79 protein-coding genes, 2 tRNA genes and 1 riboswitch are annotated in these 90,449 nt (G+C 30.5%); of the genes, 70 read left to right on the top strand and 11 right to left on the bottom strand.

What is annotated here, in order from left to right:
* The first annotated feature begins 571 nt into the window (after nucleotides 1-571).
* The 6 genes from recD2 to prfB all read left to right on the top strand — a co-directional run bounded on the left by recD2 (nucleotide 572) and on the right by prfB (nucleotide 9,754).
* Entirely contained in the window at nucleotides 572-2,806 is a 2,235-nt protein-coding gene (recD2, locus tag CPJCM30710_RS09105) for an SF1B family DNA helicase RecD2 (protein ID WP_212903865.1), read from the top strand.
* A 12-nt stretch (nucleotides 2,807-2,818) separates the two neighbouring features.
* Nucleotides 2,819-3,844, top strand: a complete 1,026-nt coding sequence (locus tag CPJCM30710_RS09110) for a hypothetical protein (RefSeq protein ID WP_212903866.1) — start codon at nucleotides 2,819-2,821, stop codon at nucleotides 3,842-3,844.
* 8 nt (nucleotides 3,845-3,852) lie between these two features.
* The gene (locus tag CPJCM30710_RS09115; protein ID WP_212903867.1) at nucleotides 3,853-4,494 is read left to right on the top strand and encodes a ComF family protein; all 642 of its coding nucleotides are present in this window, start codon (nucleotides 3,853-3,855) and stop codon (nucleotides 4,492-4,494) included.
* A 566-nt stretch (nucleotides 4,495-5,060) separates the two neighbouring features.
* Nucleotides 5,061-5,597 carry a ribosome hibernation-promoting factor, HPF/YfiA family gene (gene hpf / locus CPJCM30710_RS09120; RefSeq protein ID WP_212903868.1) on the top strand — a complete coding sequence of 179 codons (537 nt, stop codon included), beginning with the start codon at nucleotides 5,061-5,063 and terminating at the stop codon, nucleotides 5,595-5,597.
* A gap of 253 nt (nucleotides 5,598-5,850) precedes the next feature.
* Nucleotides 5,851-8,364 (top strand): preprotein translocase subunit SecA, encoded by a 2,514-nt coding sequence (gene secA, locus CPJCM30710_RS09125; RefSeq protein ID WP_212903869.1) that lies wholly within the window; start codon nucleotides 5,851-5,853, stop codon nucleotides 8,362-8,364.
* Between the two features lie 285 nt (nucleotides 8,365-8,649).
* Nucleotides 8,650-9,754, top strand: a protein-coding gene (prfB, locus tag CPJCM30710_RS09130; protein ID WP_212903870.1) for a peptide chain release factor 2 whose coding sequence is annotated in 2 segments (ribosomal slippage) — nucleotides 8,650-8,727 and nucleotides 8,729-9,754 — 1,104 coding nt in all. Because the reading frame shifts where the segments join, the coding sequence is not laid out codon by codon here.
* A 125-nt stretch (nucleotides 9,755-9,879) separates the two neighbouring features.
* On the opposite strand, the gene CPJCM30710_RS09135 is transcribed toward prfB, so the two are convergent.
* A complete protein-coding gene (locus CPJCM30710_RS09135) occupies nucleotides 9,880-11,223 on the bottom strand; it encodes a M28 family metallopeptidase (protein ID WP_212903871.1) in 1,344 nt (447 codons plus the stop codon).
* A 153-nt stretch (nucleotides 11,224-11,376) separates the two neighbouring features.
* Here CPJCM30710_RS09135 and CPJCM30710_RS09140 point away from each other — a divergent pair, with 153 nt between their 5' ends.
* The 4 genes from CPJCM30710_RS09140 (at nucleotide 11,377) to CPJCM30710_RS09155 (ending at nucleotide 17,335) form a co-directional block, all read left to right on the top strand.
* A complete protein-coding gene (locus CPJCM30710_RS09140) occupies nucleotides 11,377-13,542 on the top strand; it encodes a Tex family protein (protein ID WP_212903872.1) in 2,166 nt (721 codons plus the stop codon).
* 59 nt (nucleotides 13,543-13,601) lie between these two features.
* A riboswitch (FMN riboswitch) is annotated at nucleotides 13,602-13,717 on the top strand.
* A gap of 119 nt (nucleotides 13,718-13,836) precedes the next feature.
* Nucleotides 13,837-14,436 carry an ECF transporter S component gene (locus CPJCM30710_RS09145; protein ID WP_246503506.1) on the top strand — a complete coding sequence of 200 codons (600 nt, stop codon included), beginning with the start codon at nucleotides 13,837-13,839 and terminating at the stop codon, nucleotides 14,434-14,436.
* A gap of 359 nt (nucleotides 14,437-14,795) precedes the next feature.
* Nucleotides 14,796-16,472 (top strand): 2-oxoacid:acceptor oxidoreductase subunit alpha, encoded by a 1,677-nt coding sequence (locus tag CPJCM30710_RS09150; protein WP_212903873.1) that lies wholly within the window; start codon nucleotides 14,796-14,798, stop codon nucleotides 16,470-16,472.
* Nucleotides 16,472-17,335, top strand: a complete 864-nt coding sequence (locus CPJCM30710_RS09155) for a 2-oxoacid:ferredoxin oxidoreductase subunit beta (RefSeq protein ID WP_212903874.1) — start codon at nucleotides 16,472-16,474, stop codon at nucleotides 17,333-17,335. The genes CPJCM30710_RS09150 and CPJCM30710_RS09155 overlap by 1 nt, the downstream gene beginning before the upstream one ends.
* 101 nt (nucleotides 17,336-17,436) lie before the next feature.
* Here CPJCM30710_RS09155 and rimI read toward each other — a convergent pair whose 3' ends face one another.
* Genes rimI through tsaE form a run of 3 tightly spaced genes read right to left on the bottom strand, consistent with a single transcriptional unit; the run spans nucleotide 17,437 to nucleotide 19,042 of the window.
* Nucleotides 17,437-17,880 carry a ribosomal protein S18-alanine N-acetyltransferase gene (rimI, locus tag CPJCM30710_RS09160; protein ID WP_212903875.1) on the bottom strand — a complete coding sequence of 148 codons (444 nt, stop codon included), beginning with the start codon at nucleotides 17,878-17,880 and terminating at the stop codon, nucleotides 17,437-17,439.
* Nucleotides 17,880-18,584 (bottom strand): tRNA (adenosine(37)-N6)-threonylcarbamoyltransferase complex dimerization subunit type 1 TsaB, encoded by a 705-nt coding sequence (gene tsaB, locus CPJCM30710_RS09165; RefSeq protein WP_212903876.1) that lies wholly within the window; start codon nucleotides 18,582-18,584, stop codon nucleotides 17,880-17,882. Before tsaB ends, rimI begins: the two co-directional genes overlap by 1 nt.
* A complete protein-coding gene (gene tsaE, locus CPJCM30710_RS09170) occupies nucleotides 18,581-19,042 on the bottom strand; it encodes a tRNA (adenosine(37)-N6)-threonylcarbamoyltransferase complex ATPase subunit type 1 TsaE (RefSeq protein WP_212903877.1) in 462 nt (153 codons plus the stop codon). The genes tsaB and tsaE overlap by 4 nt, the downstream gene beginning before the upstream one ends.
* A 383-nt stretch (nucleotides 19,043-19,425) precedes the next feature.
* On the opposite strand from tsaE, the gene CPJCM30710_RS09175 reads away from it, so the two are divergent.
* From CPJCM30710_RS09175 to CPJCM30710_RS09185, 3 genes are all read left to right on the top strand, one after another.
* On the top strand, nucleotides 19,426-20,352 hold the full coding sequence (locus CPJCM30710_RS09175) for a metal ABC transporter substrate-binding protein (protein ID WP_212903878.1): 927 nt from the start codon (nucleotides 19,426-19,428) through the stop codon (nucleotides 20,350-20,352).
* Nucleotides 20,353-20,672: 320 nt separating this feature from the next.
* Nucleotides 20,673-20,748: transfer RNA gene (locus CPJCM30710_RS09180), tRNA-Trp, on the top strand.
* A gap of 113 nt (nucleotides 20,749-20,861) precedes the next feature.
* Nucleotides 20,862-21,302, top strand: a complete 441-nt coding sequence (locus tag CPJCM30710_RS09185; protein WP_212903879.1) for a hypothetical protein — start codon at nucleotides 20,862-20,864, stop codon at nucleotides 21,300-21,302.
* 97 nt (nucleotides 21,303-21,399) lie between these two features.
* Here CPJCM30710_RS09185 and CPJCM30710_RS09190 read toward each other — a convergent pair whose 3' ends face one another.
* A complete protein-coding gene (locus CPJCM30710_RS09190) occupies nucleotides 21,400-22,467 on the bottom strand; it encodes an NAD(P)H-dependent flavin oxidoreductase (protein ID WP_212903880.1) in 1,068 nt (355 codons plus the stop codon).
* Nucleotides 22,468-22,730: 263 nt separating this feature from the next.
* Between CPJCM30710_RS09190 and CPJCM30710_RS09195 the strand changes: the two genes are divergently transcribed.
* From CPJCM30710_RS09195 to CPJCM30710_RS09260, 14 genes are all read left to right on the top strand, one after another.
* Nucleotides 22,731-22,806 (top strand) — tRNA-Trp (locus tag CPJCM30710_RS09195).
* Nucleotides 22,807-23,395: 589 nt separating this feature from the next.
* The gene (gene cooS / locus CPJCM30710_RS09200; RefSeq protein ID WP_212903881.1) at nucleotides 23,396-25,285 is read left to right on the top strand and encodes an anaerobic carbon-monoxide dehydrogenase catalytic subunit; all 1,890 of its coding nucleotides are present in this window, start codon (nucleotides 23,396-23,398) and stop codon (nucleotides 25,283-25,285) included.
* Between the two features lie 17 nt (nucleotides 25,286-25,302).
* Nucleotides 25,303-25,752 carry a 4Fe-4S dicluster domain-containing protein gene (locus CPJCM30710_RS09205; protein ID WP_212903882.1) on the top strand — a complete coding sequence of 150 codons (450 nt, stop codon included), beginning with the start codon at nucleotides 25,303-25,305 and terminating at the stop codon, nucleotides 25,750-25,752.
* Entirely contained in the window at nucleotides 25,752-26,981 is a 1,230-nt protein-coding gene (locus CPJCM30710_RS09210) for an NAD(P)/FAD-dependent oxidoreductase (RefSeq protein WP_212903883.1), read from the top strand. The genes CPJCM30710_RS09205 and CPJCM30710_RS09210 overlap by 1 nt, the downstream gene beginning before the upstream one ends.
* Before the next feature lie 309 nt (nucleotides 26,982-27,290).
* Nucleotides 27,291-27,479, top strand: a complete 189-nt coding sequence (locus tag CPJCM30710_RS09215) for an alpha/beta-type small acid-soluble spore protein (RefSeq protein WP_212903884.1) — start codon at nucleotides 27,291-27,293, stop codon at nucleotides 27,477-27,479.
* Between the two features lie 234 nt (nucleotides 27,480-27,713).
* Nucleotides 27,714-27,932 carry a hypothetical protein gene (locus tag CPJCM30710_RS09220; protein WP_212903885.1) on the top strand — a complete coding sequence of 73 codons (219 nt, stop codon included), beginning with the start codon at nucleotides 27,714-27,716 and terminating at the stop codon, nucleotides 27,930-27,932.
* Between the two features lie 168 nt (nucleotides 27,933-28,100).
* Nucleotides 28,101-29,243 (top strand): metallophosphoesterase family protein, encoded by a 1,143-nt coding sequence (locus CPJCM30710_RS09225; protein WP_212903886.1) that lies wholly within the window; start codon nucleotides 28,101-28,103, stop codon nucleotides 29,241-29,243.
* Nucleotides 29,233-32,013, top strand: coding sequence for an ATP-binding protein (locus tag CPJCM30710_RS09230; RefSeq protein ID WP_212903887.1), 2,781 nt, complete (start codon nucleotides 29,233-29,235; stop codon nucleotides 32,011-32,013). Before CPJCM30710_RS09225 ends, CPJCM30710_RS09230 begins: the two co-directional genes overlap by 11 nt.
* Nucleotides 32,014-32,139: 126 nt before the next feature.
* Complete coding sequence (locus CPJCM30710_RS09235; RefSeq protein ID WP_212903888.1) at nucleotides 32,140-33,414, top strand: CapA family protein; 1,275 nt, start codon at nucleotides 32,140-32,142, stop codon at nucleotides 33,412-33,414.
* Nucleotides 33,415-33,650: 236 nt separating this feature from the next.
* On the top strand, nucleotides 33,651-34,532 hold the full coding sequence (locus tag CPJCM30710_RS09240) for a metal ABC transporter solute-binding protein, Zn/Mn family (RefSeq protein ID WP_212903889.1): 882 nt from the start codon (nucleotides 33,651-33,653) through the stop codon (nucleotides 34,530-34,532).
* Between the two features lie 296 nt (nucleotides 34,533-34,828).
* Entirely contained in the window at nucleotides 34,829-36,625 is a 1,797-nt protein-coding gene (locus CPJCM30710_RS09245; RefSeq protein WP_212903890.1) for a MutS family DNA mismatch repair protein, read from the top strand.
* Between the two features lie 39 nt (nucleotides 36,626-36,664).
* Nucleotides 36,665-36,805, top strand: coding sequence for a hypothetical protein (locus CPJCM30710_RS09250; protein WP_212903891.1), 141 nt, complete (start codon nucleotides 36,665-36,667; stop codon nucleotides 36,803-36,805).
* Nucleotides 36,780-38,525, top strand: a complete 1,746-nt coding sequence (locus tag CPJCM30710_RS09255) for a DUF262 domain-containing protein (protein ID WP_212903892.1) — start codon at nucleotides 36,780-36,782, stop codon at nucleotides 38,523-38,525. The genes CPJCM30710_RS09250 and CPJCM30710_RS09255 overlap by 26 nt, the downstream gene beginning before the upstream one ends.
* Before the next feature lie 303 nt (nucleotides 38,526-38,828).
* The gene (locus tag CPJCM30710_RS09260; RefSeq protein ID WP_212903893.1) at nucleotides 38,829-39,728 is read left to right on the top strand and encodes a 3'-5' exonuclease; all 900 of its coding nucleotides are present in this window, start codon (nucleotides 38,829-38,831) and stop codon (nucleotides 39,726-39,728) included.
* Nucleotides 39,729-39,741: 13 nt separating this feature from the next.
* Here the strand turns inward: CPJCM30710_RS09260 and CPJCM30710_RS09265 are convergent, their stop codons facing one another.
* On the bottom strand, nucleotides 39,742-40,221 hold the full coding sequence (locus CPJCM30710_RS09265) for a hypothetical protein (protein WP_212903894.1): 480 nt from the start codon (nucleotides 40,219-40,221) through the stop codon (nucleotides 39,742-39,744).
* A 228-nt stretch (nucleotides 40,222-40,449) separates the two neighbouring features.
* Between CPJCM30710_RS09265 and CPJCM30710_RS09270 the strand changes: the two genes are divergently transcribed.
* Nucleotides 40,450-40,866 (top strand): CBS domain-containing protein, encoded by a 417-nt coding sequence (locus CPJCM30710_RS09270; RefSeq protein WP_212903895.1) that lies wholly within the window; start codon nucleotides 40,450-40,452, stop codon nucleotides 40,864-40,866.
* Nucleotides 40,867-41,089: 223 nt separating this feature from the next.
* On the opposite strand, the gene CPJCM30710_RS09275 is transcribed toward CPJCM30710_RS09270, so the two are convergent.
* The gene (locus CPJCM30710_RS09275; protein ID WP_212903896.1) at nucleotides 41,090-41,749 is read right to left on the bottom strand and encodes a DUF1292 domain-containing protein; all 660 of its coding nucleotides are present in this window, start codon (nucleotides 41,747-41,749) and stop codon (nucleotides 41,090-41,092) included.
* 12 nt (nucleotides 41,750-41,761) lie between these two features.
* A complete protein-coding gene (locus CPJCM30710_RS09280; RefSeq protein WP_212903897.1) occupies nucleotides 41,762-42,415 on the bottom strand; it encodes a PspA/IM30 family protein in 654 nt (217 codons plus the stop codon).
* A 381-nt stretch (nucleotides 42,416-42,796) separates the two neighbouring features.
* Here CPJCM30710_RS09280 and CPJCM30710_RS09285 point away from each other — a divergent pair, with 381 nt between their 5' ends.
* Both CPJCM30710_RS09285 and rpsA read left to right on the top strand, forming a co-directional pair.
* Nucleotides 42,797-43,069, top strand: coding sequence for a hypothetical protein (locus tag CPJCM30710_RS09285; protein ID WP_212903898.1), 273 nt, complete (start codon nucleotides 42,797-42,799; stop codon nucleotides 43,067-43,069).
* A 449-nt stretch (nucleotides 43,070-43,518) separates the two neighbouring features.
* On the top strand, nucleotides 43,519-44,682 hold the full coding sequence (gene rpsA, locus CPJCM30710_RS09290; RefSeq protein WP_212903899.1) for a 30S ribosomal protein S1: 1,164 nt from the start codon (nucleotides 43,519-43,521) through the stop codon (nucleotides 44,680-44,682).
* A gap of 64 nt (nucleotides 44,683-44,746) precedes the next feature.
* On the opposite strand, the gene pyk is transcribed toward rpsA, so the two are convergent.
* A complete protein-coding gene (gene pyk, locus CPJCM30710_RS09295) occupies nucleotides 44,747-46,165 on the bottom strand; it encodes a pyruvate kinase (RefSeq protein ID WP_212903900.1) in 1,419 nt (472 codons plus the stop codon).
* Between the two features lie 274 nt (nucleotides 46,166-46,439).
* Between pyk and CPJCM30710_RS09300 the strand changes: the two genes are divergently transcribed.
* The 29 genes from CPJCM30710_RS09300 (at nucleotide 46,440) to CPJCM30710_RS09440 (ending at nucleotide 73,304) form a co-directional block, all read left to right on the top strand.
* Nucleotides 46,440-47,900 carry an aminoacyl-histidine dipeptidase gene (locus CPJCM30710_RS09300; RefSeq protein ID WP_212903901.1) on the top strand — a complete coding sequence of 487 codons (1,461 nt, stop codon included), beginning with the start codon at nucleotides 46,440-46,442 and terminating at the stop codon, nucleotides 47,898-47,900.
* A gap of 105 nt (nucleotides 47,901-48,005) precedes the next feature.
* On the top strand, nucleotides 48,006-48,824 hold the full coding sequence (locus CPJCM30710_RS09305; RefSeq protein WP_212903902.1) for a PHP domain-containing protein: 819 nt from the start codon (nucleotides 48,006-48,008) through the stop codon (nucleotides 48,822-48,824).
* Nucleotides 48,825-49,055: 231 nt separating this feature from the next.
* Nucleotides 49,056-49,748 carry an SPOR domain-containing protein gene (locus CPJCM30710_RS09310; protein WP_212903903.1) on the top strand — a complete coding sequence of 231 codons (693 nt, stop codon included), beginning with the start codon at nucleotides 49,056-49,058 and terminating at the stop codon, nucleotides 49,746-49,748.
* 151 nt (nucleotides 49,749-49,899) lie between these two features.
* Entirely contained in the window at nucleotides 49,900-50,160 is a 261-nt protein-coding gene (locus CPJCM30710_RS09315) for a DUF4321 domain-containing protein (RefSeq protein WP_212903904.1), read from the top strand.
* A gap of 11 nt (nucleotides 50,161-50,171) precedes the next feature.
* Entirely contained in the window at nucleotides 50,172-50,741 is a 570-nt protein-coding gene (locus CPJCM30710_RS09320) for a Maf-like protein (RefSeq protein WP_212903905.1), read from the top strand.
* A gap of 40 nt (nucleotides 50,742-50,781) precedes the next feature.
* Nucleotides 50,782-51,468, top strand: a complete 687-nt coding sequence (radC, locus tag CPJCM30710_RS09325) for a RadC family protein (RefSeq protein WP_212903906.1) — start codon at nucleotides 50,782-50,784, stop codon at nucleotides 51,466-51,468.
* Nucleotides 51,469-51,486: 18 nt separating this feature from the next.
* The gene (locus tag CPJCM30710_RS09330) at nucleotides 51,487-52,506 is read left to right on the top strand and encodes a rod shape-determining protein (RefSeq protein ID WP_212903907.1); all 1,020 of its coding nucleotides are present in this window, start codon (nucleotides 51,487-51,489) and stop codon (nucleotides 52,504-52,506) included.
* 1 nt (nucleotide 52,507) lies between these two features.
* Nucleotides 52,508-53,353: a rod shape-determining protein MreC gene (gene mreC, locus CPJCM30710_RS09335; protein ID WP_212903908.1), complete on the top strand. Its 846-nt coding sequence runs from the start codon at nucleotides 52,508-52,510 to the stop codon at nucleotides 53,351-53,353.
* A 12-nt stretch (nucleotides 53,354-53,365) separates the two neighbouring features.
* Nucleotides 53,366-53,866: a rod shape-determining protein MreD gene (gene mreD, locus CPJCM30710_RS09340; protein WP_212903909.1), complete on the top strand. Its 501-nt coding sequence runs from the start codon at nucleotides 53,366-53,368 to the stop codon at nucleotides 53,864-53,866.
* 8 nt (nucleotides 53,867-53,874) lie between these two features.
* Nucleotides 53,875-56,730, top strand: coding sequence for a penicillin-binding transpeptidase domain-containing protein (locus CPJCM30710_RS09345; RefSeq protein ID WP_212903910.1), 2,856 nt, complete (start codon nucleotides 53,875-53,877; stop codon nucleotides 56,728-56,730).
* 188 nt (nucleotides 56,731-56,918) lie between these two features.
* On the top strand, nucleotides 56,919-57,551 hold the full coding sequence (gene minC / locus CPJCM30710_RS09350) for a septum site-determining protein MinC (protein ID WP_212903911.1): 633 nt from the start codon (nucleotides 56,919-56,921) through the stop codon (nucleotides 57,549-57,551).
* An 18-nt stretch (nucleotides 57,552-57,569) separates the two neighbouring features.
* Nucleotides 57,570-58,367: a septum site-determining protein MinD gene (gene minD / locus CPJCM30710_RS09355; protein WP_212903912.1), complete on the top strand. Its 798-nt coding sequence runs from the start codon at nucleotides 57,570-57,572 to the stop codon at nucleotides 58,365-58,367.
* Nucleotides 58,368-58,378: 11 nt separating this feature from the next.
* Nucleotides 58,379-58,645: a cell division topological specificity factor MinE gene (gene minE, locus CPJCM30710_RS09360; protein WP_212903913.1), complete on the top strand. Its 267-nt coding sequence runs from the start codon at nucleotides 58,379-58,381 to the stop codon at nucleotides 58,643-58,645.
* 311 nt (nucleotides 58,646-58,956) lie between these two features.
* A complete protein-coding gene (gene rodA / locus CPJCM30710_RS09365) occupies nucleotides 58,957-60,084 on the top strand; it encodes a rod shape-determining protein RodA (RefSeq protein ID WP_212903914.1) in 1,128 nt (375 codons plus the stop codon).
* A 16-nt stretch (nucleotides 60,085-60,100) separates the two neighbouring features.
* A complete protein-coding gene (mgsA, locus tag CPJCM30710_RS09370; protein ID WP_212903915.1) occupies nucleotides 60,101-60,463 on the top strand; it encodes a methylglyoxal synthase in 363 nt (120 codons plus the stop codon).
* 330 nt (nucleotides 60,464-60,793) lie between these two features.
* The gene (locus CPJCM30710_RS09375) at nucleotides 60,794-61,579 is read left to right on the top strand and encodes a M23 family metallopeptidase (RefSeq protein WP_212903916.1); all 786 of its coding nucleotides are present in this window, start codon (nucleotides 60,794-60,796) and stop codon (nucleotides 61,577-61,579) included.
* 21 nt (nucleotides 61,580-61,600) lie between these two features.
* Nucleotides 61,601-62,464: a M50 family metallopeptidase gene (locus tag CPJCM30710_RS09380; protein WP_212903917.1), complete on the top strand. Its 864-nt coding sequence runs from the start codon at nucleotides 61,601-61,603 to the stop codon at nucleotides 62,462-62,464.
* A gap of 194 nt (nucleotides 62,465-62,658) precedes the next feature.
* Nucleotides 62,659-64,512: a TIGR03960 family B12-binding radical SAM protein gene (locus tag CPJCM30710_RS09385; RefSeq protein WP_212903918.1), complete on the top strand. Its 1,854-nt coding sequence runs from the start codon at nucleotides 62,659-62,661 to the stop codon at nucleotides 64,510-64,512.
* Nucleotides 64,496-65,197 (top strand): TIGR03936 family radical SAM-associated protein, encoded by a 702-nt coding sequence (locus CPJCM30710_RS09390; protein ID WP_212903941.1) that lies wholly within the window; start codon nucleotides 64,496-64,498, stop codon nucleotides 65,195-65,197. The genes CPJCM30710_RS09385 and CPJCM30710_RS09390 overlap by 17 nt, the downstream gene beginning before the upstream one ends.
* An 18-nt stretch (nucleotides 65,198-65,215) precedes the next feature.
* Entirely contained in the window at nucleotides 65,216-66,652 is a 1,437-nt protein-coding gene (locus CPJCM30710_RS09395) for an Rne/Rng family ribonuclease (RefSeq protein WP_212903919.1), read from the top strand.
* A gap of 199 nt (nucleotides 66,653-66,851) precedes the next feature.
* Nucleotides 66,852-67,163 carry a 50S ribosomal protein L21 gene (rplU, locus tag CPJCM30710_RS09400; RefSeq protein WP_212903920.1) on the top strand — a complete coding sequence of 104 codons (312 nt, stop codon included), beginning with the start codon at nucleotides 66,852-66,854 and terminating at the stop codon, nucleotides 67,161-67,163.
* A 3-nt stretch (nucleotides 67,164-67,166) separates the two neighbouring features.
* Nucleotides 67,167-67,541, top strand: coding sequence for a ribosomal-processing cysteine protease Prp (locus tag CPJCM30710_RS09405; protein ID WP_212903921.1), 375 nt, complete (start codon nucleotides 67,167-67,169; stop codon nucleotides 67,539-67,541).
* Nucleotides 67,542-67,545: 4 nt separating this feature from the next.
* On the top strand, nucleotides 67,546-67,845 hold the full coding sequence (gene rpmA, locus CPJCM30710_RS09410) for a 50S ribosomal protein L27 (protein WP_212903922.1): 300 nt from the start codon (nucleotides 67,546-67,548) through the stop codon (nucleotides 67,843-67,845).
* A gap of 418 nt (nucleotides 67,846-68,263) precedes the next feature.
* On the top strand, nucleotides 68,264-69,550 hold the full coding sequence (obgE, locus tag CPJCM30710_RS09415; RefSeq protein WP_212903923.1) for a GTPase ObgE: 1,287 nt from the start codon (nucleotides 68,264-68,266) through the stop codon (nucleotides 69,548-69,550).
* Between the two features lie 14 nt (nucleotides 69,551-69,564).
* The gene (locus CPJCM30710_RS09420) at nucleotides 69,565-69,870 is read left to right on the top strand and encodes a YhbY family RNA-binding protein (RefSeq protein ID WP_212903924.1); all 306 of its coding nucleotides are present in this window, start codon (nucleotides 69,565-69,567) and stop codon (nucleotides 69,868-69,870) included.
* Between the two features lie 9 nt (nucleotides 69,871-69,879).
* Entirely contained in the window at nucleotides 69,880-70,515 is a 636-nt protein-coding gene (nadD, locus tag CPJCM30710_RS09425) for a nicotinate-nucleotide adenylyltransferase (protein ID WP_212903925.1), read from the top strand.
* Nucleotides 70,494-71,075 (top strand): bis(5'-nucleosyl)-tetraphosphatase (symmetrical) YqeK, encoded by a 582-nt coding sequence (gene yqeK, locus CPJCM30710_RS09430; RefSeq protein WP_212903926.1) that lies wholly within the window; start codon nucleotides 70,494-70,496, stop codon nucleotides 71,073-71,075. The genes nadD and yqeK overlap by 22 nt, the downstream gene beginning before the upstream one ends.
* A gap of 14 nt (nucleotides 71,076-71,089) precedes the next feature.
* Nucleotides 71,090-72,328 (top strand): LCP family protein, encoded by a 1,239-nt coding sequence (locus tag CPJCM30710_RS09435; protein ID WP_212903927.1) that lies wholly within the window; start codon nucleotides 71,090-71,092, stop codon nucleotides 72,326-72,328.
* A 76-nt stretch (nucleotides 72,329-72,404) separates the two neighbouring features.
* Entirely contained in the window at nucleotides 72,405-73,304 is a 900-nt protein-coding gene (locus tag CPJCM30710_RS09440; protein ID WP_212903928.1) for an RluA family pseudouridine synthase, read from the top strand.
* A gap of 237 nt (nucleotides 73,305-73,541) precedes the next feature.
* Here CPJCM30710_RS09440 and CPJCM30710_RS09445 read toward each other — a convergent pair whose 3' ends face one another.
* Nucleotides 73,542-74,840: a D-alanyl-D-alanine carboxypeptidase family protein gene (locus CPJCM30710_RS09445; protein ID WP_212903929.1), complete on the bottom strand. Its 1,299-nt coding sequence runs from the start codon at nucleotides 74,838-74,840 to the stop codon at nucleotides 73,542-73,544.
* Between the two features lie 117 nt (nucleotides 74,841-74,957).
* Here CPJCM30710_RS09445 and CPJCM30710_RS09450 point away from each other — a divergent pair, with 117 nt between their 5' ends.
* The 10 genes from CPJCM30710_RS09450 (at nucleotide 74,958) to CPJCM30710_RS09495 (ending at nucleotide 87,717) form a co-directional block, all read left to right on the top strand.
* The gene (locus CPJCM30710_RS09450; protein ID WP_246503507.1) at nucleotides 74,958-75,599 is read left to right on the top strand and encodes a ComEA family DNA-binding protein; all 642 of its coding nucleotides are present in this window, start codon (nucleotides 74,958-74,960) and stop codon (nucleotides 75,597-75,599) included.
* A gap of 231 nt (nucleotides 75,600-75,830) precedes the next feature.
* Nucleotides 75,831-76,862 carry a selenide, water dikinase SelD gene (gene selD, locus CPJCM30710_RS09455; RefSeq protein WP_212903930.1) on the top strand — a complete coding sequence of 344 codons (1,032 nt, stop codon included), beginning with the start codon at nucleotides 75,831-75,833 and terminating at the stop codon, nucleotides 76,860-76,862.
* A gap of 18 nt (nucleotides 76,863-76,880) precedes the next feature.
* The gene (selA, locus tag CPJCM30710_RS09460; RefSeq protein ID WP_212903931.1) at nucleotides 76,881-78,275 is read left to right on the top strand and encodes an L-seryl-tRNA(Sec) selenium transferase; all 1,395 of its coding nucleotides are present in this window, start codon (nucleotides 76,881-76,883) and stop codon (nucleotides 78,273-78,275) included.
* Nucleotides 78,272-80,179, top strand: coding sequence for a selenocysteine-specific translation elongation factor (selB, locus tag CPJCM30710_RS09465; RefSeq protein WP_212903932.1), 1,908 nt, complete (start codon nucleotides 78,272-78,274; stop codon nucleotides 80,177-80,179). Before selA ends, selB begins: the two co-directional genes overlap by 4 nt.
* A 100-nt stretch (nucleotides 80,180-80,279) precedes the next feature.
* Nucleotides 80,280-80,483: a DUF350 domain-containing protein gene (locus CPJCM30710_RS09470; protein WP_407644985.1), complete on the top strand. Its 204-nt coding sequence runs from the start codon at nucleotides 80,280-80,282 to the stop codon at nucleotides 80,481-80,483.
* Between the two features lie 309 nt (nucleotides 80,484-80,792).
* A complete protein-coding gene (locus CPJCM30710_RS09475; protein ID WP_212903933.1) occupies nucleotides 80,793-82,460 on the top strand; it encodes a glycoside hydrolase family 13 protein in 1,668 nt (555 codons plus the stop codon).
* A 393-nt stretch (nucleotides 82,461-82,853) separates the two neighbouring features.
* Entirely contained in the window at nucleotides 82,854-84,521 is a 1,668-nt protein-coding gene (locus CPJCM30710_RS09480) for a PTS transporter subunit IIBC (RefSeq protein ID WP_212903934.1), read from the top strand.
* A 1-nt stretch (nucleotide 84,522) separates the two neighbouring features.
* On the top strand, nucleotides 84,523-85,311 hold the full coding sequence (locus tag CPJCM30710_RS09485) for an endonuclease/exonuclease/phosphatase family protein (protein WP_212903935.1): 789 nt from the start codon (nucleotides 84,523-84,525) through the stop codon (nucleotides 85,309-85,311).
* Between the two features lie 96 nt (nucleotides 85,312-85,407).
* Nucleotides 85,408-86,358 carry an ROK family protein gene (locus CPJCM30710_RS09490; protein WP_212903936.1) on the top strand — a complete coding sequence of 317 codons (951 nt, stop codon included), beginning with the start codon at nucleotides 85,408-85,410 and terminating at the stop codon, nucleotides 86,356-86,358.
* A gap of 342 nt (nucleotides 86,359-86,700) precedes the next feature.
* Entirely contained in the window at nucleotides 86,701-87,717 is a 1,017-nt protein-coding gene (locus tag CPJCM30710_RS09495; protein ID WP_212903937.1) for a LacI family DNA-binding transcriptional regulator, read from the top strand.
* Nucleotides 87,718-88,097: 380 nt separating this feature from the next.
* On the opposite strand, the gene glgP is transcribed toward CPJCM30710_RS09495, so the two are convergent.
* Nucleotides 88,098-89,729, bottom strand: coding sequence for an alpha-glucan family phosphorylase (gene glgP / locus CPJCM30710_RS09500; protein WP_212903938.1), 1,632 nt, complete (start codon nucleotides 89,727-89,729; stop codon nucleotides 88,098-88,100).
* Between the two features lie 275 nt (nucleotides 89,730-90,004).
* On the opposite strand from glgP, the gene CPJCM30710_RS09505 reads away from it, so the two are divergent.
* The gene (locus tag CPJCM30710_RS09505) at nucleotides 90,005-90,247 is read left to right on the top strand and encodes a hypothetical protein (RefSeq protein WP_212903939.1); all 243 of its coding nucleotides are present in this window, start codon (nucleotides 90,005-90,007) and stop codon (nucleotides 90,245-90,247) included.
* The last annotated feature ends 202 nt before the right edge of the window (nucleotides 90,248-90,449 follow it).

Consider the following 90,449-nt stretch of genomic DNA (forward strand, 5'->3'; position numbering starts at 1 on the left):
TCTTTTCTTTCTCGTATCATTTGAATAACTCCTATGAAATAAAATTCTATACTTTTAATTTTACTTCATAATTCAGTAAAAACAAAGACTGCTGACACTTTGTCAGCAGTCTGGAAAAAAGTGGTTGTTATACAACCACTTTTTTTCTTGTCATTTCACGAAGTGAAATTTGACTAAAATTATGTTTACATAGTTTTATTTTGTATAAATAATTTTTCCATCTACTAAAACAAGTTTTATATTAATATCTTCATCAAATAATATAATATCTGTATCATATCCTTCCTTTTCACAAAGTGGAATTTAATTTTAAATTAGTAGTTTGATGCCTGCTCAGATTTAATTTCTGAAATGCATTAGTGATAAACTTATATATATTTAATAATGCTAAAGTTTAAATAATAGATAAATAGGTTTCTAAGTAAATAGAGTGTTTAAAGGATGTTAGCTTAATATTGTTATGGACTTACTTTTTTATATTAGGGCCAGTGAAATTGTTCATAAAGCAATTTAAATTATTGATACTGTGGTATAATTTAAATAGAATACAGAAGAACTTAGGAGCGATATTATGGAAGTAATAACAGGTATAGTGGAGAGTATCGTTTTTCGCAATGATGATAATGGATATATAGTAATTAAACTTAGGATTGAAAATAGTTTAATCACTGCAGTAGGAGTAATACCATATATTGCAGAAGCTCAGCACTTAAAGCTTACTGGAAACTGGGTGCTTCATTCACAATTTGGAAGGCAGTTCAAAATAGAAGAATGCGAAGAAATACTTCCCAATACATTAGAAGGAATAGAGAAGTACCTATCTTCTGGTCTTATATATGGTATAGGGCCTGTAACTGCAAAAAAAATAATTAGTAAGTTTGGTGAAGAAACTTTAGAAATAATGGATAATAATATTGATAGATTGAGAGAAATTGAGGGGATTGGGGAAAAGAAGTTAAAACTTATCATAGATTCGTATGTTTCTCAAAGAGAACTAAAGAATATTATGATTTTCTTTCAATCTAATGGTGTAACTGCAAATCAATGTATAAAGATTTATAAGCGTTTTGGATGTAATTCAATAAATATCGTTAAAGAAAATCCGTATATTTTATGTGAAGAGATTAATGGCATAGGTTTTAAGACATCAGATAAGATTGCTCGGTCATTAGGAATAGAATCAGATTCACCTTTTAGAATTCAAAGCGGGTTAAAATACGTTATTAATGATTTTTGTGCTAATGGTAATACATATATGCCTAAACACCTTCTTATAAAAGAAGCTGCTGAAGTATTAACAGTAGAAATAGAGAAAATAGAGAAAAATATTTATGACTCTACAATAGAAGGGAAAATACATATAGAGAATATTAATGGAATAGAAGCAATATTTACACTTCCTTATTATTATTGTGAACTTGGAATAACCAATAGGATATTAACTTTAGCAATTAGTAATTTCCAAAACCTTAATATAGATTTAGAATTTGAGATAAAAAGTTTTGAAGAAAAGAATGGAATTACTTTTGCTCCATCTCAAAAGGAAGCCATTATAGGAGCTTTTACTAATGGAATTGAGATAATAACAGGAGGACCAGGAACAGGAAAGACTACTATAATAAAATGTATAATACATATCTTTGAACAATGCGGTCTTAGAGTTATATTAGGCGCTCCTACGGGAAGAGCGGCTAAAAGAATGGGGGAATCTACAGGTAGAGAGGCAAAAACTATTCATAGAATGCTGGAGATGGCTGTAGGAGATGATGAAGATGCCTCGATTTTTTCAAGAAATGAATCCTCTCCTCTTGAAGCTGATGTTGTAATTATTGATGAAGCCTCGATGATTGATGTTATGCTTATGAACAATCTTTTAAAAGCAATAAAAGTAGGAACAAGACTTATAATAGTAGGAGATGTGGATCAGTTACCTTCAGTAGGACCAGGGAATGTATTGTCTGATTTAATTGAAAGTAAATTTACTAAAGTAGTAAGACTTAAGGAAATTTTTAGACAGGGAAAAGAAAGTCTTATAGTTGTAAATGCACATAGAATAAATGAAGGTGAAATGCCAATTCTAAATGAAAAAGGTAAAGATTTTTATTTTATTAAAGAAGAAGGAATGGATGAGTTACTTATTACTATAATAGAGCTTATTAATACAAGACTTCCAAAGTTTAATTCTCATTGGGATAAATTAAAACATATTCAAATTATAGCTCCTATGAAAAAAGGAGTATTGGGTATAACTAATTTAAATATGAAGCTTCAGGAAATATTAAATCCAAAGGATGAACGAAAAAAAGAGAAGCAAATGAAAGAAATGGTATTTAGGGTTGGTGATAAGGTTATGCAAACAAAAAATAACTATTCACTAAAATGGACTAGAATTGATAGTCTTGGAGAAAATGAAGGTATAGGAGTATATAATGGAGATATGGGGTTTATTGAGAGCATAGATGAGGAAAACAAAACTTTAACAGTAATATTTGATGAGGAGAGAAAAGTTATATATGATTATATCTATTTAGATGAGTTAGATTTAGCTTATGCCATAACTATACATAAAAGTCAGGGAAGTGAATTTCCAGTTATAATAATGCCCTCATATATGGGATCACCTTTTCTTATGAATAGAAATTTATTATATACAGGCATAACCAGAGCTAAAGAAATGGTGGTAGTAGCTGGAGGGATAAAGGCTTTAAAGTATATGGTTAATAATACTAAAAGTAATGAAAGATATTCATCTTTAAAGTGGAGAATAAAAGATATTATATCTGATGAAGCTTTTATAAATCAATAAGTGGGGGGGCTAATGGTAAATATCGAAATGGATAAAATATGCTTAGAGTTTAATTATGCTGTTAATGAGATTAATAGATGGTACGAGAAAGAAGACTGTAAGATTTTTAATATAATAACAATACCTTATAATACATCAAGAATCTTTAGAGAGTTAATAACTTTGTTAGTTAGCAGTGAAAAAAAGGTGCTTTATATTTCAAATGACGAAAAGGCAAACGAAGATTTAATTAAATACTTAAGAAATGTCCTTGGATTTAAAATATATTCTATACTAAGGAATGGAAAAAGAAGCTCCGAGAATTTTTTGCATTTCACAACCTTTGATAACATAAGATTTATAAATGATAACTATGAACTTATAATATACGATGATATTAGTGCTTTCTCAAAACAAACTAAACTTGAGATTCAAAATTCATTAGATTATCTTTATAAAAAAACAAGAAAATTATTAGTTTATTCTATTGAACGTATTTTTAATAATTGTCCTATATTGGAAATAGGGAACTGTTGTATTTGTAGACCATTTGTAGAACCTAGAATAATTACTACAAGAGTTAATTTAAATCAAGATATTCCATACTTATTGTATGATTATTTAAAATGGTTTAGAAAGAATAATAGAAAAGTTATAATTCATACTCCTGATAAGGAAAAGTCTGAAAGTATATATGCATATTTCAATGATGTTCTTAATATAGCATCAAGTATAAAGTTAATATTATTTTCTAACGATGATAAAAAGAGAATTAATGAGCTTTTAGCAATCAAGGATAAGCCTGTTATGGTAATAACTGATATTATGGGAGAGGTTTTTGAAGAAATAGATGATATAGATATAATTGTATATTTTGCAGATCATAAGATTTTTGATTACAAAAAGTTTATTTATATGTGTGGAAAGGTAGGTAAAAATAAAGGGTTGCCAGGTGAAGTGCTATTGTTCTCAAATGAGATTTCTCAAAATATGGAGATGGCAAAGGATTTGGCAAGAGTCTTTAATAAGTTTTCATGGGAAAAAGGATTATTGAGGTAATAAGTTACTTGGTAAATTGTTTACTAGAGCTTATTTACCCTCATAAAGAAAGTTGCTTATGTTGTGAAGAGGATATATCTAGTTTTTTACTTTGTAAAAAATGTATAGAAACAATAAGTTTTATTAAAGAACCTTATGCCATTGAAGAAATTAATGACATTAAAGTATATAGTGCGGCATATTACTCAGGAATAATAAAGAAGCTTATAATAAGATTTAAATATAAGAATGATTTTTATAGTGGAGAAGCAATTTCATCTGTTTTGCTTGAGTTAATTAAAAGTAGAGAATTAACAGGAGATTTAATAACTTATGTTCCAATTTCTAAGAGTTCCCTTAAAAAAAGAGGCTTCAATCAATGTGAGGTTATATCAAAGTTTATAAGTAATGAGATTAATATACCTTATTATGGAGTGCTGGAAAGGGTAAAGGAAGTTAATGAACAAAAAAGATTACATATTGAAGATAGAAAGACGAATATGATAGGAGTTTTTAAGGTTAATAGAGATAATGTTATTGATAATAAAAGAATTATTTTAATTGATGATGTATTAACCACTGGAGCTACAGTGCTTTCGTGCTATAAAGAATTAATGAAATCTGGAGCTAAAGAAGTAATTATCTTGACTGTTTCAAAAAGTAATATATAATAGATATAGTAAGGTTAGGTTTGTGGTTGAAAGTCGATGCCAGTCGCAGGCAAAACGATCCACGTAAGTTAAATAAAATGTTTAATGAGCATGGTGCGGCTTAGAGGTAAGTCCTGCCAGTGAAAAACTGAGAGGGTTAGTAGTGAGAGGGTAATTCTGGGTAGCAAAAGCTCCAGCAGGCGAGTGTGGGGTCAAAGACCAGGTCAACTAGCTTTATTTAAAGTTATTAGTCAACAGACTGATAACTTTTTTGTTTTTTATGCACAAATTTTATGCAAACTATGCGGAAGAAATTTAATCAAAATTCTTTGTATAGCGACATGTATAACGTACATCTTTTCACTGATATAGAACACTTAAGGGAAGTTTGTTGAAAAATAGTAAAAAAATGTATAAAACTTTGATAAATAGAGAATGAGAGATGTTACTTATAATAAATTAAATTAATTTTCAGTAAATTCAATTAATTAGGCTTGTTATTATTTTAAAAAGTGTGTAAAATTATATTAACAAAACAAATAATTCAAGGAGTTATTAGAACTTGAATGGGGAGAGGGGCTGACCGTATGAAAGTTACAGTATTAGCTAAAAACATAGAATTAACACAAGCGTTGAAAGAAACAGTAGAGAGAAAGATATCTAAATTAGATAAATATTTCAACCCTAATGTAGAAGCTAAAGCAACCTTAAGTGTACAAAAAAATAGACAGAGAATAGAAGTTATGATACCTTTTAATGGTGTTTTGCTAAGGGGTGAAGAAGTAACAGAGGATATGTACAAGTCAATCGACCTAGTTGAAGAAAAACTTGAAAGACAAATAAGAAAGCAAAAAACTAAGTTATCAAGAAAGTATAATAATAGTAATTCAGTGAGATATATAAATTTTGATAGTTTTGATTCAATAGAGCAAGAGGATGAATCAAAGATAGTTAAAACTAAAAAGTTTGGTGTAAAACCTATGCATTCTGAAGAAGCTTTGCTTCAGATGGAGCTTTTAGGACATAACTTTTTTGTTTATCGTGATGCTGATTCTAATCATGTAAATGTTGTTTATAAAAGAAAAGATGGTCAATATGGTCTTATAGAAACAGAAAATGAATAGTAGAATAGAAATAAAATAAGTTAATTATAATAATAACCTCCAGGATACCTGGAGGTTTGTAATTTGTTACCATTTAAAAAAATGCAACTTGACTAAAGTTGAACAGGCTTGATGTCTGTTCAATTTATTTTGTATAAATGTGCTTCAAAGTGTTAAACTTATAGTATTACTGAACCAAATTATTGAAAAAATATTATTATAAGTGATATAATTTAGTAAGTTATAAAATAAACAGAATTGTGAGGATAAAAAAATGGGTTTATTGGATAAGGTCTTTGGAACTTATAGTGAGAGAGAAGTTAAACGAATTATTCCATTAGTGGATAAAATAGAAGCATTAGATCAAGAAATAAAATCTCTTTCAGATGAACAATTAAGAGCTAAAACTGAAGAGTTTAAAGAAAGATACAGAAAAGGTGAGAGTTTAGATAAAATATTACCAGAAGCTTTTGCTGTAGTAAGAGAAGCAGCATATAGGGTACTTGGGATGAAACACTATAGAGAGCAACTTATAGGTGGTATAGTTCTTCATCAAGGAAGAATATCTGAAATGAAGACAGGTGAAGGTAAAACATTAGTTGCAACACTTCCAGCCTATCTTAATGCAATATCTGGTAAAGGCGTGCATGTTATTACTGTAAATGACTACCTTGCAAGAAGAGATAAAGAATGGATGGGACAGGTATATGAGTTCCTGGGGCTTACTACTGGGGTTATACTTCATGAACTAGATAATAATCAGAGAAGAGAAGCTTATGCAGCAGATATTACTTATGGAACAAATAATGAGTTTGGTTTTGACTACTTAAGAGACAATATGGTTATTTATAAGGAAGAAAAAGTTCAAAGAGAGCTTAACTTTGCAATTGTTGACGAAGTTGACTCTATTCTTATAGATGAAGCTAGAACTCCACTTATAATTTCAGGTGCAGGAGAAAAGTCAACAGACTTTTATAAGATAGCTGACTTCTTTGTAAAAAGACTAATAAAAGAAAAACATTTTACAATTGATGAAAAAGCTAATGCTGTAATGCTTACAGAAGATGGTATAAAAGAAGCAGAAAAGGCTTTTGATGTTGAGAACTATGCAGATGCTGAAAATATGGAACTTCAGCACTATATAACTCAAGCATTAAAAGCTAACTATGCAATGAAGAGAGATAAGGACTACATGGTCAAAGATGGTGAAGTTATTATTGTAGATGAGTTTACAGGAAGACTTATGGAAGGTAGAAGGTACTCAGATGGACTTCATCAGGCTATAGAAGCTAAGGAAGGAGTTAAGGTTGAAAGAGAGTCAAAGACATTAGCAACAATAACATTCCAAAATTATTTTAGAATGTATAAAAAGCTTTCAGGTATGACTGGTACAGCTTTAACAGAAGAAAATGAGTTTAGAGAGATATATGGTCTAGATGTTATAGTAGTACCAACTCATAGATCAGTTCAGAGAATAGATCATCCAGATGTAATTTATAAAACTGAAAAAGGTAAGTTCAATGCCATAGTTAATGATATAGTAGAAACGTATACTGCTGGCCAACCAGTATTAGTAGGGACAACAAGTATAGAAAAATCAGAACTTGTTTCTGATATGCTTAAAAAGAGAGGGATTCCTCACCAAGTACTAAATGCAAAATATCATGAGCAAGAAGCGGAAATAGTATCTCATGCTGGTGGAAAAGCCATGGTAACAATAGCAACAAATATGGCTGGTAGAGGTACAGATATTAAACTTGGAGACGGTGTAAAAGAGATTGGTGGATTAAAGATAATAGGAACTGAAAGACATGAATCAAGAAGAATAGATAACCAGCTAAGAGGGCGTTCAGGTCGTCAAGGAGATCCAGGTTCATCAAGATTCTATATATCACTTCAAGATGATCTTATGAGAATTTTTGGTTCAGAAAGATTACAAGGAATAGTAGAAAAACTTGGACTAGAAGAAGATGATGCTATAGAGAGTAAAATGGTTACAAAGTCTATTGAAAATGCTCAAAAAAAGGTTGAAGGTAATAACTTTGATATAAGAAAGACATTACTTGGATATGATGATGTAATGAATAAGCAAAGAGAAGTAATTTACAAACAGAGGGCGTTAGTTCTTGAAGGAGAAAACCTTAAAGAGCAGGTTTATGACATGATAAAGGATGTAATTTATGGGGCAGTAGATTCACATATATCAGGCATAGAAGATACTTTTGAAGATGAATTAAAGGCACTTATAAATTATTTAGAAGATATTTATTTACCTCATGGAGCTATTCAAGTAAATGATTTAGCTGTATTATCTAATGATGAAATAAAGGAAAAGTTATTTAACACGGCTAAGGAGATGTACTCTTCTAAGGAGAGTGTATTTGGTAGTGAGCAAATACGTGAAATTGAAAGAGTAATTCTTTTAAGAGTTGTCGATACAAAGTGGATGGACCATATAGATAATATGGATCATTTAAAGCAAGGTATAGGATTAAGAGCATATAAGCAGCAAGATCCAGTTCAAGCATACCAATTTGAAGGTAGTGCAATGTTTGATGAAATGATTGAAAATATAAAAATTGATACTGTTAAGTTTTTATTACATGTACAAATTGAGCATGCACCAGAAAGAGAAAGAGTAGTTAAGGAAGCAGCAGTAAGTAGTGGAGATGATTCTTCTGAGAAAAAACAACCTATAAAGAAGAACCATAAGAATAAGAGAAATGATCCATGTCCATGTGGTAGTGGAAAGAAGTTTAAGAATTGTTGTGGAAGAGAAGTAGTATAATGAACTAACAATTATGGTTGGAATTTAGCTTTGCTAAATTCCTTCATGTGCTGTCATTTCATGAAGTGAAATCTGACTCAATCTATAGATACACAACTTTATAACTGAATTTATAATTCATGAAAAAGCATTGCATGTCGAGGCTATTTTCATGAATTTTTTCATGATTGAAGTTGTTTATCTTTAGTGGGTTCCATGCATTGTCAGAGTTATTTTTTGTTGTAAATTCATTTTAGCATAGTTATACTATAAGTTAGACTTTAAAATAATTTAGGGGTGATTGGTATGATGTTAGAGCTTGAGAATCAACTTTCAAAGCTTAAAGAAATTAGAAACACTTTAAAAGAAATGGGGGCTTCACTTTGACATTTCTGGATTAGAAAAGCGTAATTTAGAATTAGAGCATAAGATGCAAGAACCTAATCTTTGGGATGATATAAATAAAGCTCAAGAGATTACTCAGGAGTCAAAGAGAATAAAGGATAAAATAGATAGATTCAATACCGTTGTATCGAGAGTTGATGATGTTGAAACTCTTTCAGAACTTATTGAAGAAGATGATGAGGAAACTGCAAGAGAAATTATAAAAGAAATTAAGAGTATTAATGACGAGATTGAGGTCTTTAGGATAGAAATACTTCTTTCAGCTGAATACGATAGAAATGATGTTATACTTACCCTGCATACTGGCGTAGGCGGAACAGATGCTAATGATTGGACCGAAATGTTGTTAAGAATGTATACACGTTGGTGCGAAAAAAAGGGTTATAAGGTTGAAACTTTAGACTATCTTCCAGGTGATGAAGCAGGGGTTAAGAGCGTTACATTAAGAGTTAAGGGTGAATTTGCTTATGGATATTTAAAAGCAGAGAAAGGAATACATAGATTAGTTAGAATTTCACCGTTTAACGCTAATGGAAAAAGACAAACTTCTTTTACATCAGTAGAAGTGCTACCGGAGCTTACTCAAGAGCAGGACATAGATATTAATCCAGCAGATTTAAAAATAGATACTTATAGGGCTGGGGGAGCTGGTGGACAGCATGTAAATAAAACTGAATCGGCGATAAGAATAACACATATACCTACTGGAATTGTGGTACAATGTCAAAATGAAAGAAGTCAATTTTCTAATAGGGATACTGCAATGGGAATGCTTAAGGCTAAATTAATTGAACTTAAGGAAAGATCACATAAGGAAAAAATTGAAGATTTAACTGGTGAACTTAAGGATATAGGATGGGGAAGTCAAATAAGATCCTATGTATTCCATCCATATTCTTTAGTTAAGGATCATAGAACTGGAACAGAAACTTCTAATGTACAGGGTGTTATGGACGGAGAGTTAGATGCTTTTATTATATCTTTTCTTAATAGAGAAACAAAATAGTTAAATAAATAAAAGTAGCCTATATTCTAAATTACTTAGTAATTTAGAATATAGGCTTTCAACTTTATTTAAACAATATTTTTAAGATATCTTAATTTATGTTTACTAATTCTTTAACATTAAGTCTATTCTACTTTCTTAATATTTATGAATAGCAGTGAGAAAAAAAATATACAAGATAATACCCCAGATGACAAAAGGATTCTTTTACTATAAATAAACATAGGTGAATAGGTATAAGCATAAGAAGATATTTCACTCCATACTACTTTATATGCTCTATCTATAGCAGATTTACTTATAAATTCAGCTTTATCATCAGGAGTGTGTATCCTAGAAAAATCTGCATCACATAAAGATATTGCATCTATACCTTGATTTATGAAACTAGCATGGTCAGATGCATCTTCAAATTCAATTAAATAATCTACTGAAGTTTTTTTGCAGTAATTCTGAATATCTGATAAAAGAACACTTCTAGGTGCATTTTTTCCACTCATAATTGTTAGAGGTATTGCATTGTTACTACCAATCATATCAAAATTTATTGCTTTTCCACCTAGTAAATAAGAAGCATTGTCATCCACAAAGGCTTTGGAGCCCAAAAGACCAAATTCCTCAGCATTAAAGGCTGCTATAATTATATCCCTATCTGGAGGTAATATTGATGAAAGGTAACGAGCTAATTCTAGTAAGAAAGCAGTGCCTGAAGCATTGTCTAAAGCTCCACTATAAATATTACCTGATAGATCCTCACCTAAATGGTCAAAATGGCAGGATAGTACTAGTGGAGGAAGTTTAGAATTTACACCTTTTATTACTCCTATAACATTATAAATATTAGTTTTTTGAACTTCATAAGGAATAAAACACTTTATAGAGTAACCTTTTTTACTATAAGTTATTAAATCGTCATATACTTTTGGAGTTATCAAAATAGGCATATCAGAGCGATAATCAGAGATGAAGGAGCTTCTAAACTTAAAGTTGTCATTAGCTATTATAAATCTGAAGCTTTTACTATCTTGTATAATATCTATGCCACCAGCATAAATTCTAATCTCATCTTTTGGAGTAGTTTGAAGGTTGTTAGTACGGAAATTTAAAAAGCTATCTTTGAAATCTTTGCCATATTCATATTCTTTAACTATTTTTCCACTTTTATTTAATATTTCAAGCATGGGACTTCCGTTAATTTGAATAGGAGCATATACTTGGAAAGGATCTAAATAATCTTGTTTTTGCGGAGAAACATTAATTTTTTTAAAGTAATTTTTTATGTACTCACTAACAATTCTGTTTTCAAGAGTACCGGCAAGTCTTCCTTTAAATCTATCGGAAGAAAGATATTTGATGTTTTTAATTACATTTGTATCATCAAATGATTTTAGTGATATAGAAAAAATAAAGGATAAGTTGAAGATTAGTACTGTAATAACTAATAAAAAGGTTAATAATTGTTTTCTCATCTTTTACTCCTAACAATTGTTATATTAAATTTTATGAATATAATAAGAAGGATATTCAAAAGTTGCATGGAAATAATTAGTTTAACTAGCCTTGAATTAATTAATAATACTACTATAATTATATTTATGTATTTTAAGCATCAGGAGGGAAGTATGAATAATATTATTGAGGTTTTGGAGAGAGAACTTAATATAAAAAGTTATCAAGTAGAGAATGTAATAAAGCTTTTAGATGAAGGTAATACCGTTCCATTTATTGCGAGATATAGAAAAGAACAAACTGGTGGATTATCTGATGAAGTTTTAAGAAAACTGTTTGAAAGGCTTACATATTTAAGGAATCTTCAGCAAAGAAAAGAAGATGTTATTAGACTAATAGAAGATCAAGGAAATTTAACAGATGAACTAAAAGATCAGATTATAAAGTGTGAAACACTAACGGAAATTGAAGATATTTATCGACCATTTAAGCCTAAAAAAAGAACGAGAGCTACTATTGCTATAGAAAAGGGACTTAAGCCTTTAGCAGACTTAATAATATCTGGAGAGTTTAAAGGTGATATAGAAGAGAAAGCTAGGGAATTTATAAATGAAGAAAAGGAAGTAAAAACAATAGAAGAGATTCTTCAAGGAGCAATGGATATTATAAGTGAAATGATATCTGATGAAGCGGTATATAGAAAATGGATAAGAGATTTTGTGCAAAGAGATGGGTTGATTGAAACTAAAGGTTCAAGTAAAGAAACTACACCATATGAAATGTACTATGATTATAAGGAATCAGTAAGAACTATACCTTCTCATAGAATACTTGCCATTAATAGAGGAGAAAAAGAAAAGGTACTTTCAGTTAAGATTACTGTACCTGAAGATAAAATACTAACCTATTTAAATAACAGATGTTTAAAGGATAATAATATAACAGATAGGTATGTACAAGAATGTGTTAAGGATTCCTTAAAGAGATTAATTTACCCTTCAATTGAAAGAGAGATAAGAAATGATCTAACAGATAAAGGTGAGCAGGGAGCTATAGAAATATTCAAAGCTAATTTGAAGGCTCTTTTAATGCAATCACCTATAAAAGGTAAGGTTGTTATGGGGTTTGATCCAGGATTTAGAACAGGATGTAAGGTAGCAGTATTAGATGATACAGGAAAATTTTTAGAGAAGGTTACAGTATTCCCTACATTACCTAAAAATGATGTTGAAGGAACAATTAAAGTATTAAAGGAGCTTATTTATAAATATAATGTAGATGTAATTTCCTTAGGAAATGGTACTGCATCAAGAGAATCAGAGGAAGTAATTTCAAAAATGATTTCTGAGATAAAGAGGGAAAGTAGCAAGGAAGTATATTATGTTATAGTTTCTGAGGCGGGAGCTTCAGTTTATTCTGCTTCTGAGTTAGCTGCGAAAGAATATCCAGATTTAGATGTAACCATAAGAGGAGCTATTTCTATAGGAAGAAGACTTCAAGATCCATTAGCTGAGCTTGTTAAGATAGATCCAAAGTCTATAGGGGTAGGGCAGTATCAGCATGATGTCGCACAAAAAAAGCTAGATGAGTCTCTTAAAGGAGTAGTGGAGGATTGTGTTAACAGTGTAGGGGTAGATTTGAATGTAGCAACACCATCCCTTCTTAGTTATGTTTCAGGAATAAATTCAGCATTGGCTCAAAATATAGTAATTTATAGAGAAGAAAATGGAAAGTTTAAGAATAGAAAGGAGCTTCTCAAGGTTAAGAGGTTAGGGCAAAAAGCATTTGAACAATGTGCAGGGTTCTTAAGAGTTATGGAAAGTGATGAACCACTAGACAATACTTCAGTTCATCCAGAATCCTATGTAGCTGCAGGAGCTCTAATGAAGAAGCTTAAATACACTGGTGATGATTTAAGAAAAGGAAAAATTCAGGATATAGATGAAAAAATAAAGGCTGTAGGGCTTAAGAATTTAGCGAAAGAACTTGCGGTTGGAGAACCAACTTTAGTTGACATTATCAAAGAAATTAAGAAGCCAGGAAGAGATCCTAGGGAAGAGTTGCCAAAACCTATATTTAAGTCAGGTGTAATAGAACTAAAGGATCTAAAACCAAGCATGATATTAATGGGAACAGTAAGAAATGTTTCTGATTTTGGAGCATTTGTAGATATAGGAGTTCATCAAGATGGTTTAGTTCATAAGAGTCAGATGGCAGACAGATTTGTAAGGCATCCTTTAGATGTGGTTAAGGTAGGAGATATTATAGAAGTAAGAATTCTTGAGGTTGATGAGAAGAGAAAGAGAATATCTCTTTCAATGAAGAAAGATGTTAAATAAATACAAACGTTATTGTCAAGATATAAACAAACATATATAATGGTACTATAATTAAATAGAATTATCTTCAGGGCGGGGTGTAATTCCCCACCGGCGGTATAGCCCGCGAGCCTTATAGGCATGATTCGGTGAAACTCCGAAGTCGACAGTAAAGTCTGGATGGAAGAAGGTAAAGCATTAGAATTATTCTGTATTTACGCCCTGATGATTATTATCATCAGGGTTTTTATAATTTATTAAATATAATTTTAATACTAAGCTCCAGGAGATAAAAAAATTTTAGGAGGGGTTAACTTGAAACAATCATTAGTAAGAAGATCAAGTATTAATACACAAATCAAAATAGCACTTTTAGGTGCAATTTCATTTATCTTAATGTACTTCGATTTTCCACTACCGTTTTTTCCAACATTCTTAAAAATTGACTTAAGTGATATACCTGCTTTGATTGGTACTTTTGCATTAGGACCTGTAGCGGGAATTATAATAGAATTTATTAAGAATTTACTTTATACATTAATAAAAGGTTCTGCTTCAGGTTTTATAGGTGAATTTGCTAACTTTTCAATCGGAGCTGTATGGATGATTGTAGCAGGCGTGATTTATAAGCAAAACAAATCTAGAAAAAATGCAGTAATTGCTTTAGCAGCAGGTTTTGTAGCTATGTCAGTATTTGCTTCGTTATTAAACTACTTTTTATTAATTCCAATGTACTCAAGACTTTTTCACATGAACTTTGGAAATATATCAGTTCTGATAGCTACAGCAATACTTCCATTTAACTTAATTAAGGGTGGAATAGTTTCACTTGGTACTTTAGCATTATATAAAAAGATGTCTCCATTAATTCATAGGGAAGCTCTTATAGAAAGTAGGGAAGAGATTTCTAGATAATAAACTTAAGGGTATAAGGTTATCTTATAGTTTTTTAAAAGGGAAATATATTAAATTCATTCTATGAATAAATAGTTGTAGTTTCTATCTAATAATAGAGGAAGATGTAACTCGGCCAAAAAGGAGTTTGTGGCTGAGTTACATTTTTTTATGAAATTTTTTCAGTATTTTTTTTAAAAATGAATAATAAGATAAAAAAGAATAGGAAGGCTAGAAACAAGAAAATAACTATTTTAAAAGAAAAATGATATTTATTATTAGGAGATGATTGCTATTAAATAGGGATTGTTTATAAAATTAGTTGATAGGTGGGTTTGGGCGAAGAGTTATCAGTATTTTATTTAAATGAGGTGTTTAAATTGAAATATAATATTTTAATTGGTGGTAGTGCTGGTCAAGGTATGGATACGGTCGGTAATTTTATTGAAACAGCTATTAAGAATAGTGGATTTTATGTTTTTTCCAACAAAGACTATATGTCAAGAGTGAGAGGTGGACATAATTTCATACAAATTCGTTTTGGTGATGAGCAAATTCTTTCACATGATAATCAGATAGATTTAATGCTTGCACTAGACAGTGATACAGTTGAGATCCATAAGGAAAGCCTTAAGGACAATGGAATTATAATCGTTGATGAAAGCATAAAAGCTGAAGAAAAAAGATTAATAAGCTTTCCTTTGATTAGAAAGGCAAAGGAGATAGGGCTTTCAAAAGCATTTACTTTCGTAGCTGCTGGTGTAGTCTTAAAGTATTTTGGTATAGGTGGAGAATTTGAGAAATTATTAGAAAAAAAGTTTCCACAAGTTCTAAAGGATAAAAATATACAAGCTATTAAAATGGGATATAATCTCATTGAAAGCAAGTATAGTTTAGTAAGCAAAAATATGAGTGATCATATCTTAATAAATGGAAATACTGCTATAGCATTGGGTGCTTTAGCTGGAGGTCTTTCATTCTATTCAGGATATCCAATGACACCAGCGACAAGTATTATGACATATCTTTCTAAAAAACAAGTAGAAGCTGGAATTGTTGTTGAGCAGGTTGAAGATGAGATAAGTGCGATAAATATGGCTATTGGAGCATCATATGCAGGGGCAAGAGCTATGACAGGATCATCTGGAGGAGGGTTTGCCTTGATGGTTGAAGCTTTAGGACTTGCAGGTATAACTGAAATACCGTTGGTAGTTGTAGATTCTCAAAGACCAGGTCCAGCTACAGGGCTTCCAACCAGAACTGAACAAAGTGATTTAAGCTTTATATTAACAGCATCACATGGAGAGTTCCCTAGGATTGTTATGAGTATTAGGAATGCTGAAGATGCATTTTATAAAACATTTAAAGCATTGAATTTAGCAGATAAATATCAAACGGTAGTATTGTTACTAACAGATCAGTATATCGCAGATTCAAATGCAACAATACTAAAGTATGATCTAAACTCACTAAAAATTGAAAGGTATATATCTAGTGGCGAGCACTTGCAGAGTGGAGAGGAATATAGAAGATACCAAATTACTGAAAGTGGGATATCACCAAGGTTAATTCCAGGAAAAGTAAAAGGACAAATTGTTTTGATTGATAGTGATGAGCATACAGAGTATTCTCATATTACAGAAAGTTCGCAGGTAAGAAATGAGCAAATGGAGAAGAGAATGAAGAAGTTAAATTCTATAAAAAATGAATTAGAAGAGCCTGAGTATTTTGGAGATGAGAAAATAGATATTCTTCTTGTAGGATGGGGTTCAACCTATGGTGCTTTTAAAGAAGCAATTGAATTATTAAATAAAGACGGAGTTAAGGTGGGAGCACTTAGTTATGGAGACTTGTTACCATTGCCTGATAGGAAGTTAAGAAAATATAGAGATATAGCTAGAAAAGTAATAAATGTTGAACAAAATTTTACAGGTCAGCTTGGTAAGCTTATTACACAAGAAACAGGTATTCTAATGGATTCGAGTATTTTAAAGTATGATGGAAGACAATTAACAGCTGAAGAAATATATAGAAGAGTAAAAAAGGTGGTGGATTAATGTTAGAATTAAAATTATATAATTCAAAAGATGAAAATGCATGGTGTCCTGGATGTGGGAATTTCTCGATACTTGATGCTATAAAGAAGGTTGTGGCTGAGCTCGAAATACTACCTGAAAACTTAGTTATGGTTTCAGGTATTGGTCAAGCAGCAAAAACACCTCATTATATTAAAGCTAATGGTTTCAATGGACTTCATGGAAGAGCTTTACCACCAGCTCAGGCTATTAAAATAGCAAATCATGAATTGAAGGTAATAGTAACATCTGGCGAGGGGGATACTTATGGAGAAGGCGGGAATCATTTTCTCCATAATATAAGAAGAAATATTGATATGGTACACCTTGTGCATGACAATCAGATATATGGTCTTACAAAAGGGCAGGGGTCACCTACAACTTCAAAGGGGCAAATAACATCTATGCAGTTTGATGGAGTGATTGTTGAGCCACTAAATCCAATTGCACTCGCAATTACATTAGGTGCTACTTTCGTTGCTAGAGCTTTTTCTGGTGATAATGGGCATCTTGTTAAGATGATAAAAGCAGCAATGAATCATAAGGGATATGCGTTAATAGATATTTTGCAGCCTTGTATTAGCTTTAATAAGGTTAATACATTTAAATGGTATAAAGATAGGGTTTATTATTTGGGTGAAAATTACAACTCTTATGATAAGTTTGAGGCATATAAAAAAGCTCAAGAATTTGGAGATGAGGGGATTCCACTTGGAATCATTTATAAGGAAGATGGGAGAGACACATATCATGATTTACACCCATCATTAAGAAGAGGGGCTGTTTTGGTTGATAGGAAATGGGAACCAAAGGATACTGAAAAATTTATAAGTGAATTTATATAATAAAATTGAATAGGCATTGAACCTATTCAATTTTAGTCAAATTTCACTTAGGGACATAACAGCAAATAAGAAATCGCGACTTAAAGTCGTGATTTCTTAGCTTAAACCCACCTTTTCCACATTATAACAGCATCTTCCTTGTTATCTTCATAGTATTTATGTCGTACACCTTCTTTTATGAAACCATATTTTTTATAGAGATTTTGTGCAGCAATGTTTGAAATTCGAACTTCTAAGGTCATTGCCTTAACACACTTTTCATTACATATATTTATCATTGAATTAAGTATTGTATTACCGATACCTTGTCCTCTATAATCAGGATGAACTGCTATATTAGTTATGTGGCCTTCATCAATTATTATCCACATTCCACCATAACCGATTACTCTTTCATCAACTTTTGCAACAACATATGTGGCAAAATTGTTTCGTAGCTCATTTTGAAAAGAGTTTTTAGTCCACGGGATAGCAAAAGATAATCTACTTATATCTAATACATCATCAAGACAGCTTTCATCCATAGGAATTATTTTAATATCCATTATTCCAGCCCCATTTTTTTATCATATTCTCTTTCAGCTTGTGATTTTCTTAAATATAAAGGAGCTGATATATTGATGTTATCTGATATTCCCTTGGAAAATTGTTTTACTCCAAGTTCTCCTAAAGAAGAAGCTCTTGTATAATTTAAATGATAAGGAGCAAAGGTTGCATTCTGAAGATGAGAATTCAAATAATCTCTATGTTTTTCTGTACCATCTCCAACAAATATTACTTTTTCGCCTTGTTTCTTTATTATATCTATAAGCTCATCTAAAGAGATGACCATATATTCTGTAAGAGGTTTAAGATTATCTTCTTCATTTTTATAAATACAGGTATATACATTATTTCTTAATGCATCCATGATTGGACAAATAATACCTTCAAAAGGAAATACATTATAGGCAAGACCATCAAGGTTTGAAATAGATATACATGGTTTATTACTACCAAGGCTAAGTCCTTTTATGGTAGCCATTCCTATTCGTAATCCGGTGAATGAACCGGGACCCTTTGATATAACAAATCCATCAATATCTCCAAGTGAAAGCTCATTATATTTTAATAGAGAGTCAATCATTGGCATTAAAAGAATAGAGTGTTGTTTTTTATGGTTTAATGTTATTTCACCTAAAATACTCTCTTCAGACACTAGTGCTACAGTAGCTGCACTTGAAGATGAATCTACACTAAGTACTATCATAGTTTAATCTCCTTTATATAATCATATCTTTTACCATAATATTTGATGGTAACCTTTCTGATATTTTCACCTAGATCAGGCATTTTAGTAATGTTTATATGTACATAGTTATCAGGTATCAGCTCTTCTATATAGTTAGCCCATTCAATGATGCTTATTCCATCACTAAATATATATTCATCAAAACCTATTGCATATATTTCATCAGGGTCATTTACTCTATATACATCAAAATGATAGAGAGTATGTCTTCCACTATGATACTCATTAACTATATTAAAGGTAGGACTAGTAATATGCTCTTTTACACCTAACCCCTTGGCAATCCCCTTGGTTATATGTGTTTTTCCAGTACCTAAGTTCCCTGTTAAACAAAATATATCTCCACCTTGGGCAAGTGAACCTATCTTCTCTCCAAGTTCAAGAGTTTTATCAACACTATCAACTAAAAACTCCATGGAAAACTCCTTTCAAAATAAAATACTCCAATACTTCCTTTATTATTCTATCCAAAAATTTATAAAAAGAAAAGGTAATCATAGGATTACCTAAGTAGATTTTTAAAACTTTTAAGCGTTTTATTACATGGAAAGCTATATTTAATAATTCTATCTAAGTATATTAAATAGATTTTTTATTGGCATTTTGGTAAAATTTATCGTAATGGAGAGTGTGAGGAATATTTTATAAATAAAAATATTTATATTTAGTATCTTTGAAGGAAAATACCGTAGTATTATTGAATATTTTTACAATAATGTTATATATAACATTAAGTTAATGTTTGAAATAATATTTATTTAGTTATAAAATAATAAGTATGTAAAGAGAGGTGGAAAAGGTGAAAAAGTTTAATATGAAGAAATTCACTTTTTTGTTAATAATGGTCAATGTATTTTTTTTTATTGCCCTAAGTGTGTACTCTACACCTAAAGCAGCTAATTCAGATAATAATAAAATAGAAGAGAGAGATACCTATCTCAATATAATAGTAACGAATAAATTGATTTTTTCAATGACTAAAGAGATAGTTAAGAATAAGCATAATATAGAGTATATGTTTAAAAATGAGGATGAAGCACAAAAATTTACTTTTTCTCAGGATTCTCTAGATAATATTTCATCAATGGATTTTTTTCTTTATATGGGGTCAGGTGCTGAACCGTGGATTAATGACTTTATTAATGGATTAAAAAAGGGAAAAGTAGGTGTAATTAATTTATCTAGAGGAACTAGAACCTTAAATTATTCTAAACCTAAGGTTATAAATAATAATGAAGTAAAAGTTAATCCCTACTATTGGTTAAGTCCAGATGATTATAAAATTTCTCTATATAATATAAAGAGTGCAATTCAAGATAGAGATCCTAAAAATAGAGAATACTATGAAGATAATTATGAAGTTTTAATTCAAAAAATAGATAAGGAAGTAGAAGGATTAAAACAAGAGCAGAAAATATTGAATGAGTATAATATTTATCTTTTAGGTGATAATTTAGAGTATCTCATGAAGTCTTTAGGAATAGAATATTCAAAAATACCATTAGGGGAAGAGCCTCAAGAATACATAAAGACTTTTGGTGAGTTAAAGGGGTCTAAAAAACTTATAATTTATGACGATATTAAAGCTATGGAAGACATTAAAAAATATGTAGTAGGATTAAATGTAAAAGAGTTAAATATAAAGATACCAAATTATTCTGATGACTATTTAAGTTATATTAACAACATTAAGGAACAGCTTAAGGCTCTAGATAGTAGCAAATAATTAGAGTATATTCAACTTATATATCCTTAGAAAAAGCAGTGCATATCGAGTATATTATCACGAATTGTTTAAGGAGTGAAGTTGTGTATTTATGTTAGGCTCGATGCCTATTAAATTTTATTTCTCTTAATATTAGACTTAATCATGATTGTACCACTATAAGGAACAATCATGATTTTTTTACTGTATAGAAAATTATAAAATCGTCAAGTTATGGATAACTTATAACACAATCCACGGAGTGGACTTTTTACAACAGAAAAAATTAATAAAACTATTGCATTTTGTAATAAAATATTATATAATCTTTTTTGTAGCGAAGGGGTATAGCTCAATTGGTAGAGTAGCGGTCTCCAAAACCGTTGGTTCCGGGTTCAAGTCCTCGTGCCCCTGCCATAAAAAAGCTTTAGCATATTAATATGCTAAAGCTTTTTTATTTTAAATAAGTAACAAAATAATAATAATTACATATACTTTTATAGTGTAGGAAATTTTATATGGAGGAATATATGTATTATTGTTATTGCCCTTTGCAAAGTATGAAAACAACGGATGATGGTTTGGAGATGATGTATCCAAAGATTTACCATAAAGTATATCCAATGGTGATGTCTTATTGTGATTCCATGGAGAAGAAGTATGGTCCCATGTATAGACCAAGTAAGGAAGAATTAAAAAAGATTTCTGATGATATGTATGAAAAAATGAAAGATTACTTAGATGATTGTATTGATGACGATGATACTGATGATGACGATGATTGTAATAGATATGAATACGATAGATTCGCAGATAACGAGTATAATACAAGGCAGCGTCGTTATGGAAGAAGAAGGGCTGTAAGAGATTTATTTAGCATATTACTACTTAGTCAGTTATTCGGTAGAAGACCATATCCATATTATTCATACTATCCACAATATCCACAATATCCATACTATGGATATTAATTAGGTTAGTATAAGAAGTTTTAATAATAAATATACTTTTATAATCCATCTCCTAAAAATTATAGAGGGTGACATTAGGTCACCCTCTATAATAATCTTATACTGATAATATTTCTTTTTCTAATTCTTCCATAAGCTCTTTAACAGTAACTATTTTATTAAGCCTATATGCATTTTCTCCACAAAAAATTAACCCCTCATCTACGTTTCCACTAACAGCGTTAATTAGTGCTTGAGTAATGCAATAAGGTGTTGTTTGAGGGTTGCACGGAGTTAAGCAGCGATAACATTTTGTTACCTTCATGCCCTCTAAGTTTACTTTTTGAACAAACTTATTATTTATAGCACGACCTGGCATTCCTACTGGACTTTTAACTATTTTTATGCTTTCTTTATTACTATTTATATAGGCATTTTTAAAATTAATATGTGCATCACATTCTTCGGTAGTTACAAATCTTGTAGCCATTTGAACTCCGCCAGCACCAAGTTTTAAGTATTTAGCAATATCATATCCATCAAAAACTCCTCCAGCAGCAATTACTGGAATAGATTTATTATATTTTTCTTCATAAGACTTAACTACGTTTACAATGTCTACTATAGTTTTATCAAAATCAATATCATCTCTTTCTAGGTCTTCCTTTACGAATCCAAGATGACCTCCAGCCTTAGGTCCTTCAACTATAATTGCATCAGGTGAAACTTGATGATGTTTATCCCACATTCTAAGAATTACATTCGCAGCTTTTAATGAAGATACAATTGGAGCAATCTTTACATTAAAACCTTTAGTTAGTTTTGGTAGATTAGTAGGAAGACCAGCACCAGATATTATTAGGTCAATGCCTGCTTCTATGGCTGCCTTTACATTCTCATCATAATATTTCATTGCTACCATTAGGTTAAGTCCAATTATTCCATCAGGTGCTTTTTCTTTTGCAATTTTAATATGTTTTTTTAATGCTCTTAAGTTAGCTTGAAGAGTATTTACTTCGAAGTCTTCCTCAGTATATCCTATTTGAGCTCCTGATATAACTCCTATTCCGCCTGCATTTGCAACAGCAGAAGCTAGATTTGAGGAAGATACTCCTACGCCCATACCACCTTGTATTATTGGCAACCTTGCTACCAAGTTTCCGATCTTTAATGGTTTGATTTCCACGAAAAACAACTCCTTTTGATTTAGAACACTTTAATTGTAAATATTTTGACTATAAAAGTATTTTATAGTTAATTATAGATTATTATTTAGTTTTTCACAAGTTATTTTAAACTGCTATACATTAATATAGCTAGAATATATTAACAAAATGTACATATTTTTTTACCTATATAAGTAATTATTATAAAAATATGAAAATTAATAGAGAAATTTTGTGTTGCATTACTTCATAATGTATAGTATAATATATTCTGTTAATGTAAAGGGGTATAGCTCAATTGGTAGAGTAGCGGTCTCCAAAACCGTTGGTTGCGGGTTCGATTCCTGCTGCCCCTGCCAAACAACTTAGAAACGTGAGAATGAAGAGTTCTAGCGGATTTTATAATCTGTTAGGACTCTTTTCCTTTATCTCTAAAATAGCTTTAATCCGTTGATGTGATTTACTTCTAAAATTTTACAAAGTGAGGAGTATCAATGCTTATAAAGAAAATAGTAGTTTAGATATTTTAGTATTAGAGAATATCTGTATTTCTTTTTCTTCTGCCTCCTTTTTTGTTTTGCCGTAGAATTCTTTTCTGATTAGTTTTCCTTTACTGTCTCTTGAAATTGTTTAGTCTAAATTAATATTGTTCTAAATATGCATAAAATAAGTGTTTAAACACAATTCCTATAGCCTAAAATATGGCTTTTTAATGATGTGAAACTTAAGATAAAAATTATCAATGGAAAAATGTTATTAATAAAACATAAGTTTTTGATAATAAACAGTTGACATTACCAATAAAAAGGTATATATTAAAACTATACTAATTTTGTATACTTTGTTTAATAAATTACTATAATTATTAAATTTCTTTAGGCAAATATGTGCCCATAATTTAAAAAATAAAATGATACTAAAAAAATATATTATTAAGGGGGATTTGTTATGTCAATGTGTGGAAATTGTACAACATGCCAATCAGCAGATAAGGTTCTAGAAGGATTTATAGGCTCTATGAATATGGAGACTTCTCATCATAGAGTGGAAAATCAAAAGATAAAATGTGGATTTGGACAACAAGGTGTATGCTGTAGACTATGTGCTAATGGACCCTGTAGAATAACTCCAAAATCACCAAGAGGAGTATGTGGAGCTAATGCAGATACTATAGTTGCAAGAAACTTTTTAAGATCTGTATCATCAGGAGCTGCTTGCTATCTCCATGTTATTGAAAATACTGCATTAAACCTAAAATCTATAGGTGAAACTAATGGAACCATAAAGGGAGTTAACGCTTTAAATAGAGTAGCTGAAATTTTCAATATAGAAGAAGAGGATATGCATAAAAAAGCAGTTTTAGTAGCTGAAAAAGTCCTTAGTGATATATACAAGCCTAGATATGAAAAAATGGAGCTTGTAGAAAAAATGGCTTACAAACCTAGAGTAGAAAATTGGAAAAAGTTAAATATAATGCCTGGTGGAGCCAAAGCAGAAGTATTTGATGCTGTAGTTAAAACGTCTACAAATCTAAGTAGTGATCCAGTAGATATGCTATTACACTGTTTAAATCTTGGAATATCTACAGGACTTTATGGACTTACACTTACAAATCTACTTAACGATGTTATGCTTGGAGAACCTGTAATAAGACCAGCTAAAGTAGGTTTTAAAGTTGTAGATACTGATTATATAAACATAATGATTACTGGACATCAACATTCTACAATATCCCACCTACAAGACGTGTTAAATGATGAAAAGATGGTGGAAAAAGCTAAAAAAGCTGGTGCAAAGGGCTTTAAACTTGTTGGATGTACTTGTGTAGGACAGGATCTACAATTAAGAGGAGAACATTACAAAGAAATATTCTCAGGTCATGCTGGGAACAACTTTACAAGCGAAGCATTAATAGCAACTGGCGGAGTAGACATAATAGTTTCAGAATTTAACTGTACACTTCCAGGTATTGAACCTATTGTTGATGAATTTATGGTTAAAATGATATGTTTAGATGATGTAGCAAAGAAAGCAAATGCTGAGTACATACAATACTCATTTGAAAATAGAGAAGAAATAAGTAGCTATATTATAGATGAAGCTGTTAAGAGTTACACCTCTAGAAGAGATAAAATTACAATGAATATACCAAAGGATCATGGTTATGATGATGTAATAACTGGAGTTAGTGAACAATCTCTTAAAAATTTCCTTGGTGGAACTTGGGAACCTCTTGTGGACTTAATTGCATCAGGAAAAATTAAAGGAGTAGCGGGAGTGGTTGGATGTTCAAACCTTACTGCTAAAGGTCATGATATATTTACTGTGGAATTAACTAAAGAGCTTATAAAGAGAGATATAATAGTTCTTTCAGCTGGATGTTCCAGTGGTGGACTTGAAAACGTAGGTTTAATGTCTCCAGCAGCTGCAGAACTTGCAGGAGAAAATTTAAAAGAAGTATGTAAGAGCTTAGGAATACCTCCTGTATTAAACTTTGGACCATGTCTTGCAATAGGAAGACTTGAATTAGTCGCAACAGAGCTTGCTGAATTTTTAGGAATAGATATTCCTCAGCTTCCACTAGTATTATCTGCACCACAATGGCTAGAAGAGCAAGCTTTAGCTGACGGAGCTTTTGGATTAGCTCTTGGACTTCCACTTCACCTTGCAATACCTCCTTTTATAACAGGAAGTAAGGTAGTAACAAAAGTTCTTACAGAGGATCTTGAAACCTTAACAGGTGGGAAACTTATACTTGAAGATGATGTAATAAAAGCAGCTGATAAGCTTGAAGAAATTGTAGTTAATAAAAGACAAGAATTAGGTCTTAAATTATAGATTGGTGGTGTGCTTTTATGAAGAGAATTATGATAAATAAGGAATTGTGTATTTCTTGTTTAAACTGTTACATTGCCTGTGCTGCAGAGCACAATGACAGTGGTAAGTCTATGCTGGATGTAGATCTTGAAAATATTAAAAATGAAGGAAGAAACCATATTGCTTTAGATGGTACAGGGAAACCAGTTCCTATATTCTGCCGCCACTGTGACGAACCAGAGTGTGTTACTACCTGTATGAGTGGTGCCATGACTAAGAATAAGGATACCGGTGTGGTCTCTTATGATAAAGAAAAATGTGCTTCATGCTTTATGTGTGTAATGTCCTGTCCTTATGGAGTATTAAAACCTGATACAGAAACTAAAAAAGTTGTAGTGAAATGTGACTTATGTAATGGGAGAGAGGTCCCAAGATGTGTGGAAAACTGTCCAACTGGTGCAATATATATTCAGGAGGTGAATGTATAATGAAGTATGTAATAATAGGAGCTAGTGCTGCTGGAGTTAATGCTGCAAAAACTCTAAGAGAATTAGACAATTCCAGTGAAATTACAGTTATATCAAAGGACACTAATGTATATTCAAGATGCATGCTTCATCATGTGATTGGTGGTAGAAGGAATTTAGAAAAAATTTCATTTGTAGATAAAGATTTTTTTTCTAAATACCGCGTAACATGGATAAAAAACAAAAGCATTATAGATATTAATATAGATAAAAGAGAACTTGTGTTAGAGGATAATTCAGCAGAAAAATATGATAAACTTTTAATAGCTTCAGGAGCTTCCTCCTTTATTCCACCAGTTAAAAATCTAAGAGAAGCTAAAAGGGTTTACTCCTTAAGAGATTATGATGATGTATTAAATATTGAAGAAGGAATAAAAGTATCGAAGAAAGCAGTAATATTAGGAGCAGGACTTGTAGGCATAGATGCTGCGATAGGTCTTATGGAAAGAGATATAAGTCTATCAATTGTAGAGATGGGGGACAGAATACTTCCTCTTCAATTAGATAAAAAAGCAGCTAATAGATACCAAAAGCTTTTAAAGGATAAAAATATAGAAATATATACTTCAGTAAAGTTAGAAGAAGTAATATTAAAAGAAGGCGGATTTGTAGATAAGGTAAAGCTTTCAGATGGAACTGAAATAGAATGTGACATGATAGTTGTAGCTGCTGGAGTTAGACCCAATGTAGGCTTTATAAAAAATGAAAGTATAAAAATTGAAAGAGGTATTGTAGTGGATAATACATGCAGTACTTCAGCTAAGGATGTTTATGCTGCAGGAGATGTAACCTTTACTGCTCCAATTTGGCCCATTGCGGTAAAACAGGGCATTGTTGCTGCATACAATATGACTGGACATAAAAAATATCTTGAGGATACCTTTGCTTTAAGAAACTCTATGAACTTCTTAGGATTAGAATGTGTGTCCTTAGGTATTGTAGAAGCTCCAGACAACAGCTATGTTGTAGATATTATTGAGACAGAAGATGTTTATAAAAAAATAATTCATAAGGATGGAATAGTATATGGAGCAATTTTGGTAGGAGATATATCTTATTGTGGAGTATTGCAGTATATTGTAAAGAATAAAATAGATATATCAAATATAAATAAGAACATTTTCAAAATAGACTACTCTGACTTTTTCAGTATAAAGGAAGATGGTCAATTTAAATATAAGGCTTTATAATTTAAAAATGGGCTGTCCTAAAAATATATTTGGGATAGCTTCTTTTTTTCTACTATTTTATAAATTCAGTTATGCATTTGTTAGTATATTATATTTAATGTCATATACTACACTTTGTAAAAATAAACCAATATATGTAAAATAAGTAAATAATACAATAAGTAAAAATAAAAAATACCTTAATTGGATTAAATTACATAGATTAATAACTTCTCTTTTGGTTAAGATAATAGTGTAAACATCAGAAGCAATCAGAAATCAAGATTGTGGTGTTTATGTACCACTTCTAAGCCAAAGGAGGAATCGGTGATGGCAAGATCAAGAATGTTAGTTCCCGAAGCAAAACAGGGTCTATCAAGATTTAAGACAGAAGTAGCAAGAGAACTAGGCGTTCCATTTTCTGAGTATAATGGAGATCTTACTGCAAGACAATGTGGTTCCGTAGGTGGCGAAATGGTAAAAAGAATGGTAGAAGAATATGAAAGCCACTTAAAGTAGAAAAAGGCGCGAGACACTACTTATTTTAGAGCCTTGTTCTAATCCGAAGTGTGATCAACTAACGTAATCACGCAAGAAGAAAGGGGCATTACTTATGAGTGAGGATGTACCACCAGAAAGGCTGTAGTATTCTAATACCGGGAGGCACAATAGATATTGTGCCTCTTTTTAAATAATAGTAATGTATTTAGTTTATAAAATTCTCCACATATCAGAAACAAGGAGGAATAAGCCATGGGATGGAAAAACGGAACTGTTACTTTTGATGATGGAACAACTTATCCAGGTGAATTTTTAATTAACGATGACGGTAGTATTTATAATATGAAGGTATTTAAAGATGGTACTGCCATTAAAGAAATAAATGTAGAAGAGTTTGCTTCAAAACTTGGAAAAACTGTACAAGAAGTTTATCCATACAAGGTTGAATTAGGAAAAACTTTATATAAGTAATAAGTTAAGGAGGCTGTAGAGCCTCTTTTATTTATTGTTATTTTCTGTTAAAATCAGAACAAGAGTTCAATTGAGGAAAAATATTAAACTTGAGCTAGTTCTGTAAGTTTTAACTGAAATTATTTTGAAAAATTACAAATTTGAGTGATGTGCGGCAAGGTGATTAAAGTGAATAAGATTAAAATACTTCATTGTGGAGACTTACATTTTGATACCCCATTTAGTGAACTTCCACATTCTTTGGCAGAGATTAAGAAGGAAGAATTAAGAGAGATTTTTTCTAATATAATTGATTTCGGTAGAAAAGAAAAAGTTAATTTGATTTTTATAGCAGGAGATTTATTTGATAATTTGCGTGTAACAAAAAGCACTTTGGATTTTATTAGAAAGAAGTTTGAGGAAATAAAAAATATAGGAGTTTTTATTGCAGCAGGAAATCATGATCCTTTCAATAAAAAATCCTTTTATGAGTTGATAGAATGGTCTGAAAATGTTCACATATTTAGTGATACCTTTGAAGCAATAGAAATTGAAGAGTTTGGTACTGTGGTTTATGGTGCTTCTTTTGGTACAAGTTATGTTAAAGAATCAATGCTTAAGAATTTTAAGAGTGAAGAAAAACATAAAAATTTAATAAAGCTTATGATACTTCATGGAGATGTAGCTTCAAGTGAAGGTGGGAATGAATATAATCCAATAACTATTGATGATATAGAAAAGTGTGGAGTTGATTACTTGGCGTTAGGCCATAGACATTTCTTTTCAGGTATAAAAAGAGCTGGTAATACTTATTATGCCTACAGTGGATGTCCTGAAGGAAGAGGTTTTGATGAAACAGGAGATAAGGGAATTATCTTAGGTGAAATAGGAATTAACTATGCAAATTTAAGTTTTATATCAGTTTGTAAGAGAAGGTATTTCATTGAACAAGTAGATGTAACAGATTGTAAGAGTTATGAGGAAATTAAAGAAAGAATCTTATTATCAATTAAAGATAATAAAAAAGAAGAAAATCTTTATAAGATAGTTTTAAAGGGCGAACTTACAGAGGATTTTATAATAAATTTAGATGTTTTACAAGAAAAGCTTAAGAATTATTTTTATTTTTTTAAAATGGAAGATAATACTTCATTAAAAATTGATTTTGATGAACTTTCAAGGGAATTTTCAATAAAAGGAATATATGCTAGAAAATTGTTGAAAAGCATAAAGGAAGAATCAAACGAAGAAACAAAGAAGATATTAACTCTTGCCTTAAAGCTTGGTATACAAAGTCTTTCAGAGGGAGATGTGAGACTGGATGAAAATTAAAAGTATAAGAGTAAAAAGTTTTGGAAAGCTTAAGGACACAGAAATATACTTTAAAGAAGGAATAAACATCGTTTATGGTGCTAATGAATCAGGAAAAAGTACTCTACAATCTTTTATAAAAGCATCGTTATATGGGTTAAATAGTAAAAGAAGTAAAGATATTAAGACTAATGATAGGATGAAATTTCTTTCTCTTAAGAGTGGAAAAGGAGAAGGAGAGCTACATATTGAATATGATGGCCGAGGATATATTATAAAAAGAAAATTTGGAACTACAAAGAAAGAAGATGAAGTTAAAGTTTTAGATGAGATAACAGGAGAAGAAATAAAAGATTTTATTTTTGATGATATTGGAAAAAAGTTTTTAGAAATAAACGCTACCTCTTTTGAAAATACTCTTTTCATAAAGCAGTTAGGAGGAGGGGTAACTAGTAGTAAGTATGATGAAGTGATGCATAAAATCACCAATGCTTTTCAGAGTGGTGATGAAAATGTATCCTTTCAAAGAGCACTTCTTTCTCTAGAGGGACTTAAAAAGCAGCTAACTACTCAAAGAAAAAATGGTAAATTGGATAATTTAAAGATAAGATTACACAATTTAACAGAAGAAAGAATGGAAGCTTTGAGGATTTCAGAGGATAATATAGAGAGTGAAAGAGCTCTTATAGATCTTAAGGAACATAGAACTTTTCTCCAAAAGGAGATAAAAAGACTTGAACTTTATAAAAAGTATTTAAAGAAGATTAAGCTTAAGCAGGAATATAAAGAAATCACAGATTATTTAAAAAAAAGCCAGGAACTCAAAAAAAAACAGGAAGAAGTGGATTGTTCATTAAGAACTGAACAAGGTATTATAAACTTTGACTTTGTTGATAACATTCAAGAGGAAATATCTGTTTTTTTTAGTCTTATGGATGTTTATGGAGAGAGAAAAAAAGAGGAAGAACAGCTGTTAGAAAAGCTTTCTGAAAAAGAAAAAGTATTTTTAGCGTTTGGACCTTTTAATAGTTTTGAAGAAGATATGGAACAAAAGATCATGAAGATTTCTATGGAAAATGATATTGTTGAAGAAAAGCTTAAGACTTTAAGTCAAATTAAACAGGAAATAGAACAATTACACAAAGAACTAGAGGATAAGAAAGATTTTCTTGGTCAAGGTGCTTTAATAGACGAATTTAGAGAAGAAATAGATATTTTACTATCAGAGTATGAAGATAAATTAAAGGAATTAAAGTTTAGAGTAGAGATAGAATCTATCTTGAGTTATGATGTAGAAAGTGAAAAATATAAACTAAAAAACAAACTTGCAAATAATGAACTGATTACTTTAAGTTGTGGTGCTCTAATTATAATATTATCAGCTTTAGGAATATTTAAGATTGTAGCTCTTCCAGTGACTTTAATTCTATTAATTTTTTCTACAATAGCACTCTTGTTCTCTATTAAAGATAGAATGAATTATATTTTTTTTCTTAAAAAGATAGAAGAAGATAGTATGAAGTTAAAAGGGTTACAATTACTTCAGGATAATATTCACGAAATAGAAGTAAAACTTACTAATTACTTTAATAGAGTGAGAGTAGAGAATTATAGAGATTTTATTATGTTAATAAAAAAATATGATAGATTTAAGGGAGAAATCGAATTTTTAAAAGATAAGATTAGAGATAGGGAAAATAAAAAAAATTTGATGAATGAGAATGAACTTATAAAAGTTTGCAATGAAAATCAGAGAGCTATTAATAGAATATTAACTCTAACTGATTGCAATTCAATAGAACATTTTATTGAAAAGCTTAAGGAGTATAAAAAAATAAAGGAAGAGTGCAAGGAATTAGAGTTTCGGTATAAGGCTCTTAAATCCTCAGTAGATTATCTAGGAACTGATATAGAGGGAAAAAAAGAACTTATATATGAAAGATTAAAAGTCATAAATTTAGAACATTTATCATTAGAAAATATCCCAGAAGAACTTCAAGTTATTAAAAGTAAAATTAAGCAGCGTGAAGAAATTGAGGGAAATCTAAGGAATGTGGAGGAAACGTATAAGATTCTTTTAAAGGATAGAGATTTAGACTTAATTAGTCACGAGCTTGAGGAGATAATAAACGAAAACCTAGAGTATTCTTATGAAAATGAAGAAGATATAGAAAGAGAACTTAAAGAGAAGAATGAAGAGCGTTTAGAATGTGAAAAGAGAATAAAGGATGTGGAACATTCCATTAAAAACAAATTTTTGGGAAGAAGGAAGTTATATGTTATCGAGGAAGATTTAGAGCAGGTTAGAACAGAAATAAAAGAAAACGAGCAAATATTAATGGCTCTTAACATCGCTCAGGAAACTATGAATGAAGCTTTTAAAGAAATTCAAAAAAGTTTTGGTCCCCTCTTGAATAAAAAGGTAGCAGAACACCTCCAAGCTCTTACTGACATGAGATATAATGAGGTTAAAGTATCCGAAAGCTATGAGGTAAGGGTTACTGATCAGGAAGGGCATAATCTTTTACATGTAGATTATTTAAGTAATGGAGCATGGGATCAGGTATACCTTTCTTTAAGGCTTGCACTTATTGATTTAATATTTAGTGATAAAATGGTTCCTATTATACTTGATGATGCTTTTGTGCAATATGATGATGAAAGAATAAAAAGGGTTCTCGAAGAATTATATAAAATTTCTAAAAATAAACAAATCATTATTTTTAGCTGCCAAAAAAGAGAAATGGAGTTTCTAGAGAATAGAGAAAATGTGAATATAATTAGAATATAATGAGAATTAGGTTTGTTCCTAAAAGTACTATACACTTTTAGGACAAACCTTTTTTAGAATTTCATTAAGCAAATATGGTATAATAGTTATTAAATGTAATATATACAAAAAGAAGGTTGATGTGGGATGTATAAAAAATTAATATTATTAATTTTATCTTTAATGATAGGAGTGACACTTTCTGGATGTTTTAATGATCAAGGGAAGAAGACTAAAGAAGGTGATCAGGCTGTTGAAGCAGCGAAGATAAATAGTACTGAGAAATTAGAAGAAGCGAAAGAGGTGGAGGAAGAGAGAGTTGAAACCATAAATCTTTCTTCCGTTGGAGATATTTTGATTCATAATACTGTTTTTTGGGCTGCTTATGATGAAAAAAGCAAGAGTTATGACTTTAAGCCTCAGTTTAAATATGTAAAGAAGTATTTAGAGAAAAGTGATTTAACTATAGCAAATTTAGAGACAACTCTTGGAGGAGCAGAGAGAGCTTATTCAGGATATCCTACATTCAATACACCTGATGAAATTGTTGATGCTCTGAAAGATTCAGGTGTTGATGTTTTAACTGCATCAAATAATCACAGAATGGACACTGGAGAAGCGGGATTCTTTAGAACAGTAAGAGTTGTTAGAGAAAAGGGTCTAGAGATAGTTGGAGTTAAAGCATCGAATGATGAGAAAAGTTATATTATAAAAGATATTAAAGGAATTAAGGTGGGAATTGCAAATTTTTCTTATCAAGATGGAAAAATAAATGGACTAAGAACTGTTAATGGTATTCCAGTGCCTAAGAACATAGATCCTCTTATTGATTTAATAGATTTTTCTAATCTTGATGAAACATATAAAAAACTTGAAAATAGGGTTTCAGAGATGAAAAAGGATGGAGCAGAAGTTCTAGTATTTTCTATGCATTGGGGAAATGAATATCAGAGAACTCAATCAAAAGAGCAGCAGTTGGTAGCTAAAAAGTTAGCAGATCTTGGAGTGGACGTAATTTTTGGAGGACATCCTCATGTGTTAGAGCCTATGGACTTTATACATTCAGATATATCTGGAAAAGATACCTTCATAATATATTCTCAGGGAAATTTCATTTCTTCTCAGAGACAAAGCAGGTATACAGAAGATGGAATTATAGTAAATGTAGCAATAAAAAAGAATTTTAAAACTGGTAAAATAGAAATAACTTATTCAGATTACATGCCTACATGGGTAAAGAAAAGTACAGTTAATGGAAAACTTTCTTATGAAATAATTCCAACTGAAGATGTAATAAATGGTGCAATTATTGCTGGGTTGACTAGTGAAGAAAAGCAGATAATTCAAGAATCTAGTGCTGATACTAAAAAGCTTATGGAGAAATATACTACAAAGTGCTCAGTGGAGCCAGTTTTAAAATAAAAACAATAAAGATGCTGTTCATGTTTTTGATTTCTTACCATTTTAAAAAGTAGAATCTGATTTAAACTGAGTAGGCTTTATGCCTACTCAGTTTTATTTAGGAAACTTGATAAAGATAATTAAATTTACTAATAATTTTTATTAGATACGTATTAAATAACTAAATATTGACAATAATTTTTCTGGGATATATACTTTAAATAGAAATGCAATTCATTTGCAAAAGGAGTGTAAATATGATAAGAAAAATCATTACTTTAATGTGTTCATTAACTCTTTTAACAGGGGTAGTGGGATGTACTAAGCAGGATAAAGAGGAGGAAAGTGGTAAAATTAAGATAATGGTATCAATAAATCCACTTAAGGAATTTGCACAAGCAGTAGGAAAGGAACTAGTAGAGGTTGATACTCTTGTTCCAGAAGGAATGGAGCCTCATGATTTTGAACCAAAGAGTAAGGATTTAGTACAGCTTAATAAATCAGATATTTTTGTTTATAATGGTTTAGGTATGGAGGAATGGCTTGATAAAGTTCTTAGTACTATTCAAGATAAGGATAGAATAAAAATAGTAGATAGTTCAAAGGGAGCGTCAACAATAACTACAGAAGGAAAGATAGATCCACATCTTTGGCTTAGTCTTAAACAAGCTAAAAATCAAGCAGCAAACATAAAAGATGCATTAATTAAAATAGATGAAAAAAATAAAGAACAGTATGAAGGAAACTTTAATGAGTTTGCTTCAAGACTTGATACGCTTTACTATGAAAATGAACAGAGATTTAATAAACTAAAGAATAGAGATTTCGTAACTGGCCATGAAGCTTTTGGATATCTTTGTAGAGATTTTAATTTAACACAAAAAAGTGTTGAAGATGTTTTTGCTGAAGGTGAAGTAACACCTCAAAAGTTTAAAGATCTTGTTCAATTCAGCAAGGAGAATAAAATAGAAACTATCTTTATGGAGGAATTTGCAAGCCCTAAGGTTTCTGAAACCCTCGCAAAGGAAGTTGGAGCTAAGGTAGAAAAGATTTATACCATAGAAAGTAAAGAGGATGGAAGAGATTACGTTGAAAGTATGAAATACAATTTGGATGTTGTTTATAATAGTTTAAAGTAATATATTGGATAACAGATTTAGAATCTTGTAGTGAGTATTAAAAATGCAGTTATTCTTAAATTTTATTCGTTGCTATTTTACAAAGTAAAATCTGGCTAAAAATGAGCAGGCATGGTGCCTGGTCATTTTTATTTTGTGTTGTTAGAAAAGTTGAGATATTAAAATTATATTCTATAGTGTTTTTTACAGGTTAACTAGCTAAGGGCTTAGTTAAATTTTCTATTAATTTTATGATGTAAACGAGTTTATAATATGATAAAATTATTGTAAATATCTTGAAAAGAGGATGATTACTTGTGGACAAAAATTTTTATTATGACAGGATATCTAAAGGAGAAGAAGAGTTTTTAGTGTTGAAAAACTTATGTAATAATCTTAGTATATTAAGACTTATTATATCTATATCTATGGTACTATTTACTATTATTCTTTATAAAATGGATAAAAAAATATATATTGCGTCTGAAATTTTAGGAATGGTTATATTATTTATAATAATTGCATATTTTCATTCACAAAAACTTGAAGAGAAGAAAAGAAAAGAGCTTTATATTGAAGTAAATAAGCAATCACTTCAAAGGATAGAGGGTGAGTGGAAGTATTTCAACGATTGTGGAGAAGATCTGAAAAGTAGTGAACATCCGTTTGTTAATGATCTGGATGTATTTGGTAAAAATTCCTTATTTCAATGGATAAATGCTACAATTACAAGCTTTGGAAGAGAAGTGCTTAGAGAATTATTAAGCTTAAAAGAATTACCAAATAAGAATGAAATTTTAAAAAGACAAGAAGCGTTAAAAGAGCTGGGATGTAAGGTTGATTTTAGGCAGCAGCTTCAGATTGAAGGTAGGTTAAAAGATAATACTTTTGGCAATACATCAACTTTCATACAATGGTCAATGGAAAGGAATGAAAATATTCTTAAAAATTACATGACTATGATGCTTATAGTTTGTCCAGCTGCATTGCTTTCAATAACATTGTTATATTTTATCACTGGAAAAATACCAAGCTCTATACCGTTAGGAATTACATTACTTAATTTTCTGATTCTAAAGCTTGGTACAAAAGAAAGAAATGAAGCTTTAAATATGGTTTATGAGCTCAAAAATAAAATATTTACCTACTTTAGGCTTCTTGAAATAATAGAAAAAGAAGAGTTTAAATGTAAAAAGTTAGTGCAGTTAAAAGATAAGCTGAAAAGTTTAGATCAAAGTAATTTTTCAAGAGAATTGAAAGAACTTAATTCTATAGCAGCAGCTATTATGGATAGGAAAAATATGGTGTACATAGTTATTAATGTAGCTCTTCTTTGGGATTATCACCTTCTTGTAAGACTTGAAAGATGGAGAAGAAAAAATTCAGCTAACATTAATAGATGGTTTAAAACTCTAGGAGAGATAGAAGCATTGTGTAGCTTAGCAAATATAAGTGGAGATCATTATGAATGGACCTATCCTGAAATCACTGATGATTTAATACTCCAAGGAGACGAGATTGGGCATCCACTTTTGGGAGGAAAAGCAGTTAGGAATTCCTTTAACCTTGATAAGGAAAAAAGAATAATGTTAGTAACGGGTTCAAATATGTCAGGAAAAAGTACATTCTTGAGAACGGTTGGGATAAATCTTCTACTTTCATATATGGGAGCTCCAACTTTTTCAAAGAGTTTTAAATGTCCTGTGGTTAATATCTATACATCAATGAGAACAGGAGATAATTTGGAGGAGAACATATCATCATTTTATGCGGAAATACTTAGGGTAAAGATGCTGGTAGAGGCAGTGGAAAGAGGGGAAAGAGTATTCTTCCTACTAGATGAGATTTTTAAAGGAACTAATTCTGCAGATAGGCACACGGGAGCAGAAATACTTATAAGACAGATTAGTGAAAAGAGTGCTATAGGGTTTGTATCAACTCATGATTTGGAACTTTGTGATTTGGAAGGTAAGAATAAATCGGTGATTAATTATAATTTTAGGGAGTATTATAAAGATAATAAAATAAAATTTGATTATAAACTTAGAAGGGGTAGGTCCACTACAAGAAATGCTGTATATCTTATGAAGTTAGCAGGTATTAAAATTAAATAGTTATAGTTTTATGTGAAAAAATTTATAAAGAGGATAACTTTGGACAAATCAATAAATAGTTGGTATAATATTTCTGTTATTTTAGCAGAAAAAGATACTAAAAAAGCCTTTTTGAGGCTTTTTTTATTGATATTAAAATATAGGGGGAATGGCTTTGTTTACGGAAATGATAAAGGCTAAGGAGTATTACATAAAGGATTTATTAAGTGATAAATTTCTTTTTGAAATTCCAGATTATCAAAGAGCATATTCATGGACAAAAGAGAATCTTCAACAACTAATAGATGATATTATTAGTTCTATTGAAGTAAATAAAGAAGAATATGGAGATAATTTTGAAAGTTATGAGCCATATTTTATAGGTAGTATAGTGCTTTGCTCAAAAGAATATAAGGATGATGGCTGGGGATTATATGATGTTATTGATGGACAACAAAGATTAACCTCAATAATTATGTTAATAGCGACTATAAGAGATTTAATAAACAATAATCAATATAAAAATGTACTATCTTCCTTAATATATCAACAGCCAAATGAGCTTATGGGAGTTAAGGAAAGTATAAGAGTAAAGGTTAGGGGTAAGGAACTTGACTTCTTTAAGAAATATGTTTTAGAACTTGGAGGAACTGAAGAAGCATGTACATTAGACGAGGGAGAGCTTAGTGAAGCTAAAACTAATATGTTTACAGCAATCAATGTTTTTAGAAATAGCTTCTTAGACGAAAATGGAGAAGTATTGCATGAAAGAGTAAATGAGTTTATAAAATATATTCTCCAAAAAGTTGTACTAGTAGTAATAACTACAGATTCCTTTACTTCCGCGTTTAGATTATTTAACGTAATAAATGCTAGAGGACTTCCTCTTACTAATGCTGACCTTCTTAAGAGTGAAAACTTAAGAGTTATAGATGAAGAAATAAGAAATAAATACACAGACATGTGGGAAACAGATGAACAAGATGTAGGTAAGGAAAGACTTGAAAAAATAATAAGCTTTATAAGAGCGATGAAGCTTAAGAAGAAGGCTTCAACAACTATATTTGAAGAATTCAATAAGAAAATTTTTGTTCAAGAACCTGAATATAGGGGAGTTAATTTTGTAGAACATCTTAATAAAGTAAAAACTATATTTGAAAAATATATAGAGGAAGGTGTACTATCCACTGGCGATAAAGAAAAAGATATCTATTATAAAAAACTAGTTTTAGTTATGAAGGACTTTCTTCCTTTTGATGAATGGATGGCTGCAGTAATTAGCTTTGTAGAAAAGTTCAATAATGATAATCTAACCTTTGAGTTTTTAAAAGTTCTTGAGAAGAGAATAACCATTGATTGGATTAATGGAAATTCCTTTGCAGACAGACTTTCAAGAGTATACAGTATTCTTGAAGCTATAGATGCATCATCAATAGGTGAAGACGTACTAAAGAGTGATGTATTTGTTGGTGATTTAGAAAGGACTAGGGTTTACTTTGAGAATTCATTAAATGATATAGAATTCTATAGTAAGGGAAGAATGATGATACCAAAGTATATATTAGTTAGATTAGATATAGAGCTAAGAAGTAAAGATGATATGCAGTATAGTGATAAGATAATGCTTGAGCATATATTACCAAGAAACGCTAAGGATGCATATTGGGTAACTAACTTCTCTACAGAACAGAGAAGAAATTGGGCAAATAGGTTAGGTAACTTGGTTATCATAAACGGAACAAAGAATACAAAGGCAAATAATAAGGCTTTTGCACAGAAAGTGGAACAATACATTTCTAAAAAGGGTGATTTTGCTATAACAAAGGAAATCTTAAATTTTAAGGATTGGGATATAGAAATACTAAAAAGCAGACATAGTGAATTAGTTAAAAGAAGTGTAGAATTATGGACTAATATTTAGTATATACATAAACAACTTTATAACTGAATTGTTTAAGGATGGAAGTCCTACATTAAAAAGGTTAAATTTAAAAGAGAGAATTCCATATTTAATGCCTAAGAATTCAAAATATTTATTTATATCACTAGTAGATAAAGAAGTTGTAATTTTAGGGGTTGTAGTAGGAATAGTAAAGAAAAGATAATTGGTAAATTAGGAAACCTACAATATCCTAATTTACCAATTTTTTCTTAATAGTAAGTGAAATGATTTCTATTTTATGGCATAATTATATTATGAGTAAATTTTGAGGGGATGTAAGCTATGGGATATGTAATCATAGATTTAGAGTTTAATAATTTAAGAAATATAACTAAATACTATCCTAACATTTATGAGGAACACAGTGAGTTAAAGAATATAAGTCTAGATAATGAAATAATACAAATAGGTGCGGTTAAGCTTGATAGAATGATAAATAAAATTGGAGAATTTAAAAGATATATTAAACCATCAGTATTTAAAATTATAAATCCTAAGATAACTCAAATTACCGGCATTAAGCAGGAGGATTTAGAATATGGTGTTTCATTTTGTGAAGCTATGGAAGAATTTAAGAAGTTTGTAGGTAATGACTCGATAATTTGCTCTTGGGCAAAGGATGATATTGCTGAAATAATAAAAAATGCTATATATCATAAATATAGTAATATAGATTGGTTAAGGGAATATATAGATATTCAAGAGTATGTAACCAAGGTACTAGCACATAAAAAATGTTTAAGTCTAAAAAGTGCTCTTGAGGAGTTAAAGATTAGGATTGATGAATCTAAGCTTCATGATGCCCTAAATGATGCTCTTTATACATTTGAGGTATTTAAGAGATTGTTTAATGGAAGAATAGTAAAAAATTATATTGTAAGAGATATTTATAATATGCCAGCAATTATGATAAAAGATCTACAAAATTACCATATAGATAATACTAAAGTAGAATTTAAATGTCCTAAGTGCAAGATTGAGGTTGCCATTGAAAAACCATTGAAACTCTTTAATTGGAGGTTTATGGCTATCGGTAAGTGTCCTAAATGTAATAGTAAGATTCTTCAAGAAGTTATGATTAAAAGAACTTTAAGTGGAGAAGAAGTTTATAATAACATTAACACTGTATTAAATGATTTAGAATATATGGATTATTCCTATAAATTTGAGAAGGCAAACTGAAAGAGTTTGCCTTTTAATTTGAAAAATATGCGACAGCTAAGATAATATCACCCTTTCTAATGATGGAGATCCCTGATTTTGTAAATTTAGTATTTAATATTTGAGATTTATAATTTTCATATAGAGTATATGCAATAAGCCTTTCATCTAACATATAGGGATATATATAAACCTGCCTGTATATGCACGCTGTGTTTCCCGTTTCTTTTTTAGGATTTATAAAATTAGGTTCAATTTTGTTTAATCCAATTGCTAGATTAACAGCATAAATATAAGATAATTCCTTTAATTTTTCTTCTGTAGAAAAGGGAGGGAGATTATATTTCTGTCTTATATCATTAATTTGTTTAAGGCATCGTTTATCTGATTCATAGTACTCAAATATACCAGTAGTATCGTCTTTTTTTAGGCTTTCAATAGATAAGTTAGTAAGTTTATATTGTATATGAAAATTATAGCAATGTTTAGGTGCATAATAACTAACTAAAGGCATATAATCAACTCCAATTTTAAATTTAGTGTTAATAAAAAATATAGAGATTATGCAAAATATATAAAGAAAAAACAATAATTTATTTAAATGTATTAAATTGTAAAGAAAGTTAGGTAAAAATTAAGAAATTGAAAATATTGTCCTAAAGTATAACATTTACAATAAAAATATGATAATATAATATTGAAGAGTCTCTCAAACAATATAATAGATTAGAAAGGAAAAAATATGAATATAGCATTTTTTCTAACGCCTAAGAATGAGGTTATTTACGAAAATATTGATTCAACTATGAGACAGGTTATGGAAAGAATGGAACACCATGGCTACACAGCTATTCCTATCATAGATAAAACGGGGAAGTACGTTGGTACTCTTACTGAAGGTGATCTTCTTTGGAAACTTAAGAATACACCAGAGTTAAATTTTAAGGATACCAATAATGTTAAGGTGAGAGAGATTCCAAGAAGGGTGAATCACAATAGTGTTTATATCGATGCAGATATAGAAAATATAATATCCTTAGCAGTGTCTCAGAATTTTGTGCCTGTAGTGGACGATAATGGAATTTTCATTGGAATAATTAAAAGAAGTGATATAATAAATTACTGTTTTAAAAGACTTAAAAGTCAAATAGATAATTAAGAATTAGTAGAATTCAATAAATATATTATAGACACTTAAATTTAGTTAGAAAACCAGTATTGAAATATCAACATAATGTTCAATACTGGTCTTTTATGCTGTCATTTCACGAAGTGAAATCTAAGAAGAGTGAAAATGTTTGATGCCCTTTCACTCTTCTTAGTTATAAAATGTATGCATAATATAAACTTATAGGATGAGTTATTCTTGTCACAGCCTCTTTTTATAGATTTGCTGATTCAAGTGTCTCTACAACAAAATCAAATTCTTTGGAATCTGTAATTTCTCCATAACTATCTTCTGAAATGCCAGGGTAATAGTAAAGTATAAACTTATCATTGTTATCAAAAAGATTTTCAATTATAATGTACTGTCGTTGAAGTTCACAATCCTGTAGTGTAGCAAGAACCTTATATTTAGACGCTCTACCATTATTGTTATTTGTAAGTTCTAGAGTGAAATTATCATGATAAGTTATATTTATTTTTTCATGATCGCATTTTTTTATAAGTGAATTTCTTCGGCAGCCGAGGCAAGTGTTAAAATTACATTCTTTTATGCAATTTAAGCAAGCGCACTTCGAGCACTTTTCCAGTTGATCAAAGTCTTCACTATAATCTCTCTTATAGGAGGTTAATAAAGTTTCATATTTATTACCTCCAAACAATCCTTTTAAAAAAGAGCTTTTTGTATTTTCACTTTCTGCACTTTCTAGAAGATTAATATACTTTTTTAGTACATCTTTTTTGGAATAATATTTTCTTATTTTTAAGGTTTTCTCTGAAAGAAAGGGTGCTACGTTGTCTACAGCATAAGAAATATCAATATATACCTTACCCCAACGGTCTTTATCTTGCTTAATGAATTCTAAGTCTCTACTCATAACAGTCACCTATTATTGCTTGTTTTTATATTTTTCAAGTTCAAGATCCAAATCTACTGATTCAAGAGCTTCAAACTCCTTATCTAAGTTATCAATATCTTTTAATTCTCCAAGACCTTCAGCAAGAGATTCTTTTCTTTGAATCTTTCTTTCTATATCATCAATAGAAATTGAATTGTTTTTAGTTTGTACATTAGCGAGTATTTCATTAACCTTCTTAGAAGCTTCAGCATTATTAAATCTGGCAGCAGCTTCATCTCTATAATGCCTAGTTTTTTCTATTTCTTCTTCCAGAGCTCTTAGGTTTTTCTTTATATGCTCAGCTTTAGCAGCTGCTTCATTATAACTGCTTTTTAATGATTCATATTTTTTATCTAATTCAAGTTTTCTTTGAAGAGCCTTTTTAGCTAATTCTTCATTACCTTTTGAAAGAGCGAGCTTTACCTTTTCATCGTAATCTGCTGATTCTTTTTTTGAAATGTTCATCTTCTTTTCAATTTCATGAACATTTCCAAGGATTTGAGCTGAAGAAAGTTTTGCCTTATTTAAGTTTTCTTCCATATCTCTTATTTTTTGATCTAATAGCTGAATTGGATTCTCAACATTGTCTAAAGTATCATTAACCTTTGCTTTGAAAATGTTCGATATTCTTGAAAAAAGTCCCATAAAAATTACCTCCAAAATTATTTTCTTCTCATAAACTTTTTGATTAATTTTATTAATATTATGATAATAATAAAAATTATAAAAATCTTAATCATAGTGCTCACTATATTATAGGGAGAACTATAAGAGTAAAATGGTCTTGTAAAAAATGATGAATTGCTTCTCCCAAAGGACCAAGGTATTGGTATTGGAATATAGCTCTTCTTTGATTCTTGATAGTTTGGTGGCTGGGAAGGTGAATTTGAAGATGATCCTGATTTATAATCACTACCACTCGAACTACCTGAGTTTGTAGAATTAGAGAAAGAGCCAGATTTATAACCGCTTGTAGATGATTTTGATCCACTATTTATTTTTGATGGCGAGGAACTGCTTGATGAATTGGATCCTGAAAAGGAACCTGATTTAAATTTACTACTGGAGGATTTTGAAGAACTAAAGGAAGAACTAGACTTAAATCCTCCAGATGATTTACCCCCTTTTGAAGCAGCATACGCAATGGTTGTATTGTTGCCTGTACCAAAAATATTTAAAGCATCAATTGAAAAACTAGCAAATGTAAATATAAATGTAAGAACTAAGCCAAATAAAAAGCGCTTTTTATTTTTATTGATATTAATCACCTCCCCAAAGATATCGGATGCGATGTTTTAATTATATAGTATTATATACCATATAACAACATTTGAAATAATACATATTGGTGTAAAATATACCATTTTATGCGTGGGTATTATGATACCTTTTTATTTCTTTAAATATCTTCATTTTTCTTATGCGTTTTGTTATAGATACACACTTTCATAATTGAATCTATATTAATGAAAAAGAATTGCATGTAGAGGTTATTTTCATTAATCGTTTAAGGATTGAAGTTATGTATCTTTACAAAGTTACATTTATTAATATGTAGTATTTATTACTCTTAGCATTATAAAATATTTTAGTAAAATTAATACTATTACTAGAATTATAACATACTGTTTTAAAAATTATAATTTGTTTGAATAAATTAACCAATGTATCATAGAACGTTGTTGTGTAAAATTATTTATTACGATAAAATAATTTATAGAAAATTATGGATAAATCAGGAGGATATCATGGAAAAAGAGCAATTTGAAGATATATCAATGGATAAGGTGATGAAGAATTATGACTTTAATAAGATTTATACTGGAGAAATTATAAAAGGAAAAGTTATTAAGGTTACAGATGAAGAAGTCTTCGTAAATATAAATTATTTTGCTGATGGAATAATTTCAAAGTCAGAATTATCTGAGGATAGTGATATTAAACCATCAGATATTATTAGTGTTGATGATATTATAGATGTAATGGTATTAAGTGCTGATGATGGAGAAGGAAATGTACTGCTTTCTAAGAAGCAAGCTGACGCTGTGAAGGTATGGGAAGATTTATATAATGCAGAGAAAAATAGCGAGTTAATATCAGTAATTATTAAAGAAGAGGTTAAAGGAGGGGTTGTAGGTTACTATAATGGAATAAGAGTATTTATGCCAGCTTCTCAAACCTCACTTTTGTATAGAGATAACTTAAATGCAATGGTTGGACAGAAGTTTGATGTAAAGATAATTGAACTTGATAAGAATAAGAATAAAATAGTAGTTTCAAAAAGAGCAGTTGAAAAAGAAGAAAGAGAAAAAGCTAAGGAAGTTTTATGGAAGTCATTAAGAAAGGGTGAAAAGAGAAAAGGTAAGGTTGTTAGAATTGTTAAGTTTGGAGCTTTTGTTGATATTGGGGGGGTTGAAGGACTCATTCACATTTCTGATTTGTCATGGAAAAGAGTAAGTGAACCTTCAGAGATAGTCTCAGTAGGAGATGATGTTGAGGTATTTGTTCAAGATTTTGATGAGAAAAAAGGAAGAATTTCACTTGCACTCAAGGATGTATCTAAGAATCCATGGGATGATATTCATATAAAATATAACAATAATACAATTGTTGAAGGTAGAGTTACAAAGTTTATGAACTTTGGAGCTTTTGTTGAAATAGAACCAGGAGTAGAAGGACTTGTACATCTTGCAGAAATATCACAAGAAAATATTGCAAAACCGTCTGATGTGCTTTCTATAGAACAGATGGTAAGAGTTAAAATATTAGATATTGATGAAAAAAATCATAAGATTAGCTTAAGTATTAAGGATGCAGTAGAAACTTCAAAAGAATATTTAAAATATAATGATGAAGATAATGGAACTAATTTAGCAGATTTATTTGGTGATATATTTAAAGACTTAAAATAATAATTTTAAATATATTAATAAAGATAGGTTTATAACCTATCTTTATTTGTGTTGTGGTTTTATATTAAACTTTTTCAATTTTTAGCATATTTGTTCCACCAGTATGGGATGTCGGCATACCTGCTGCAATTAATATGGTATCTCCTTCGGTGGCAATATCATTTTCTTTAACTACTAATTTAGCCTCTTTTATTATTTCATCAGTAGTAGAAAACATCTGACAAAGTTTTGGTTTTACTCCAAAATTTAGTACAAGGCTTCTCATTACTTTTTCACAAGGAGTAATAGCTATTATAGGGCAGCTTGGTCTGTATTTAGATAAAAGTCTTGCTGTAGCTCCACTTTGGGTTGCTGCCACTATAGCTTTTGTAGGAAGTTTTAGAGCTGTTTTAGCAGCTGAGTAACTTATGGCATCACCAAATGCTGAAAGACTAGGTTCTCTTAATTTATTTATAATATTTTCATAATCTAAATGTTCTTCTGTTTCTTTTGCAATCCTTGACATAGTGGAAGCTGCTTCAATAGGATAATTTCCAGACGCACTTTCGCCACTAAGCATTATTGCATCTGTTCCATCAAAAATAGCATTACAAATATCACAAGCTTCTGCTCTTGTAGGTCTTGAATTTCTAATCATTGAGTCTAGCATTTGTGTTGCTGTAATTACTATTTTTCCAGCCTCATTACACTTTTTAATAATTGACTTTTGAATTAAAGGTACTTTTTCAATAGGAATTTCTACTCCCATATCACCTCTAGCAACCATTATACCATCTGCAACTTCAATTATTGAATCTATATTATTAACGCCTTCTTGATTTTCAATTTTTGCAATTATTTTTATATGGTTTCCTCCATTTTTATCTAGGATTTTCCTAATTTCTAAAACATCGGTTGACTTTCTTATAAAGGAAGCTGCAACAAAATCTACCTCCATTTTACATCCAAATATTAAGTCATCTATATCCTTTTCGGTTATAGCTTCTAATCTTATGATGACATTAGGTACATTAACTCCTTTGTGATTTTTTATAGTTCCTCCAACTACAACCTCACAGATGATTTCTGCACCTTTTACGTCATTTACTCTAAATTCTAAAAGTCCATCATCTACAAGTATACTGTCTCCTGATTTAATATCTTTACATAATCCATCATAAGATATAGAACATTGTTTATTATCACCTAAAATTTCTCCATCACATCTAAAGGTAAAAGGATCACCTTCGTTCAAAGCTACACCATCATTTATAAAATTATGAGTTCTAATCTTAGGTCCTTTAATATCTAGAAGTATAGCTGTAGGCGTATTTAGCTCTTCTCGAAGCTTTTTTATAAGCTGAATTTTCTTTTTATGATCCTCATGAGTTCCATGAGAAAAATTAAGTCTTGCAGCAGTCATTCCAATTTTTATAAATTCTCTAAGTATCTGCTCTTTTTCACTAGCAGGGCCAATTGTAAAAATCATTTTTGTTTTTTGCATATAACCACCTCATTATAAGTATTTACTATACTTAAAATTATATTAATCTAAAATTTTTTGTTAATTTTAGGATTAATTCCTTGATATTTGAGGAAGTGAAATTCGCTAAGACTCAGCAGGCTCGATGCTTGGTCACTTTTATTTATTTGTAAATTTATTCTATGATAGTATATATGTTAAGTTATTATGTAAACTAGAATATTGTAGTATATTACTATATAATATTTTATTATAAGTTTATTTTACCATAATTTTCTTGAAAGGAAGATGAACTATGGAAATATTAGCAGATTTGCATCCAAGAGATGTATTTAAGTATTTTGAAGAAATTTCTGCAATTCCAAGAGGATCAGGCAATGAAAAACAAATTAGTGATTATCTCGTAGGGATTGGAAAAAAATTAGGATTAGAAGTTATTCAGGATTCAGCATTAAATGTTATTATAAAGAAATCAGGCACATCAGGATATGAAAATGCACCAACTGTTATACTTCAAGGTCACATGGACATGGTATGTGAAAAAAATAAGGATACTATACATGATTTTCAAAATGATCCTATAAAGCTTACAATAGATGGGGATTATATTTATGCTACAGGAACAACTCTTGGTGCAGATAATGGTATTGCTGTAGCTTATGCATTAGCTATTCTTGCTTCAAATGATATTGATCATCCCCCATTAGAGATATTTATTACTACTGATGAAGAGACAGGAATGGGCGGTGCCATGACTGTTAATCCACAGCATCTTAAGGGGAAAATTTTAATAAACTTAGATTCAGAAGAGGAAGGGTATCTTCTTGTAAGCTGTGCAGGCGGAATAAGAAATAAGGTTTCTTTAGATATTCAATGGGAAGAGCCTAAGGAGAAGAATTTAGTTCTCTTAGAAATAAGAGTAAGAGGGCTAAAGGGAGGACACTCAGGAATGGAGATTAACCGGGAAAGAGGAAACTCGAATAAGATTATGGGAAGAATACTTATTGATTTACTTCAAACCATAGATTTTAGATTAGCTTCATTAAATGGTGGATCAAAGAATAATGCTATTCCTAGAGAGCACGATGCAAGGCTACTAGTTGAAAAAGACAAAGTTGAGTTAGTGAAAGAAAGAATAGAGTTCTGGAATAAAACTCTTAAAAATGAGTTAAGTACATCTGATTCAGGTATCAGAGTTGAGTGTGAGGCTTTAGATGAAAAATATGATAAAATATTCTCAAAGTATACTACTGAAAATGCAGTAAAACTATTGTATTTAATACCTAATGGAGTAAATACAATGAGCATGGATATTGAAGGGCTTGTTGAAAGTTCTACTAACTTAGGTGTTGTAACCACAACAGATATTTTGGTTGAATATGACAGTTCCGCAAGAAGTTCTGTAGGTTCATTAAAAGAGGAACTAATAGTAAGAACAAGATTAATAGCGGAACTTCTTGGGGCAGAACTTTCCACTACAGGAAATTATCCGGAATGGAAGTATAATGCAAATTCTAAAATAAGAACTATATGTCAAAGGGTTTATAAAGAAATGACAGGAGAAGATGCAAAAATACTAGCAATTCATGCAGGACTAGAATGTGGATTATTTACAGAAAGATTAGGGGCAGATGTGGATATGATTTCTTTTGGACCAAACATGTATGATGTTCATACTCCAAATGAACACTTAAGCATATCTTCTGTAAAAAATGTGTGGGACTTCTTATTAAATGTATTAAAAGAATTAAAATGACAAAATAATATTAAAGGGATGACTAAAGGTCATCCCTTTAATACATTTATAGTAACACAAATTCATAAATTAATAGAGAGATTAGAATAAGCTAGGGGTGAGTTTATGGACGTTATAAAAGCAGATTTGCACATGCATACAAGAGCTTCGGATGGTACTCTAACTCCAGAGGAAGTTGTAGATAATATAAAGCAAGGAGACATAAAACTTTTTTCAGTTACGGATCATGATACTATTGGAAGTATTACAAAGTTAAAGGAACTTGCAGCACTAGAGGGAATAAAGTTTATACCAGGAGTAGAAATATCAAGCATCTATAAAGGAGAGTTGCTTCATATTTTAGCTTATAATTTTGATGTTAATGATGAAAAACTATTGAAGCTTATAAAAAACAATGAATATCTTCTTCAGAAGAAGGATGATGATTCTATAAAAATGCTCATAAAACATGGTTTTGAGCTTGATTATGATGAATATCTAAGTTATGAACATGAACCTGCTCGAGGAGGATGGAAAACCTTAAATTTTTTGATTGATAAGGGTGTATGTAGTGGTGTAGAGGAGTATTTCGGAAAAGTATTTACAGAGGAAAGAATGCTTATATTTCCAAAGTTTCCTGAGCCCAAGGTGGTAATTGATACAATAAAATCTGCAAGAGGCATTCCTGTTCTTGCTCATCCTAGATATTCAAAGTCCCAGTTTGATTTATATGAAATGCTTGATATGTTTAGAAATTGGGATATAGAAGGTGTTGAGTGCTATCATCCACATCATGACAACGAGATTACAAAGCGCTGTGTTGAATACTGCGAAAATCATGGTCTTTTAATTACTGGAGGATCTGATTATCATGGTGGATTATTATCTACAAGAAGTTTAGGAAAACCGGAGTTTTATACTTATATAAATTTATTGGATAAATAATGTTTTTTATAATAAATAGTATTTATAGAGAAATATAATTTGCTTTGATCAGTTGCCATTTCACAAAGTGAAATCTAGCTAAAACTGAGCAGGCTTGAGCCTGTTCAGCTTTATTATAAACTCATTGAATAAACTCATTCAATATACTTTTTATTTTTTTATTGTCATATATTTATTAAAAAATAAATAAAAATATCTATGAAAACAAAAAAAGGTGGGGGGTGTGATGCGGTGAAATATACAAGGTATGATTTGAGAAGGAGAAAAAAGGAGAGTAGTAAAATTTTTGTGTTTTTTGGAATGATAATAATTACTGCAGTGATTGTTGGAACTATTTTAGCGAAAATAATTTTTAATGGAAATATAGTTCCGAAAAAAAGCATAGCACCAATTAATAATTCCTCTATACAAAATAGTAAGGAGGAAGGTTTAAGTTTTATTTTTGTTCAATGTGGATTTTACGCTAAAAAAGAAAATGCTGAAGAGGTAAGAAATCAATTAAAGGAACGGTATAATACTTTTTATTTAATAGATAATGATAAGATACGAGTAGGTGTTTATTTCGGTACAGCAGAGGAGGCAGACAAGCTTTCTAAACAACTTACTACAGAGGGAATAAACAATTTGAAAATAACCTTTCAAGTTGCAAAAAAAGATTTATGCACTAGTGAAATTGGAGAAATGGTAAGTGGATATCTACAAATACTTCATAAGTTAGAAGAAAAAGATGTGAAAAGTGTTAAGACTTCAGAGTTTAAAGCATGGACAAATAGTCTTAAAGAAGATTCAAAAAGTGAAAATATAGAAGTTTTTAGGGAGTTCAAGAAAAATATTAATGAACTCCCAGAAGAAATTAGTAGGGAAAATTTAGAAGGATGTTATAATGCAATATTTAAAGTGTTAAATCCATTTAAAGTTAGGTGAATGATATTATCAAAGAAGCTTTGGTTATTTTGCCATAGCTTCATTTTATTTACAATAAAATAAAAAAGTTTTAAAAAAAATTAAAGACTCTTGTTATGAAGAATATTAAGTGATAAACTATATAAGATGTAATTGCAAGGTGGGGGTAAGCTTGAAATCAGGAGATAAAGGTATAGGAATTTTAATACTTATGATATTTATTGGACTTTTAATAGGAAGTCTTTCTGGAGAATTTTTAGCGATAAAATTTTCAGAACTATCTTTTTTAAAGAATTCCTATCAAATTGGACTTCCAACGCCAGTAACTTTAGATTTAAAAGTATTTATTTTAACAATAGGTTTTATGTTTAATATAAATATTTTATCAATTATTGGTGTGATTTTGGCTATAACACTCTATAGAAAATATTAGGATGTGATATCTTGAGGATAATACTTGCTTCTGCATCAGAAAGAAGAAAAGAACTTTTGGTTAGAATTATAAGTGACTATGACATCATAGTATCTGATTTTGATGAAGATAAAGTGCCTTTTAAAGGAGATGTATCTCTATATGTTAAAGAGTTATCTTTGGGGAAGGCAAAGGATGTGGAACAAAAGATTAGTGAACCTTCTATTATTATAGCAGCAGATACAGTTGTTAGTTTAGGAGGAGAAGTCTTAGGAAAACCTAAGACTGAATTACATGCTTATAATATGCTAAAAATACTCAGTGGAAATACTCATCAGGTTTATTCTGGTATAACTATTATAAATACCAGCAATAAAAAAACTATATCTGAGGTAGTTTGTACTGATGTTAAGTTTTCTAAACTCACTGATGATGAAATTAATAAGTATATAAGCACAAAAGAGCCTATGGATAAGGCTGGAGCTTATGGCATACAGGGGTTTGGAGGAGTTTTTGTTGAAGAAATTAAAGGTTGCTACTATAACGTAGTGGGACTTCCTTTAAATAAATTAAATAGAATGCTAAAGGAAATATATATTTAAAAAGGGGATCGAAGGGGAATTAAAGAAAAGGAGAACAATTATGAAAGAATACCTTAAGATTATAGATATTCCCCAGAATGAACGACCTCAAGAAAAGCTTATGCGATATGGTGCAGAATGCTTAAATAATCATGAACTTTTAGCATTAATATTAAGAACTGGAACTTCAAAAGAGAATGTTATTTCTCTTAGCTTAAGAATTTTAGAGCAGGTTGATGGATTAAATGGGCTTCTAAATGCTTCCCCCAAAGACCTTATGAAGGTAAAAGGTATAAAAGAAGCAAAAACTGCACAAATTTTAGCTCTTTGCGAGCTTTTTAGAAGATTCAAAAGTTTTAAATCAGGAGAAGATTTAAAAATAACTAATCCAAAGGCTGTTGCTGATCTTGTAATGAACGATATGATATGTCTTAAGCAGGAGGTTTTAAAGCTGATAATGCTTAACACTAAAAATGGTGTAATAGCTATTAAAGATGTATTTAAAGGAAGCTTAAATTCATCTATAGTCCATCCAAGAGAAGTTTTCTTAGAGGCTATAAAAAAGAGTGCAGCTTCAATAATAATATGTCATAATCATCCTTCTGGAGATCCAACTCCAAGTAAGGAGGATGTTAATATAACCTTGAGGATAAAAGAATGTGGAAAACTGATAGGAATTGAGTTAATCGATCATTTAATAATAGGCGATCGAGAGTTTATAAGTTTAAAGGAAAAAGGAATAATTTAAACTGAAAGGGGAATTAACATGGGATTATTTGGAATGACTAAGGATATGGGGATTGATTTGGGTACCGCTAATACCCTTGTATATGTTAAAGGAAAAGGAATTGTTTTAAGAGAACCTTCAGTTGTTGCAATTAATAATGTAACAAAGAGGCCACTGGCAGTTGGTGCCGAGGCAAAACAAATGATAGGTAGAACACCAGGTAACATTGTTGCAATAAGACCATTAAAGGATGGAGTTATTGCTGATTTTGATGTAACTCAAATGATGCTTAAAAAGTTCATCGAAAAAATCACTAATAAAAGTGCTTTTACTAGCCCAAGGATAATAGTTTGCTTTCCATCAGGTGTGACTGAGGTAGAAAGAAGAGCTATTGAAGAAGCAACAAAGCAAGCTGGTGCTAGGGAAGTTGTGTTAATGGAAGAACCGATGGCAGCTGCTATAGGGGCTGGACTTCCAGTAGATGAGCCAACTGGAAGTATGATTGTTGATATTGGTGGAGGAACTACGGAGGTTGCTGTTGTTTCCTTAGGTGGAATAGTAACAAGTAAATCTTTAAGAGTCGCTGGAGATGAATTAGACCAAGCAATAATAAGTTATATTAAAAGAGAATATAACCTAATGATAGGTGAGAGAACTTCTGAACAAATAAAGATGGAAATAGGCTCAGCATTTGCTACTGAAGAAGAAGAAGAAAAAACTATGCAAATTAAAGGAAGAGATTTAATATCAGGACTTCCGAAAACAATAGAAATAAATGAAGTACAAATAAGAGATGCCTTAAAAGAACCAGTAGCTGCTATTATAGAAGCTATAAAAACTACATTAGAAAAGACACCACCAGAATTAGCAGCAGATATTATGGATAAGGGAATAATGCTTGCAGGTGGAGGAGCTTACCTAAGAGGTCTTGATGTTTTAATTAACCACGAAACTCATATGCCTGTACATATAGCAGAATCACCTCTTGACTGTGTAGCTCTTGGAGCAGGTAAAGCTCTTGATAAATTTGATTTTATAGCACAACAACAAAGAGGATAACATGAATTTCTTAAGAAATAAACTGGCAGTAACTGTTATAGTACTGTCAGTTAGCTTTTTAACAATAATTAGTTATAATGTCAAGAGGGACAATGGAAGTTATATTGCAGGTGCTACAGGTGCAGTTTTAAACCCAGTACAGGAGGTTACTTATACATTTGGAGATAAAATAAAAGGTAGTATGAGTTTTATCTTTAATTTTTCAAAAGTTAAAACAGAAAATAAAGAATTAAAGAAGAAAAATATTGACTTAGAAAATAAATTAATAGAATATAACAACTTGAAAAATGAAAATGACAGATTAAGAGGTATGCTTGACTTTAAAAATCAAAGAGCTGAGTATAATTATATTGGTACTCATATTATAGGGAAAATAGGCGGTAGTATATTAGATGGATATATAATTGACAGAGGTACTAAGGATGGTCTGACAAAGGATATGGTAGTTATTTCTCCAGAAGGATTAGTTGGTCAAATAATAGAAGTAAATATTAATTGGTCAAAGGTACAATCTTTAGTAAATGAAAATCTTGCAGTAAGTGCATTAGTTCAAAGTACTGGAGAAACTACTGGAATAGTAAAGGGATATAAGGATAACAATAATCTTTTAGCTAAAATACATTTTCTTCCACTAGATTCTGAAATAAAAGAAGGAGATATAATTACAACATCAGGTCTTGGAGGACTCTATCCTAAGGATATAAGGATTGGTCAAGTAATATCTATAGAATCAGATGAAATTAAGGTTATGAAAAGTGCTATTATTAAACCATATGTTGATTTTAATAAGCTTGAAGAAATATTTGTTGTAGTACCTAAAGAAATTAGAGGGGAAGTAAGGTATTAAGAGGGTAAAAATATGAAAAGATTTATATTGGCATTAATATGTATTATACTTTTAGTTCTTGATAATAGCGTTATGCCCTTTTTTGCTATTAAAACAGTTTATCCTAGTCTTTTATTTTGCTTTATTCTTTCCTACTCTATAATAAATGGTATGGAAGAGGCCGTAATTATAGGAGTTTTCAGTGGACTTTTACAGGATATTTATTTTTACAAATTTTATGGGGTAAATGCTTTTATAAATCTCTTCATTTGCCTTATAGCAGCTTATATTGGTGAAAATATCTTTAAACATAAAAGATTTATACCAGTATTTTCAGCATTCTCTTTAACAATATTAAAGTATATTATTATATTTATAATGTTATATTTATTAAAGGTAACAATGATTTTTGACAGTAGGGTATTAGTTAGTGCTATTTATAATATGTTAATTGTTTTCTTTATGTATAAAAGAATATATAGATTCTCAAATAGAGATTATATGAAGGAACAGTGGAAATTCAATAAAAAATAGGTGATTATATGAACAATGCAAAAAAAAAGAAAAAGATAAACAGATTTAATGTTATGATAGTCATCATGTTTATAATTTTTTCTGCAATTATTTCAAGACTCATATACCTTCAAGTTTATAAGTATGAAGATTATAAAGATAGAGCTAATACATCAGCAAGAAGATTTTTGCCTGAAAAAGCTCCGAGAGGAAAGATATATGATGTTAACGGTAATTTGCTTGCTACAAATATACAAACATATGTATTAACTTTTACTCAAACAACTGAATCTTATAATAATTTTTACTTAACTATGAGTAAGGTTTTTAAGTTGTTAGATGAAAATGGAGAAAAACAGCAAGATGACTTTAAATTAGAGATTAATGATAAGAATGAGCCATATTTTGATTTTAATGTTTCATCAGATGATTCTAAACGAGCTTTAGAAATAAGATTTAAAAGAGATAGAGGGCTTAATGATGAATTAAAGAAGAAGCTATTTCCTAGAAAACAAGAGGAGTTAACAGAAGAAGAGGAATCAAAGATTGATGATGAATTAATGAAAATGTCTGCAGATGATACCTTTTATTATTTAGTTAAATTCTATAAACTTTATGGCTTGTTAAATCCTTCAGATGATGAAGCAAAAAAGTTTAATAAAATGAGCGGAGAAGAAATAACGGCAAAGCTTTTAGAAAAGTATTCTATGGCTGATATTAGAAGATATATGCTTGTTAAAGATGCTATAAAAATGCAGAGCTTTTCAGGTTTTAAGCCTGTAACAATAGCTAATATTAATAAGAAAGATACAGCTTTTATATTCTATCAAAAACTTAATGATCTTCCTGGCATAGATGTAACAATGGAACCTACGAGAGAATATCCTTATGGATCATTAGCATCATCCGTTTTAGGTTATGTTTCCTCTATTGATAGTAGTAAGAAGAATAGATATGAAGAAAGAGGATATGATGTTTCTACTGATTTAATCGGTAAGGCAGGAATTGAATCTGCCTATGAATCAATTTTAAAAGGAACTACAGGAGGAACTACTGTTAAGGTTAACTCGCAGGGAAGAAAGACTGAAGAGTTATTTAAACTGGAGCCAAGCCCCGGTAAGAATATACAATTGACTATTGATAAAAATATTCAGTATGCAGTAGAGAAGACACTAGAAGAAAGACTGAAGTATGTTAGTACTCAAGTGTATAGTTCAAGTGGCTATAAAATAAGCAAAGGCTTTAACGCAACAAGAGGCGCTGCTATAGCTATTGAAGCTAAAACTGGAAGAGTATTGGCTTTAGCAAGCTATCCTGGCTTTGATCCAAATATATTTTCACAACCAGGAGCTTTAACGCCAGAGTTATCAAAGCAATTTTTTTCTCCTGATTATGAGTCCTTTGCAAAGCAGTTTATTGCAAAGTATAATCTTAATAAAACTGTTGATGATTTGTTTCCAAAGGATAATAATGGTGCAAGACAAGATAAATATGATATATATCCAAAGCCGTTTTATAATTATGCAACAATGGGATTGATTCCGCCAGGATCAACCTTTAAGCCATTAACTTCCTTGGCAGCTTTAGAAGAAGGTGTAGTAACTCCTAGTGAAACTATGGCTGACCGTAAGTATTTTAACACTCATCCGGATATTTTGGGTTCTTGGGCCCCAGCAGATGAACATGTACATGGTATTGTTGATTTAAAAAGAGCTTTGGCAGTTTCATGTAACTTTTATTACTATGAAATGGCAGTGAGAATGTATTTAAAAAATGGATCAGATAAAAATGCATTAAATACAATAGCTAAATATGCTTGGAAGCTTGGTATGGGAACTGATCCTAATAGTAATGAAAAGGCTTCTACTGGAATTGAAATTGGAGAGAGTTTTGGTCAGACTTATAACTATGACTATTTTAAAAAACTAGCATTATATTATCAACGTTATGAATTAGTTGATGCATTAGAAAAAGGAACATATGGTTCATATTCTTTTGTACCATTAGATATTATTAGTAATGAAGATGGCGATAGTGATAAACTTAAAGATACTAAACAAAAAATTAAAGATGCTATAATTAATTTTATTGATAATAGTGATAGTACTAAGATAAATTCAAAGAATTTAAATAAACTTAATTCTGATCTAAAACCATTGTTAGATGAACTACAAGATAATTCTAAAATATTTAATGGTAGAATAAAAGAATATAATTCTACTGGAAAAAAGTATTCTCATAGCGCAGTTATAGCTGCTATAGACCAATTTATATATGATAAAAATGGAGCAATTAATACACCTGCTGAGCTTGTTAACGCATCTATAGGTCAAGGAGCAAATAATTTTACTTTAGTGCAACTTGCAAGCTATATTTCAACAATTGCTAATGGTGGTACACGATATAAAGTACATCTTGTGGATAAAATAACAGATAGTAGCGGAAATGTAGTTGAAGAATTTAAACCAGAAGCTTTAAATAAAATTGATATAAAGCCTTTAAACTTGCAAGCAATAAAAGAAGGTATGTGGATGGTAAATAATGCTTCTGGAGATGGTACAGCAAGTAATCATTTTATTAATTTTCCAATTTCTACTGCAGGTAAGACAGGTACAGCTACTTATAGAACTGATGAAGAAGACTATGGAAGAAGTGATTATGGAGTTTATGTATCATTTGCTCCAGTAGATAATCCACAAGTAGTTGTAGCGGCAGTACTCTATGATGGTTACCAAGGAAACATGGCAGCACCGATTGCAAGGGCTGTTTATGAAACATATTTTAGGGATGAAATAAAACAGCAGTTTCCCAACTACCAACCAATGTTTCCTTATACGCTTAATCCACCACTAGAAGATAAAAAGGATAATAGTATAAAGCAATAACTTCAGAGTGTAACTATATGGTTAAACATAAAGTTACACTTTTTTCAAAATTAGAAAAATTTCTGTAAAAAAAAACCTTTTAGATATGTCTAGTAAAGTATATAATAGAAATATGAAAGAATAGAAGGAATTTCTGCGGCTTTTGTTGAACAATAAGAGAAGAAGGGGAGTTACTTTGGAGGTTTTTTATGTTTGATGAGGGGATATTCATAAAGGGAAATAAGGAAGGCATAAATGCAGTTATAAATATGGACAAATTTAAAGATTTTGATGAAATGCTTGAAAATTTAATAGAACGCTTGAAAACGGGAAAAAAGTTCTATAAAGGAGCAACTTTGACGCTTACTACAGATCTCAAGCATATTAATGAAAGACAAATGAGAAGATTAAAGGATATCCTTTTTGATGAGATACTAATTAAGGATTGCATCTTTAATGATAAAGAAGAAAAAGATGGTAAAGCATTTTCAGGTATTTATGAGGGAAGAACAAAGTTTCTAAGAAAAACTGTAAGAAGTGGCCAGAGTATTAATTATCCAGGAAATATAGTTATAGTAGGGGATGTTAATTCAGGTGCTGAAATTTTTGCAGCCGGTAATATAATTGTACTTGGTAGTATTAGGGGACATGTTCATGCTGGAACTAATGGCAATATAAAAGCTATTATTGCAGCATTTTCTCTTCAACCGGAAGTTCTTCAGATTGGTAGATTTATCACCATATCACCGGATGGAGATAAGCCGAGTTATCCAGAGGTAGCTAAAATTAAAGATGGAGAAATTATTGTTGAGCCATACGTACCTAATAAATACATATATTAGCATGGAGGGATTTTTAAAATGGGAATATCTATAGTTATAACTTCAGGAAAAGGTGGCGTTGGAAAAACTACTACTACAGCCAACATAGGAACTGCGCTTGCCGCTTTAGGTAACAAGGTTGTTGTAGTAGATGGAGATACAGGGCTTAGGAATCTTGATGTACTTATGGGATTAGAAAACAGAATTGTTTATACAATCATAGATGTTATAGAAAACAGATGTAGAACTAAGCAGGCATTAATCAAGGATAAAAGATTCCCGAATTTATGCTTACTTCCAACAGCTCAAACAAAGGATAAAAATGATATAAGTCCTCAACAGATGCTTAAGCTAGTAAATGAGTTAAAGGAAGAATTCGATTATGTATTACTTGATTGTCCAGCAGGTATTGAGCAGGGTTTTGAAAATGCAATTGTTGGAGCCGATAAGGCTGTTGTAGTTGTTAATCCTGAAATAACATCTGTAAGAGATGCTGATAGAGTTATAGGTAAACTTGATGCAAGGGGGTTAGATGATCATCAAGTTATAATTAATAGACTAAATTATGAGATGACTCAAAAGGGAGATATGCTTGATATTCCTGACATTATAGAAACATTATCTGTAAAGCTTCTAGGTGTTGTTCCGGATGATAGAAATATTACTGTATCTACTAATAAGGGAGAACCAATCGTACTAGATGAAAAGGCTTCAGCAGGACAAGCATTTAGAAATATAGCTAGAAGAATTACTGGTGAAGAGATTGCTATAATGGATTTAAGTAATGAATCTTCAGGTTTTCTAAGTTCGCTTAAGAAGCTTTTTAAGAGAAAATAGGGGGTGAAAGTATGGACTTTCTTAAAATGTTTTCAAGTAAGCCAACTCCTAAGGAAGTGGCAAAGGATAGGTTGAAACTTATACTTATTCATGATAGAGGGGATTTAGCTCCGGAAATTTTAGAAAATATAAAGAAAGAGATATTAGAAGTACTTTCAAAATATGTTGAAATAGACAATGAGGATGTAGATATCGCAGTTACAAAGTGCAGTGAAATTGAAGGAAATTCACCAGCATTAGTAGCAAATATTCCAATAAAGAATATAAAGGGAAGATAAATTTTTGTTTATAGATACACAACTTCATAACTGAATTGTTTAAGGAGTGAAGTTGTGCATCTTTATTAAGTATGTAGTATTGTAAAGGGTTCTACTTTTTTACTTGCTATCTTTTCACAAAGTGAAATCTGGCTAGAAATGAATAGGTTAATACCTATTCATTTTTACTTGGCACCATTTCGTAAAGTGAAATATGAATAAAACTGAACAGGCCCGATGCCTGTCTGTTTTATTAACAACTTTTTCATTTGGTTTTTATTTAATATAAGCTATAATAATTTTATTGAATATAAAATTTCGGAGGTAGTACCATGTTAGAAAAATTAAAGATGGATACCAAGCTTTTTAAAGAAATAGATTTTAGTATCCTCTTTGCAACTATATCCATAGTTTTATTTGGAATAATTAATATTTATTCTACAACAAAATTAAGTTATGGTTCTTTCTTTGCAAAAAAGCAGTTAATATGGTTTGTAGGCTCACTTATAGTTCTTTATCTTATTTTACTCTGGGATTATAATCTTTTAGAAAATCTTGTACCTATATTTTATTGGATATCAGTAGTTTTGCTTATTTATACTAAGTTTAACGGTGCAACCATAAATGGTGCAACAGGATGGATTAGAATTGGTGGTTTTTCCATGCAGGCATCTGAGTTTGCGAAATTAGCGATTATTCTAATGCTTGCTAAAAGGCTTCAGGAAATGGATCTTAAGATTAATAATCTTAGAAATTTTATGATATTGACTGTGTATATTTTAATTCCTGTTGGTCTTATAGTTATTCAACCAGATATGGGAATGACTATGGTATGTTTTTTTATAGTCTTGGGAATTTTTTTCTGTGCAGGATTAGATATGAAGATAATAGGTGGAGGTCTTTTTAGTCTTGTTTTAGGTATTATAGTGGTTTGGAATTCGGGGGTTATACAGGATTACCAAAAGAGAAGACTTACTTCCTTCTTAAATCCAGAAGCAGATGAATTAGGTTCAGGGCTTCAATTATTACAATCTATGATAGGTATAGGTTCTGGAGGATTCTTTGGAACAGGTTTAAATTTAATGGAAGGTTCATCTCCTAGTTATGTCTCTCAATTTGTTCCAGAAAGCCAGACGGATTTTATTTTTGCAGTAATAGGAGAGCATTGGGGAACTATGGGAGCAATAGTTCTACTGATACTTTATGGGATACTCATATATAGATTTATTGTAACTGCACGTCAGGCAAAAGATATTTTTGGTTCAGTAATCTGTGTAGGGTTGTCATCATACTTTTTGTTTGGAATACTTCAAAATATTGGTATGACAATAGGGCTTATGCCAATCACGGGAATAACTCTTCCTCTAGTAAGTTATGGAGGAAGTTCTCTACTAACAACAGTAATGTCAATAGCTTTAATAATGAACATAGGGATGAGAAAGAAAAAAATAAATTTCTAGTAGAAAGGAGATATTTATGAATATTTCACTCATTGCACATGATAAAAAGAAAAATGATTTAATTGAATTTGTAAAAAGATATAAAAATGTTTTTGAAAAACATAAACTTTTTGCAACAGGAACTACAGGAAAAAGAATACAAGAGGAAATAGGTTTGGATGTGTATAGATTTCTTTCAGGCCCTCTTGGCGGTGATCAGCAGATAGGCGGAAGAATTGCTGAAGGAAATATGGATTTAATAATATTTTTAAGAGATCCACTTACATCACAACCACATGAACCTGATGTAGCAGCTTTAATAAGAGTTTGTGATGTTCATCATGTTCCAATTGCAACTAACTTAGGGAGTGCTGAAGTGTTTTTAAAAGCATTAAAGTAAATTTTTGTATATAGCAAAATCTGATTAAAGGTGAATAGGTTTGATACCTATTCATTTTTATTTTCTAAAATATTAAAGATACACAACTTTACTCCTTAAACAATTCATGAAAATAGCCTCGACATTCAATACTTTTCCTAAAATTCTTAATTCAATATGAACTTCTATATCATCGATTATAAATTCAGTTATGAAGTTGTGTATCTATATAGAATAAATTAAATTACAGTATATAGCATAAATTCTTTTATTCATATCATATCATTAAGTTATTTTTAATATATATATTATGAACTTTGTTATAAAGTATGAAACAAAGGGAGGATAAAAATGGGGAAGTATAACAATCAATATGAGAGTTATTATGCAAAAATTTTAGAACAAAGAAAAAATCAAGGCAATTATCTTCCTTATGCTAACTATGAAGGAAGTAACAGAGAAAGTACTAAAGAAAGTAGTTTTTGGGTAAGGAGATTATTCCAAGAACTAATAGGGGTATTATGCTTATTTGTATTTGTCATACTGTGCAAAACTGTAAACACACCTGAAACATTAAAAGTTTATAAGTTTTCTAAGGAAACAATAAATCAAAACTTTGACTATAAGAAATACATGTCAGAAGATTATGCTGTAGTTCTTGATAAGTTAAAATTTAAAAGTAATACGAGTTTAAGAGATAATCTTGAAAGTTATGTTGAAACTTTTAAGTCAAAGGTAACAGGAGATAAAACTCTAAATGAGAAAACAAAAGAAAGTTTTATCAAGCCAATACAGGGAAAAATTGATGAAGAAAGTGGTAAAAAGTTGGAGGACAACGGAGTAGTATTTGAGGCTCCAGAGAATACTGAGATTATTGCGGCTTTTGATGGAACTATAAAAAAGATTGGAGAAGAAAATCTTATAGGGAAGTACTTAGTAATAGACCATGGTAATGGAATAGAAACAAGGTATGGAAGTATTAAGGAAACAATAGGAAAAGAAGGAGATAAAATTGAGAAAGGAGAACTTATAGCAAAGAGTGGTAGCAGCTCAAAATTAGGCAAATCTTGTTTAATATTTAATTTTATTTATATGGGGGAAAATAAAATGCCACAGGATTATATTGTTTTGAACTAGTAATACCTTAGGGAGAGGAAAATGATAAAGCTCAGTAAATGGCTTATACCGCAACTTTTAATATTTTTAATATTAGGGTTTAAGGCCAAAATATTTATCGCTTTTTTGTGGATAATATTTCATGAGATATTTCATTATTTTGTAGCTAAAAGCCTTGGATTAAGAGTTGAGAATTTTAACATTCATCCTTTAGGAACAACCATTGAACTTTCAGAGTTTGATGAATTATCGCTAAAAGAGGAACTCATAATTTGCCTATCAGGTCCCATTGCTAATTTAATAATGGCTTTCGTTTTTTTCCTGTTAAATAATTTCATTGGTGGATACTTTATAGAAAATTCTATGGAAATAAATTTAGTACTTGGAATTTTTAATCTTATTCCCGCTTATCCACTAGATGGAGCTAGAATTATTAGAATTATATTAAGTACAAAAATGTTATATAAGAGAGCGTATAACATAACAGCATATTTAAGTTATATAATAGGAGTAGTATTTTTAGTATTTTTTATTTTTTTAACTTTTATACATAAGCTGAACCTAAGCTTGTTTTTTTCATCACTATTCATAATTTTTATAACCTATAAAGAAAAAGGAAGGGTAATGTATATAATCATGGCAGATATCATAAAGAAAAGAAAAAGATTTTTAAAAAAAAGATATATTGATAATAAAGATATATCTGTCTACCATAAGCTAGGTTTAGTAAATGTATTAGGGCTTGTGGATAAGAATAAGTTTAATACTTTTTATGTTTTGGATGGTGAAATGAAACTTTTATTTATAATCCATGAGGATGAACTTATTGAAGCACTTAAGCTTTACGGTAATATTTCTCTAGAGGAATATATAGGGATAAAAAATAGTTGGGTAGAAAAATACTGAGTATTAATTATTTAATAGCTGATAGTATATTGATAAGATAAATATAGGATAGAAAATAAACATTGGTTAATTTGTTTCATTGTGATAAAATAAATAAATGTAATTTACAAAGAAAGAAGTATAGAAATATACTTCTTTCTTTATGCTATAGATATCATAAATAATAATAGATTATTTGATATAGGAGGAAAAATATGATTAAGATTTCAGATGATATTTTATATAAAGTTGAAAAACCAGCCAGATATATTGGTGGAGAACTAAATCAGGTTGTTAAAGACCCAAGTATGGTTGACATAAGATTTGCTTTTTGTTTTCCAGACGTTTATGAAGTTGGAATGTCTCATTTAGGAACAAGAATACTCTACCACACCATTAATGAAAGAGAAGATACATATTGTGAAAGAGTTTTTGCTCCTTGGCCAGATATGGAGGAACAAATGAGAAATCATAACATTCCTTTATATGCTCTTGAAACTAAGGATTCAATAAGCAAGTTTGATTTTGTAGGATTTACGCTTCAGTATGAAATGAGTTATACAAATATTTTAAATATGTTAAATTTAGCAGGAATAACTCTTAGGGCTTCAGAAAGAGGAGAAGATGAACCGATAATAATGGCAGGAGGTCCTTGTGCTTATAATCCAGAGCCGCTTTATGATATCGTAGATTTCTTTGAACTTGGTGAGGGAGAAGCGATGATGAATGATGTACTGGATGTATATAAAAAGTACAGAGGTAAAGGAAAGAAAAAAGAGTTCTTAAGGGAAATTTCAAAGATAAGAGGAATTTATGTTCCTTCTTTATATGACGTTACATATAATCAAGATGGTACTATTAAGGAATTTAAGCCTAAATATGAGGATGTTCCCCCAGTAGTTAAGAAAAGGTTTATTGCTGAATTTGATAAAGTCTCCTTCCCTACTAATATGATTGTTCCATATACTGAAATAGTTCATGATAGAATTGTTCTTGAAGTATTCAGAGGATGTACGAATGGTTGTAGATTTTGTCAAGCAGGTATGATTTATAGACCTGTAAGAGAAAAAAGTAGATCAATGCTTACAGAGCAAGCCAGTGCTCTAGTTAAGGCTACAGGATATCAAGAAATTTCTTTAGCTTCTTTAAGTACTTGTGATTATTCAGATATTCAAAGTCTTGTTACAGAACTTATAGCAGAACATAGTGAGCAGAATGTAGGTATAGCTCTTCCTTCTATAAGAGTAGATGCTTTTTCAGTAGATTTAATTAAGGAGATTCAGAAGGTTAGAAAATCAGGATTAACTTTTGCTCCAGAAGCAGGATCTCAAAGAATGAGAGATGTAATAAATAAAGGACTTACTGAAGAAAGAATATTAGAAGCTGCAAAGAATGCATTTGAATCTGGATGGAGTACTATAAAACTTTATTTCATTATTGGACTTCCATATGAAGAAGTAGAAGATGCAAGAGAAATAGGGCTTCTAGCTGAAAAAATTGCGGATGAGTACTTTAAGGTACCTAAGAATATTAGAAATAAAGGGCTAAGAATAACAGTAAGTACATCAATACTTGTACCAAAGCCATTTACTCCATTCCAATGGGCAGCTATGGAAAGAATGGATAAAGTTCAAGAAAAGATTAATGCAGTTAGAGGAGCTATAAAATCAAGATCAATAAATTATAACTATCATGAGCAAAAGACTTCTTATATGGAAGGGGTATTTGCTAGGGGAGATAGAAAACTTTGTGATGTTTTAGTAAAAGCTTATGAAAAAGGAGCAAAGTTTGACGGGTGGTCAGAATACTTTAATTTTGAAATATGGAAAGAAGCTATGGAAGAGTGTAATGTTGATGGAGATTTTTATAATTATAGAGAGAGAAGCTACGATGAAATACTTCCATGGGATTTCATTGATATAGGAGTTAATAAAAAGTACATTGAGATTGAAAATGAGAGAGCAAAAAAAGCAGTAGTAACTCAAAATTGCAGAAAAGGATGTACAGGTTGCGGAATTGATGTAAACTTTAAGGAAGGGAAGTGCTTTGAAGGTGCGATATCTAATTAAATTTACTAAAGAAGACCAAATTAAGTTCATTTCACACTTAGATTTAATGAGAACAATACAAAGAATCATTAGAAGAGGGAATTTACCTATAGAATATTCAAAGGGCTTTAATCCTCATATGAGTTTATCAATTGCTAACCCTCTTTCTGTAGGTGTTTACTCTGCTGGAGAATATATGGATATAGTTCTTACAGAAGAACTTAAAGAAGATGAAGTAAGAGACAGGTTAAATGAAAACTCACCTCAAGGAATAAAGTTTTTAGAAGTTAAAAAAGTTATAAATATACCAAATGAAAAGAAAGTTCCACAATCAATGGCACTTATAGATGCAGCAAGATATACAATAAAGATAAAATACGATAATGTAGAAACAGTAGAAAAGGAAATAGAAGAACTTAATAAGAAGGATGAATGGATAACTACTAAAAAAAGTAAAAAGGGAGAAAAAACATTAAATATAAAGAATATGGTTAAGGAAATGAAGTATTGGGTTAATGATAATGTGCTTATTATTAATGCAATACTTAGCTGTGGAAGTAGAGAGCATCTTTCACCAGAGCTTCTTTCAAATCACATAAAGCATAATACTCAGAGGTCAAATGAGGATGCTTTTGTGGAGATTAAAAGGGAAGAAATGTTAGCATATAAAAATAATAAGCTTGTTCCACTATACCAGTATATTTAGATTTTGAGAGGAGTAACTATGAGAGAGCTTTTTATAGAGAGAAGAGAAAAGCTTCTGAGAATAGCAGTTAAGGAGAACAATACTCTTTCAGAATGTTTTATTGAAGAGGAAACTAATGAACCTCTTCCTGGAGAAATATATAAAGGAGTAATAAAAAATATAGTTCCAGCTATAAACTGTGCGTTTATTGATATTGGATTTGAAAAAAATGCTTATATGTACACAGACTCAACTATGAATAACATAAAAAAAGGTTATGAAATATTAGTAGAGGTTGTGAAGGAGCAGATTGGTACAAAGGGCGCAAAGGTTACACCTTTTTTTACTCTGCCAGGAAAATATATAGTATTAAGTCCAAAAAGAGAGGGAGTAGTATTCTCTAAAAAGATTTTAGATAAAAGTAAGTTGGATGATATAGAACAAGAGATAAAGCTTATTAATGGTATGGGATTAATTGTACGAACTAATGCCCAGCATGCTTCTTTAAATACAATAAAGGAAGAATTTAAAGAGCTTAATGAAATCTATAAGAAGATTGAAAGAGAATTTAATTATTCTCTAAAACCTAAAAAACTCTACGGTGAGAATTCTCTTCTTAATAAGGTTTTAAGAGATAATATAAATAGAGATACCGGAAGAATAATAGTTGATTCTCTTAAAGATTTTAATATAGTAGAAAGTTATATAAATCAAGAAGAAAATATAGAACTTCTTTTACATAAGGAAAATAGAACTCTTTTTGACTATTATGGAATTGAAAAAGAGATATTGAGTCTTAGAAACAATAGGATAAATCTGAGATGTGGTGGACACATAGTAATTGATAAGACTGAAGCAATGTATGTTATAGATGTTAATTCAGGAAGAAATACTACATCAAGAACCTTTGAGAAAACAATAGAAGAGACTAATTTGGAGGCAGCAGTAGAAATAGGAAGACAGATAAGAGTGAGAAATCTAAGTGGGATAATTGTAGCAGATTTCATTGATATGGACAAAAATGCCACTAAGGAAAAAGTTTTAAATACACTTAAAAATTCTTTAGAAGGAGATAAAAATAAATCTACCGTATATCCTTTTACTGAGTTAAACCTAATCCAAATTGCTAGAAGAAGAAGGGGAAAAAGTATATATGAATACATAGAGGAACCGTGTTATCTTTGTAATGGTAACGGAAAAAGGTTAAAGTTTTCTTATATAACACTCCTTATAAGAAATGAAATTCTTAAAGCTGAAGGAGAAAGTTCTATAAAAGATTTTTATGTGGAAGTAAATGCAATGTATAAAGAAAGCATTACAGGAAATATGTTTGAGTTCCTAAAGGAAATAGATGGAATTAGTAGGAATATATATTTAAATTTTGTTGACACGGTTGAATATTATAAGGTTGAGCCATTAATATTTAAAAATCAGATTGAAAATGTAAAGAAGTATATGGTCTCAATTAATAATTAAAAAAACCAATCCCCTTAAATTTTTTATATAAGTTATAAGTTAGTTTTGAGATGTTAAATCTTGATTCTAAAAACCGCTTTACAAAGTATGCCGTATATGGTAGAATGGCTTTTGTAAACCGCACACGAAAGGTTTTTAGTAAACACATTAATGTAATGTGTACCTGAAGTGGCGAGACCGTTATGAGGAGGTGTTTTTAATGTACGCAGTAGTTAAGACAGGTGGAAAGCAATTTAGAGTTCAACAAGGAGATGTGATCTTCGTTGAAAAGTTAAATGCTGAAGTAGATTCAACAGTTGAGCTTACAGAAGTTCTTGCAGTAGCAAAGGATGGAGAGTTAACAGTTGGTAAGCCAGTAGTTGAAGGTGCAAAGGTTGTAGCTAAAGTTGTAGCTCAAGGAAAGGCTAAGAAAATAGTAGTATTCAAGTACAAACCAAAGAAAGACTACAGAAGAAAAAATGGTCATAGACAACCTTACACTAAGCTAGTTATCGAAACAATCCAAGCTTAATTTATGATTACAGTAGTAATTAATAAAAGCTCGGAATACATAGTTGGTTTTGAGATTAAAGGTCATGCTCTTTCAAGGGAAGAATTAAATTCTGCTGTTGGAGAAGCTTATGATTTAGTATGTAATTCTATTTCTGTACTTTCTCAAAGTATATTAATAGGACTTACAGAAGTATTATGTTTCAATGTCAATTATGAGTTGAATGATGGTTTTTTATCCATAGATTTAAGAAGTTTGTCGAAAGAAGAGCTTGAAAAAGCACAGATTCTTTTAAAAACTTTTGAGATTAGTTTAGAGAGCATTGTTCAAAGTTTAGATCAGAGTTTTGGAAGTAAGAAACGACGTGAATATATAAATATATTAAAAGAGGAGGTGTAGTCAGATGTTAATAATGAACCTTCAATTGTTCGCTCATAAAAAAGGAGTAGGTAGCTCAAAGAACGGTAGAGACTCAGAATCCAAAAGACTTGGTGTTAAGTCAGCTGATGGAGAGTTTGTTCTTGCTGGAAATATCCTAGTTAGACAAAGAGGAACAAAGATCCACACAGGTGCTAATGTAGGTAAAGGTAAAGACGACACTTTATTTGCAAAGGTAGATGGAGTTGTTAAATTCGAAAGAATGGGTAAAGAAAAGAAGAAAGTTTCTGTTTACCCAGTAGAAGTTGAACAAATAGCTGAATAGTTTTTAATATAAAAGCACCCTTATATTAAGGGTGCTTTTTTAGAGTGTTAAAGACAAACTATTTTGAACTTTATAAGAATTTATATTAAGTCTATCTTATAGGTAACTTAATATAGTTTTTATGACAATATAAATTGAAATATATTTTTTATTTTTCTTTTTTATTGGTATATGTTACCATATTAATAAGATTAAATAAAGTTACTACTGTAAATAATATAGGTAAAGATACATAAGTTCAATTCTTAGTGAATTTTGTATAATAAAGCTTACCAGGCATTTTGTCTGCTTAGTTTTAGCTAGACTTCACTTTGTTAAGTAGTTGCAATAGTCTTGGTTTTAAATGCTTTTGCCAAAATTCTAAATTTAATTATGAAATTATGTATCAATATACATAGATAAGGTAAGGTGATGACTTATGTTTATAGATATAGCTAAAATTTTTGTTAAATCTGGAGACGGTGGCCATGGATCAGTATCTTTTAGAAGAGAGAAGTATGTTCCACTTGGCGGTCCAGATGGAGGAGATGGAGGAAGAGGTGGAGACGTTATATTTGTAGTTGACACTTCTATGACTACACTTCTAGACTTTAAATATACTAAAAAGTTTATAGCCGAAAAAGGTGTTAATGGAGCAGGTTCAAAATGCTACGGAAAAGATGGAGATGATTTAATAATTAAAGTTCCAATGGGAACAATCATCAGAGATATAGAAACTGAAAAAGTGATGGCAGATCTTTCACACCCAGGAGATAAGTATGTGGTGTGTAGAGGTGGTAAGGGCGGAAAAGGAAACGCAAAATTTGCTACTGCAACAAGACAGGCGCCTAATTTTGCTGAGCCTGGAATGCCAGGAGAAGAAAGATGGGTAGGTCTTGAACTTAAGCTTTTAGCAGATGTTGGGCTATTAGGATTTCCTAACGTAGGAAAGTCAACACTTCTTTCAGTTGTAACAAAAGCAAAGCCTAAGATAGCTAACTATCATTTCACTACATTAAAACCGAACCTAGGAGTTGTAAGTGTGCCAGGAATTCAATCTTTTGTTATGGCAGATATTCCAGGAATAATAGAAGGTGCTGCTGAGGGTGTTGGTTTAGGGTTAGACTTTTTAAGACATATTGAAAGAACAAGATTATTAATACATGTAGTGGACATTTCAGGAGTTGAAGGTAGAGACGCTGTGGAAGATTTTATTAAGATTAATGAAGAACTTAATAAGTATAGCGTAAAACTTTGGGATAGACCACAAATAGTTGTAGCTAATAAAGCAGATATGCTTTACGATGAAGATATTTTTGAGAATTTTAAGAAAAAAATAAACGAGATGGGATATGACAAGGTATTCAAGATGAGTGCTGCTACTTATGATGGAGTAGAAACAGTAATAAAGGAAGCAGCTAGAATGCTTAATGAAATACCTATAACTGATCTTGAAATATCTCCAGAAGATATGTACATACCAGAAGAAAAGAAATTCACATATACAATTAGAATAGAAGAAGAGGATGAATTAAAAGTTTATGTAGTTGAAGGAACCTTTGTTGACAGACTTTTAACTGCAGTAAATGTTAATGAACCAGATTCCTTAAAGTATTTCCATAAGGTACTAAGGAATAAGGGTGTTTTTGATGAACTAAGAGAAATGGGAATCCAAGATGGTGATATAGTAAGACTAAGGGATTTCGAGTTTGAATATTTATTATAATTTGGAGGTAACACATGATAACAAGTAAACAAAGAGCCTATTTAAGATCTTTAGCAAATGGAATAGAGTCTATATTTCAGCTTGGAAAAAATGGAATAGAAGAACCATTTTTAAATCAAATAGAAAGTGCTCTTGAAGCTAGAGAACTTATCAAAATAACAGTTTTAGAGAATAGTGGATACGGAACAAGAGAAGCCTCAGATATTATATGTGAGAAACTTGGGTGTGAGGGAATTCAAGCCATTGGAAGTAAAATGGTTTTATATAAAAAATCATTGAAAAAACCTAAGATTGAGTTACCTGTTGAAAAGAAAAAGTAGAGTATAATCATGAAAAAAGTAGGCATATTTGGTGGAACTTTTGACCCTATTCACATAGGACATCTGTATATTGCCTGTGAAGCACAAAGAGAGCTAGGGTTAGATGAATTAGTTTTTATGCCCAGTGGGAATCCTCCTCATAAGCAAAATAAGGAAATAACTTATGGACATATAAGATATGAGATGGTTAGTATAGCTATTAATGAATATCCTAATTTTAAAGTTAGTGACTTCGAGGTAAATAAAAAAGATTTAAGTTATACCTTTGAAACACTAGAGTATATTAAAGGACAGTTTGATGAAGCTGAGCTCTATTTTATTACAGGAGCAGATTGTCTGATTGATATAGACAAGTGGAAAAATGTTAATAGGATTCTAGAGCTAAGTAATTTTGTAGTATTTAGTAGGCCAGGATATTCAAAAGATAAGCTCTTAAAGCAAAAAGAGAAAGTAGAAAGTAAGTATAATAAACAAATAATCCTTTTAGATCTTCTACATATTGAAATTTCTTCTAGTCTTATAAGAGAAAGAATTAAAAAGGGCTGGTGTGTTGAATTTTTTCTTCCATCAGGTGTTAATAGATTTATAAAGGAACTGAATCTTTATGGTTGGGGGGAAAATATATGTGGACATATGAAGAAATAGATAAATATCTAAGATGTCATCTTACTGAAGATAGAGTGAAGCATAGTTTAGGAGTAGTAGAAACTGCTGAAAAATTAGCGGAGCTCTATGGAGTTAGTAAAGAAAAAGCAAAATTAGCTGCCTTAATTCATGATTGTGCAAAAAATATGAGAATAGATAGACAACTTTCTCTATTAAAAGATAATGGTATACTTATAGATGAAGTAAGCGAAAATTCTCCTCAAGTTCTGCATGGAAAAGTTGGTGCTATAATAGGAAAAAATCTTATGGGAATCGAAGATGAGGAAATTTTAAGCGCTGTTGAGTTTCATACTACTGGTAAAAAAGATATGTCTATATTAGAAAAAATCATTTACATAGCAGATTATATTGAACCCAATAGAGAATACCCTGGGATTAAAGAACTTAGAGAAATAACCTTTAAAAACTTAGATGAAGGGGTAATAAAGGGTTTTAATAATACAATAACCCATGTTATAAAACTTGGTCAACTTATACATCCTCTAACTATAGAGGCAAGAAATGATTTGCTTTTAAAAAATAAAGAAAAAAATAGTTAAAAGAAGGTGTAGAAATGGGTATAAAGGGGTCTAAAAATAATAAGCTTAAGAGAAGCATTTTTTTGCTTCTCCTCATTCTTTTTCTTGTAGCACTTGGTACAGGAGCTTTTTTTTACAATTATATTGGAAAATTTAGTAAAAATTATAATGGTCAAGAATTAAAAAATAAGGATATTGACTCTACCGTTAATGTCCTAGTACTTGGGATGGATATTGGGGATCCCAAACAAATGAATAATAAATCTGTTCAAAGAACTGATACAATGATAGTTATACACTATGAACCGAATGAGAAGAAAGCAATTTTAGTGTCAATTCCTAGAGATATACTTATTAATATAAATAAGTCTGAGCAAAAAATTAATAATGCTTATGCTTTAGGGGGAGATCAGGGTGTTAAAACAGCAGTAGAAAGTATTATAGATACACCAATAGATTATATAGTTAAAGTAGATTATGAGGGATTTAGAGGGCTAATTGATGCCATAGGTGGCGTAGAAATGACTATAGATAGAGATATGTATTATGACGATAATGAACAAAATCTTCATATAAGATTTAAAAAAGGTGAAACTGTACTTCTAGATGGAGAGAAAGCAGAAGAATTTTTTAGATGGAGAAAGAATAATGATGGAACTGGGTTTCCAAATGGAGATTTAGATAGAATTGAAAATCAGCACAAATTTATTTCAAAGCTAATTGATAAGAGCACATCAGTTTCCATATTACCTAAAGTAGGAAAACTATTAAATATATTGCCTAAGTATATAGAAACAGATATGCCGCCTAAAAACATAATGAGTTATGGATTGTCTTTTTTAAACATTAATAACAATGATGTGAAAATGTTTACGATTAAAGGTATACCTAAGGATATAAATAAAGTATCATATTTAATATATGATAACGAAAATAATGATGATATTTTAGCTGCTATTAACAGTGATACATCAGCAGCTTCATATTTTACAAAGAAGAACCTAAAGATTAAAATACTAAATGCCACAAGAATTTATGGATTAGCAGCTAATTGTGCAAAAGAACTTGAAAAAAAGGGATATAAAAATATAGTAACAGGTAATGCATATGAAACATCAAAAAGTGAAATACAGCTTAAGGACAAACAATTACGGAGTATTATTACTAATGACATAAAGATAGGAAAAGTTACGTCTATTTCTAAAAAAGATGAGGATTCTGATATAATAATTATATTGGGAAGAGACTACAAAAAATTTGGGGAAGAGCAGTAATTGATTTTATATTATAGAAATACAAAAGTAATTAATTAATTTTAATATAAAAACAATAGTAAGTAGGGAGGCATGCATGAGTTACTTAAGAGAAAAAATTCCAACAGAGTATGATGGTAGAAAAATAAGGGATTTTCTAAAAGAAAAATTAAACCTTTCAACAAGATTAATAAGAGGGGCAGCATTAGATAAAAGAATAAAGGTTAATGGTGCTGCTGTAAAGATGAATTTTATACTTAAAGAAAATGATAATATAGAGATTAAGGTTTCTAAGGATGAGAGCCAGAACATTAAGCCAGAAAAAATAAATTTAGATATAGTATATGAAGATGAAGATATACTTGTTTTAAATAAAAAACCTTTTATGGTAGTTCACCCCACAAAGAGTCATCAAAGTGGTACTTTAGCTAACGGTGTTTTATATTACTTTAATGAAACAAACCAAAATTGTATTGTTAGATTAGTAAGTAGATTAGATATGAATACATCAGGTTTGATAGTTATAGCTAAGAATCAATATGCTCACATGGCTCTATCTAATGAAATGCAGAGTAGTGATAGTTTTCAAAAAAGGTATTTAGCTATAGTACATGGAAATCTTAAGGAACGGGAAGGAACAATTGACCTTCCAATATATAGACCACAAGTAGAGTCTATTAAAAGGGTTGTTGATGATAGAGGACAGAGAAGCATTACTCACTATAAGGTAGTTGATCGTTTTAAAGATGCTGATTTAGTAGAGTGTCTTCTTGAGACAGGAAGAACGCATCAAATAAGAGTACATTTAAGCCATTTAGGACATCCTATCTTTGGCGATTCCTTATACGGACAAGAAGATAGTGAATATATTTTAAGACAGGCTCTTCATGCTTATGGACTTGATTTTAAAAGTCCAAGAATAAAGAATACATTATCGTTAAGAGCAGATCTTCCAGAAGATATGAAAAAGTTAATAGAAGTTTTAAAGAAAAAATAAAACTGAAACCATTGAATCTTTTAGCTTGGGTTAGGTTTCATTTCGTGAAATGACAGCATATAAAAAGGATTGTGATAAAAGTAGTTTTAGTTTTAGATGAAACTTTAGCTAAGCCATTTGCAACAATATTAAGTTTAGTTAGAAAAGCCAGCATTGATATCTCAATACTGGCTTTTTTATAAACTTATAGGATTAGATACTTTTGTCTCAATAAATTCTATCGATAGTATGATAGAGTTATATTTTTAGTTTATATTTCTTTTTTAGAAATAATCTCTTTCTTCTACGTAACCTGTGTTTATAAATTATTAAAGATACTCCTAAAACTATAGGTATAAGTACTATTATGTAAGTTCTATAGTTGGTTGAAGTAATCTTTCTCAAAAGTAGTGGTTTAGTATAGTTTCTATCTATACCAGAAGTAAGTTTTAAGTCTGTTATTTCAGTATTATTGATTAATACCTTACTTGATAATATTTTTTCTCCTTTTTTGAAGGAAACTTCTTCTAAGTTTTTATCCTCTATATTAATTTCAGGCTTTATAAGCTTTTCATATTTTCCTCGTGATATTTGTTGCTTTAATTCACTTTTTTTTGCTAAATAATAAACATCTTTTGAACTCAACAACGGAATTGTTAGAGAATCATCTACTTTATAAGTATCAACTTGTTCGCCTTCTGAGAATAGTTTTACAAGTTGAAAATTATTAAAACCATATTCAAATAATTTTTTAGTATCATCAAAGTAATACTGTTTACTTTGAGAGTAAAGTAATGATGCAACAAGTATATGACCATCCTTCTCAGCAGCACAAGTATATGTGTGCCTTGAGTTAGTGGTGTAGCCTGTTTTTCCTACTAAAGCATATTTATAATAATGGGTATTATTTTCTCTTATAAGATCATTTTTATTTGATACCCACTTTTCCTGACCATCAATATTACTTTGAGGAAACTTGTAAACGAATTCTCTTCCGATTTTAATGAATTTTGGATTTTTTATTGCCTCTCTCGTTATTAATGAAAGATCATATGCTGTTGTCTTGTGATCTTTCTCATAAAGTCCACTTGGATTTACAAAATGAGTATCTTTTGCTCCTAGTTTTTTAGCTTTATCATTCATCATTTTTGCAAAGTTTTCAACTGAACCGCCTATATGTTCTGCTAATGCTTCGGCACAGTCATTTGCTGATTCTAACAATAATCCATGAAGGAGGTCATTTACTGTATAGACCTCACCTTCCTTCAATCCTATAGAAGTACCTTCAGCAGTTGGTGGTTTTTTACCTATAGTTACCTTATCATTAAGGTTTGTATTTTCTAATGTAAGCAAAGCAGTCATAACCTTAGTGGTAGATGCTGGTGCTAGAATTTTCGTATCATTTTTACCATAGATAATTTGTCCTGTAGTAATATCCATAAGAACTGCACCGTCTGCTTCAATCTCTGGTGGTTTATCCTCAGCCTTGGCTATCATTCCGTGTGTTATGGACAGTGTAATAAAAAGTGCTGTAATTAAAAACAATATTTTTTTCATAAATATCCCCCGTATTATACCTATATTACTAAAAGTATATCAAATCAATACAATGTTTGCTATAGATATCTTAGTTTATGTCAATAATTTTAACATATTACAGAAAGGGGTAATAATGTGAAAAATAGGGAAAAAGTTATAGGAATCATTGTGTTACTAACAATAATATTAGTTTTTCTCGTAGTTGGGTATTTTAATATGAAACCTAAAAAATTAACTCAGAAAGAGATGGAGGAGATGTTTGTTGAAGTAAATACTGCCAATGATAGCAGTAAAAATAAAAGTTACGATATAAAGGAAAAAGATAGTAGTAAAAAGATTGTGGTAGAGATTAAAGGGGAAGTTAAAAAGCCTGATGTTTATATAATGGGTGAAGGTAGTATAGTAAAGGATCTTATACTAGAATCAGGAGGACTAACTGAAAATGCAGATCTCTCAAATATAAATCAGGCAAAACTTTTATCAAATCATGACTGTATAGTAATAAAGGGAAAAAATATCGATTCTCTTTTACAGAATTCAATACCTTCATCATCTAGCTTGCAACTACAGCAATCTTCTAATGGCGTTATTAATATAAACACGGCATCTAAAGAAGAACTAGATAAGCTTCCAGGTATAGGTGAAGTCACAGCAGCTAAAATTATAGAGTACAGAGAAAAAAACGGTAGTTTTAACAATATATCTGAACTCAAGAAGATTGATAGAATTGGAGAAAAGCTTTTTGAAAAGATTAAGGATCAAATTACTGTAAACTAAAGACATATAATTATAAACTATTACATTTAATATATTGGCTAACGCCAAGTAAAAATTACCTCCCACTTATAGAGATGCGAATACTTTTTTTAGAAAGTGATAGATAAATTATATTGGATGTATTATATATAACGCCATTTTATTATATAATTATATTATGGAAAAATAAGGATAAAGAAATGTGTGTTTTATAAATAGTATACATAAATGTAGCGGAATAGAGGTGATATTATGTTAGAAAAAAAGCTCACACAACTTTCAAAGACTTCAGGTTGAGCTGCCAAAATAGGACCGGAGGTTCTTTCAAAAATTTTAAATAATTTACCTAAAATGAAAAATGATAATCTTATTGTTGGTATAGATACTTCTGATGATGCAGCAGTATATAAGATGAATGATGAGCTTGCCACTATTCAAACTCTAGATTTTTTTACACCAGTAGTAGATGATCCATATACCTTTGGGCAAATTGCAGCAGCTAACTCCTTAAGTGATATATATGCTATGGGAGGTAAACCGATATTAGCATTAAATATTGTGTGCTTTCCAAATTGTCTGCCTATAGAGATTCTTGGAGAAATACTTCAAGGAGGAGCAGATAAGGTTATGGAAGCAGGAGCAGTTGTTGTTGGTGGTCATTCTGTGCAAGATGATGAGCCTAAATATGGACTTTCTGTTACAGGCATAGTACATCCATTAAGAGTGTTTAAGAATTATGGGGCAGAATTAGGTGATGTGTTAATACTAACAAAGCCGCTAGGTACTGGAATTATAAATACCGCTATAAAAGGAGAGATGGCATCCAAGGGAGCCTATGATAAAGTGGTAAAAGTAATGACTACATTAAATAAATATTCAGGAGAGATTATTCAAAAATATGATATATCTTCATGTACTGATATAACTGGTTTTGGGTTTATGGGTCATGCTTTTGAAATGGCCAGTAGTTCTAATAAGACCTTTAAAATATTTAAAGATCAAATATCTTATATAGAAGAAGCTAGGGAATATGCCTGTTGGGGTCTTATACCAGGAGGAACCTATAGAAATAAGGAGCATCTAAAGGGCAAATATTTACTTAACATGGTTGAGGAATGGATGGCGGATATTTTATTTGATCCTCAAACTTCAGGAGGACTATTGTTTACTTGTAGGAGAGAAGTTGGGCAAAAAATTTTTAAAGAGCTCAGTGCTCTTGAGTTGAAGAGTAATATAGTTGGGGAAGTGCTAGAAAAAGGTCAATACTACTTAGTTGTTGAATAACCAAAGGGGAGCAAGAAAATGAATAATGAGCTACTAAGAACCTTAACAAAAGTAGACGAAATGATGAACCATACAGATATAGTTACGCTTCTCAGGAATAACAGCAGAAAACTTGTTTTAGATTGTGTACGGGAGGCTATTAATTATTATAGAAATGCAATATTAGAAGAAAAAGTAAAAGAAAATGTTTCAATAAAAACCATAAGTAATAAAACTATAGAAATATTAGAGAGAAAGAAAACACTTAACCTTAAGAGAGTAGTTAATGGTGCAGGAATTGTAATACATACTAATTTGGGAAGGTCGATTCTTTCAAATAATGCTATAGAAAATATGATTAATGTATCTAAGTACTATAATAATTTAGAGTATGACTTAGAAAAAGGTAAGAGAGGTTCTAGATATGCTCACATTGAGGAACTTATAAAAAGCATTACTGGAGCAGAAGGTGCCTTAGTAGTAAATAATAATGCAGCTGCTGTCTTATTGGTTCTAAACACTTTATGTGAAGGAAAAGAAGCTGTTGTTTCAAGAGGACAGTTAGTTGAGATTGGAGGTTCCTTTAGAATACCTGAAGTAATGAAATTTTCAGGAGCAAAGCTTGTAGAAGTCGGTACTACCAATAGAACTCATCTGTATGATTATCGAGATAATATTAGCGAAAATACAGGAGTATTTTTAAAGGTACATACTTCTAATTTTAAGATTTTAGGTTTTACTGAAGATGTAAAACTTGAAGATTTAGTGGTTTTAGGGGGAAAGAATAACATACCAGTAGTAGAGGATATCGGTAGTGGAGTTTTAGTAGATTTATCAAAGTATGGACTATCTTATGAACCTACAGTGCAAGAGAGTATAAAAAAGGGTGCAGATATTGTTACTTTTAGTGGAGACAAGATGCTTGGAGGGCCACAGGTTGGATTTATTATAGGAAAAAAGGAATATATAGATAAAATTAAAAAAAATCAACTTACAAGAGCCTTAAGAGTAGATAAGTTTACTTTAGCTGCTTTAGAAGGAACTCTTAGGCATTATTTAGATGAGGAAGAGGCTGTTAAACATATTCCTACTTTAAATATGATGATATTAACTGAAGAGGAACTTAAAAGAAAAGCTAAGAGACTGAAGAGAAAGCTAAGTTCTTTAAAAAATATCTTCAGTGTATCTATTAAAGAAGATAATTCCATGGTAGGCGGGGGCTCTATGCCAGCAACTTGTATGAAAACTTATGTTATTAACATTAATAGTTCTATATTTTCTGAAAAACAAATTGAGGAAGGATTTAGGAAGTATAAGATTCCAATCATAACTAGAGTATATAGTGGTTCCGTGCTTATAGATGTAAGAACTCTTTTAGAAGAGGATTATAACGTGATTTATGACGCACTTAAAGAAATGGGAGAAAGAGCATGAAGCATGTGGTTATTGGAACAGCAGGACATATAGATCATGGAAAAACAACATTAATTAAGGCTATAACTGGAAGAGATACGGATACTCTAAAGGAGGAGAAAAAAAGGGGTATATCTATAAATCTAGGATTTACTTATTTTGACTTACCATCAGGAAGAAGAGCTGGTATTATAGATGTTCCAGGCCATGAAAAGTTTATAAAGAATATGCTTGCAGGTGTTAGTTCGATAGATATAGTGCTTTTAGTAGTGGCCTGTGATGAAGGTCCTATGCCTCAAACTATAGAGCATCTTGAGATATTGGATTTGCTAAATATAAAGAAAGGAATAGTGGTACTAACGAAGAAGGATCTAGTGGATGAAGAGTGGATCTCTATGTTAAAGGAAGATATAAAAGAAAAGTTAACAGGTACTTTTCTTGAAGGTTCCCCAATGATAACAGTATCTTCTAAAAGTAGAGAAGGTCTAGGTGAATTAATAAAAGAAATTGATAAGGCAACAGCGGAAGTAGACGGGAAGGATAGAGGTGGATATTTTAGACTTCCTGTAGATAGGGTTTTTACTATTAGTGGTTTTGGTACAGTAGTAACAGGTACTATAATTAGTGGAAGAATAAGAGTAGGGGATAACATTGAAGTTTTTCCATTAGAGATAGAAGGAAAAGTTAGAAATATTCAAGTTCATGAGCAAAATACCGATTTTGCAGAGGCAGGCCAAAGATGTGCTCTAAATCTTTCTAATATAAAAAATGAAGAGTTAAAGCGAGGAAATATAATATCATCACCCAAAAGTATGGAGCCATCCTTTATAGTAGATTGCAAGCTTAAATATTTAAAAAGTGCATTAAAGAATTTGAAGAACAGACAAAGAATAAGGGTATATCATGGAACCAATGAACTGTTCGGAAGAGTTATACTCCTTGATAAGGAGGAATTAAAGCCTGGTGAAAAAGGGTATATTCAGTTAAGATTAGAAAAACCTCTAACCTCTCAAAGAAAAGATAGAATAGTTATAAGAAGTTATTCACCTGTTATAACTATAGGTGGAGGAGTTATAATTGAACCTGTTAGCAAAAAAGCTAAGAGGTTTGATGAAAGTTATTTAGAACAATTAAAAATAAAAGAAAGTGGAAGTTTAGATAGCATAGTTGAAAAGATAATTGAGACATTAAGTGAAAGTTTTCCTGATGTGAATGATATTAAAAAAGCACTTGGGAGAAATGAGGATTTTATAGAGAAAATATTAGAGCAGCTATCTAAAGAGAAAAGAGTAATTAAATTAAGTTCTCTTGATAAATCTTTATATATACATAGTAGGTTTTTGGTAAATATATCAGATAAGATTTATATTATTTTAAATAATTTTCATAAATTAAATCCTCTAAAGATTGGAATGAATAAACAAGAATTAAGAAGTAAGATTTTTGGTAATAAAATAAAGAGTAAGACCTTTGATGAGTTTTTATCACTGCTGGTTGCAAGAGATGAGATAAAGCTGAGCGGTAATTTTATAGCATTAAGTAACTTTTTTATTAAACTTACAAAGGATCAAAATAGAATTAAAGAGAAACTGATAGATGCCTTTGAGAAAGGTGGGCTTCAGCCTCGAAAATTTGAAGAATTGATTAGCGAGGAAAAGGATAAGAAGAGTTGCGGAATGGTACTTAATATGCTTTTAGACAGTGGCGAGCTTATAAAACTTTCAGAGGAGTGTATTTTCTCAGAGGCAGTATATAAAAATGCACAGTATGTGATTATTGAAAAAATTAAAAGTCAGGGTTTTATAACTACAGGAGAAGCAAGAGATATGTGGGATACCAGTAGAAAGTTTGCTGTTGTTTTATTAGAACACTTTGATACTATAAAACTTACAAAAAGAGTGGATGATAAAAGAGTTTTAAATTAATTATTTACTGTTTTGTGTAAAATTATGTTAGTATATAACTAAGTAAACAAGATTATAACTTCTACGATTTTTTACCTTTATAATTTAAGGAGGGGTGGTTTTGGAAATTTTAGCTAACCTTGGACTAAGTTTCTTATTTGGATTACTAGGGATTTTAATTATGGTTTTAGGATATTTGATTTTTGACAAGATTATACCTGCAGATTTTAACAAAGAATTGGAGAAAAATAATACTGCTGTTGCTATAGTTGTTGCAGGTATGCTTATAGGTATTGCAATAATTGTTTCAAGAGTAATAGCGTAAAATACTAGTACTTATAGAAGTATATCGATTCGTGGATAATATAAAATTTCAATAAGATTGAATAGGCATCCAGACTATTCAATCTTATTTTTTGTATCTTTAGTTAGGAAAATGATGTAATATACCATGATTTTAGTATAATAAAATCTAAAATAATTTTAATAATCTTATTGACAATGTTTACAGTAAAAAATATAATTTAATTGTAGTGCAAGCGATTGCATATATTGGTGAAGGAATAATGCAAAAATTAATTTTTTTATATGTCTGCACAAACGGTTGATTAGTTGAAGAAAGGAATGGTATTATATGAGAAAAATATGGTGGAAAGAAGCTATTGGTTATCAGATATATCCAAGAAGTTTTATGGATTCAAATAGTGATGGAATAGGTGATTTAAAGGGTATAATTTCTAAATTAGATTATTTGAAAGATTTGGGTATTGATGTAATTTGGATTTGCCCAATGTACAAATCACCAAATGATGACAATGGTTATGACATTAGTGATTACCAAGATATTATGGATGAGTTTGGTAATATGAATGATTTTAATGAACTTCTACAAGAAGTTCATAAACGAGATATGAAACTTATTATTGATTTAGTTGTTAACCATACTAGTGATGAACATCCATGGTTTATTGAGTCTCGTTCATCTAAAGATAATCCAAAACGTGATTGGTATATATGGCGTGATGGTAAGAATGGACAAGAACCGAATAATTGGGAAAGTATTTTCGGTGATTCTGCTTGGGAATATGATAAAGATACTGATCAATACTTTCTACATTTATTTTCACGTAGACAACCAGATTTAAACTGGGAAAATGCTGAAATGCGTCAAGCTGTTTATAACATGATTAATTGGTGGTTAGATAAAGGTATTGATGGTTTCCGTGTTGATGCCATTAGTCATATAAATAAGGAAAAGGGCTTAAAAGATATGCCTAATCCAAAGAAACTAAAGTATGTACCATCATTTGATAAACATATGAATGTAAAAGGAATTCATAAGTATCTTAAAGAATTAAAAGAAAATACCTTTGCTAAGTATGATATCATGACTGTTGGTGAAGCAAATGGTGTTAAAGTTAAGGATGCGCCTCTTTGGGTTGATGAAGAAAAAGGAAAATTTAATATGATATTTCAGTTTGAGCATTTACAGTTATGGGATGCAGAAACAGATGATAAATTAAATATTGTAGATTTTAAAACTATATTATCAAAGTGGCAAAAAGAATTACACGGTAAAGGATGGAATGCATTATTTATTGAAAATCATGATGTACCACGTGTTGTTTCTATTTGGGGAAATGATACGGAGTATTGGCGTGAGAGTGCGACATCATTAGCTGTTATGTATTTCATGATGCAAGGAACGCCATTCATATATCAAGGACAAGAAATTGGTATGACCAATGTTAAGTTTGAAACAATTGAGGAATATAATGATGTAGCAACTAGAAACAAGTATTCAATCAAAAAAGAACAAGGAGTGCCACATGAAGATATAATGAAACTCATATGGGTATCATCTAGAGATAATTCCCGTACTCCTATGCAATGGGATGAATCACCAAATGCAGGATTTACAGATGGAACACCGTGGATTGGAGTTAATCCAAATTATAAAGAAATTAATGTGGCAAAACAGCAAAAGGATCCAAACTCTATATTTACATTTTATAAAAAAATGATTTCTATCAAAAAAGAAAATGATATATTGATATATGGTAAATATGATTTGATTTTAGAAGATAATGAACAAATCTATGCATATACTCGTTCAATAGATAATGAGAAGATTGTTGTGATTTGTAACTTAACAGATTCCGATGCTGTGTATGAATATAAAGATATAAAATTAATGTATGATGGATTGTTGTTGTATAACTATAACGTTCAACCACATGAAGATAAGACAAGCTTTGTTTTAAAACCATATGAAGCAAGAGTTTACCGAGTTTATAATTAAAAAACCTACTATAATTTGTAAGTTGAGACCTTTAAAGGGATGGAAATATAAAAGTTTAATACATCAAGAGGTACGTTAATTATTATCTTTTGTATGTGGACTACGAACACGTATAGAAGTACATGGCTTCGTAGTTAATAGAAAATCTAATTAAAACTTAATAGACATGATCACTATTAAGTTTTAATTTTCTGTAGCAGTTAGAACTGTAATATACCTGAATTTTATTATAATAAAAACTAAAAAAATTAATAATTTATTGACAATGTTTACAATAAAAAGTATAATTTAATTACAGTGCAAACGATTGCACACTGTGGTAGTATATTAATAAAAACTTTGTAAAAACTAAAGAATTTTAAAAGTACTTATGGGTATGGGAGGAGTAGAGAAATGAAATTACAAAAAACTGAATTAACTTCATTTGATTTTTGGCAAAAGTTTGGTAAGGCCTTACTAGTAGTTGTTGCAATTATGCCAGCTGCGGGTCTTATGATTTCTTTAGGAAAAGTTACAGGAATATTTCTAGGAAACCTGTCAGTAGTACAACCTATTGCACGTATTATAGAAGATATAGGTTGGGGAATGATAGTTAATCTAAATTTATTATTTGCAGTAGCAATTGGAGGTTCATGGGCTAAAGAACGTGCCGGTGGAGCTTTTGCATCTGCTATAGCTTTTATATTAATTAACCGTATAACAGGAGCTACATTTGGGATATCATCTGCTATGCTTGCAGATCCTAACGCTACTGCAACTAATATTTTAGGTGGTAACCTTTTAGTTAAAGATTATTTTATATCAGTACTTGGCGCACCAGCGTTAAATATGGGAGTATTCATTGGTATAATTTCAGGTTTTGTGGGTGCTGCACTATATAATAAGTATTATAATTATAGTAAGTTACCAAATGCTCTTTCATTCTTTAATGGTAAACGTTTTGTACCTTTTGTAGTTATAGCATATTCACTTGTTTTTGGAGTAGTACTTTCTATATTCTGGCCAGTTGTACAAACAGCAATAAATAGCTTTGGAAGATGGATAGCTACATCAAAAGATAGTGCACCATTCATATCAACATTTATTTATGGAGCTCTTGAACGTCTATTATTACCATTTGGTCTACATCACTTAATAACAATTCCTATAAATTACACTCAGCTTGGAGGAATTTATAACATATTAACAGGGGATAAGGTAGGGCAGGTTGTATACGGTCAAGACCCATTATGGTTAGCTTGGATTACTGATTTAAATAATTTAAGAGCTTTAGGGGATATGAGCACATATAATAACTTACTTGCTACAGTTCATCCAGCTCGCTTTAAAGTTGGTCAAATGATTACTTCTTCTGCTACATTAATAGCAGCTGCAATAGCTATGTACAGAAATGTAGATGTAGATAAAAGAGCAAAATATAAATCAATGTATCTTTCTGCAGCACTTGCAGTATTTTTAACAGGGGTTACAGAACCTATTGAATTCATGTTCATGTTTACTTCACCTATTTTATATGGAGCTTATGCAGTATTAACAGGAATCACTTTTGCTGTAGCAGATTTAATTAATTTACGTATTCATGCATTTGGTTTTATAGAATTCTTAACTCGTACTCCAATGATTGTAAATGGAGGCCTTGTAAAGGATTTAATCAGTTTTATTGTTATGATTGTACTGTTCTTCTTTGTAAGTTATTTTATGTTTAACTTTTTAATTAGAAAACTTAATATTGCAACACCAGGACGTGCCGGTAATGATGTAGATATAGTAGAAAATGATAACTCTTCCAAAGAACAAAAGAAAACAAAAGACACTATAAAGGATGAGTTGGCTTACAATGTCATAGGATTACTAGGTGGAAAAGAAAATATAGTAGATGTAGATGCTTGCATGACTCGTCTTCGTATAACAGTTAAAGATATAAATATAGTAGCTAAAGAGAAAGAATGGAAACAGAACAAAGCTTTAGGCTTAATAATAAAGGATAAAGGTGTACAAGCTATATATGGACCAAAAGCAGATATTATAAAATCAAATATTATAGATATTTTAGGAGTTTAAGATGAAATTTTTAACTTTAAATTGTCATTCTTGGTTGGAAGACAATCAAGAAGAAAAAATAAAAATCATAGCAAAAACAATAAAAGAAAAAAATTATGATGTGATTGCGCTGCAGGAAGTAAATCAACATATAGAAGGAAACTTAGTTTGTGGTAAGGTAAATGATCGAAATTTTGCTTTAGTTTTACTAAATGAATTAAAGCAATTAGGATGCAGCGAATATAAAATGCTTTGGGATTATTCTCATATAGCTTATGGTATCTATGAAGAAGGAATAAGTATTATAACCAAACACCAAATAGAAGAAGGTCATTCTTTTTTTGTAAGCAGGAGTAAGGACAAAGCTTTTTGGAAATGTAGAAAGGTTTTAGGAGCTTCAATTAAAATAAATGAAGAAATTATAGATTTTTACTCTTGTCATTTAGGTTGGTGGCAGGATGACGAAGAATCTTTTACAGAACAAGTAGATAAGTTGCTCAATGACACTAAAAAAGATAGGTTGACGTTTTTGATGGGCGATTTTAACAATAATGCTTTTGTAAGAAATGAAGGATATGATTACTTAATAAAAAAAGGTATGTATGATACTTTCTCCATTGCTAGGGAAAGGGATTGTGGAGTAACAGTAAAAGGCAAAATAGCTGGTTGGGATTTAAATGAAAATGATCTAAGAATAGATTTGATTCTTGCAAATCAAAAAGTAGATGTTAAGTACTCTAAAGTCATATTTAATAATATAAATGAACCAATAGTATCAGATCATTATGGTGTAGAGGTAGAGATAGTTTAGTAAAAGTTAATGTAGAAAAAGTAAATCTAAACTTAAATGTATGTATAGTTGTTATTGAAGCAATAGAGTATTAATTGATGTAACGAGGTGGTTTAAATGAAAGATAGATACGTAATAGGAATTGACTTAGGTGGAACGAAGATAAGTGGAGCTGTTGCAAATTTTGAAGGAGACATAATTTTTAAGTATACGCTTCCTACAAAAGCAGAAGAAGGAGAAAAGGCAGTATTAGATAGAATAATAGCTGTTGTAAAAAAAGTAATAGAGGAGTCTAAGTTAGATAAGGATGCAATTGTATCCATAGGTATAGGTTCCCCAGGACCATTAGATGCTAAAGAAGGAAAAATTATAACTACGCCTAATCTCCCTTTTAAAAATTTTAATATAGTTAAGCCTTTAGTAGATGAATTTCATATTCCTGTTTACTTAGATAATGATGCTAACGTAGCAGCTATAGGAGAGTATGTTTTTGGTGCAGGAAAAGAAACAAATAATATGGTATTTATAACAGTGTCTACTGGTATAGGTGGAGGTGCTATATTAAATGGAAAAATATATAGGGGAAATACTTGCAATGCTTTAGAAATAGGTCATATGACTTTAGAAAAAAATGGTCCACGTTGCAACTGCGGTAATTATGGTTGTGCAGAGGCATTAGCTTCAGGTACTGCTATAGGAAAGTTTGCAAGGGAAGTAGTAGAAAAAGGACAAAAAACATCTTTATCTAATTACAAAAACATAACATCTTATGAAGTATTTAAGGAAGCAGAAAATGGAGACTTTGAAGCTCAAAATATACTTAATACAGCTTTACATTACTTAGGAATAAGCGTTTCAAATGTTATTACTTCCTTTGATCCAGAAATGGTTGTAATTGGTGGAGGAGTTTCTAAGGGCGGAAAAATAGTATTTGATAAGGTAAACGAAGTGGTAAAAGAAAGATGTTTTAAGTCTATGGCAAAAAACACTAAAATAGTCCCAGCAGCTTTGGGAACTGATGCGGGCGTTATTGGAGCTGTTGCACTTGCTTTAATAGAAAGTAAATAAGAAGAATAGGATTTCCTTGGATTAAGTTGAATATAATTTAGATAGATAATATTAAAAACTGTATTTGTTAAGCCGCACGCTTAAATTCAATAGGTGTGCGGTTATTTGTCGCCTTTCTACAAAGTGAAATTTGGCTAAATTTTTGTTCAATTCAGGTTAGGTTTTTTCGACATTTTATCCTTATTAGGAAATGTAACTCGAATATTATCTTAATATATATTCTTTTAATTTGCTCAAATTTAATAGGCTTGATGCCTATTAAATTTTATTGACAGTAATGTTGCTAGAAGGTAATGTTATATTATTAATATTTATATACAGGTTTATAGGGAGTGAACATATATGAACACCACAATAAAAGATGTTGCACGGGAGGCAAATGTTTCACCTTCAACAGTATCGAGAGTGCTAGCGGGGAGTCCTAGAATAAGTAATGAGACAAAAGAGAGAGTGCTCGAGATCGTAAAAAGGCTTAATTATCATCCTAATGCAATAGCTAGAAGCTTAGCTAATAATGTTACAAAGACCTTAGGGCTTGTTCTACCAAGTGGAGAAGAAGACCTATTCAAGAATCCGTTCTTTATTCAAGCTATGACTGGTATAAGCATATATGCTCAAAACATGGGATATTCTATAATGTATACTTTTGGTAAAAGTGAAGATGAAGAGCTAGCTTTTATAAGTAACTATATAAATAGTAAGAACGTTGATGGAATTATACTATTAACCTCCAAGTCTAAAGACAAGCGTATACAGTATTTAAATGAAAAAGGATTTCCTTTTGTTGTAATCGGAAGACCTGAGGCTCAGGAAAATGTGCTTTGGGTAGATAATGATAACTATAAAGCTATGTTTGAGGCCGTGAATTATTTGATTAACAAGGGACATAGGGACATAGGGTTCATTGGGGGATCAGAAGAACGGAACATGTCAAAGGATAGATTGAGAGGATATAGGGATGCTCTTTATAAATCAAGCATAGAAGTAGATAGTAATCTTATCTATGAGATGAATGACTTTAATGAGGAATGTGGGTATGAAGCTAGTGTAAGAATACTTCAATATAAAAAGGTTACAGCTATAGTTACAACTGATGATCTCTTAGCCTTTGGAGCAAATAAGAGAATGAAAGAAGTAAATGTTAATAAGGATATTTCTATTATAGGTTTTAATAACATACCTCTAGCACAATACCAAGATCCACCACTTTCCACGGTAGATATAAACGCTAAACAGTTAGGGTATTATGCAACAAAAATATTGATTGATAGTCTTGAAAGTAAAGAAGATAGTCTAAATTACCATATAGTAGAAACAAAGTTCATAGAAAGAGAATCAACAAGGGTGTCTCATAAGTAAATGAATCCGTATTATATAGAGAAATATACAACTTCATAACTGAATATATAATTTAGGATATACAATTTCATATTAAATTAAGAATTAAAGTTATTTATCTTTATAAAAACCAGTAATTATTTATATTAAAATAGGCTTATTAAATTCCCTCCCTACAGTTTTAAAAGCTATAGGGAGGGCTTAATAAAGAGGGTTGATTTGCTACCACTTCACACAAAAGTGAAGCCTAGCTAAAATTGAATAGGCTCAATGCCTATCCAATTTTATTTATATTGCAGGAATTATTAAATTCCTACTTTTATTTAAAAGGGAAGGATTGCAATGTTATTTGTTGCTATTTTATATAATGAACTTTGGCTAAAGCTGAGCAGGTGTGATGCCTAGTCAGTTTTATTCTTTATATACATTAATTTATAGTACTCCTCTAGCATTCTTTTGATTGAGAAGTAATGCTTACAACTGTTAATTGAGTTTCTCATCATATTAATCCATTTATCTCTATTTTCATAATATGTGGGAATGACTTCATTTAGAAGTACAGTATATAATGATTTTAAGTCATGGGCATCTAATTCAGCTTCTGTATTAAAGTCATCAACGCTCTTACCACCTCCAAACTGCCATCCGTTTATACCATGCATGCATACTTCTGGCCACCATCCATCAAGAATTGAGCAGTTAAGAACTCCATTCATAGCAGCTTTCATTCCAGAAGTACCTGAAGCTTCAAGGGGCCTTCTCGGATTGTTTAACCATATATCAGAACCTCTAGTTAGTAACTTTCCAATGTTTATATCATAATTCTCAAGAAATATAACGGAGTTTGGATACTTTTTAGTCATTTTCACAATGTTTTGGATAAGTTCTTTTCCACTATTATCAAAAGGATGAGCCTTTCCTGAAAGTACTATTTGGATCGTTCTCTTCTTTAGCAGTGATTCAATAATTGAATTATCTGTAAAAATTAGATTGCTTCTCTTATAAGAAGCAGCTCTTCTTGAAAATCCAATAAGTAATTTATTAACATCAAGCTTAATTCCATTTCTTATATATATGAAATCTATTAATGCTTCTTTATTTTTTATATGTCTTTCCCAGATATCATCTTTGCCTTCAGCAGCATCTAGCATGGATTGATCAACCCATGTAGGAATATGAATAGCATTTGTTATTCCAATTATTTCTGATTTATTATCTATATGTGCCCACATTTGATTTGATGTGTTCTTATGAAGTTGAGCAACACCATTTGATATTCTCGAAAGTCTAAGTGCTGCAATAGTCATATTGAATGGAGATCCTCCAATTTCAATTAATTGTTCTAGAGTTAATCCATTATTTGCTCCCATATATAGTATACTTTGTAACGAGTGTGATTCATTACCTGAGATTATTGGAGTGTGAGTTGTAAATACTATTTCTTCTCTTGTAGCATTATATGCTTCTTTGAAATTCATGCCTTTATGCATTTTTTCTCTTAATAATTCTAGACCAGCAAATACAGCATGACCCTCATTGAAGTGAAAAACATCAGCTTCATAACCTAAAGCTCTTAAAGCCCTAACTCCACCAATGCCGAGAACCATTTCCTGAGCTATTCTTTCTTCTCCAAACCAACCATAAAGTTGACCAGTTATCCATGGATCTTGATTCTCAGCAAGATCGGTATCTAGAAGATAAAGAGGACATACTCCGAATTTAGTTACCTTCCAAACCTTACATGAAACATTTCTTTCTCGTATTGTAACATTAACCTTTATGCCGGTATCTTCTAAACAATCATAATCATTGTTAAGAAAAGTATCAAAAGGTCTTCCATTGGAATCAATTCTTTGATCAGTATAACCTTGTTTCCATTTGATTCCTATACCCACCATAGGCAATTCATAATCCTTTGCTCCTTTCATGTAGTCACCGGCAAGAATTCCAAGACCACCAGCATAAGTCTTTATTGATGCATCTAGTCCATATTCCATACAGAAATAGGCAACCTTAGGTAATCTATTTATCATACTCAATGCCCCCCAACAATTTAAATTATTTTATATTTAAATACTTTACTAATTAATGTTTGTTCTTTATCCATATATCCACCTTGTTAACAATTTATTCCTATTAATTAATAAATATTATATTTTAGCTGTTAGTAATTAAGTATTTGTAGAATAAAGAAGTAAGAAAGAGAAAAAAAGAGGAAAATACTGGTTAATTTTTCTAGCAAGTGAAAGTAAAATATAAATAGTAGTAATTATTAACATACTATTATAAATAAATGGAGGAGAGATTAATGAAACTATTTTACTGTATAGTCTGCAAAAGAATATTCGAGAGTGAAGAAAGCTGTAAATATTGCGGGAGCAGTTCGGTTAAAGAGTTAAAAAAAGATACTCCAGTAAACATACTTGGTACTAAATTAAAAGGAAGAGTTTTAAAAATAGGAGAACATAATCTAAGAATTATTGTATGTACAGATACAAATGAGAGAGTGATAAAGGAGTATAGTGCTGAAAAGTTAAGAAAAATACTATAACCACTAACGATGAACAGGGGAGAAAACAAATGAATAAAGGAGAGTACTTAATTAAAAAAGGAATTCATTCTTTGGATGAATTCCTTTTTTCAGACTGCTGACAAAGTGTCATCAGTCTTTGTTTTTACTGAATTATGAAGTAAAATTAAAAGTATATAATTTTATTTCATAGGAGTTACTCAAATGATACGAGAAAGAAAAG

Source organism: Clostridium polyendosporum (genome assembly GCF_018332455.1).
GTDB classification, from domain to species: domain Bacteria; phylum Bacillota; class Clostridia; order Clostridiales; family Clostridiaceae; genus Clostridium_AY; species Clostridium_AY polyendosporum.

Coding starts and splice junctions, on each gene's coding strand:
- recD2 (WP_212903865.1), top strand. CDS start 572: ATGGAAGTAATAACAGGTATAGTGGAGAGTATCGTTTTTCGCAATGAT.
- CPJCM30710_RS09110 (WP_212903866.1), top strand. CDS start 2,819: ATGGTAAATATCGAAATGGATAAAATATGCTTAGAGTTTAATTATGCT.
- hpf (WP_212903868.1), top strand. CDS start 5,061: ATGAAAGTTACAGTATTAGCTAAAAACATAGAATTAACACAAGCGTTG.
- secA (WP_212903869.1), top strand. CDS start 5,851: ATGGGTTTATTGGATAAGGTCTTTGGAACTTATAGTGAGAGAGAAGTT.
- CPJCM30710_RS09135 (WP_212903871.1), bottom strand. CDS start 11,223: ATGAGAAAACAATTATTAACCTTTTTATTAGTTATTACAGTACTAATC.
- CPJCM30710_RS09140 (WP_212903872.1), top strand. CDS start 11,377: ATGAATAATATTATTGAGGTTTTGGAGAGAGAACTTAATATAAAAAGT.
- CPJCM30710_RS09155 (WP_212903874.1), top strand. CDS start 16,472: ATGTTAGAATTAAAATTATATAATTCAAAAGATGAAAATGCATGGTGT.
- rimI (WP_212903875.1), bottom strand. CDS start 17,880: ATGGATATTAAAATAATTCCTATGGATGAAAGCTGTCTTGATGATGTA.
- tsaB (WP_212903876.1), bottom strand. CDS start 18,584: ATGATAGTACTTAGTGTAGATTCATCTTCAAGTGCAGCTACTGTAGCA.
- tsaE (WP_212903877.1), bottom strand. CDS start 19,042: ATGGAGTTTTTAGTTGATAGTGTTGATAAAACTCTTGAACTTGGAGAG.
- CPJCM30710_RS09185 (WP_212903879.1), top strand. CDS start 20,862: ATGTATTATTGTTATTGCCCTTTGCAAAGTATGAAAACAACGGATGAT.
- cooS (WP_212903881.1), top strand. CDS start 23,396: ATGTCAATGTGTGGAAATTGTACAACATGCCAATCAGCAGATAAGGTT.
- CPJCM30710_RS09205 (WP_212903882.1), top strand. CDS start 25,303: ATGAAGAGAATTATGATAAATAAGGAATTGTGTATTTCTTGTTTAAAC.
- CPJCM30710_RS09210 (WP_212903883.1), top strand. CDS start 25,752: ATGAAGTATGTAATAATAGGAGCTAGTGCTGCTGGAGTTAATGCTGCA.
- CPJCM30710_RS09215 (WP_212903884.1), top strand. CDS start 27,291: ATGGCAAGATCAAGAATGTTAGTTCCCGAAGCAAAACAGGGTCTATCA.
- CPJCM30710_RS09220 (WP_212903885.1), top strand. CDS start 27,714: ATGGGATGGAAAAACGGAACTGTTACTTTTGATGATGGAACAACTTAT.
- CPJCM30710_RS09230 (WP_212903887.1), top strand. CDS start 29,233: ATGAAAATTAAAAGTATAAGAGTAAAAAGTTTTGGAAAGCTTAAGGAC.
- CPJCM30710_RS09235 (WP_212903888.1), top strand. CDS start 32,140: ATGTATAAAAAATTAATATTATTAATTTTATCTTTAATGATAGGAGTG.
- CPJCM30710_RS09240 (WP_212903889.1), top strand. CDS start 33,651: ATGATAAGAAAAATCATTACTTTAATGTGTTCATTAACTCTTTTAACA.
- CPJCM30710_RS09260 (WP_212903893.1), top strand. CDS start 38,829: ATGGGATATGTAATCATAGATTTAGAGTTTAATAATTTAAGAAATATA.
- CPJCM30710_RS09265 (WP_212903894.1), bottom strand. CDS start 40,221: ATGCCTTTAGTTAGTTATTATGCACCTAAACATTGCTATAATTTTCAT.
- CPJCM30710_RS09270 (WP_212903895.1), top strand. CDS start 40,450: ATGAATATAGCATTTTTTCTAACGCCTAAGAATGAGGTTATTTACGAA.
- CPJCM30710_RS09275 (WP_212903896.1), bottom strand. CDS start 41,749: ATGAGTAGAGACTTAGAATTCATTAAGCAAGATAAAGACCGTTGGGGT.
- CPJCM30710_RS09280 (WP_212903897.1), bottom strand. CDS start 42,415: ATGGGACTTTTTTCAAGAATATCGAACATTTTCAAAGCAAAGGTTAAT.
- rpsA (WP_212903899.1), top strand. CDS start 43,519: ATGGAAAAAGAGCAATTTGAAGATATATCAATGGATAAGGTGATGAAG.
- pyk (WP_212903900.1), bottom strand. CDS start 46,165: ATGCAAAAAACAAAAATGATTTTTACAATTGGCCCTGCTAGTGAAAAA.
- CPJCM30710_RS09300 (WP_212903901.1), top strand. CDS start 46,440: ATGGAAATATTAGCAGATTTGCATCCAAGAGATGTATTTAAGTATTTT.
- CPJCM30710_RS09305 (WP_212903902.1), top strand. CDS start 48,006: ATGGACGTTATAAAAGCAGATTTGCACATGCATACAAGAGCTTCGGAT.
- radC (WP_212903906.1), top strand. CDS start 50,782: ATGAAAGAATACCTTAAGATTATAGATATTCCCCAGAATGAACGACCT.
- CPJCM30710_RS09330 (WP_212903907.1), top strand. CDS start 51,487: ATGGGATTATTTGGAATGACTAAGGATATGGGGATTGATTTGGGTACC.
- mreC (WP_212903908.1), top strand. CDS start 52,508: ATGAATTTCTTAAGAAATAAACTGGCAGTAACTGTTATAGTACTGTCA.
- mreD (WP_212903909.1), top strand. CDS start 53,366: ATGAAAAGATTTATATTGGCATTAATATGTATTATACTTTTAGTTCTT.
- CPJCM30710_RS09345 (WP_212903910.1), top strand. CDS start 53,875: ATGAACAATGCAAAAAAAAAGAAAAAGATAAACAGATTTAATGTTATG.
- minC (WP_212903911.1), top strand. CDS start 56,919: ATGTTTGATGAGGGGATATTCATAAAGGGAAATAAGGAAGGCATAAAT.
- minD (WP_212903912.1), top strand. CDS start 57,570: ATGGGAATATCTATAGTTATAACTTCAGGAAAAGGTGGCGTTGGAAAA.
- minE (WP_212903913.1), top strand. CDS start 58,379: ATGGACTTTCTTAAAATGTTTTCAAGTAAGCCAACTCCTAAGGAAGTG.
- rodA (WP_212903914.1), top strand. CDS start 58,957: ATGTTAGAAAAATTAAAGATGGATACCAAGCTTTTTAAAGAAATAGAT.
- mgsA (WP_212903915.1), top strand. CDS start 60,101: ATGAATATTTCACTCATTGCACATGATAAAAAGAAAAATGATTTAATT.
- CPJCM30710_RS09375 (WP_212903916.1), top strand. CDS start 60,794: ATGGGGAAGTATAACAATCAATATGAGAGTTATTATGCAAAAATTTTA.
- CPJCM30710_RS09380 (WP_212903917.1), top strand. CDS start 61,601: ATGATAAAGCTCAGTAAATGGCTTATACCGCAACTTTTAATATTTTTA.
- CPJCM30710_RS09385 (WP_212903918.1), top strand. CDS start 62,659: ATGATTAAGATTTCAGATGATATTTTATATAAAGTTGAAAAACCAGCC.
- CPJCM30710_RS09395 (WP_212903919.1), top strand. CDS start 65,216: ATGAGAGAGCTTTTTATAGAGAGAAGAGAAAAGCTTCTGAGAATAGCA.
- rplU (WP_212903920.1), top strand. CDS start 66,852: ATGTACGCAGTAGTTAAGACAGGTGGAAAGCAATTTAGAGTTCAACAA.
- CPJCM30710_RS09405 (WP_212903921.1), top strand. CDS start 67,167: ATGATTACAGTAGTAATTAATAAAAGCTCGGAATACATAGTTGGTTTT.
- rpmA (WP_212903922.1), top strand. CDS start 67,546: ATGTTAATAATGAACCTTCAATTGTTCGCTCATAAAAAAGGAGTAGGT.
- obgE (WP_212903923.1), top strand. CDS start 68,264: ATGTTTATAGATATAGCTAAAATTTTTGTTAAATCTGGAGACGGTGGC.
- CPJCM30710_RS09420 (WP_212903924.1), top strand. CDS start 69,565: ATGATAACAAGTAAACAAAGAGCCTATTTAAGATCTTTAGCAAATGGA.
- nadD (WP_212903925.1), top strand. CDS start 69,880: ATGAAAAAAGTAGGCATATTTGGTGGAACTTTTGACCCTATTCACATA.
- yqeK (WP_212903926.1), top strand. CDS start 70,494: ATGTGGACATATGAAGAAATAGATAAATATCTAAGATGTCATCTTACT.
- CPJCM30710_RS09435 (WP_212903927.1), top strand. CDS start 71,090: ATGGGTATAAAGGGGTCTAAAAATAATAAGCTTAAGAGAAGCATTTTT.
- CPJCM30710_RS09440 (WP_212903928.1), top strand. CDS start 72,405: ATGAGTTACTTAAGAGAAAAAATTCCAACAGAGTATGATGGTAGAAAA.
- CPJCM30710_RS09445 (WP_212903929.1), bottom strand. CDS start 74,840: ATGAAAAAAATATTGTTTTTAATTACAGCACTTTTTATTACACTGTCC.
- selA (WP_212903931.1), top strand. CDS start 76,881: ATGAATAATGAGCTACTAAGAACCTTAACAAAAGTAGACGAAATGATG.
- selB (WP_212903932.1), top strand. CDS start 78,272: ATGAAGCATGTGGTTATTGGAACAGCAGGACATATAGATCATGGAAAA.
- CPJCM30710_RS09475 (WP_212903933.1), top strand. CDS start 80,793: ATGAGAAAAATATGGTGGAAAGAAGCTATTGGTTATCAGATATATCCA.
- CPJCM30710_RS09480 (WP_212903934.1), top strand. CDS start 82,854: ATGAAATTACAAAAAACTGAATTAACTTCATTTGATTTTTGGCAAAAG.
- CPJCM30710_RS09485 (WP_212903935.1), top strand. CDS start 84,523: ATGAAATTTTTAACTTTAAATTGTCATTCTTGGTTGGAAGACAATCAA.
- CPJCM30710_RS09490 (WP_212903936.1), top strand. CDS start 85,408: ATGAAAGATAGATACGTAATAGGAATTGACTTAGGTGGAACGAAGATA.
- CPJCM30710_RS09495 (WP_212903937.1), top strand. CDS start 86,701: ATGAACACCACAATAAAAGATGTTGCACGGGAGGCAAATGTTTCACCT.
- glgP (WP_212903938.1), bottom strand. CDS start 89,729: ATGATAAATAGATTACCTAAGGTTGCCTATTTCTGTATGGAATATGGA.
- CPJCM30710_RS09505 (WP_212903939.1), top strand. CDS start 90,005: ATGAAACTATTTTACTGTATAGTCTGCAAAAGAATATTCGAGAGTGAA.